Raw genomic sequence first — 114,367 nt, 5'->3', positions numbered from 1 at the left:
AGCGCCCGCCACACCAGCGCGGCCGCGACGCTCGCGCCCAGCAGCGACGGCGCGTAGAACGCGGCCCGGTAGAAGCCGCCACCACCTCGACGCGAGTTGAGCAGCATCGCCACCAGCAACGACACGGTGAGCTTCAGCGGCACCGAAACCAGGACGTAGCCGAGCGTGACCTGCACCGACTGGAGGTAGCGGTCGTCGTCGGTGAACATGTGCGTGAAGTTGCCGAAGCCGACCCACTTCGGCGCGGTGAACAGGTCGTAGTCGGTGAAGGACAGGTAGAGCGAGACGACCATCGGGCCCACGGTCAGCGCGATCGCGCCGAGCAGCCACGGCGTGAGGAACGCGAAGGCCGCCGGCTGGCTCTTGCGGCGGCGCCCGGCCGGGCGGTCCCGTCGCCGGACCCGCGTGGCCGCCTCGGGAGCGACCGGCGGGTCCGGGGTGCGCACCGTCGCCATCGGCTAACCCAGCGCCTTCTCGGCTTCGGACAGGAACCGGTTCACCGCGTCGTCGACGCTCATCCGGCCGAACGCGACCTCCTCGTAGGTGCGCTGGAGGAGCTTCTGGATCGAGCCCGCGCCCTTGGGCGGGACGGGCGGCGCGGCACCGAGCTTCGGCTCGAGCGCGGCTTCGTAGTCGTAGAGCGTCTTGTCGGCGCCCTTGGCCGCCGTCGCGAGCTGGGCGCGGACCTTGAGGTTCGGGGCGAGCCCGCGGTCGGTGCCGACGATCTTGCCCACTTCGGGGTCGTTGACCAGGAAGTCGACGAGCTTCGCCGCCGCCTCCTGCTGGGAGCTGCGCGCGGAGACCGAGAGGAACATCGACGGCCGCCGGTACTGCCCGTTGTTCCCGTCCGCACCGGTCGGGTACGGCGCGACGTTCAGCGGCTTGCCGTTCGCCTTCTGGTAGGCGGGCAGGAGGTTGTCGTAGGCGAACTCGGAGGCGGTCAGCTTCTTGCCGAGCGGTGACTGCTCGGGCGAGGTGTTGTAGGACGCCGTGACGTCGGCCGGGGACGCGCCCTTCGTGTCGCGGAACCGGCCCGCGAGCTGCCAGTACCGGCGCAGGTCGTCGGCGGTGAAGCCGAGCTTGCCCTCGGGGCTGTAGAACTGCTTGCCCTGCTGGCGCAGCCAGATCTCCAGCGTCGTGTCGAGGATGCCGAAGTCGGTCGTGCCACCGGCCGTTCCGGTGGTCCCGATCTTCGCGGTCGCCTCGGCGAACTGGTCCCAGGTCAGGCCCTTGGCCGGGTCCGCGCCCGCCGCGGTGAACGCGGCCGGGTCGTACAGCATCGCCGGGGTGTTCTGCGCCCACGGCACCGCGTACCGCTTGCCCTGGTACACGCTGGTCGCCGCCAGCTCCGGGTTGACGTCGGCCAGCGAGATCGCCTTTCCCGCGCCCTCGTTCAGGTTCGCCAGCACACCGCGGCCGCCGTACTCGGCCAGGTAGCGGGTGTCGACGTTGAGCACGTCCGGCGGCTTGCCTCCGGCGGACTGCGTCGCCAGCTTCTCCCAGTAGGCCGCGTACGCCGAGAAGGACGTCTGTACCTTGATCTTCGGGTTCTTCTGCTGGAACAGCTCGACGGCCTTCTTGGTCAGGTTCGCTCGGCCGTCGCTGCCCCACCAGACGAAGGTGATCGTGACGTCCCCGCCGTCGCCGCCGGAGTCCGAGCCGCACGCGGCGACCCCGGTCAGCAGCAGCGGGACCACCGCGGCCAGCGCGACGAGCGTTCGCGGTTGTCTTGTCCGACGCATCGGGCTCTCCGTTCTCAGCCGGTCGGCAGTTTTTCTGAAAACGCTGCCAGCGGGCTCACGGTAGGCAGCGCGTCGCGGCGCTGTCAACGGGCAAAAAGTGGTAATACCCCTTGTGCAGCAACGGTTTCAGGCGTTTTCAGGCAGGATGAGAAAGCGCTTACAGTCACCGGTCGGAAAGCCGGGCTGTCAGCGCGAGAGAGCACCGGCCGCGCTAGCCGGTGCGGTCGGCGACCTTCGGGCGGCTCGCCCACGGGACACCGAGTTCGGAGAACAGCGCGAGCCGGTCCGCGGCGACGGCGACCTCTTCCCCGATGCCGCGCACGACCGGGTGCCGGCCCGCCCCCTCCCCGGCGGTGCGGACCCAGCCGGCCGGGATCCGCGCCGGGGACGGCGCGTCCCGCACCGCTTCGACGACCGACGCGAACGCCCGGGTGCCGGCCAGCGGCGCGAGCAGCGGCGTGCCCACCGGGTCCCGGCGGTGGGCGACGAGGTTGCGCAGGAGGTCGGCCGGCTCACCGAGGACGACCCGCTCGTCGTTCAGCTCGAGGCGGTGGCTCTTGTACCAGAACTTCGCCCGGCCCTGCCGGCCGTGCACCACGACGTAGGGCTCGTGGTCCTGCTCGGCGCACAGCGACGCGGCGACCACGATCTCCGGGCCGTCGTCGAACCGGATCCGCAGGCACGCGGTGTCGTCGGCTTCGATGTCACGCGCGCCGTAGAGCTCGAGCGCGATCTCGGCCGGGTCCCGGGCGGCGACCCCGCCGACGAGCAGGGCGGTGGCCACCGCGTGGGAGAACGGGTTGGTCAGCGCGCCGTCGACGACGGCCTCGCCGTCGAGCCAGCGCCGTCCCGCCCACGGGTTGCGGCGGTAGTAGGCGTCGGTGCGGATCCACGCCCCGGCCGCGCCGACCCCCGCCACCTCGCCGAGCTTCCCGGTCGCGATCGCCGCGCGGAGCACCGGCAGCGCCCGGGAACCGAAGCTCTGGAACCCGGTCTGACACGCCGACCCGCTTTCGGCGGCCAGCCGGCTGAGGGTGGTGAACCCGCTCAGGTCCAGCACCGGCGGGGTTTCCAGCAGCAGGTCGCTGCCCGCCCGCAGGACCGCGCCGCCGACCCGGACGTGTGCGTGCGGCGGCGTCGCGACCACGGTGATGTCGGGACGGCACCGGTGGAGCAGGTCGTCCACGCCCACGTGCGCCGCGGCGCCCTCGGGCAGGAGGGCGGCCGCCGCGGCCGAGGGCGGGTGGACGTCGGCCATGCCCGCGAACCGGACCACGCCTTCGTCGTGCAGGATGCGCGCGCGGTGCAGGTAGCTGAACGCGTAGCCGGACGTGCCGACCACGGCCAGCTTCGGCGGGTCCGCGACGGTGCGGCGCCTGCTCCCCGGCATGGGTCTCCGATCGGCGCGGCCCGGGCCGCGCGGAACCGACGAATGGGTGAGGAGTCGAGCAGAAACTTCCGGTGGTCACCGTAGGGCGTTCTCGACGGGGGTGTCAATATTCGCCCACGTCGGGTCGAATTCGTCGAAGAACGCGTACTCCGAACGATGGTCGGCGGTTCGAGATAGCGCTTACCCGAACCGCGCGGGATCAGATCCGGCCGACGCCGGCGCCCGCGGTCACGGTGGCCTTGACCGTCGAAGTCGGCTCCAGCGTGAAGGAATATGGCGCGGTGCTCATGCTCCCGGTCCGGGTGATCTTGTTCGTGCAACCACCGAAGGAGTTCCCCGACTCGTTCAGGTAGCCGTCGACGTCGCTGTCGCCGGTCGTTTCGAGGCAGACCTTCGTGGATTCGAAAACGTTGTTCTGGGCGAGGAACTGCGCGTTCATCCGCGAATGCACGGCGGAATCGGTGACGGCGTGGAAATAGTTGTCGTATGCGTGCCCGGTGCCGAACCGGAGGCTGGGCAGCCGCGAGTTGACGTTCTCGAACCAGTTGTGACTGTAGGTGACGTGCAGCTTGCCCGTGTCCTCGGCGGCGTTGTTGTCACTGTGCCCGACCAGGGACACCTTGTAGTGGTCGTGGAACTTGTTCCAGGACACCGTGATGCCGTCGGCGGCGTGGCTGATGTCGAGCAGCCCGTCGTAGTAGTCCTTGCCGTGGCCGAGGTCCGAGGACAGGTCGTTGTGGTCGACCCAGACCCTGGTCGAGCCGCGCTGGATCTGGATCGCGTCGGTGCCGACCGCCTTCGCGATGGCCAGGTTGCGGATGATGACGTTCGACGCCTTGTCGACGGCGAGCCCGCCGCCGGTGAACCCGGAGCCGGACCCGACGCCGAGCACCGTCTTGTTCGACCCGATCTTCACCAGCGTCTTGTCCGGCAGGGTGATCTTGCCGCTCACCCGCACGGTCCGGGCCGTCGTGCCCGTCACCGCGCTGGTGAACGCCGAAGCCGTCGTCACGGTGACGGTTTCCCCGCCGGCGCCGCCGGTCGTCCCGGCGCCGAAGCCGGCGGGTGAGCTTTCGTAGGCCGCGTGCGCGACCCCGGCCGGCACGACCGCGAGCGCCGCGGTGACGGCCGCCGACACGGCGGCGGCGTGGGCGAAAGTGCGCGCGGAAAACCGCGATGTCCTGGTCATCAGGCACCTTCTCGTGGGTGGGGGCCCGGGTCCCGGAAGGCGGGAACCACGGTGGAGATTCCGTTCTACGATCGCCCGAAAACCCGGTCAACGATTTTCAGGGTTTTCATCGTGAACCCCAGCCGAATGGCCCTGCGGGGCCGCGATCCCCGCTCCCCCAACGCAGTCCGCTTGTTGACAACGCTCTCAGGCGTTTCCATGATGTGGCGAACGCCGGTGCGGAGGAGCTGCCGTGAGCGTGACCATCCACGACGTCGCCCGCCGGGCCAACGTGTCGATCTCGACGGTGTCGCGGGCGTTCACGTCCCCGGACCTCGTCCGGCAGCAGACCCGCACCCGGGTGCTGGCCGCGGCGGACGAGCTCGGCTACCACGCCGGGCTCCCGCAGCCGGCGGCCGCGGCGCGCACCGGCTACCTCGGCATCGTGGTCCCGGACCTGGGCAACCCGTTCTTCACCGGGGTGCTCGACGGTGTCCAGGCCCGGGCCCGCCAGGACGACCTCGCCGTGCTGTTCGCCAACAGCGACGAGGACCCGGCGACCGAGCAGGACCTCGTCCGGCGGATGGCCCGGCAGGTCGACGGCGTGGTGCTGTGCAGCCCGCGAGCCGGCGAAGAGCGGCTGCGCGCGCTGGCCGCGCGGACGAACCTGGTGCTGTTCAACCGCGAGGTGCCCGGGATCCCGTCGATCGTGCTCGACGCCGAAGACGGGATGCGGCAGGCGATCCAGCACCTGGCCGCGCTCGGCCACCGCCGCTGCGCCTACCTCGGCGGGCCCCGGACGTCGTGGTCGGACCGAGCCCGCCGGCGCGGTCTGGCGGAAGCGGCGCGGCGGCACGGCACGGAGGTGGTGGAGTTCGGCCCGTTCCCGCCGGTGTTCGAGGGCGGGCTCCAGGGCGCGGACCTGGCGCTGGCCGCGGACGTCACGGCGATCGTCGCCTACAACGACCTCGTCGCGTTCGGCGCACTGGCCCGGTTGAACGCGCGCGGGGTCCCGGTGCCCGACGAGATCAGCCTGGTCGGCTTCGACGACCTGGTCTTCGCCGCGATCTCGGCGCCCCCGCTGACGACGATCGCGATGCCGACAGAGGCGGCGGGCCGCGCGGCGGTCACGATCCTGCTGGATCTCCTCGACGGCGAGGCGGACGAGCCCGCGGCCCAGGTCCTCGACACACACCTGATCGTGCGCGCCACGACGGCACCACCCGCGGGCTAGCGGCCGAAGATGTTCCGCCGCAGGAACGGGTTCCGGAACTTGCCACCCGGGTCGAGGTTCTCGGCCAGGGCGCGGAAATCCGCCAGCCGCGGGTAGTTCCCGGGCACGCCGTGGAAGAGCTTGCCCCAGTGCGGCCGGGCGCCGAACGGGGCCAGGCGCTCCTCGAGCAGCGGCAGCACCGCCTCGACCTCCGGCTGCCGCGGCTGCCAGGTGAAGTGCAGCGCGACCCGGTCGCCGCCGTGGCCGGGGCTCAGCCACAGCTCGTCGCCCGCGATCGCGCGGATTTCGGACACCAGCAGCACCGGCGCCAGGCGGTCGCCGAGCCCACGGACCGCTTCGAAGGCGGCCGCCGCGTGCTCGTACGGCACGAAGTACTCCGACTGCAGCTCGTCCCCGACGCTCGGGGTGAACGCGAGCGCGAAGTGCGGCAGCCGCTCGTGCCACGGGCCGGGGATCCCCTGCTGCGGCGTGGTGTTCCCGGCGGGAACGCCGGCCGCGTGCGCCGGGTGCCGCGGGCCGTCGGCCGGGACCGCGCCGTAGAGCCCGGGACGCTCGGTGAAAGCGTCCACCCGGCTCTTGATCCACACCTGGTCGACCGCGTCGTGCACCCAGTTCGTGAACAGGCTGACGCTGTGGCCGGCGTCCTCGATTTCGTCGAAGTGCTCGTACGCGTCGGCCCACGGCAGGTCGTCGAAGACGTCTTGGCGGACGTCGAAGGCGGGCACGACGTCGAGCGTCAGCCGGGTGACGACACCGAGCGCGCCGAGGCCGACGACCAGCCCGGGGAACTCGGCGTGCCGGCGGGTGAAGGTCCGCAGCTCGCCGTTGGCGGTGACCAGCTCCACCGCCGAGACCGCCGACGCCAGCCCCGGCAGGCGGCGGCCCGAGCCGTGGGTGCCGGTGGCCACGCTCCCGGCGACCGTGATGTGCGGCAGCGAGGCGAGGTTCGGCAAGGCGAACCCGGCGGCGTGCAGCTGCCCGGCGAAGTCGCCGTAGCGGGCGGACCCGCCGACCGTCACGGTGCCGTCGCCGAGCTCCACCGGGACGTCGAGCTCGCGCAGGTCCAGCAGGACGCCACCGGGGGTGTCCGCGATGTCGTTGAAGCAGTGGCGGCTGCCGAGGGCCTTGACGTGCGTGGCGGCGGCGACGGCTTCACGCACTTCGTCGACGCTTCGCGGCGTGCGCACCTCGGTGGCCGCGTAGGCGTGGTTCCCGGCCCAGTTCGACTCGCCCACCCGCACTGTCCTTTCCCGTGCCGGATCCCCGGGTCCGACCCTACCCGCGCCTCAGCGGGCCGGGATGATCGCCTGGTGGGCGCCGCCGAGGCCGTGCGGGCTGAGCAGCCGGCCCATCCGCTTCGGCATCCGCAGCGTGATCGCGCGGTCGAGGACGCGGGCGCCGGGTGCGACGGCCGCCAGCCGCGTCTCGTAGGCCGTGCAGCCGGACGGCTCCCGCAGCCAGGCGGACACGACCAGGTTGCCCTCCCCGACGACGGCCGCCGAAAGCCGCGTTTCGGGCAGCTGGGCGATCGCGGCGCCGGCGTGGTCGAGCTCGTGCGGGGCGACGTCGAGGCGGTAGCCGGCGATCACCGGCCAGCCGGCCGGGACGTGCGCGAGGTCGCAGCGGAAGTCGAGCTCGTGGTTGCGCAGCATGCGGGCGAGCGTCCGGCGCACGGCGGACTCGCTCATCCGGCAGTCGCGGGCGAGCTCGGCGTAGCTGCGGCGGCCGTCCTCGCCGAGGGACTCGACGAGCGCGCGCAGGTCCCGGTCGTTCCACTGCTGCGGGACGACGAGCCGCGCCTGCACCGCGGTCTCGTCCAGCACGGCCCGCTGTTCGGGGGCCAGCGCGTTGACCAGCCAGCCGCTGCCCTCGCGGTAGACGCGGGTCGCGACGGCGAAGCGGACTTCGCGCACACCGGGCAGTTCGCCGAGCTGCCCGGTGACGAGCGAGTCGAGCGCGTCGAGATCCCGGGCGGCGAGGCTCAGGAAGAGCGAGAACCGGCTGGTGGTGCGCTCGACGCTGAAGACCGACGGCCACCCGCACAGCTCCCGGGTGAGCCCGGTGAGCGCGTCGGGCCGGCAGGCGAGGTCGACGTAGCCGACGGTGGTGGTGGGCGCGGTGGCGTAGGCGGTGAGCCAGGCGAGCCCGCCGGCCTGCAGCCGGTCCCACCGCCGGGCGGCGGTGGTGGCGTCGGTCCCGACCGCGGCGGCGATCCGCGTCCACGGGGCTCGCGGGTCGCGCTGCAGCGCCTCGACGAGCGCGAGGTCGGAGCCACTCAGCCGCGCCGGCTCGGGCTGCGCGGCGGACGGACTGGGCATGGCGCATTGTGCCCTGATCATGATCACCTGCCAAGGGGCGTGAACGTAGTGAATGACCCATTCCCGTCGTCGGACGAGGTGAATGAGTCATTCACTACAGCGCAGCTCGCCGTTCTAGCGCCGGCGCAGGCGCGGCAGGGCCACCGCTCCCCCGGCCAGCACGACCACCAGCACGCCGCCCAGCACGAACGGCAGCACCGACACGTCACCCGGCTCCGCGGCCGGGACCGCGCGCTCGCGGCCGCCGTACCCGCCACCCGCGCCGTCGCGGTCGTAGGCCGAGCCGGGGAGCTTGTCCGCGTACCGCTCGTGCAGTGCCGCCCGGTACTCGGCGAGACTCAGCCGGGTGCCCGCGGCCAGCCCCGTGACCGAGCCGGCCAGCACCGTCACCGAGTCGCCGCGCACCGCGTACCACGCGTTGACCTGCGGCTCGTGCAGCAGGTACCCGCCCGCCGCGGCGGCCGCGTACTTCTGCTCGTAGTCGCCGGAGGCCACGTTCACGACCGTCCACGCCGGGCCCTGGCGCTCGGCCCAGACCGTCGCCGTCGTGCCGTCGCCGGTGCGCGCCGGAACGGCCACGTACGCCAGCGCCGCCGGGACGTCCGAGGCGCCCGTGACGAACGCCGCCGTCGGCTCGTACACCGCGACCTGGGTTCGGGGGTCCGCCGTCGCCGTGTTCGCCGTCGCCGCCTGGTGCGCGCCCGGGAACTTCGTCGTCGCCAGCCGGTCCAGGGTGGCCTTGGCGCCGGTGACCTGGCCGATCGCCGCCGTGTCGGCCGCCGTCGGGGCGCCCGTGGGGCCGGTCCCGGCGCTCGCGCCGCCCGCCGTGCTGAGCATCGCGGCGCCGGCCAGCGCGGCCACGCCCATCGCCTTCCTCAGCATGCTCATCCCTCGATCCCGTACAGCGTGTGGGTCCACTGGAACTGGTTGTTCGAGCGGTAGGTGTCGTAGTTCATCGAGTTGTAGCGGCTGTTGTCCGGCCACGGGTCGCCGTATTCGACGCGGGTGGCGCCGCCGGAGTTGTCGTAGCCGTAGAGCACGTGCATGTGCCCGCCACCGGAGCGCCAGCCGATCCGGGTGCCGATCGGCTGCCCGGCGTCGATCTGGCTCTTGATGGTCGTGAACGACAGCACCTGCCCGTTCGAGTTGTACGAGCCGACGCTGGAAAAGCCGAGCCAGCGGAACACCCGCTGCTGATCCGACAGATAACCTTGGTTGTTCGCGCAGTCGCTGCCGGACTCGTTGTGCGCGACCTGGCAGAACCGCGTCTGGGAAAGGGAATAGCCCCAGAAGCTCGCGATCGTGTTGCCACTGGCGTCCCAGCACCACTGGTCTTTCTGCTGGGCCTGCATGGTGATGCCGAGATCCGTGCGCGCGGCGGCCGCGACGGCGGGCGCCTGCAACGCGACGACCGCGGCCGCGGCGGCCGAAACCGCCGCGAGTCCACGAAGGACTCCTGAATGGGTTTTCACGAAGTGGTCCTCCAGCCGGTGACGATGCGATGTGGTGGCAGGGAATACTCCGCGCACCACCGTTTCCCCGGTACCTACTAAGGGAGGATCACGTTGGGAGAGAACGACTTCCGGCGGATCCCGGCATTTCCCGGGTGCCGGATTCCGGCATCGGCTCCGGCCCGCCGGACGGATTCCGGCGGGCCGGCGCGCATCAGCCGACGGTCGTCGTGCCGAGGGTCGCGTCCTGGTCCGGCGGGTCCAGGGCCAGCGCGACGTCGAACTCGCCGAGGCTGCTGTCGGTGACGACGTGGGTCGTCGCCGCGGCGTCGACGCTGCTGGTCGCCTCCCCGGCCGGGGTGCCGGCCGGGACGGTGAAGTCCACCTGGCCCTGGGCGGTGAACTTCAGCGAGCCTTCGGCGGGCACCGGCGTCTCGGGGATCGGCAGGTCGATCGGGATGGCCACCGTCTGCCCGGCGATCGCGACGTTCACCTTGGACGTGATCGTGCCCGACACCTTCGTGGCGCCGACCAGGCGCAGGCCGTCACCGGCGGCCTGGCCGGCGTCGACGTCCAGGCTGAACGGCACCGAAACCGGCGTGCCGGCGGTGGCGGTCGCCGGGATGTCGGCGTTCACCACGACGGTGACCTGCTGGTCGCCGATGAGCGGGAAGCCGCCCTTGTAGGTGAGCGTTTTCTCGGCCGCCGCGGCGGGCGCCGCGGAAACGACCGCCAGCGCGCCGGCCAGCGCGACCGCCGTCGCGATTCCACGGAATCGCTTTTTCCGAACCAGGGTTTCCGTCATCGTCGGTCCTTTCGTCGTCGAACGGCGATTCGGATGTTAGGTGGAAACTCTCCAACCGGCCAATGTGCGTTTTCGCCGGAGCCCGGAATTTGTCACGCGTGCCGCAGGTTTCCGCGCGCGTATTTGTCACTCCCCCGGACCGGCGTGACAATTTTTCGGTCGCCGGCGCTCATGCTCGTCAGCACCCGCGAGAGCGGCGGTGTAGTGGCCGTGTAGGGGCCGCGCGCAGGGTCGTGCCCATGCCGGGACACCGGGTCCCGGACCACTGAGGGAGACACCCATGCGCACCATCTACCAGGCGGCCGCGCTCTCGGCCGCTCTGCTGTTCGGCGGCGCGACCGTCGCTTCGGCCGCCACCGTCGCCGCGCCGCCGCAGGAGGTCTACGCGCAGGTCACCGCCGCCGACATCGCCGACCCGAGCGCGGTCATCACCGACTCGGCCGCGGACCTCGCCGCCGCGCGGACGGCCAACCAGGCGATCGCCTGGTACTCGAGCCGCAACGGCAGCACGGCCTACCAGGGCTACTGCGAGAAGGCGGCGCGCCTGTCGTGGAACCGCACGACCCACCACGCGAGCGCGATCGAGCACTGGCGCTCCTCGGACGGCGCCCGCCACACCACGGGCACCCCGCCCCGCGGCGCGTTCGTGTTCTGGAACATCTCGGCCTACGGCCACGTCGGCATCGCGGACGGCAGCGGCGGCGTCTGGGCGACGAGCGTCAACGGCGCGATCGGCCACGCGCGCCAGGGCTACTTCAGCAACTACCTCGGCTGGAAGCCGGGCAACAGCAACTGATCCCGCCACGGCCGCCGGGCTCCCACCCCGGCGGCCGTGATGCCCGCTCAATCACACGTGATGCCCCGCCAATCACAGGTGATGCCCGCTCAATCACGCGAGTTACCCCGGCAATCACGCGAGATCCGCTTTCCAGCACGCGAGTTCCGGCCCCAATCACGCGAGTTCCGGCCCCAATCACGCGAATCTCGGCTTCGATCACGCGAGTTCCGGCCGCAAGCACGCGAATCCCGGCGTCCAGCACGCGAGTTCCGGCGTCCAGCACGCGAGTTCCGGCCCCAATCACGCCGATCCCGGCTTCCACCACGCGAGTCGCGAACCCGGCCACGCGGCTACCGGCGCCGACCACGCGCGCGTCGGGTTTCCCGTGATTGGAACCGGAAGTCGCGTGATTGCGGGCGGAACTCGCGTGATTGGGGCCGGATCTCGCGTGCCGGGGCACGGCGGCCGAGACCCGGTCGACCGAGCAGCCGGCTCAGCCGCCGATCTTCCCGCCCCGCGGCCGGGCTCAGCTTCGCGCGGCCGCCGACGGCGCTCGTCGCCGCTGGGCCTGCTCCAGCAGCTCCAGCCCGGTCGTCTCGCCCTGGCGGTTGCCGGTCTCGCGGAACACCCGCAACGCGCGGTCGCACACCCCGCGGGCCTGCACCGGTTCCCCGGCCGCCAGCAGGGTCTGCCCGATCCCCAGCAACGCGTACGCGCTGCACCGCTCGTCGTCCAGGTCCTCGAGGATGCTCAACGCCAACCGCAGGCACGTCAACGACTCCGGCAGCCGGCCGGTGTCCCGGTACAGCGTGCCGAGCTCCGTCAGCACCTTCGCCTCGCGGTGCGGGTCCTCGATCTCCCGCGCCAGCGCCCGCGCCCGGCCCAGCCATTCTTCCGCCGAAGCGAACTCCCCCAGCAACGCGTACGTCGTGCCGATCGAGTTGCGCATCTGGGCGACGCCGCTGCGGTCCTCCGCGCGCTCCAGACCCGCCAACGCGCGGCGGTAGCACTCGAGCGCGTCGCGAGGCCGGTCCCGCACGCGGGCCACCGTGCCCAGCCCCGCCACCGCGAGCGCCTCGCCGCGGACGTCGCCGAGGGCGGCGAACAGCTCCGCCGAGCGTTCGAAGTCGTGCACCGCCGCCGCGTATTCGTCGTGGTAGAGCCGGACCTGGCCGAGACCGCGCAGCAGGACCGCCGCCCCCGCGCGGTTGCCCGCCGCTTCCACCGCGGCCAGCGCCGTCAGGTGGCTGCGCCGCCAGTCGTCGTAGGCGCCGCGCAGGTCGTAGAACGGGACCGTCGCCGCCGTCAGCTGCCAGGCGAGCTCGTCGAGCCCCGCGTCCGCGGCGAGCTGGACCGCGGCGGCCAGGAGCTTGCGTTCCGCCGTGAACCAGTCCAGCGGCTCGGCCCCGAGCCGCGGTGCCGAGGCCACGCCCAGCGCCGGGCCGGTCATTGCGCCGAACGCCGGCGGCAGGTCCGACGCGGCCGCCTTCGCCAGTGCGAGCAGCACCGTCAGCACCCGGGAAAGCGTTTCCCGGCGCGAAGAAGCTGGCTCCGAAGACAGCAGTTCCGCCGCGTAGCACCGCAGCAGGTCGTGCAGCCGGTACCGCGGGTGACCGCCGGAATCCAGGCCCACCAGCGAAACCAGGTTCGCGTCGACGAGCACGTCGAGCACCTCGTGCGTGCCGTCGCGGTCGAGCAGCGCGTCGAGGACCCAGCTCGGGAAGTCCTGCGCGCCGAGCACCGCCGACCGGCAGAACGCCGTCCGCGCCGACGCCGGCAGCTGCCGCAGGCTCAGCTCGAAGCTCGGCCGGACGCCCAGGTCCCCGACGCGCAGCTCGGACAGCCGGCTCGACTCGTCGGCGAGCCGGTCGTGCAGGGTGCGCAGGCTCCACGCCTGCCGCCCGGCCAGCCGCGCGCCGGCGATCCGGATCGCCAGCGGCAGGTACCCGCAGCAGCGCACGATCGCCGCGGCCGCCGCGGGCTCGCCGACGACGCGGTCCGCGCCCGCGACCCCCGCGAGCAGCTCGGACGCTTCCCGCTCGCCGAACACCGTCAGCTCGACGTGCTTCGCGCCTTCCAGCTCGGGCAGCCGCCCGCGGGTCGTCACCAGCACCGCGCACCCCGCGTCGGCCGGGAGCAGCGGCCGGACCTGTGCCGCGGTCGCGGTGTCGTCGAGCACGAGCAGCATCCGGCGTCCGGCCAGCCGCGAGCGGAACAACGCCGCCCGCTGGCTCAGCCCGGCCGGGACGGTGTTCCCGGTGACGCCCAGGGCGTGCAGGAAGTCGGCGAGCACCTCAGCCGGGTCACGCGGTGTCCCGGTGCCGGCCAGGTCGACGTAGAGCTGGCCGTCGGGATAACGATCGGCCAGCCGGTGGGCCACGTGCATCGCCAGCGCCGTCTTGCCGGTGCCCGGCGCGCCGGTCAGCACGACCGGCGCCGGGCCGAGCGCGGTTTCCAGCTCACGCACGTAGTCCGCGCGGCCGGTGAAGTCGGGCAGGTCCGCCGGGAGCTGCCGCAGCGGCGAGGGCACCGCGGCCGGCGCGGGCTCCGGGATCGGCTCGCCGGCGAGGATCGCGGCCTGCAACGAACGCAGCTCAGGGCCTGGCTCGACACCGAGTTCGGTGACCAGCCGTTCCCGCGCGGTCGAGTACGCCTGCAGGGCCTCCGCGCGGCGGCCGGCGCCGGTCAGCGCGAGCAGGTACTGCTGCCAAAGCCGTTCGCGGTACGGGTGTTCGGCCAGCAGCACGGCGAGCTCGGCGATCGCGGGGTCGTGCCGGCCCAGCCGGACCTGCAGCGAAAGCCGTTCTTCGACGGCGGCCAAGCGGTTCTCGACGAGCCGGCCGAGCTCGGCGTCCCACGCGGGCGCGGTCGGCAGGTCCGCCAGGGGATCCCCGCGCCAGAGCGCCTCCGCTTCGGCGAGCAACGTCAGCGCGGTCTCGGGCGAGTCCGCTCGCCCGGCGTCGGCGACGAGCCGGGTGAACCGGTGCGCGTCGACGGCGGCGGGGTCGACGGCCAGGGAGTACCCCGGGCCGTGGGTGCGCAGGAGCGTGTCCGGCAGCAGCCGGCGCAGGCGCCACACGTAGGTCTGCAGGTTGGCGGTGGCCGACGTCGGTGGTTCGCGCGGCCAGATCGTCTCGACGAGCTGGCCGGGGGTGACGGTCCGGTTCGCGTTGAGCAGCAGGTGGGCCAGCAGCACCCGCTGCTTCGCCCCGCCGAGCGCCACCGGCCGGCCCTCGACCGTCACGGTCAGCGGCCCCAGCAGGTGAAACCGCACTTCAGACCCCATCGTGCACTCCGTTCCGGCGGCCGCCCCCAGGCGGTGAGAACCAAGCAGGCGGACTGTATCGGCGGTGAGACGCGGTTCGTCGGGGAATCGCCCACTTTCGAGACGCGCGGGCCGGCACTGTCACTCGGGTGGCCCCGCGACTGGGCCGGACAGCTCACGACGAAAGTCGCGTTCTGGATCAACCGACTATCGGCGGGTTTCGGAGATTCACCCACAGCGGTGACGGTGGGTGCGTCCTTCACCACTCGTCACCGCGCGGCCCCGGTCCGCGGCAGGAGGTTGATCCTAAAGTGCGTATCGCGCGAACCGGCATCGTCGTCTCCGGTGTGTTGTTCTCGGCGCTCGCGGCGGCGGCGCCGTCGATGGCCGCCCAGCCGGCGATCATCGACGGCAGCAACGCCGACTCGCTCCACTCCGCCGCCCGGATGTTCGCCGGCGGCCAGGAGATCTGCTCGGCGACGATCATCGCGCCGGACTGGATCCTCACCGCCCGGCACTGCACGCAGGGTGCCGACGGCCAGCCGATCAGCTTCCACGTCGGCGACCTCGACCAGACCAAGGGCACCACGGTCAACGCGACCTCGGTGCACGAGGCGCCGGACGCCGACATCTCGCTGGTGCAGATCGACCAGCAGGTCCAGACCGACTACGCGCCGTTGGGCAGCGAGGGTGACGTCAAGGTCGGCGACCAGGCCGAGGTCTACGGCTGGGGTGCGACCTGCACCGACAAGCCCGAGATCGAGTGCCAGTCCCAGCTGCTCAAGGTGGCCAAGGTCAGCGTCACCTCGGTCGACTGCCCGGACGGCGCCGCGGGCGTGTCGGTCTGCGCGAACCGCGGCGACGGCATCACCGCGGGCGGCGACTCGGGCGGCCCGATGTACGCGAACGGCAAGCAGGTCGGCGTGGCGTCGACGAGCGACCGCCAGTCGTACACGGCCTACATCAACATCACGAAGTACCGCGACTGGATCTCCCAGACCGCGGGCGTCTGAGCCTCACGAGCAGCCCCCGGGAGACCGGGGGCTTGCCTCGCCGACGCGAGTGAGTGTACAGTCACTCACATGACGAAGCGCGGTGCCACTCTCTCCACCTCCGACGCGCGGCGGGACGTCGTGGTCGACGCGGCCATCGCCGAGTTCGCCCGCGGCGGCTACCACAGCACGCCGATCAGCTCGGTCGCGACCAAGGCCGACATCTCCCCCGCCTACGTCTTCAAGTTGTTCCCCAGCAAGGTCTCCCTCTTCGTCGCCGCGCTCGACCGCTGCTACGAGCTCGTCGCCCACGCGCTCTCGAACGGCGCCGCCCGCGCCGACGGCCAAGACCCCGAGAAGATCCTCTACGAAATGGGCGGCGCGTACGCCGAACTGATCGCCGACCGGAACCTGCTCATGCTGCAGGTGCACGCCCAGTCGGCCGCCGACACGCCCGAGATCGCCGACGCCGTGCGCCGCGGCCTGGCGAAGGTCACCGAGCTGGCCCGGCAGCGGTCCGGCGCCCCCGACGACCAGGTGCAGCGCTTCATCGCCTACGGCCAGCTCTGCCACCTCATCGCCACCCTCGACCTCGACGACCACACCGGCGAATGGGCCGCCGTGCTCTCGGCCGGCATCCGCCACCCCGGCAAGAACTGACCCACCCCGGCAAGTCCCCTTAGCAGGCCCGTCGAGTGATTGACCAATCACTCACACTCGGAAGGAACCACCATGACCGTCACCGAAATCGTCCTCCCCGGCCTCGTCGAACCGGACGGCCTGCGCGTCGAGCACCGCGACATCCCGCGGCCGGGCGCCGGCGAAGCCCTGGTCCGCGTCGAGGCGAGCGGCGTCTCCTTCGCCGAGCAGCAGATGCGGCGCGGGAAGTACTACGACCAGCCGCCGTTCCCGTTCGTGCCCGGGTACGACGTCGTCGGCACGGTCCTCGAAGCCGAAGACGCCGCCCTGATCGGCCGCCGCGTCGCGGCCATGACCAAGATCGGCGGCTGGCGCAGCCACGTCGTCGTGCCCGCCGCCGACCTCGTGCCGGTCCCCGACGGACTGGACGCGGCCGAGGCCGAGACGTTCGTCGTCAACGGCATCACGGCCTACCAGATGCTGCACCGGATCGCGAAGGTGCGAACCGGCGGCACGATTCTGGTCCACGGCGCGAGCGGCGGCGTCGGCACCACGCTCGTCCAGCTCGCCCGGGCGGCCGGGATCCGCGTGCTCGGCACCGCCTCGGCCCGCAACCAGGACGTCGTGACCGCGCTCGGCGCCACCGCGCTGGACTACCGCGGCGACGTCCCGGCCCAGGTGCGCGAGCTGGCGCCCGGTGGTGTCGATGCCGTCTTCGACCACGTCGGCGGGCCCGGCATCGTCGACTCATTCCGGCTGCTCGCCCCCGGCGGCACGCTGGTCGCCTACGGCAGCGCGGCCACCAAGAACGACCCGGGCAACTCGCGGCTGCCGGTGCTGAAGCTCATCCTCCGGCTGCTGTGGTGGAACGCGCTGCCGAACCGGCGCCGGACGCACTTCTACAACGTCTGGGGCGGCAAGCGGAACCTCACCCGCTTCCGCGCACGGCTCACCGAGGACCTCGGCAAGGTGTTCGCCTTGGCGGCACAGGGAAAGCTCCAGCCTCAGGTGGCCGCGCGGATCCCGTTGACCGAAGCCGCGAAGGCGTTGGCGCTGGCCGAGTCCGGGACGGTCACCGGCAAGGTCGTGCTCGTCCCCTGAACACACCGAAGGCCGCACTTTCACGTGAAAGTGCGGCCTTCGGAAAGTGTGTCAGTCGGTGCCGGACTCCATCGCGGCGCTGTCGAGCAGCTCGACGTCGTCGGCGCGGCCGCGCGAGGCGATCACCTCGGCGCCGCCCTCCGGCATCGCGCCGATCAGGCCGGTCGACGCCGCCTGCGCCGCGCCGATCAGCTTCGGGTTCGAGCCGCCGACCATGCCGAGACTCGCGTACTGCTCCAGCTTCGCGCGCGAGTCGGCGATGTCGAGGTTGCGCATGGTGAGCTGGCCGATCCGGTCCACCGGGCCGAACGCCGAGTCCTCGGTGCGCTCCATCGACAGCTTGTCGGGGTGGTAGCTGAACGCCGGGCCGGTCGTGTCGAGGATCGAGTAGTCCTCGCCGCGACGCAGCCGCAGCGTCACCTCGCCGGTGATCGCGGTGCCGACCCAGCGCTGCAGCGACTCGCGCAGCATCATCGCCTGGGGGTCCAGCCAGCGGCCTTCGTACATCAGGCGACCGAGGCGGCGGCCCTCGTTGTGGTAGCTGGCGAGGGTGTCCTCGTTGTGGATCGCGTTGACCAGCCGCTCGTAGGCGGCGTGCAGCAGCGCCATGCCCGGGGCCTCGTAGATGCCGCGGCTCTTGGCTTCGATGATCCGGTTCTCGATCTGGTCGGACATGCCGAGGCCGTGCCGGCCGCCGATGGCGTTGGCCTCCAGGACGAGGTCGACCGAGGTGCCGAACTCCTTGCCGTTGATGGTCACCGGCCGGCCCTGCTCGAAGCCGATCGTGACGTCCTCGGCCGGGATTTCGACCTCGGGGTCCCAGAACGCCACGCCCATGATCGGCTTGACGATCTCGATGCCGGTGTCGAGGTGCTCCAGGGACTTCGCCTCGTGCGTGGCGCCCCAGATGTTCGCGTCGGTGGAGTAGGCCTTCTCGGTGCTGTCGCGGTAGGGCAGGTCGTGGGCCAGCAGCCACTCCGACATCTCCTTGCGGCCGCCGAGCTCGGTGACGAAGTCCGCGTCGAGCCACGGCTTGTAGATCCGCAGGGAGGGGTTGGCCAGCAGGCCGTAGCGGTAGAACCGCTCGATGTCGTTGCCCTTGTAGGTGGAGCCGTCGCCCCAGATCTGGACGTCGTCCTCGAGCATGGCGCGCACCAGCAGGGTGCCGGTGACCGCGCGGCCGAGCGGAGTGGTGTTGAAGTAGCTGCGGCCGCCGGTGCGGATGTGGAAGGCGCCGCAGGTCAGCGCGGCGAGCCCCTCTTCGACGAGGGCTTCCCGGCAGTCGACCAGCCGCGCGATCTCCGCGCCGTACTGGTTGGCCCGGCCGGGCACCGACGCGATGTCGGGCTCGTCGTACTGGCCGATGTCGGCGGTGTAGGTGCAGGGCACCGCGCCCTTGTCGCGCATCCACGCGACCGCTACGGAAGTGTCGAGGCCACCGGAGAAGGCGATGCCGACACGCTCGCCGACGGGCAGGGAAGTGAGCACCTTGGACATGCGAATGATTATGCACGGCTATGCATCGTCGTGCAATCCGGGGGTGCCCGGGCTCACGAAAACCGCGTTGACGTGCGTGGTTCGGTGATCACATGCCCGTCACCGACACCGCGCTCGTCCGGCGGCTGCTGCGCGGCCAGTTCCCGGCGTGGGCGGACCGGCCGGTCACGCCCCTTGCTTCCGGCGGCACGGTCAACGACGTGTTCCGCCTGGGCGACGACCTGACGGTCCGGCTGCCCCGCAGTGCCGAAGACGTCGTGCAGGAGCGCCGGATCCTGAACGCGCTCAGCGGGTTGCCGATGGCGATCCCGGTCGTCGCGGCGGTGGGCGAACCAGCCGAGGGGTATCCGTGGCCGTGGGCGGTGCACGGCTGGCTCGACGGCGAACCCGCGCTCGAAGGCCGGGACGCGCCGGCCCGCGAACTGGCGGAGTTCGTCACCGCGCTTCGCGCGAACACCGCGGACGGCCCGCCCGCCTACCGCGGCAAGCCGGTGGCGACCGTCGACCGGGCCGCCCGCGGGGCGATCGACGAACTGAGCCGCACCGACGAGCCGTTCGACGCTGCGGCCGCGTCGGCGCTGTGGGCGTCGGCGCTGGCCGCTCCACAGTGGACCGGACCGCCGTGCTGGGTCCACTCGGACCTGATGCCGAGCAACCTCCTGCTGCACGACGGCCGCCTGACCGGCGTGCTCGACTGGGCGACCGCGGGCCTCGGCGACCCGGCGTGCGACCTGATCCCCGCGTGGAACCTGCTGACCGCGGCCACCCGCCCGGCCTTCCGCGACGCCCTCGACGTGGACGACGCGACCTGGGCGCGCGGCCGCGGCTGGGCGCTGGCGATGGCCGTGATCCAGCTGCCGTACTACCGGCACACCAACCCGGTAATCTCCGCCAACGCCCGTCACGTGCTCACGCAGCTGGGCTGCCGCCCCGCCTAGCTCGGCAGCAGCGCCGGGGCCGCCAGCCGCGTCGCGTTCGCGGCCTCGTCGTCCGGTGCCTCCTGGGCCGAGCGCTCCGCGTCCACCCGCGCCAGGTAGTTCGCCACCTCCCGCTCGGTCCGGTGCGGGTCCCAGCCCAGCAGCGGCGCCATCAGCGAAGCCACCACCGGCGCGGCTGCCACGCCGCGGTCGCGCTCCTCGATCGAGATGCGCGTCCGCCGCGTCAGCACGTCCTCCAGGTGCAGCGCGCCTTCGTGCGAAACCGCGTACACCGCTTCGACCCGCAGGTACTCCGACGTCTCCGTGATCGGCGAGGCCAGCGAAGGGTCCTGTTCGATCAGCGAGACGAGGTTCCAGATCCGCGTCCCGTACCGCTGCAGCAGGTGCTCGACGCGCGGCAGCGGCAGCCCGGTCCGGGACGCGAGCGCGAACCGGTCCGCCCACAGTTCGTGGTAGCCCTCGGCGCCGGCGATCGGGAGCCGGTCGGTCCACGACGGCGGCGCCGGGCGGCCGAGCTCCTCGACCACGACGTCGACCGTGTCCGCGGCCATCACCCGGTACGTCGTGTACTTGCCGCCCGCGACGATCACCAGGCCCGGCACCGGGTGCGCCACCGCGTGCTCCCGCGACAGCTTCGTCGTCGCGGCCGCCTTCGCCGCCAGCAGCGGCCGGAGTCCCGCGTAGACGCCCTCGATGTCGTCGTGCGTCACCGGGGTCCGGAGCACCTTGTTGAGGTGCTCCAGCACGTAGTCGACGTCCGCGCGGCTCGCCGCCGGGTGCTCGCGGTCGAGGTCCCACTCGGTGTCGGTGGTGCCCACGATCCAGTGCCGGCCCCACGGGATCACGAACAGCACGCTCTTCTCGGTGCGCAGGATCAGCCCGGTGTCGAGGTCGATCTTCTCCCGCGGCACCACCAGGTGGATGCCCTTCGACGCGCGGACGGTGAACGGCGCGGGGATCCCCGCCTGCTCCGCCATGTCGTCGCTCCACACACCGGTGGCCGCCACGACCGTGCGGGCCCGCACCTCGAACTCGATGCCGCTCTCGCGGTCCAGGACCCGGGCGCCGACGACCCGCTCCCCTTCGCGCAGCAGCGACGTCACGCGGGCCCGGGTGAGCACCGAGGCACCCTGCTCGGCCGCCGTCCGCGCGATCGTCATCGTGTGGCGGGCGTCGTCGACCTGGGCGTCGTAGTACTGGATCGCGCCGATCAATGCGTCGTCGGCCAGGCCGGGCGCGGCCTTGAACGCGCCGCGCTTGGACAGGTGCCGGTGCCTCGGCAGCGCCCGCGCCCCGCCGAGGGTGTCGTAGAGCGTGACACCGGCGCCGATGTACCCCCGCTCCCACACCCGGTGCTGCAACGGCACCAGGAACTTCACCGGCCGCACCAGGTGCGGGGCCAGCTTCTGCAGCAGCAGCCCGCGCTCCTTCAGGGCTTCGCGCACCAGCTTGAAGTCCAGCTGCTCCAGGTAGCGCAGGCCGCCGTGGATCAGCTTCGACGACCGGCTGGACGTGCCGGCGGCGAAGTCGCGGGCCTCGACCAGCGCGGTCGAGAGCCCCCGCGACGCGGCGTCGAGCGCGACGCCGGCGCCGGTCACTCCCCCGCCGACGACCAGCACGTCGACCTCTTCACCAGCGAGCTTGCGCAGGGTCTCGGCGCGGTACTGCGGCGATAGTGCGGTCACGGTGTTCCTCCTCATTTCAGGCCCTCACTCCACGTCGACCCAGTCGAGCGTGCGGCCGACGGCCTTCTGCCAGCCGGCGTAGCCCTCGGCGCGCTGCTCGTCCGTCCACGTCGGCGCCCAGCGCTTGTCTTCGTTCCAGTTCTGTTCGAGCTCGTCGGTCGAGCGCCAGAACCCGACGGCCAGCCCGGCCGCGTAGGCGGCGCCGAGCGCGGTGGTCTCGGCGACGACCGGCTTCGAGACCGGCACGCCGAGGATGTCCGCCTGCAGCTGCATGCACAGCTCGTTGGCGGTGACGCCACCGTCCACACGCAACACGTCCAGGGTCACGCCCGAGTCGTTCTGCATGGCCTCCACGACGTCGCGGGTCTGGTAGCAGATGGCTTCCAGAGTGGCCCGCGCGATGTGCGCGTTGGTCGTGGCGCGGGTGAGCCCGACGATCGCGCCGCGGGCGTCGGAGCGCCAGTACGGCGCGAACAGGCCGGAGAACGCCGGGACGAAGTAGACGCCGCCGTTGTCCTCGACCTGGCGGGCCAGGCTTTCGCTCTGCGCCGCGCCGCTGATGATGCCGAGCTGGTCGCGCAGCCACTGCACCGCGGACCCCGTGACGGCGATCGAGCCCTCCAGCGCGTACACCGGCTTCTGGTCGCCGAACTGGTAGCACAACGTCGTGAGCAGGCCGTGCTTCGAGCGGACCAGCTCGTGGCCGGTGTTGAGCAGCAGGAAGTTGCCGGTGCCGTAGGTGTTCTTGGCCTCGCCGGGCCGGAAGCAGACCTGGCCGACGGTCGCGGCCTGCTGGTCACCGAGCACGCCGGTCAGCGCGACCTCGCCGCCGAGCGGGCCGTCCGCGCGGGTGGTGCCGAAGAAGCCGGGGTTCGACGACGGCCGGATCGCCGGCAGCATCTGCTTCGGGACATTGAAGAACGACAGCAGCTCGTCGTCCCAGTCGAGGGTCTCGAGGTCCATCAGCATGGTGCGCGAGGCGTTGGTCGGGTCGGTGACGTGCACGCCGCCGTCCGGGCCGCCGGTGAGGTTCCAGATGAGCCACGAGTCAGTCGTGCCGAAGAGCGCGTCGCCCTTCTCGGCGTCTTCGCGGACGCCGTCGACGTTTTCGAGGATCCACTGCAGCTTGCCGCCGGAGAAGTATGTCGCGGGCGGCAGGCCGGCCTTGCGGCGGATGACGTCGCCCTTGCCCTCGCGCTCCAGCGCGGAGGCGATCCGGTCGGTGCGGGTGTCCTGCCAGACGATCGCGTTGTAGTACGGGCGCCCGGTGCGGCGGTTCCACACGACGGTGGTCTCGCGCTGGTTGGTGATGCCGAGCGCGGCCAGGTCGGCGTGCGTCAGGTTGGCCTTGTTGAGCGCCGTGGCGATCACCGAGCGGGTGCGTTCCCAGATCTCGGTGGCGTCGTGCTCGACCCAGCCGGGCTTCGGCAGGATCTGCTCGTGCTCGAGCTGGTGGCGGGCGATCTCGTTGCCGCCGTGGTCGAAGATCATGAAGCGGGTGCTGGTGGTGCCTTGGTCAACCGCGCCGACGTAGTCAGGCATGGGGGTGCTCCTCACTCAGTTGGCGGGCTCGAGGTCCTTGGCGGGCATGGCGTCCAGCGGCTCACCCGCGGGCAGGTGGCGCTCGATCAGGTACTTGTAGATGCCGCCGCCGATCACCGCGCCGATCACCGGTGCCACGATCGGGATCCACCAGTAGGGGAAGCCGTACTGGTCCGACCACGCCGTGTCGTAGCCGGTCAGCCAGGACGCCAGCCGCGGGCCGAAGTCGCGGGCCGGGTTGATCGCGTAGCCGGCGTCGGTGCCCCAGGCCATGCCGATCGCGACGACCAGGAAACCGATGACGAGCGGGGCCAGGTTGGCGCCCGGCGAGGTGTTGCGGAGGTCGGTGATGGCGAAGATCACCAGGACGAGGATCGCGGTGCCGATGATCTGGTCGCGGAAGGCGCCCCAGTCACCCACCGGGAGCGTGCCGTTACCCGGCAGGGTGGAGAACACGCCCTGGGTCTTGATCGTGAGGCCGGGGTCCTTGGCGTTGAGCACCTCGGTGTAGTTCCAGCGCACGAGCAGCGCGGCGAGGAACGCGCCGGCCGTCTGGGCCAGGGCGTAGGGGGCGACCTTGCGCCATTCGAAGCCCTTGAAGACCGCGAGCGCGACGGTGACCGCGGGGTTCAGGTGCGCGCCGCTGATCCGCGAAGCGACGTAGACACCGAGCGTGACGCCGAACCCCCAGGCCCAGGCGATGCTGTCGTGGTCCCCGATGCCCGCGGCGACGACCTGCGCCACCACCCCGCACCCGAACAGGATGAGGATCATCGTCCCCACGAACTCGGCGGCCAGCTCGCCGACGAGTCCGCGGGCCTTGAGGTTTCGCACCATTGCTTCCTCCACAAAGGACCGTTCATTCCCCCTGATGGTGGAAAGTTAAGTTCGGGTTGCGGAGGGGTCAACGGACACCGGTCGGCATTGTCGAACGACCGAAGTGGATGTTCGACATTGTCGAATCAGGGCCGGTCGGCTAGGGTCGCGCCGTGCCCGGTCCGATCCAGTCCATCGAGCGCGCCGCCGCGATCTTGCGGTTGCTCGCGCGCGGCTCGGGCCGTCTGGGCGTCGGCGAGATCGCGGAGTCGTTGGAGCTGGCCAAGGGCACCGCGCACGGGATCCTGCGCACGCTGCAGGGCGTCGGGTTCGTCGAACAGGACCGCGACACGGGCAAGTACCAGCTCGGCGCGGCGCTGCTGCACCTGGGCACGAGCTACCTCGACGTCAACGAGCTGCGGTCCCGGGCGATCAACTGGGCCGACGCGCTGGCCGCGCGCAGCGGCGAGGCGGTCCGGATCGGCGCGCCGCTGGAGGGCCGGGTGCTGGTGGTGCACCACGTGTTCCGCCCGGACGACAGCCTGCAGACCCTCGACGTCGGCACGCTGCTGCCGCTGCACGCGAGCGCGCTCGGCAAAGTGCTGCTGGCCTACGACACGACTCTCGTGGCATCGTTGCGCACCGGCGAACCCGAGGCCTACACCCGCCGGACCCTGGTCACCCAGACCGCGATCAAGCGCGCCTGCGGGAAGGTGCGCGAGGCCGGCTGGGCCGTCGAAAACGGGGAAATGATCTCCGGCGAAGCGGGGATCGCGGCCCCGATCCGCGGCCACGGCGGCATCGTGGTGGGCGCGATCGGGGTGTCCGGCGCCGCGGAGCGCGTCTGCGAGCCGGACGGCAGCCCGAGCCCGCGGCTGCTGGGCCACGTCCGCGACGCGGCCCGCGCGGTGTCGCGCGACCTGGGTGCGTCCCGATGGTGAAGGGAGGACCATGGTCCAGCGGTACGTGATGTCCATCGACCAGGGCACCACCTCCACCCGGTGCATCCTGTTCGACGCCCGCGGCCGGCTCGTGTCCGTCGTCCAGCGCGAACACCAGCAGCACTTCCCGCGGCCCGGCTGGGTCGAGCACGACGCCGTCGAGATCTGGCGGAACCTCTCCCGGATCGTGCCGCAGGCCCTGGCCGACGCCGGGGCCACCGCCGACCAGGTCGTCGGGCTCGGGATCGCCAACCAGCGCGAGACCACCGTCCTGTGGGACCGGCACACCGGCAACCCGATCGGGCGCGCGATCGTCTGGCAGGACACCCGCACCGACGCCGTGCTCGAACAGCTCGCCCGCGAGCCGGGCGCCGACCGCGTGCGGCAGCTGTGCGGCCTGCCGCTGGCGACGTACTTCTCCGCGCCGCGCGTGCGCTGGCTGTTCGAACGCACCCCCGGCCTGCGTGAGCGCGCCGAGCGCGGCGACGTGCTCTTCGGCACCATGGAGAGCTGGCTGATCTGGAACCTCACCGGCGGCGCCGAGGGCGGCGTGCACGTCACCGACGTCACCAACGCCTCGCGCACCATGCTGATGAACCTGCGCACGCTGTCGTGGGACGACGAGCTGCTCGACTTCTTCGACGTCCCGCGCGCGATGCTGCCGGAGATCCGCTCGTCGACGGAGGTGTACGGGACGACGTCGCGGGTGGTGCCCGGCATCCGCATCGCGGCGGCCCTCGGTGACCAGCAGGCGGCGCTGTTCGGCCAGACGTGCTTCGCGCCCGGGGAGGCGAAGTGCACGTACGGCACCGGCAGCTTCCTGCTGCTCAACACGGGCTCCACGCCGGTGCTGTCGACCCACGGCATGCTCACCACCGTCGGGTTCAAGATCGGCGACGAGCCGGCGGTGTACGCCCTCGAAGGCTCGATCGCCGTCACCGGGTCGCTGGTGCAGTGGTTCCGCGACGGCCTCGAGCTGATCGGCAGCGCCCCCGAGATCGAGACGCTGGCGAGGACGGTCGAGGACAACGGCGGCTGCTACATCGTCCCGGCGTTCTCGGGGTTGTTCGCGCCGCACTGGCACAGCGAAGCACGCGGCGTGATCGCCGGGCTGACGTCGTACATCACCAAGGGGCACCTGGCCCGGGCGGTGCTGGAAGCGACGGGCTGGCAGACGCGCGAGGTCGTCGACGCGATGAACGCGGACTCCGGCCTGGCCCTGAAGACGTTGAAGGTCGACGGCGGGATGACCGCGGACAACCTGCTGATGCAGTTCGTCGCGGACGTCCTCGACGTGCCGGTGGTGCGCCCGATGGTGGCGGAGACGGTGTCACTCGGCGCGGCTTACGCGGCCGGGCTGTCGGTGGGGTACTGGCCGGACCTGGAGGGGTTGCGGCGCAACTGGCACCGGGCCGGCCAGTGGCTGCCGTCGATGGACCCGGCCCGCCGTGACTCCGAGTACGGGCACTGGCGCCAGGCGGTGGAGCTGACGTTCGGCTGGATGCGCCCGGGCCCGGCGGCGGTCGCGCCGGGGTCGGACCTGGTCGAGGTGCTGCTGGCCGACCACCGCCGGTTCGAGCAGCTCCTGCGCGACCTGCGCAACACGGAGGCGGACCGCCCGGCCCTGGTGGCAGAGCTGGCAGCCCTGCTGACGGCCCACGCAACGGCGACCGAGCGCATCGTCCGCCCCGACTCCCCCGGCTCCCCCTTCGCTGACGAGCTCTTGGCGGTCCTGGAGGCCGAGGACTTCGAGAAGGCGTTGCTGCGCTTGGAGAGCGTGGTGGACGCCCACGTCCGCACGGAGGAACGCGGCCTGCTCAACGACCTGCGCCGCACGATGTCCACATCGGACCGGACCGGCCTGGGCCGGGCGTTCGTGGCCGAGCGCCGCCGCCAGCTGGAGCGCGGTTGCGGCGAACCGGACCACATCCGCGAACTCGGCGACCGGCTGCGCCTCTGAGCGGTCACAACCGCGTCGGCCGGCTGCTCTCCCGCACCACCAGCTGAACCTCCACCGCCCCACCAGCCGGCGGGACCACACCGTCGATGTGCGCGGCCAGCGCCGCCAGTGTCCGGCGGCCCGCCGCCAGCTGCTCAGCTGGCGCGAGGCTGCCACAAACCGGACCACATCCGCGAACTCCGCGACCGGCTGCGCGACTAAGCGGTCACAACCGCGTCGGCCGGCTGCTCTCCCGCACCACCAGCTGAACCTCCACCGCCCCACGAGCCGGCGGGACCACACCGTCGATGTGCGCGGCCAGCGCCGCCAGCGTCCGGCGGCCCGCCGCCACGAAGTCCTGGCGGACCGTCGTCAGCGGTGGGGCGAAGTACGCCGCCTCGGGGATGTCGTCGAAGCCCACCACGTGGGCGTCCCGGGGGACTCGCATGCCCGCCTCCGCGAAGGCCGCCAGCAGGCCCAGTGCCATCTGGTCGTTGGCCGCGAACACCGCGCACACCCCCGATTCCACCGCCAGGGACTGCCCGGCGCGGTAGCCGGAACGGGCCGACCAGTCGCCGCGGACCACCGGGGGGACCACCGCGCCGTGGCGTTCGAGCGTTTCGCGCCAACCGTGCTCGCGGGCGCGGGCGATCGGGCCCTCCTCCGGGCCGCCGAGGTGCCAGACCGTCGGGTGGCCGATCTCCAGCAGGTGCTCGGTCGCCCGCCGGGCGCCTTCGCGCTGGTCCGCCGAGGCCGCCGCGACGACGGGAACACCCGTGGCGGGCAGTTCCGCGACGAGGCGCGGGTCGAGCACGACGAGACCCGCCATCCCCGGCGCCACCGGCACCGCGGCGCGACGGCCCGGCACGCTGAACACCGTCACGGCGTACCCGAGTTCCCGGGCCGCCGCGCGGAGGCCGTGCAACACCGGGCCCGATGCCTCGGTTCCGGTGGTGAGGACACCCAACGTGCCCGGGCGGAGTGGACCTGCGTCGTCGGCGGTCATGCGGTGGATGTTAACGATCACACGACCGGACGTGAACTTTCTTCATCTTCCATAAATAACGAAACGGTAACGCGCTGAACCGGCTCGATTTCGCGGCCGTGCCTGCCAGTGCCGGAACCAGCCCCCGGGTTCCGCGCGTCCCCGACCGGGCACACGGCTTTCTTCGTCGTGCCCGGACAACCGAAGAAGGTGACCCATGCCCCGGAAAACTCCTCCCGCCACGGGCAGACATCGCATCACCCGCCGCACCAAGATCGCGACCGGCGGTCTCGCCCTCGCGCTCGCGGTCGGCGGCATCGTCGTCGCGACCACGGCCGGGCGCACCGGCGAGGCGAGCGCCGACCCCGCCGACGCGTCGTTCTTCCTCGACATCGCGAAGGTGCCGGCCGGTGTTAACGTGAACAAGGCGCTCCAGCAGAAGGGCGCACGCGGCACGTTCACCGTGGACTGCGGGCGCAACGAGAACCAGCACTTCAACCCGGACAACTTCATCGCCCAGCCGGGGATCAAGAACGGCGCCCAGCACCTGCACGACTACGTCGGCAACCTCTCGACGAACGCCGACTCGAACAACAAGAGCCTGGCCAAGGCCGGGACCACCTGCAAGAACGGCGACAAGTCCGCCTACTTCTGGCCGGTCGTGCGCATCGACACCGGCGAAGAGGACGAGAACCCGCCGGCCACGCAACCCGACCGCGCCGGCAGCGCGAAGGACAAGGCGAGCGCCCAGGTCGACTGCCCGGACGTCGCGAGCAAGCTCCCCGACGTCCCGGACCAGGCGATGGACGAGGTGAACCGCAACCTCGACCTGCTCGACCAGCAGATCGACGAGGCGAACGCGCGGATCGCGAAGGGCGATCTGAAGACGCCGCAGGACATCCAGAACGCGGTCGTCGGCCCGCTCAAGGACAAGCGCGCCGCGACGATCGACCGGATCGCCATCGCGATCGGCCGCCGGGCGGCCAAGCCGACGAACCTCGGCGGGCTCGCCGCGTGCGTGCTCAAGCAGAACGGCCAGGGCGGCCTCGACAACGGCGGCCAGAACAGCACCGGGCAGCCGGCCGAGCTGCCGGGCGTCAACGACCAGAACGAAGTGGCCGGCAACGACGGCGAGATCCAGCGCGTCCGCTCGGCGACGATCACGTTCACCAGCGGCGGCGCGAACAAGGTCGTCGCGATGCCGCAGTTCCTTCGCATCCTCTACGGCGACGCCAAGCAGAGCACCAACGGCCCGGCCAACGCCCGGCCCAGCTGGACGTGCACCGGCTTCGAAGACCGGCTCACCGACCACTACCCGATCTGCCCCGCCAACAGCAGGGTGGAGCGGATCCACGCGTTCCCGAACTGCTGGGACGGCAAGAACATCGACAGCGCCAACCACCGCACGCACATCGTGTTCGCCGACCAGCAGGGCAAGTGCCCGCAGGGGTTCAAGAACGTGCCGCAGCTGGTGATCAAGCTGGTCTACGACATCCCCCACGACATCCAGGTCAAGGGCCAGTACAAAGTGGACGCGTTCCCCCAGGAGAGCCACAACCCGCGTTCGGACCACGACGACTTCGCGAACGTCATGGGCCAGCGGCTGATGAACCAGGCGGTCAACTGCATCAACCGCGGCAAACGCTGTTCCCAGTGACCGACGAGGGCCGCGCCTCGGCGCGGCCCTCCTGATGCCCCTCCAATCACGTGTGATGCCCCTCTGATCACACCTGATGCCTTTCCAAACACGAGCGAACCCGTCACCGGTGTGATCGAGCCCGGGACTCGCGTGATCCGAAGCGGAACTCGCGTGATCAGAGGGGGATCTCGTGTGATTGGAGGGGCATCTCGCGTGTTTGGAAGGGCATCACGCGTGATTGGGGAGGCATCACGGTGGGGGCCACCTCGGGAGTTGCTGCCCGAGGTGGCCTTCACGCGGACCCGGGTCAGGAAGCTGCGCGGCGTTTGGTCCAGATGTCGTATGCCACCGCCGCCAGCAGGACCACGCCCTTCACCAGCATCACCCGCTCGCTCGGGGCGCCGATCAGGGACATGCCGTTGTTGATCACCGCCATGATCAGGCCGCCGGTGATCGCGCCGACCACCTTGCCGACGCCACCCTGGACGGCCGCGCCGCCGATGAACGCCGCCGCGATCGCGTCCAGCTCGAAGTTGACGCCCGCCGTCGGGCCCGCCTGGTTGAGCCGGCCCGCGAAGATGATCCCGGCCAGCGCCGCCAGCACGCCCATGTTGACGAAGATCCAGAACGTCACCGACTTGACCTTGACACCCGAGAGCGTCGCGGCCTGCAGGTTGCCGCCGACGGCGTAGATGTGCCGGCCGAACACCGACTTCCCGGCCACCAGCGAATAACCCAGCACCAGCACCGTCAGCAGGATCAGCACCCACGGCAGGTTCTTGAACCGCGCGAGCTGCACCACCAACGCGAGCACCAGCACCGCGATCCCGACGATCTTCAGCACGAACATCGGGAACGGGTCGACGTCCTGGCCGTAGCCCAGCCGCGCCGAGCGCTTGCGCCACTGCGTGAACGCGATCCCGGCCACCGCCGCGACCCCCGCCAGCAGCGACACCAGGTCGGCGCCCCCCAGCGGCCCGAGGCCGATGTTGCCGAGGTAGCCGTCGGTGAAGCCGTTGGACAGCGTGCGGATCGCGTCCGGGAACGGGCCGATGCCCTGGTTGCCCAGGACCGTCAACGTCAGCGCCCGGAACGCCAGCATGCCGGCCAGCGTCACGATGAACGCCGGGATCCCGAAGTAGGCCACCCAATAGCCCTGCCACGCGCCGATCACCGCGCCGACGACGAGGGTGATCAGCACCGCCCAGAACCAGGGCAGCTGCCAGTTCACCATCAGCACGGCCGACACCGCGCCGGTCATCGCGACCACCGACCCGGCGGACAGGTCGATGTGGCCGGAGATGATCACCAGGATCATCCCGATCGCGAGGATCAGCACGTAGCTGTTCTGCACGATGATGTTGGAGATGTTCTGCGGTTCCAGCAGCGCGCCGCCGGTGAGCACCTCGAACAGCACCACGATCAGCGCGAACGCGACGTAGATGCCGCTCTGGCGCGGGTTGATCGAGATCCGCCGGGCGGAGCGCTCGGCCGGGGGCGCGGCGGGCCGCGCTTCGGTCGTGGTCATTCCCGTTCCTTGGTCATGTACTGCATGAGCAGTTCCTGAGTGGCTTCTTCGCGGGTCGCCTCGCCGGTGATCCGCCCCGCCGACAACGCGTAGATCCGGTCGCAGAGCCCGAGCAGCTCCGGCAGCTCGGAGGAGATGACCAGCACGGCCTTCCCCTGCGCGGCGAGGGAGTTGATGATCGTGTAGATCTCGAACTTCGCGCCGACGTCGATGCCGCGGGTCGGCTCGTCGAGGATCAGCACGTCCGGGTCGGTGAAGATCCACTTGGCCAGCACGACCTTCTGCTGGTTGCCGCCGGAGAGCTTCCCGGTCACGCTGCGCACCGACGGCGCCTTGATCCGCAGGTCACGGTGGTAGCGGGCGGCCGTTTCGTGCTCGGCGTGCTCGTTCACCCACCCCCGCTTCGCCAGCTTGCCGAGCCCGGCCGCGGACACGTTGCGCTGGATGTCCTCGATCAGGTTCAGCCCGTAGCGCTTCCGGTCTTCGGTGGCGTAGGCGATGCCGTGGCGGACGGCGTCCCGCACCGACCGGACGTCGATCTCCTTCCCGTGCTTGATGATCCGGCCCGAGATGTGCTTGCCGTAGGACCGGCCGAACACGCTCATCGCGAGCTCGGTGCGGCCCGCGCCCATCAGCCCCGCGAGGCCGACGATCTCCCCGCGCCGCAGCGAAAGCGACGCGCGGTCGACGACCAGCCAGTCGGGCTGGTCGGGGCTGTAGACCGTCCAGTCCTCGATCCGCAGCACCTCTTCCCCGATGTCCGGCTCCCGGGGCGGGAACCGGTGCTCGAGGTCGCGCCCGACCATGCCGGTGATGATCCGTTCCTCGGTGAGCCCGGCCGCGTCCAGCGTCTCGATCGTCTTGCCGTCCCGCAGGATCGTGACGGTGTCGGCGATCGCGGTCACCTCGCCGAGCTTGTGCGAGATGATCACGCAGGTGACACCCTCGTCACGCAGCCCGCGCAGCAGGTCCAGCAGGTGCGCCGAGTCCTCGTCGTTGAGCGCCGCGGTGGGCTCGTCGAGGATCAGCAGCCGGACCTCCTTGGACAGCGCCTTGGCGATCTCGACCAGCTGCTGCTTGCCGACACCGAGCTCCTGCACCGCCCTCGTGGCGTTTTCGGCGAGGCCGACGCGCTTGAGCAGCGCGCCGGCCTCGTGGTTGGTGCGGTTCCAGTCGATCCAGCCCCGCTTGCCCTGTTCGTTGCCGAGGAAGATGTTCTCCGCGATCGACAACTGACCGCACAGCGCGAGCTCCTGGTGAATGATCACGATCCCGCGCCGTTCGCTGTCGCGCACCGACCCGAACTCGCACCGGTCCCCGTCGAAGGTGATCTCGCCGTCGTAGCTCCCGTGCGGGTAGACGCCCGAGAGCACCTTCATCAGGGTGGACTTCCCGGCGCCGTTCTCCCCGCAGATCGCGTGGATCTCCCCGCGGCGCACGGAAAGCGTGACGTCCGACAGCGCCTTGACCCCGGGGAAGGTCTTGGTGATCCCGCGCATGCCGAGCAGTTCGGTCATTTCAGCTGACCTGCCGTGTAGTAGCCGGAGTCGACCAGTTCCTTCTGGTAGTTGGCCTTGTCCACGGTGACCGGCTGCAGGAGGTAGGACGGGACGACCTTCTTGCCGTTGTCGTAGTCCTTGGTGTTGTTGACCTCGGGCTTGCCGCCCTTGAGCACCGCGTCGGCCATCTTCACCGTGGTGTCGGCGAGGATGCGGGTGTCCTTGAAGATCGTCGAGTACTGCTCGCCGGCGATGATGGACTTGACCGAGGCGACCTCGGCGTCCTGGCCGGTGACGATCGGGTACGGCTGGCCGGCGGTGCCGTAGCCGTTGCTCTTCAGCGCCGAGAGGATGCCGATCGACAGGCCGTCGTACGGCGAGAGCACGCCAGCAACCTTGGCACCGCCGGTGTAGGTCTTGGTGAGCAGGTCCTCCATGCGCCGCTGCGCGGTGGCCGGGTCCCAGCGCAGGATGGCCGCGCGGGCGAAGTCGGTCTGCCCGCTCTTGACGACCAGCTTGCCGCTGTCCATCAGGGGCTTGAGCACGGACATCGCGCCGTTGAAGAAGAAGGTGGCGTTGTTGTCGTCGGGCGAACCGGCGAACAGCTCGACGTTGAACGGACCGGCGCCGTCACCGAGGCCCTTGACCAGCGAGTTCGCCTGCTCGACGCCGACCTTGAAGTTGTCGAAGGTGGCGTAGTAGTCGACGTTGGGCGAGTTGCGGATCAGCCGGTCGTAGGCGATGACCGGGATCTTTCGGTCGGCCGCCTCCTGCAGCTGGGTGGTGATGGCGGTGCCGTCGATCGAGGCGATGACCAGGAGCTTGGCGCCCTTGGTGATCTGGTTCTCGATCTGGTTCACCTGGGTGGGGATGTCGTTCTCGGCGTACTGCAGGTCGACCTTGTACCCGAGTTTCTCCAGCGCCGACTTGATGTTGTCGCCGTCGTGGATCCAGCGCTCCGACGACTTGGTCGGCATGGTGACGCCGACCAGGCCGCCGGCCGCACTGGCGCTCGACGCGGCGGCCTGGTCCGCCGTCTTCTCGCTCGAACCGCACGCCGACAGCGTCAACGCGAGTCCCGCGGCCGCGAGCGCCGCGATTCCTCTGGTGAACTTCATTGTTCTTTCTTCCTTTCTCAGAAGCCGGTGTCAGAAACCCTGGGCGAGCCGGTGGTACGCCTGGTTCCAGCGGATGCGGTCGGCGAACTCGTGCGGCGTGGTGTTCTTGTCGATCACCAGCAGCTCGACGCCGAGCAGGTTCGCGAAGTCGCGAAGGGTTTCGGTGCCCACGGCCTGGGTGAGCACGGTGTGGTGCGGGCCGCCCGCGGTGATCCACGACTCGGCCGACGTCGACAGCGAGGGGGCCGGCTCCCAGACCGCGCGCGCCACCGGCAGGTTCGGCAGCGGCTCGTCCGGCGCGACGACCTCGATCTCGTTGGCCACCAGGCGGAACCGGTCGCCGAGGTCGACCAGGCCGAGGGTGACGCCGGGACCGGGCTGGGCGTCGAACACGAGCCGGACCGGGTCCTCGCGGCCGCCGATGCCCAGCGCGTGGATCTCGCACGACGGCTTCGCGGCCGCGATGCTCGGGCAGACCTCCAGCATGTGGGCGCCGAGGATCTTCGGCGTGCCCGGCCCGAAGTGGTAGGTGTAGTCCTCCATGAACGACGTGCCGCGCTCGAGCCCGACACCCATCGCCTTGACCGCGGCGAGCAGCGCGGACGTCTTCCAGTCGCCCTCGCCGCCGAAGCCGTAGCCGTCGGCCATCAGCCGCTGGACCGCGAGCCCGGGCAGCTGGCGCAGGCCGCCGAGGTCTTCGAAGTTCGTGGTGAACGCACCGAAACCACCGTCGGTGAGGAACCTGCGCAGCCCGGCTTCGATCTTCGCCGCGTACTGGAGGGACTCGTGCCGCGCTCCCCCGGCCGCCAGCTCCGGGACGACGTCGTAGTCCTCGGCGTACTGCGCGACCAGAGCGTCCACATCGGACACTGCGTCGACCTGTTCCACCAGTTCGTTCACGCCGTAGGTGTTGACCGAAACGCCGAACCGCAGCTCGGCCTCGACCTTGTCCCCCTCGGTGACGGCGACGTCACGCATGTTGTCGCCGAACCGGGCCAGCCGCAGGTTGCGCAGGTGGTCGGCGCCGATGGCGGCCCGGGCCCACGCGTCGATCCGCGCGACGACGGCCGGGTCGCCGACGTGCCCGGCGACGGTCTTGCGCGGCACGCCGAGGCGGGTCTGGATGAACCCGAACTCGCGGTCGCCGTGCGCGGCCTGGTTGAGGTTCATGAAGTCCATGTCGATGGTCGACCACGGCAGGGCTTCGTTGAGCTGGGTGTGCAGGTGCAGTAGCGGCTTGCGCAGCGCGTCCAGCCCGGTGATCCACATCTTGGCGGGCGAGAAGGTGTGCATCCACGCGATCACGCCGACGCACGCGGCGTCGGCGTTGGCCTCCTGCAGCACGCGGCGGATCGAAGACGCCTCGGTCAGCACCGGCTTGCCGACGATCTCGGCGGGGAGTCCACCGGAGGCGGCCAGGAGCTGCTGGATCCGCAGGGACTGGCCGGCGACCTGTTCGAGGGTCTCCTCGCCGTAGAGGGCCTGGCTCCCGGTGAGGAACCAGAGCTGGGGTTTCGACGCGCGGGTCATCGTTCTCCTTGAAATCAGTGCTGGCCGTAGACGTTCTGGTACCTGGCGTAGAGCCGGTCGACGTCCTCGGGCGGCAGGGGTTCGGGCGTACCCAGCTCGAAGGCCTTGTGGACGGTGCGGGCGACGTCCTCGACCATCACGGCGGCCTTGACCGCGTCGCGGGCGGTGCGGCCGACGGTGAACGGGCCGTGGTTGCGCATCAGCACGGCCGGCGACCGGCTCGCGCGCAGCGTTTCGACGATGCCGCGGCCGATGGAGTCGTCCCCGATCAGGGCGAACGGCCCGACCGGCACCGGACCGCCGAACTCGTCGGCGATCATGGTGAGCACGCACGGGATCGGCTCGCCGCGGGCGGCCCACGCCGTGGCGTACGTCGAATGCGTGTGGACGACGCCGCCGATCTCGGGCAGGTGCCGGTAGACGTAGGCGTGGGCGGCGGTGTCCGAAGACGGCGCGAGTTCGCCGTGGACCAGCTCACCGTGCAGGTCGGTGACGACCATGGTGTCGGCGGAGAGGTCGTCGTAGGAGACGCCCGAGGGCTTGATGACCATCAGCTCGCGCCCGGGCACCCGCGCGGAGACGTTGCCCGCGGTCCAGATGACCAGGGCGTTGCGGGTCAGCTCGCCGTGCAGGTTCGCCACGGTCTCGCGCAGTTCCGCGACGGTGTCGAGGATTTCGTCGGTCAGTGACATCAGGACCGTCCCTTCGCGACTGCTTTCGAAACGGCGCGGCGGCGAGCGGCCAAGCGGTGCATGACATCGTTGCCGCCACGGCCGAAGTAGTCGTGCAACGTCGTGTATTCGGCGTACAGCTCGTCGTAGGCGACGACGTGGGCGGGCACCGGCTGGTAGACCGCCCGCTGGACCGAGCCCATGGCCGCGGCGGCGGCGCGGATGTCCGGGTAGGCCCCGGCGGCGACGGCCGCGTGGATGGCCGAGCCCAGCGCGGGGCCCTGGTCGGAGCCGATGACCGACAGCGGGAGGTTGGTGACGTCGGCGTAGATCTGCATGAGCAGCGCGTTCTTCACCAGCCCGCCGGCGATGATCAGCTCGGTGACCGGCACGCCGGCGGCGTCGAACGTCTCGATGATCTTGCGCGTGCCGAACGCCGTGGCTTCCAGCAGGGCGCGGTAGACGTCCTCGGCCCGGGTGGCGAGAGTCTGGCCGACGATGACGCCGGACAGCTCGTGGTCGACGAGCACCGAGCGGTTGCCGCTGTGCCAGTCCAACGCCACGAGCCCGTGCTCGCCGATCTCCTGCTGGGCGGCGAGCCGGGTGAGCTGCTCGTGGCCGACGTCCGCGAAGTGCTCGGCGAACCAGCCGAAGATGTCGCCGACGCCGCTCTGCCCGGCTTCGTAGCCCCAGAGCCCGGCGACGATCCCGCCGTCGACGACCCCGCACATGCCGGGGACCTCGTGCAGCTCGGCGCCGTTCATGACGTGGCAGGTCGAGGTGCCCATGATCGCGACCATCTGGCCGGGCTCGACGGCGTTCGCGGCGGGCGCGGTGACGTGGGCGTCGACGTTGCCGACGGCGACGGCGATGCCCTCGGGCAGGCCGGTCCATCCCGCGGCTTCGGCGGACAGCGAACCGGCGCGCGCGCCCAGCTGGCCGAGGGGGTGTTCGAGCTTGTCGGCCACGAAGGATTCGAAGCCCGGCGCCAGCTCGTGGAGGAAGTCGCGGCTCGGGTACTGGCCGTCCTGCAGGATGCCCTTGTACCCGGCCGTGCACGCGTTGCGGACGTACACGCCGGTCAGCTGCCAGACGATCCAGTCGGCCGCCTCGACCCAGTGCCGCATCGCGGCGTAGATCTCGGGTGCCTCTTCGAACAGCTGAAGCGCCTTCGCGAACTCCCATTCCGAGGAGATCAGCCCGCCGTAGCGCGGCAGCCACTTCTCACCGCGGGTGCGGGCCAGCTCGTTGACGCGGTCCGCCTGCGGCTGGGCCGAGTGGTGCTTCCACAGCTTGACGTACGCGTGCGGGTCGCCGGCGAACTCCGGCAGCTCGCACAGCGGGGTGCCGTCCGCGGTGGTCGGCACCATCGTGCACGCGGTGAAGTCGGTCGCGATGCCGATGACGTCGGCCGGGTCCGCCCCCGCGGCGGTGAGCGCGGCCGGGACGGCGGTGCGGAGCACTCCGACGTAGTCCGCGGGCACCTGCAGCGCCCAGTCCGGCGGCAGCGCGCGGCCCGTCGCGGGCAGCGTCTCGTCGAGCACGCCGTGCGGGTACTCGAAGACCGCGCTGCCCAGCTCGGCGCCATCCGCCACGCGCACGACCACCGCACGGCCTGACAGCGTGCCGAAGTCGACGCCGACGGTAAGTGGTTCTCCCACGGTGTCCTCTCTCCTGGTGTTGTTCAGCGGCCGGTCAGGACCAGGGTGGTCACGGAGCTGGCGGGCAACGTCAGCTTCGACGTCGCCGCCAGGCCGGTGATCTCCCTGGTCTGCGGCACGATCGCGGTCGGCGCGGCGAGGCTGTTGCGCCCCGCCGGGTCGCCGGTGAGCGTGGTGAGCGTCCCGGTCCCGTCGACCGCGGTGACGCCGGTGAGCGCCAGCCGCGCGGTCTGGACCTGGCCGGTCGGGTTGACGAGCTTGACCGTGAACGTCTTCTTCCCGCCCTTGGTGGTCACGTTCACCACCTGCCGCAGCGGGCTGCCCTGGTTCAGGCGGCTGGTCACGATCTGCTTGCCGAGCGTGCTGGAGAACATCTGCTGCACCCAGTACGACGGCGAGGCGTAGCTGCTCGCGGCGTCGAAGCCGATCAGGTTGACCGGCCAGTTGGACTGGTTCTCCTGCACCAGCACCGGCGCGTACATCGAGCCGATGACGACGTCGCTGTTGCGTTCCAGCCCGGTGAGGAACGCGGCTTCGCCGATGGCGGCGGCCAGGGTGCCGGTGGGCCGGCCGTCCTGGGCGCCGTATTCGCCGACGAGGATGTCCGGGCCGGAGCGGTCCGCGGTGTCGTAGCGGGTCGAGTTGTCGGTGAACCACTGCGGCGACTGGTAGTAGTGGTCGTCCGCGGCGTCCGGGCGCACCCCGGTCGAGGTGCTCGACGCGGCCCCGCCCTGCAGACCGCCGGTGGTCGCGATGACCGTCAGCTGCGGGTACTTGGCCTTGATGGCGTTGTACATGTCCGTGTAGCGCCAGGCGTAGCTACCCGAACCGTCGAACCAGTCCTCGTTGCCGACCTCGACGTAGTGGAGGTCGAACGGCGCCGGGTGCCCATCGGCGATCCGCTTCGCGCCCCACGTCGTCGAGGCGTCGCCGATGGCGTACTCGATCTCGTCGAGGGCTTCCTGGACGTACTGCGGGTAGTCGGCCTGGCTGACGTGCCGGCCGTTGAGCGTGTAGCCGGCGAACAACGCCAGGAGCGGCTGGGCGCCGATGTCCTCGGAGAGCTTGAGGTAGTCGAGGATGCCGAAGCCGTCGGTGGACCAGTAGCCCCACGCCGTGTTCTGGTGTCCCGGCCGCTCCTCCGGCTTGCCGATGGTGTTCTTCCAGGCGAACCGGGTGTCGACGGTGTTGCCTTCGAGGTAGTTGCCGCCCGGGACGCGGAAGAGGCCGAGCTTCATCGCGGCGAGCTTCTGCCCGAGGTCGAGCCGGACGCCGTGGTTCTTGAACGTCGGCGGGAACAGCGAGACCTGCTGGAACCAGGCGTCCCCGGCGAGGGCCTTCTTGGTCTTGTTCACCAATGAGACGACGATCCGGTTGTCGGTGGACGTCGTGATCGTCGACGGCGTGGTGAAGCTGAACGTCTGCTGCGCCCACGCGGCACCCGGCGCCGCGAGGTCCTTGCTCGCCAGCACCGTGCCGTCCGGCTTCTCCAGGCTGACCCGGACCGCGCCGGTCCAGCTTCCGCGGGCGAAGAAACTGCCCGTGTACTTTGTGGACGGCTTCGCGGCGACGCCGTAGTAGCCGACGTTGGCCGCGGCCACCCGCCCGCCGGCCGGGACCGCGTCGGCGTGCAGCTTCAGCGACCGGTCGAGGGCGGTGTTGAGCGGGGTCGCGGTGTCGATCGCATACGTGCCGGTGGCGCCGGCCGAGGTGAGCAGCGACCAGTACGGGACCGGCGTGTCACCGGTGCCGCTGCCGCGCTGGTAGGCCTCCTTGAAGGTCCGGTTGCGGACGAGTTCGGCGTAGAGCCCGCCTTCGACGGAGTGGCTGATGTCCTCGAGGATCGAGCCGTAGGTGGTCGGGCGGGTGTTGGCGCGGACGACGTTGGCGTCCACGGCGAGCTGGTTGGCACCCGCGAGCGTGCCGATCTGGGCCGCGGTGAGCGGGAAGCGGCGCAGTTCGAGTTCGTCGATCGCGCCGGTGAACCCGGCGCCGACCGTCAGCGGAGCGGCGGTGCCGGACGCCGGGCAGGTTCCGCAGGTGTTGATGACGGCCGCCGCGTCACCGTCGGCGTAGACGGTGAGCCGCTGCGACGCGCGGTCGAGGACCAACGCGGCGTGGTGCCAGTTGCCGTCGGCGAGCCCTCCCCCGGTGGTGGTCACCTGGAGGGTGCCGACGCGGGCGGTGAGCTTGCCGCCGGTCACCCCGAGGGCGTAGCCGTCGCCGTGGTCGACGAGGGTGCCGTCCGCGGTGGTGCGGAACCAGGCAGCCAGCGAGAGCGAACCCGTTCCGGCGTCGAACGCGGGCGAGGTACCCATGTCCACAGTGGACCTGCCGTCCAGCTGGACGGCCTTGCCCGCCGCGCCCGCGGTCCAAGTCGCTCCGCGAAGGGTGCCGTCGGCTGCGTTGGCCGAAGAGTCGTGCGCGACCGCGCCGGTGCCCTCGTCGAAGTGCCACGAACCACTCGCGGCCAGCGCGGCGACGGCGGACGCGGTCAGCGGCGTCGGGTAGGCGCGGACGTCGTCGATGCCGCCGGCGAACCAGTCGGCCGGGCTGCCGGCCCACTTGCCGCGTCCGATCTCCAGGTGCCCGGTGGCGGTCCACGGCGTGGTGAACGGCACGCTCTGCTGCAGGGTTCCGTTGACGTACAGCGAAAGCGTCCCCGCCGCCCGGTTGTAGACGCCGACGAGGTGCTGCCACTGGTCGGCCTGCGCGGGCAGCGTCGAGACCGCCGCGGACGACGCCGTGTCGCCGTCGGCCGCGCGTCGGGTGAAGGCGAAGCGGCCGTCCCCGGCGCGCTGGAGGTAGAAGCCGCTGATCGACGCGCCGTCGACGCTCACCGCGGTCCGGAAGCCGGTGGCCGCCGTCGGCTTGACCCACGCGGACACCGAGAAGCTCTGCGCGGTGTCGATCACCGGGGCCGGGGCGTCGATGGCGGCGTCGGTGCCGTTGAAGACCGCGCCGTGCGGGCCGACGACGCCGTCTCCCCAGGTGGTGCCGCCGGTCAGGGTGGCGGCGCGGGCGTCGAGGGAGTCGTCGGCCGCGGTGGTGCCGGTGCCTTCGTCGAGGGTCCAGTGCCCGGCGATGGCCAGGCGGGCGGCGTCGGCTCCGGTCAGAGCGCCGCTGTAGGCGCGGACGTCGTCGATCGAGCCGTCGACGTAGTCCACCGGGTTGCCGCCGTACTTGCCGCGGCCGATCACCAGGTGTCCAGTGCCGGCCCAGCCGGCGGGCGCGGCCACGGTGGCCTGGCGGGTGCCGTCCACGTACAGGGCCAGGGTCGACGCGGTGGCGTCGAACACGCCGGTCAGCTGGTACCACTGGCCCGCGACGGGATCGAAGTTCGCCGACGCGACGACGCCGTCGGCGGGCGCGTCCCCGGCGAGGCGGGTGAAGGCGAACCGGCGCGAATCGTCGCGGAACTGCAGGAAAAAGTTGCTGACCTGGGTCCCGTCGATGCTCACGAACGTCTGGTAGCCCGACGTCTTGTCGAGCTTGACCCAGCTGCTGACGGAGAAGCTCTTGGTGGTGTCGAGCACGGGTGCGCCGGCGTCGGCGAACCCGCTCGTGCCGTCGGTGGTCAGGGCGCCGCCGCGGATGCCGGGGCCCCAGCCCGCGCCGGAGCCGAGCGTCGCGGGGTGGTCACCCGCGCTGTCGGCGGCAGTCGTGCCGCTGCCTTCGTCGAACGTCCAGTGCCCGGCGAGCGCCGAAGCGGGCTCGGCCGCGACGGCTGTCGCGGGCAGGGCGGAGAACAGGGTCAGGGCCGCGAGCACGGCCAGGACGCGCCGGATCATCGGTGGCTCCCTCGGGTGACGAGGCGCTGCAGGACGATGAAGACGAACAGGAGGGCTCCGGTGATGATCGAGGTCCACCAGGAGTTGAGGGTGCCGTCGAAGGTGATCAGCGTCTGGATGATGCCCAGCACCATGATCCCGAGCACGGTGCCCAGCACGTAGCCGGAGCCGCCGGTGAGGATGGTGCCGCCGATGACCACCGCGGCGATCGCGGTCAGCTCCAGGCCGACGCCGTTGAGCGGGTCGCCGGAAGACTTGTACAGCACGAGAAGCAGGCCGCCGAGGGCCGAGCAGAACCCGCTGATCGTGTACACGGCGATCTTGGTGCGGCCGGTCTTGAGGCCCATCAGCATCGCGGACTGCGCGTTGCCGCCGATCGAGTAGACCGTGCGCCCGAACCGCGTGAAGGCCAGGACGTACACCGCCGCGAGGACGACGATCAGCGCGACGACGACACTGATCGAGATGTGCAGCTCGCCGCCCAACGGGATCTGCGTCTGGGCGAGGGTGGCGATCGTCGGGTTGTCGATCGAGTACGCCTCGGTGCTGATCGTGTAGCAGAGGCCGCGAGCGAAGAACATCCCGATCAGGGTGGCGATGAACGGCTGGATCTCGAAGAAGTGGATGAGCGCACCCATCCCGGCGCCGAGCAGCGCGCCGATCACCAGGACCACCACGATGGCCGCGTACGCGGACCAGCCGTGCTTCTGCATCAGGTCGCCGGAGACCACTGTGGACAGTGCGACGACCGAGCCGACGGACAGGTCGATGCCGCCGGTGAGGATCACGAACGTCATCCCGACCGCCACCACGAGCAGGAAGGCGTTGTTGATGAACAGGTCGAGCACGACCTGCCCGGAGCCGAAGGCGTCGTACTGGGCCGCGCCGAAGATGTAGGCGGCGATCAGCAACGCCATGGTCGCCAGGATCGGCACGTGCCGCTGCTGCGGCCGGTAGCCCTTGACGCGGGCGAGCGTGGTCATGCCGTGACCTCCACCTTTTCCGGAGCCGACGCGGGGGCCGGCGAGGCCGGCCGGGTGGTGCGCCGCCGGAGCTTCCGGCGGAAGGCGGGCGACTGGAGCAGGCACACCGCGAGCACGACCAGGGCCTTGAACAGCATGATCGCCTCGGGCGGGATGCCGAGGGCGTAGACGGTGGTGGTGAGCGTCTGGATGAGCAGCGCGCCGATCACCGCGCCGCCGAGGGAGAAGCGGCCGCCGGTCAGCTGGGTGCCGCCGACGACCACGGCGAGGATCGCGTCGAGCTCGATGAACAACCCGGCGTGGTTGGCGTCGGCGCTGTGCACGTTCGCGCTGATCATCAACCCGGCGATGCCCGCGCACAGCCCGCAGAAGACGTAGACGAGCCAGGTCAGCCGCGCCGAGCGGAGCCCGGCCAGCCGGCTGGCTTCGGGGTTGCCGCCGACGGCCTCGACGAGCAGGCCGAGCGCGGAGCGGCGGACCAGGAGCGAGGCGAGCACGAACACCGCGAGGGCGATGAGGATCGCGCTGGGCAGGGTGAAGAGGAACCCGCTGCCGATCCACTCGTACGGGCCGGAGTTGATGGTGATGATCTGGCCGCCGGAGATCAGCTGGGCGATGCCGCGGCCGGCGACCATGAGGATGAGCGTGGCGATGATCGGCTGGATGCCGAGTGCGGCGACGAGCCAGCCGTTCCACACCCCGAGCACCAGCGACAACCCGAGCGCCAGGCCGACCGCGACGAGCGTCGCGCCCAGGCCGTCGGGGTGGTCGGCGATCCACAGGCAGGCGAGCGAGCCGCTGATCGCGACGACCGCGCCGACCGACAGGTCGATGCCGCGGGTGGCGATGACCAGCGTCATGCCGATCGCGATGAGGACCAGCGGGGCGCCGTTCTTGAGGATGTCGACGAGGTTCCCGTAGAGGTGGCCGTCGCGTACTTCGATCGAGAAGAACGCAGGGCTGGCGATCAGGTCGCCCAGCAGCAGCGCGAGCAGCGCCACCACGGGCCAGAACAACCGGTGCTTGGTCATGAGACGGCTCCCTCGGCCATCGTGGCCATGATGTCGTCGGCGGTGAGCCCCTGGTTGTCCCGCTGGGCCACGACCTTCCGGTCACGCAGCACGACCACGCGGTGGCTCAGCCGCAGGACCTCCTCCAGCTCGGCGGAGATGAACAGCACGGCCATCCCGTCGCCCGAAAGCTGCGTGACGAGCCGCTGGATCTCGGTCTTGGCGCCGATGTCGATGCCGCGGGTCGGCTCGTCGAGGATGAGCAGCCGCGGTTCGGTGATGAGCCAGCGAGCCAGCAGCACCTTCTGCTGGTTGCCGCCGGAAAGGTTGCCCACCAACGCCTCGGGGTCGGCCGGGCGGATGTCGAGCGCCTTGACGTACTTGCCGGCGATCTCGTCCTGGCGGCGGCGGGACAGCGGCCGCGCCCAGCCTCGTGAGGCTTGGAGCGCCAGCACGATGTTCTCCCGGACGGTCAGTTCCTCGACCAGGCCCTCGGTCTTGCGGTTCTCGGAGCAGAACGCGATCCGGTGGTCGAGCCCGGCACGCGGGGTGCGCAGGTTCGTGGGTTCGCCGTCCACCCGGACGGACCCGCTGTCGGCGTGGTCGGCGCCGAAGAGCAGCCGGGCCAGCTCGGTACGTCCCGAGCCGAGCAGCCCGGCCAGGCCGACGACCTCGCCGGCGTGGATGTCCAGGCTGAACGGCTCGACACCGCCCTTGCGCCCGAGGTCCTCGGCGGACAGGAGCACCGGCGCGTCCGCGACCTCGGCGCGGGTCGGGCCGGAATCCTCCAGGTCTTCGAGGACCTGGAGCTCCTTGCCGATCATCTTGGTGACGAGGTCGACCGGCGTGATGTCCGCGGTGCGGTACTCGCCGATCAGCTTTCCGTTGCGCAGCACGGTCATCCGGTCGGCGACGGCGAAGACCTGGTCGATGAAGTGGGAGACGAACAGGATCGCCAGGCCCTGCTCGCGCAGGGACCGGACGACCTTCAGCAGCTGCTCGACCTCGCCGGTGTCCAAACTGGACGTCGGCTCGTCGAGCACCAGCACCCGCGCGTCGACGTCGAGCGCGCGGGCGATCGCGACCAGCTGCTGCACCGCGATCGAGCAGGTGCTCAGCTCGGCCGAGACGTCGACGTGGACGTCGAGGCGGGCGAGGAGCTCTTCGGCCCGCCGCCGCATCGGGCCCCACTGGATGCGGCCGAAGCGGCGGGGTTCCCGCCCGAGGCAGACGTTCTCGGCCACGGACAGGTTCGGGCAGAGGTTGACCTCCTGGTAGACCGTGCTGACGCCGGCCCGCTGGGCCTCGCCGGGGCCGCCGAAGGCGACGGCGGTCCCGGCGAGGGTGATCGTGCCCGCGTCCACCCCGTACACCCCGGTCAGCACCTTGATCAGGGTGGACTTGCCGGCGCCGTTCTCCCCCATCAGCGCGTGGACCTCGCCCGCGAACAGGCGGAAGTCGACGCCGTCGAGGGCGAGGACGCCGGGGAACTCCTTGCGGATGCCGGACATGGTGAGCAGCTCAGTGGACACGCCGGGCCTCTCAGTACTGCCGCTGCGGCAGCGCGGCCTTGGCCGACGCCTGGTCGAACTCGGTCTCCTGGGTTTCGATGCGGGCCGGGACCTGCTCGCCCGCGACGACCTTCTTCACCAGGTCCATCAGCTGCGGGCCGAGCAGCGGGTTGCACTCGACGACGTGGTTGATCTTGCCGTCGGCCAGCGCGGTCAGCGCGTCCTTGACGCCGTCGACCGAGACGATCTTGATGTCCTTGCCCGGCACCTTGCCCGCGGCCTCGATGGCCTCGATGGCGCCGAGCGCCATGTCGTCGTTGTGCGCGTAGAGGACGTCGATCTTGGGCTGGGACTTGAGGAAGGCCTCCATGACCTCCTTGCCCTTGGCGCGGGTGAACTCACCGGTCTGCGACGCGACGATCTTGTACTTCGGGTCCGCCGCGATGACGTCCGCGAAGCCCTTCTTGCGGTCGTTCGCCGGGGCCGAGCCCGTGGTGCCCTGCAGCTCGACGATGTTGACCTGGCCGGTGGCGCTGCCGAACTCCTTGGTCAGCCACTCCCCCGCCTTCTTGCCCTCGGCGATGAAGTCCGAGCCGAGGAAGGTCTTGTAGAGCGACTTGTCCGGCGAGTCGATCGCGCGGTCGGTGAGGATGACCGGGATGTTGGCCGTCTTCGCTTCCTTGAGGACGGTGTCCCAGCCGGACTCCACCACCGGCGAGAAGGCGATGACCTTGACCTTCTGCTGGATGTAGGAGCGGATCGCGGAGATCTGGTTCTCCTGCTTCTGCTGCGCGTCGGAGAACTTCAGCTCGACGCCGGCGGTCTTCGCCGACTCCTGGATCGACTTCGTGTTCGCCGTCCGCCACCCGCTCTCGGCGCCCACCTGGGCGAACCCGAGCGTGATCGCTCCGCCGGAGCCACCGGAGGAACCACCACTCCCGCAGGCGGTGAGCAGCACCAATCCGGCCGCCGCAGCCGCCGCGGCGGCCCATCGCTTCTTCAGCACGTTCACTCCTCGATCGACGGTGATCAATTCTGTTAGCGTTAACATTCAGAGCTGGTCTTCTTCTGCGGGGCGCGTTCGCGGTGCTAACGCGGCCCGGTGCTTTCGCGCACGATCAGCTCGGGCACGACCAGGGCGCGCGCGTGCCGGTCGCCCCCACCCAACCGCTCGGTGAGCAGGCCGAACGTGCGCCGGCCGACTTCGATGAAGTCCTGGCGCACCGTGGTGAGCGGCGGCGTGAAGTACGCCGCCTCGGGCACGTCGTCGAACCCGGCGACGCGCACGTCGCGCGGCACCGAGATGCCGGCCTCGGCGAACGCGCGGAGCAGGCCGAGCGCCATCTGGTCGTTGCCGGCGAAGACGGCGTCGAGGTCGCGTTCCTTGGCGAGGGTTCGCCCCGCCTCGTAGCCGGAGCGCGAGCTCCAGTCGCCCTGGATCACCCTCGGCACTCCCGCGCCGTGGCGTTCCAGCGTTTCCCGCCAGCCGAGCTCGCGGTCGCGGGCCTCCAGCCAGTCCTCCGGCCCGGCGACGTGCCAGACGGTGCGGTGCCCCAGCGCCAGGAGGTGCTCGGTGGCGCGGCGGGCGCCGTCGCGCTGGTCGACGGAGATGACCGGGACCGGCGCGGCCTCACCGCCCCCGACCGCCACGACCGGGAAGTCCGCGGGCGCGGCTTCGAGGGCGCGGCCCGCGGTGACGTGCGGGGCGATGACGATGATGCCTTCGACCGCCTGCCGACGGAGGTTCTCCACCGCGTCGGCGATCGACGAGCGGCCCGGCCGGCTCACACTGGAGATCGTGATCGCGTACCCGGCTTCGCGGGCGGCGTTCTCGATGCCGTAGAGCGTGCTGGCCGGACCGTACAGGTTGGATTCGAGCGCGACGACGCCGAGCGTGCCGGTCCGCCCGGTGACGAGCGCGCGAGCCGCGGAGTTGGGGCGGTAGCCCAGTTCCTCGATGGCGGCGAGGACCCGGGCGCGGGTTTCGGGGCGCACCGGGCCGGTCCCGTTGATCACCCGGGAGACGGTCATGTGGGACACGCCCGCCACACCCGCGACGTCGGTCAGGCTGGGCTGCCGAGTGCCGGCGGCGGTCACCCTGACGGGGCCGCCGGAGCGGGATCGTTCGGCCACCGGCATCCCCTTTCGCACGGTTCTTCGTTTGGTTCGAAGTGGTCCGCGTCACCTGTACGGGTGACGGCGAGGAGTCAGTGTTAGCGATAACACCGACGGGGTCAAGCCTGGGCCGCGTAACGGTCTAGTCACGCGCGTTCAGTGCTCGGCGGTGCCGCCGACCAGCGGAGGACGTCGTGGGGAATTCACCGGAAGGGGGCTGAGCGCGGTGTTCAGGTGCACAAAGCGGGGGCTCAGAGGGCGAGTGAAGCCGCCACCGGGAGGTGGTCGCTCCCCGTGGCAGGCAGGGTCCACGACGCCGTCGGCCGGACGCCCGCCACGAAAACCTGGTCGATCCGCGCCATCGGCAAGCCGGCCGGCCAGCTGAAGCCGAAGCCGTCCCCGGCCTGCTCCTGCGCGGATCGCATCCGCGTGGTGATCGGCTCCAGCGCCCGGTCGTCCGCCGTGCCGTTGAAGTCGCCGACCAGCACCGTGCGGGGTGAGCGCTCCGCCGCCACCGCGTTCGCGAGCCGGCCGATCGCTTCGTCGCGGCCGTTCGCCGTGAAGCCAGCGTCGAGCCGGACCCGCACCGACGGCAGGTGCGCCACGAACACCGCGACCGGGCCCCGCGGAGTGTCCACTGTGGTCCGCAGCGCCCGCGTCCACGGCATGATCTCCACCGGCCGCGTGTCGTCCAGCGGGAACGTGCTCCAGACGCCCACCGTCCCCTGCACCGAGTGGTGCGGGTACCGCGCGGCGAGCGCGTCCTCGTACTTTGGGATCTCCGGCTTCTTCAGCTCCTCCAACGCGATCACCTGCGCGCCGGACGCGGCCAGGGCGCGGGCGGTGCCGGCCGGGTCCGGGTTCTCGTCGTTGACGTTGTGCGAAACGATCGTGAGGTCGCCGCCGGGTCCGGTCCGGTCGAACAGCCGTCCGCCGAAGGAACCACCCCACGCCAGGGCCGGCAGCAGCAGCGACACCAGCGCGAGCGCCGAACGCCGGACCAGGGCCGCGACCAGCAGCGGGAGCACCAGCAAGCCGGTCCACGGCAGGAACGTCTCGAGCAGGCTGCCCGCGTTGCCGAGCCAGTTCGGCACCAGGGAGTGCGCGAGCAGCACCAGCGCCGTCAGCGCTGAACACACGGCGATCACTCGGCCGCGTCGCCAGGTGGCTCGCTCCGGAGAGTGCACCGCGGTCATCGGGTGGCCGCCGGCAGCTCTCGCTGGATCGCCGAAATCAACGTCTCGCTGTTTTCGAGCGCGGCCCGCAACCCTTGCGCCGGGCTGCCGCCCGGGTTCTGGTGCAGGACGACGCCGAGGATGAGCGCGTCGCCCGGGCCCTTCGCCGCCCACATCAGCGCCCCGCCGGCCGCGGTCGACGAACCGGTCTTCAGCCCGATCACGCCGTCCCGGCCGAGGAGGGTGTTCGTGTTGACGACGCCGGGCACGCCGTCGACGCGCAGGCTCGGCGTCGCGACGATGTCGCGGATCACGGCGTTGCGCATCACTTCGCGGGCCAGGCGCAGCTGGTCGGTGGCGGTGCTCGTGGTCGAGTCCTCGACGCCGCTGGCGCCGGTGTAGGTCGTGTCCGTCATGCCCAGCGCGGCGGCCTCGCGGTTCATCTTCCCGACGAAGGCGTCCTGGCTGCCGGCGTCCCAGCGGGCGAGCAGCCGGGCGGCGTTGTTGCCGGAGGGGACGAGCATCAGGGCCAGCAGGTCGCGCTCGCTCACCTGCCGCCCGGCCCGCAACGCCACGGTCGACTCCTCGCGGGACGTCGATTCGGCGTCGGCCTGGTCGTCGACGGTGATCATCGGGCCCGTCTCACCCGCGGCGAGCGGGTGGTCCTTCAGCACCACGTGGGCGGTCATCACCTTGGTGACGCTGGCGATCGGCACCGGCCGCTGGTCTCCGCGGCTGCCGAGCGAGCCCAGCCCTTGGACTTCGGCGCTGGCCTGGCCTTCGTCGGGCCACGGCAGCGACAGGTCGACGGCGGGCCGAGCGCTGGGGTAGCCGTCGACGGTGGGTGGGAAGAGCACCCAGCAAGCCGCGGCGAGAGCCACCGCGACGGCGGCGGCGATCCCGCCGGCGACGGGTGCGATGCGGGAACGGGCCATGGGTCTCCTCCGGGTGCCGGGGCGCAGCAGGTGCGCTCACCGATCACTGTGTCCGGGGAAGATCGCCGGGCCGTCGGGGTTGTTCGACAGGTCTGAACCAGAATTGTCCCGGTTCTGTACCAGAACTGGCGCGGGACCGGCCCCCCTCGCACCGCGCGCGGAGGAAGGCCGGTCCCGCTGGTCCGGACCGCTCAGCTCACGTGGACGTAGTCGACCACCAGCTGCTGCGGGAACTGGGTGCTGCTGTCCGGGTCGCCCGGCCAGTAGCCGCCCACCGCGAGGTTCAGGATCACGAAGAAGTCGTGGTTGAACACCCACTGGCTGCCGCCGACGTCCGCCGGCGTGCGGGTCTGGTAGGCGTTGCCGTCGACCGACCAGACGATCTTGTCCTGCGACCAGTCGATCGCGTAGGTGTGGAAGTCGTCGGAGAAGTTCGGCCCGTTGTACGCCGCGCCGATGCCGCCGGAACCCGAGTAACCGGGGCCGTGGATCGTGCCGTGCACCGTGTTCGGCTCGAACCCGACGTTCTCCATGATGTCGATCTCGCCGCACTGCGGCCAGCCGGCGCTGCCGATGTCGGAGCCGAGCATCCAGAACGCGGGCCACATGCCCTGCCCGCGCGGCAGCTTCATCCGGGCCTCGATGTGCCCGGAGGACGCGGTGAACTTGCCGGAGGTGTTGAGCCGGGCCGAGGTGTACTCGCAGGCGCCGTACCAGCAGTTGTTCCCGCTGTTCTCCTTCTTCGCGGTGATCACGAGGTGGCCTTGGCCGTCGAGCGCCGCGTTGGCGGTGCCGTCGGTGTACCACTGCCGTTCGTGGTTGTTCACGTTGTCGCCGGTCTCGTGGACCCACTTCGACCCGTCGACGCCGCTGCCGGCGGCGCCGTCGAAGTCGTCGCTGAAGGAGGCCAGCGTCGTGGCGGGTGCGGCCTGGCTCTGCGGTGCGGTCACCACGGCGCCTGCCACGAGCAGGGCCGCGGGGGCCACCAGCAGGCGGGCGGTCCGCCGCCATCGGGCGGAGTTCCTGGTCGACATCGTCGTCGCCCCTTCCGTTCCGCGGGCGACGGCTGGCGGCTCACCGGCACCCTATTTGTTGTCGAACGCAACAAAGTATGAACGGACCACTGGCGAAGAACAAGGTTAACCGGTCGGACATTTTCCGACGAGTACCCGATGGTCCGGACCACCGGGTACTTTCGGGCAACAACGGTTCAGCGCTGGATGCAGTCGAGGCCAAGGCCGACCCCGGTGACGACGTACTGGCAGACGTGCGAAGCGTGGGCCGCGTCGGTCTCGGTGCACGACAGCGGGACGCCGAGCAGGTCGACCGAGCAGTAGGCGTAGAACTGGTTGGCGTTACCCGGGACGGAGTCGGCCGACGCGGGCGCCGCCGTGGCGACCACCGCGGAAACCGTGAGCGCCGCAGCCGCCGCCAGGGAAGCGATTCGGGTCTTCATCGTGCTCTCCTTCCGCAATCTCCCCTGTGCGTCAGGGGTTTGTGGTGATCAAGATTCCCCGCCGGGACCGCGTTCACCTCCGGGTCACCGGAAAGTGTCACGCGGCCGGCTCCCGGGCCGAACAGGAGATGAACCCTTGACTGCGCGATTACGTCCGATCGTCGGTATTTTCGGACAGCTTCGATCACTTACGCTGGCGGCTGCCCGGTCCCCGCCCGCGCCTGGAGGCTCCCCGTGATGGCCGACCCGTCCGGACTCACCCGCCGCAGCTTCCTCGGCGGGGTCGCCGCCGCCGGCGCCCTCGGCGCCCTGCCCGCCGGGATGGCCGAAGCGCTCGCCGAGCCCCGCGTGCGCGGCAGCCTCTCCGACGTCGAGCACGTCGTGGTGCTGATGCAGGAGAACCGCTCGTTCGACCACTACTACGGCACGATGAAGGGCGTCCGCGGCTTCGCCGACCGGTCGGCGATCGTGCGCCCGAACGGCCAGGACGTCTTCCACCAGCCCGATTCCGGCCGGAGCGATGGCAAGTACCTCCTACCGTTCCGGGTCGACACGACCAAAGTGGACGGTCAGGATCTCGGCGACCTCGGCCACGGCTGGGCCGACCAGCACCAGGCGATCGCCGGCGGCGCGAACGACGCGTGGGTCCCGGCCAAGGGCGAGATGACCATGGGCTACTTCGGCCAGGGCGACATCCCGTTCCACCGCGCCCTCGCCGACGCCTTCACCCTGTGCGACCACTACTTCTGCTCGGTGCAGGGCCCGACCACACCCAACCGGCTCTACCTGTTCACCGGCACCATCGACGCCGACGGGAAGGCCGGCGGCCCGGCGAACTACAACCCCGCCGACTACAAGCCGGTCTTCAACTGGACGACCTACCCGGAACGCCTGCAGCAGCACGGGGTTTCGTGGAAGGTGTACGCCAACAAGGAGGTCGGCGACGCGGGCGGCTCCTTCGTCGGCGACTACGGGGACAACCCGCTCTGGCTGTTCAAGGCCTACCACCAGGACTACGACTCCGATCTGTCCAAACGGGCCAGTGTGTTCAAGACCTGGGGCCCGGATTCTGGCCAGGGCAAGGACGTCAACCACGTGCTGGCCGAGTTCAAGGCCGACTGCGCGAGCGGGGCGCTGCCGCGGGTCTCGTGGATCGTCGCGCCCTACGGCTACTGCGAGCACCCCGAAGCCCGCCCGGTCGACGGCGCCGCGTACACCCAGACCGTGCTGAACGCCCTGTGGGCCAACCCGAAGCTCTGGGAGTCCACCGTGGTGCTCATCGACTACGACGAGAACGACGGCTTCTTCGACCACGTCGCGCCGCCGATCGCGCCGTCCGGGACCGCCGGGGAGTACATCGGCGGCAAGCCGATCGGGCTCGGTGCGCGGGTGCCGATGACGGTGATCTCGCCGTGGAGCCGCGGCGGCTGGATCAGCTCCGAGGTCACCGACCACACGTCGGTGATCCGCTTCCTCGAACGCTGGACCGGTGTCGCCGAGCCGAACATCAGCGCCTGGCGCCGCGCGCTCTGCGGCGACCTGATGACCTGCTTCGACTTCGGCACGCAGAACGTGCAGATCCCGGTGCTGCCGGACACCGCCGCGCTGCGCAAGCAGGCCGACGACACCCAGAAGAAGCTGCCGAAGCCGGCCCCGCCCGCGACCGGAAAGCAGCAGGTCCCCACGCAGGAGCCCGGCACCCGGCCGGCCCGCGCGCTCCCCTACCGGCCGCTCGTGACGACGTCGCTGAGCGCCGACCGCCAGCTCCTCACCACGACGTTCGCCAACCAGGGCACCGCGGCCGTGCAGCTGATGGCCTACCGCAACGACGGGCAGACCGACGGCCCCTGGCCCTACGACCTCGCCCCCGGTGCGCAGGTGAGCGACACCTGGCGGATCCAGCTCTACGGCGGCGGCAAGTACGGCGTCGCCGTGCACGGCCCCAACCGGTTCCGCTGGGTCCTCGCCGGCGACGCGAACAGCGCGGGTGCGGGCGTCGACGTCCTCGGTGGCTACACCGCCGAGAACAAGCTGCGGCTGACCATGCGCAACAGCGGCACCACCGCCGTGAAGCTCACCATCACCGCGAACCACTACCGCGCCGACGGACCGTGGAGCTACTCCTTGGCCGCGGGCCAGACCGTGACCGACGACTGGAACCCCGTCACCTACGGCTCGGGCTGGTACGACCTGTCGGCCACGCTCGACGCGGACCCGAAGTTCCTGCGCCGGTTCAGCGGGCACATCGAGACGGGAGCGCCGAGCATCACCGGCTAGCTCGTTCACATCCATGACTGCCGTTCAGCTTGTTGACGCACGTCACATGGGTGACCTATAAAGGAAAAGTCCGGGTGTCCGCCGCAGCACCTCCGCCGTTCCCTTGCTCCGGAGGCTTTCGGTGTCCCCACGAAGTCGTCGCGCCGTCCTGCTCGGCGCCGCCACCATCTCGGCCGCGCTCGCACTGACCGGCGCGGTCACCGCGCAGGCCGCGGCCCCGAACCTGTCCGCCACCTTCGCGCAGACCTCGGTCTGGACCGGCGGCTACGGCGCCGGCTACACGATCGCCAACCGCGGTGACGCGCCCGCCACCGGCTGGACCGTCGAGTTCGACCTGCCCGCCGGCACGGCGGTGAGCAGCTCGTGGAGCTCAGTGAAAACCCAGGCCGGGCAGCACTACAAGTTCACCAACGCGGGGTTCAACGGCACGGTCAAGCCCGGCGCCACCGCGAACTTCGGCTTCAACGTCGCCGGCTCCGGGCTGCCCTCGGGCTGCACCGTCAACGGGCTCCCCTGCGCGGGCGGCGGCCCGGTCACGACCACCCCGGCACCCACCACCACGACTCCCCCGCCCACGACGACCACCACACCGCCGCCGGCCGGGGACACCGTGAACGTCTCGACGGCCGCGCAGCTGCAGGCCGCGCTGGCCGCCGCCGCGCCGGGCCAGGCGATCAAGCTCGCGGCCGGCACCTACCGCGGCTCGTTCGTCACGACGAAGGCCGGCACCGCGGCCAAGCCGATCACGCTGTCGGGCCCGGCGAACGCCGTCCTGATCAACGACGGCCCGTCGGGGGACGCGCCCGACTGCCCGGCGCCGACGCCCGGCTGGGACTCCGGCTACGGCCTGTGGCTCTCGGGTGCGCCCTACTGGAACCTGACCGGGTTCACCGTGCAGGAGTCCAAGAAGGGCATCGTCGTCGACAACTCGCCGCACACCACGATCGACGGCGTCACCGTGAACCACGTCGACGAGGAAGCCATTCACTTCCGCCGCTCGTCGGCCGACAGCGTGCTCAAGAACTCGACGATCACCTACACCGGGCTCGTCCAGCCCGGCTACGGCGAGGGTGTCTACCTCGGCTCGGCGAACTCGAACTGGGCCTGCCACGGCAACTCCGGCGGGGTCGACCGCGGTGACCGGATCCAGGTGCTGGACAACCACATCGGCCCGTTCATCGCGGCCGAACCCATCGACGTCAAGGAAGGCACGTTCGACGGCGTGATCCGCGGCAACACCTTCGACGGCCGCGGCATCTCCGGCGAAAACTCGGCCGACTCCTGGATCGACGTCAAGGGCATCGGCTACACGATCGAGGACAACACGGGCACCTTCTCCGCGCCCGGCACGTTCGCCAACGGCTACGAGAACCACAACACCAGCACGAGCCCGTCGTTCGCCAACGGCTGCGGGAACGTGTGGCGGAACAACAAGTCCGACCTCGGCGGCGTCGGCGCCTACGCGATCAAGATCAGCTCGGTGTCGAAGTGCGCGGCGAACCCGAACGTCGTCTACGCCTCCAACACCGTGACGAACGCCCAGTCGGGTCTGACGAACATCCCCGGCACGCCGTAGTTCACAGGTGCATGGCCAGCCAGAGCGCCACCCAAGCGGCGGCGGCGAGCACGGCGCCCGCCGCCGCCGCGAGGAGCACCCGGCGCAGGCCCCGGGCGGGTTTCACCGTTGTCTCGATGTGGTCCATGAAGTCGATCATGAAGGACGACGGCCGATCGGTACAGCCGGCGCGCTCGTCCGGGCGACCCCTGTGCGGGGTACCCCGGGCGACGCACGTCACGCCCGGAACCCGGAACACCCGCCCGGCCGGGTCGTTGTACACAATGCCGGTGCGGTGAAATCCCGGCTCCCCATTCCCCCGTTCCCTCCCGGGGTTCCCCCGTGCTCCTGGGCGGGAACGGGCCTCACGGCACGATCGAGTCGACGTACCCGCCGTCGACGCGCACGGCCGCGCCCGTGGTCGCCGAGGCGAACGGCGAACTCAGGTACACCACCAGGTTCGCGATCTCCTCGGGCTCGATCAGCCGTTGCAGCAACGACTGCGGCCGGTGTTTCTTCATGAACTCGCGCTGCGCCTCGTCCCAGGGCAGGTCCTTGTCCACCAGCTCGTAGACGAAGTCCTCGACGCCGCCGGTGTGCGTCGGACCGGCGATCACGGCGTTGACCGTGACACCGGTGCCGGCCGCGTGCTTCGCGAAGCCGCGCGAGACGCCGAGCAACGCCGTCTTCGACACTCCATAGTGGATCATCTCGGCCGGGATCACGACCGCGGAGTCGCTGGCGATGTACTGGATCCGGCCCCAGCCGCGCTCGGTCATCCCCGGCAGGTACGCGCGGGTGAGCCGCACCGCGGCCAGCACGTTGACCTCGAAGTACCGCCGCCACTCGGCGTCGGTGATGTCGAGTGGCTCCTGAGCGCCGAAGATGCCCAGGTTGTTGACCAGGATGTCGGCGTCGGGCACCTCTTCGACCACCTGCGCGGCGCCGGCCTCGTCCGAGACGTCCCCCGGCGCCGGTAGCAGCTCGGCGTCCGGCAGGTCCTCCCGGAGCCGGGCGATGGCCTTCTTGACGCCGGTCTCGCTCCGGCCGTTGATCGCGACCCGCGCCCCCGCGGCGGCCAGGCCCGCCGCGATCGCCGAGCCGATGCCCTGGGTGGACCCGGTGACCAGCGCCGTCTTCCCGCTCAGGTCGACCCGCATGTGAAAGCCCTTTCTCGCGTCGGCCGTTCCCGCCGGCCGATTCAAGCACAGGCGCCCGGTGCGCACCGGCTGGAAATCCGGTTGCCCCGCCGGGCACGCGGCTACACCATCTGCGCATGACCTCTTACCGCACGCCGCACCTGCCGACCGTCGCCGCGACCACCGCGCCGGTCCAGCAGCAGCCGCGCCGTCCCCGGAGGTCGACCCGCTCGCTGCCGTGACCGGCGCGCTGCTCGCCGGCCTGCTGGCCGGCTACGGCATCGCGATCCCCGTCGGCGCCGTCGCGACCTACCTGGTCGCGCTCACCGCCCGCACCACGCTCCGCACCGGCTTGGCCGCCGCCCTCGGCGTCGCCACGGCCGATGGTGGGTACGCGCTGGTGGCGGTGCTCGGCGGCACCGCGATCGCGGGGGTGATCGCGCCGGTCGCCGGGCCGCTGAAGCTGGTGTCGGCGGGGATCCTCGTCGTGCTGGCGGTGCGCGGGGCTGTGTCGGCGCTTCGGTCACACCGTGCGCCGGAGGCCCGGCCGGTGACCCCGCTCGGCCCCGGCCGCGCCTACGTCAGCCTGCTCGGCATCACGCTGGTGAACCCGACCACGGTCGTCTACTTCACGGCGCTCGTCGTCGGCGACCGGGCCGGCAGCGCGGTGTCGGTGCTCGAGCAGGTCGTGTTCGTGCTCGCCGCGTTCGCCGCCTCGGCGAGCTGGCAAGCCCTCCTCGCCGGCGGCGGCGCGCTGCTCGGGCGCGTGCTCACCGGGGCGCGGGGCCGGCTGGTGACGGCGCTGGTGTCGAGCGCGGTGATCGTCGCGCTGGCTGTCCGGCTTGTCCTGTCCTGAGCCGGAACCGGTGCGTTGTAACGGTTTGCCCGGGTTTTGGCGCACGGCGGAAGACGTTCGCCGGCCGCGGCCGGCACTAGCCTCCTCGTGAGGACCGGGAGGTGGACATGACGATGCCGATGGACGCGATGCCGGGCTGGGCCGTGCCGGGAGCGATCCTGCTGGTGCTCTGGGCGGTCGCGATGTGGGCCGCGGTCGGCGTGCTCGCCTACGCGAACCGCGGGCCGGTGCGGCCCTGGGTGTACCGGGGCTCGATCGCGGTGATCGGGATCGGCGTGCTCGGGCAGCTCGGGCACGTCCAGGAGCACATCTTCCAGGTCGGGTACTGGCTCGGGCACCCGAACTCGCCGGCGTGGATGACGCCGTGGGGCACCGGGCTGGCCGACGGCCTGCAGATGATCCTGCCGAACCGGCCGACGTTCGGGATGGAGCTGCTGCACCTGACCGGCAACTTCATCTTCCTGGCCGGGCTCGCCGGGGTCATGGTGATCACCCGCCGCGCCCTGGGCACCCGCAGCCGCCGCTGGGCGAAGATGGGAGTCTGGATGCAGGGCCTGCACGGGCTCGAGCACCTGGTCCTCACGCTGTCGGTCGCGTTCGGCTCGCGCGCGATCGGGCTGTCGACGTTCTTCGGGCTCGTCGAACCGGGCATCGGGCTGAGCGCCTACCGCGTGTGGTGGCACTTCGTCGCGAACGTCATCGGCACGATCATCTTCGGCTTGGCGCTGCACCACCTGTGGAAGGAACGCCGGGAGGTCCGGGCGACGTTCAGCGTCCGGCCCCTCCCGGAGCTCACCGAGCAGGCGGCGTAGCGGCTACGGCCCCGCGCAGGTCAGCGTCGGCAGCGCCCAGTCGGCGTGGTCGTTGCCGTTGCCGTCGCCGCCGTCGGAGACCAGCAGGTCCAGGACCTGGGCGCCGGTGACGTCGACATCGATCGGGACCGCGGCCTGGCCGCCGCGGACCACCGGGGTCGTCACCTTGGTCGTGCCGTCCACCGAGACGCTGAAGCTCACGCTGCCGCCGCCGCCCGTCTCGCCGTCGACACCAGCCGACGCGGTCAGGCGCGTGCAGGTGCCCGCCAGGTACAGCTGGACGTCACTCGCCGCGTGGACACCGAGGCCCTTGGCGTAGGCGACACCGCCGATGGTCATCGGCTTGCCGTCACCCGCGCTCGCCTCACCGTTGCTCGTGTCGCGCTCGACCGGGCCCCAGCCGTTCGTCGCCGTCAGGAACGGCAGCGAGCTGACCGCGACGTCACCGGCGGGTGGCGCCGGGGGCACCGCGCCGACGATCCGTTCGCCGGTGACCGAGCCCGGGTGGCCGGCCTGCCGGTACCCCACCGCCACCTTCAGCGCGACGGTGTCCACTGTGGAGGGTGCGGTGACCGGCCAGGTGAACGTCGCCTCCCGGCCGCCGTCGAGCTTCGCCACCGAAGGCGGTGACGCGGCGCCGACGGTCCACCCCGCCGGGGCGGTCAGCACCGGCTTGACGTCGAACGCCGTCGGCGCGCCCGCCGGGACCCGCACCGTCGCCGAAGCGGTGAACCGCTGCCCACCTGTCACTGTGTCCGGCGCGGTGAGCGCGACCGCCGCGGCCGGCGCCGGCGGCAGCGCGTACCGCCCCGGGTCGAACCCGGGTGAGGCGTTCGGCCGGACGCTCAGCGGCGAGCGGTAGCTGCCGTAGTTCGTCCAGGCGATCTTGCCGAGCCCGCCGGTGCTGCCGTCGAGGTTCCACACCGCGACGGCGATCGTGTTGTGCCCGTTGGGGTTCAGGATGCCGTTGGGGATCGGGAAACTGTGCTGCGGGCCGAGGTAGTTGACATACTGGCCGAGCTGCCAGCCGTTGACGAAGAGCAGCGCGCGATACTGCCGGCCGGGATCGTCGGTGATCGTCAGGCCGAGCGAAGTGTCCTGGCCGCGCGGCAGATCCAGGTCGGCCGTCGTCCGGTACCACGAGACACCCGGCGTCGTGTCCTTGGCGGGCAGCGAGGCCGGCGTCCAGCGGCCGTCGGGGAAGCCGGGCAGCGACCAGCCCGCGCGCTCGCCGTACAGGCCGCCGGTGTTGAGCGGGCCGCGGACCGGGTCGAGGCCGGTCTCCCCACCCCGGACACCCTGCAGCCGCCAGGTCACCGACGTCAGCGGCGCGCCGGTCAGCCGCGCGGCGGTGAGGCCACGCGCGGCCTTGCTCCCGTTCGCCGCGCCGTAGTCCTCTTCGTGCCCCATGTTCACGGTCAGCACGGAGATCTCGTTGTCGCCCGCGCGCAGCGCGCCGGCCGGGAACGAGAACGTGTGCTGCGGGTCCTTCGAGCTGCCGAGGAAGACACCGTTGAGCCACGCCGAGAACGCGCCCGCCGGGCCGCCGCTCTGGCTCGACAGCGTGATCCCGGTTTGCTTCCCGTCGCCGGTGAAGTGGCCGCGATACCACGTGTTGCCGGTGTGGAAGCCGTAGTCGTCGGCGAACAGCACGGGCCTCGTGCCGAGTGCCGTCGAGCTGTTGGTGGTGTCCTTGTCGGCGACCGGCCACGCGGAGTCGTCGAAACCGGGTTGGCTTTCCGGCGACTCCTGCTGGTGCTTCCAGCCGGTGAGCGCCGGCAGCGTGACGGCCTTCGCGGTCGGCGCGGCACCGGTGAGACTGCCGCTCGACGTCGGTTTCGTCGGGACGCGCGATCCGTTCCACGACACGCTGTTCGCGGCCGAGAAGACCTCGAACGCGCCGTCGGTGCCCGTGTCGCCGGTGAGGGCGAGGGTGCCGTACTGCTGGGCCGCCGTCCGCACCAGGTGGGTGCCGCGGACGAGCACCGGGCCCGACGCGGTGTCCTGGCGCCAGAACGTCGCCGCCGTCGCCTTGTCGGCGAGCAGCAGGAGCAGCGGCCGCGCGCCGGGCGCGGTGACGAGCACCCGGGTCAGGCCGTCGTGGGTGTAGTTCAGCCGCAGGTCACCGCGGGCGGGGTCCCAAGTGGACGTCGCGGAGCCGCCGAGCACCTGCACGGTCGGCTGCTTCGCGAACCGCAGCACGGTCTCACCGGGACCACCCCGGTCGCCGTAGAGCACCGCGACGTCCCGGCCGCCGATCGCCGCGTTCGTCAGGATTTCCGACGTCGAGTACTGCAGGCGGGTCCGCCCGAGGTCGTAGCCGGCGACGACGATCTTCGACTGGCGCCCGTTCAGCGTGATCCCGGTGCCGGGCTGCTGCGGGACGACCGGGTAGTAGTCGCCGCTGCCGGTCAGCAGGTCGACGGCGTCCACGACGACGAACGACCCGGTGGCCTGGGCGTTCTTCTGCCCGCTGACGACGATCTTGAGCGTGTGCGCGCCGGCGGGCAGGTCGCGGGCCTCGTAGCCGGTGACCTGGTTCTGCTTGGTGGCCGCGTAGAGGTCGACGGTGCCGACCTTCGCTTCGTCGAGGTAGACGTCGGCAATGCCGTGGTTGCCGTCCTTGGAGGTCACCCAGCGGATCCCGGTGCCGGTGAAGGGGATGCTGACGCTGTCGCCGGTGGCCTCGGAGAAGGACTCGGTGTGCTGGTAGTCGCCGCCGGTGTAGTTCACCTCGGGCCCGACGTGGCTCCACGTGCCGGTGTAGCCGACCTCGGTGGCGCGGTCGTCGTAGGTGTACCCGGCGTGCGCGGCCAGGTCGAGCGCCATGGTCGTCGTGGTGTTCGCCGTCGACGTCGAGTCGGTGTGGCGCAGGGTGTGGAACTGCGTGCGGGTGTCCGGGTTGATCCGCGCGGTGTCGGTCAGCGCCGGGTCGGTCAGCGGCGCCTGCGCGAGCCCGTCGGTCTTGGTCAGCGGGGTGACGGCCTGGGTGAAGTAGCCGATCAGCTTGTCCTCGTCGTACTTCGGGTCGAACTGGCGGCCTTCGGTGATCGCGGCGCCGTAGTCGTAGGAGGTGTAGTTCTGCGGGATCGCGCTCCAGCCCCAGGACGTGCCGCCGTGCAGCATGTAGAAGCTCTGGCCGGTGGCGCCGACCGCGATGTTCTGCTTGTAGAAGACGTCGGCGAACTGGTCGTTGATCAGCTGCGCGCACTTCTCGTAGCCGGGGCCGCCCCACGGGTCGAAGGCGCCGCCCTGGAACTCGGCGGTGATCAGCGGCTTGCCGGGGACGTGGTCGTAGCTGATGTCCGGGACGCCGTTCCAGTGCGTCGGGTTCGAGCAGTCGAAGCCCTGCGGGTAGGAGTCGGCGGCGTCGACGTCGAGGGCGGCCTCGCCGGCGTTGAAGGTGCCGTTGTTGTTGCCCACCAGCGGGACCGTGATGCCGTCGGCGCGGGCCGTGTCCTCGAGGTGCTTCATGTAGGCGCGGCCGTCGGCGCCGCCGTTGTAGTACTCGTTCTCGACCTGGTAGGCCAGCACGCTGCCGGTGCCGTTGGTGAGCTGGTGCCGGGCGATGATCCGGTCGATCTGCGTCTGCCACTCGTCGGAATACTTCAGGTAGACCGGGTCGGCGCTGCGGGTGTGGCCGGGTGTCGTCGACAGCCAGGTCGGGAAGCCGCCGCCGTCGACCTCGGCGTTGATGTAGGGCCCGGGCCGCGCGATGACGTAGAGGCCGGCTTGCTGCGCCACGTCGAGGAGCTTGTCGAGGTCGCGGACGCCGGTGAAGTCATAGCCGCCCTGGCGCGGCGAGTGGTAGCCCCAGTCGAAGTAGAGCGACGTCGCGTTGAAGCCGGCCGCCTTCATCTTCTGGAAGATGTCGAGCCAGAGGTCGGGGCTCGGCAGGCGGTAGGAGTGGAACTCGCCGGACCACAGGTAGGTGCGGTTCCCGTCGACCAGGAAGGAGTAGCCGTCGTAGGTGACGGTGTGCGCGGCCTTCGGCGGCGCGGCGCCGGCTTGCGGGACGGTCACCCCGACCAGGGCGAGCACGGCGACGAGCAGAGTCCGGACGACGGCACGCATTCGGGGACCTCCGGGCGGCGGGGACCAGAACCGAACACGATCCTTTGCCGATCACACAGAAGCAGTCAAGATACAACACCGGGATGGATCAGTGCCGGAGTAGTGTTAGCGCTAACTGTCCTGGTCCGCTGTCTCGAACGAGTCACTCGCGGGACATCAGCGGGGGCCGGTGCTCTCGCGGACGATCAGCTCGGCCGGCACGAGGTGGCGCGCTCCGACGTCGCCGCCCGCCATCCGGTCCTCCAGCAGCCCGAACGTGCGGCGGCCGACCTCGATGAAGTCCTGCCGGACCGTCGTCAGCGGCGGGCTGAAGTACGCCGACTCGGGCACGTCGTCGAAGCCCGCCACCTGGACGTCCTCCGGCACCCGGAGGCCCGCCTCGGTGAACGCCCGCAGCAGGCCCAGCGCCATCTGGTCGTTGGCCGAGAAGACCGCCTTGAGCCCGCGCTTGCCGGCCAGCACCCGGCCGACCTCGTAGCCCGAGCGCGGGCTCCAGTCCCCCCGCACCACCACGGGCACGCGCAGGCCGCGGCGCTCCAGCGTCTCGCGCCAGCCGCGTTCGCGGTCGCGGGCCTCCAGCCAGTCCTCCGGCCCGGCCAGGTGCCAGACCGTCTTGTGGCCCAGCGCCAGCAGGTGCTCGGTGGCGCGGCGGGCGCCGTCGTACTGGTCGACCGAGATCACCGGCACCGGCGCGGACTCGCCGCCGCCGACGGCGACCAGCGGGATGTCCGAGGGCGCCACCGCCAGCGCCCGCCCCGCCGTGACGTGCGGGGCGATCACGACGATCCCTTCGACCGCTTGGCGCCGCAGGCTCTCCACCGCGTCGCCGATCGACGTCCGGCCCGGGCGGGTGACACTGCAGATCGCGACGCCGTACCCGGCTTCGCGGGCCGCGTTCTCGATGCCGTAGAGCGTGCTCGCCGGTCCGTAGAGGTTCGACTCCAGCGCGACCACGCCGAGCGTGCCGGAGCGGCCGGTGACCAGCGTCCGCGCGGCCGTGTTGGGCCGGTAGCCGAGCTTCTGCACCGCGGCGAGGACCCGCTCGCGGGTTTCCGGGCGCACCGGCCCGCTCTCGTTGACCACGCGCGAGACGGTCATGTGCGACACCCCGGCCATGCCGGCGACGTCGGCCAGGCTCGGCTGCCGCGGCCCCGGCGCGGACGCCCTGGCCTGTTCCCCCGTCTTGGCCCGGTCGACCACCCTGGCCCCTTCCGCCTCGCGCCGTCTCACCACCACGAGACGGTACCGCCGAATCGGCGCGGGCCGGGCCTCCCGCGCCGGTCAGGCCCAGCCGAGCGGCCCGGAGAGCGCTTTCACCACCGCCGTGACGCGCTCGGTCGCCGTCGCGTAGCCCGTCGAGGCGGGCTGGGCGGTGAGGACGACGACCACGTACCGGCGGCCGCCGACGAGCCCGCTGGTGTGCAGGTTGCGGCCCGGGTCGCAGCACGACCAGCCCTGCTTGACGGCCCAGTCGGTGGCGGTGACCGCGGCCGGGATGCCGAAGTACTGGTCGAAGCCGTCGGCGCCGTGCTCGGTGGCGCCGTCGAGGGCACGCAGGACGACCTGCCGGGTCCCGGCGGGCGCGGAGTCCATCAGGTACCGGTAGACCCGGACCAGGTCGGCGGCGCTGACGAGGGTGCTCCCCCAGTGCCCGGCCTCGGCCGGCGGGCGCGTGGCCGTCAGGCCCATCCGGGCGGCCCACGAGGTGACGATGGTGGGGCCACCGAGCCGCAGCCAGAGCCGGCTCGCGACGTCGTCGTCGCTGCGCGAGAGCATCTCGGCGACCTCGTCGGCGGGCTCGCCCCGCCGCAGCGCCTCCAGCGCGATGAACAGCTTGACCAGCGACGCCGAGGTGTAGGTCGCCTCCGGCCGGTAGGACACGAGGTCCCGGCCGGTCTTGCGGTCGTGGACCAGCACGCTGAGCTTGCCGGGCACCAGCGCGGCCAGCTCGGCCCCGTCCGGCGGGTCGGCCGTGGTCGCGCCGGTCGCCGGCGGGGCCGAGGTCGCCGTCGTCGCGACGCTCGTCGTGAGCGCCGGCGACGTCGTGCGCAGCGAGCCGGCGGCCGCCGGCGGCCCGGGCGGGCGCACCGCCGCGGCCACCACGAGCATCGCCACCACCGCGCCGGCGCACGTCCCGGCCAGCAGCATCGCGTTTCCCCTGTGCATACCGGCTGTTGTCCGCAGACCCCCGTCGTGTTCGCGACCGGCGCCCCGGATGTGGCCTGCGTCTCATCCGGGCGGGCGATCCGGGACGCACGCGGCCGGTCCCGACAACCAGTAGCGTGACCAGAATCGTCGAACGGCTCGATCGGCCCGACCTCGCCGCGCGTGATCCGAAGGAGGTCTTCGCGCGGCTCTTCGACGAGTACGCCGCACCGCTGCGCGGGTACCTCGCGGGCCGGGTGGGCGTGCACGCCGCGGACGACCTCGTGGCCGAAACCTTCGTCGTCGCGCTGCGAAGACGGGCCAGCTACGACCCCGCCCAGGCGCCGATCCGCGGCTGGCTCTACGGGATCGCGACCAACCTGCTGCGCAACCACGTCCGCCAGGAGGTGCGGGGCTTCCAGCTGACCGCGAAGGCCGGCACCGAGGACCGCCCGGCCGAAAGCCACGACACCGCGGTGGCCGGCCGGGTCGACGCGGCGGCGCGGTTGCGCACCCTGGCCGGCGAGCTCGCCGGTCTGTCCGAACAGGACCGTGACGTCCTGCTGCTCACCTCCTGGGCCGGTCTCGAACCGGCCGAAGTCGCCGAAGCGCTCGGCGTGCCCGCGAGCACGGTGCGCTCGCGGCTGCACCGGGTCCGCCACCGGCTCCAGGCCCTGCTCGTCCCCACCGAGGAGAACCACGATGCATGAGCTCGACGAAACCCTCGAGCTGCTCCACCGCGACGCCCGCACCGCGCCGGCCGATCTGACCGCGGCCCGCGCGCGGCTGATGGCCGAGCTGGACACCGCGCCGGTCCCGCTGCGGCCGAGGCGGGCGCGTCGCTTCGCGCTGCCGGTCGCCGCCGCCGTGGCCGGGGTGGTCGCGGTGACGGTCGTCGTCGCCCAGCCGGAGCCGTCCGGGCCTGCCGCCGGACCGGCCGTGACGTCGTCCGGCGCGCCCGACATCCGGCTGATGTCGGCGGCGCAGGTGCTGAACCGGGCGGCCGACCTCAGCGTCGGCGCGGTCGACCAGCCGGTGGGTCCGGGGCAGTTCAAGTACGTCTCGGAGCACACGTGGGTGCAGCGCGGCGTCTGGAGCAGCGAGACGACCGGCTACACGTACCTGTGGGAGCAGCAGATCGACCGCTGGATCCCGGCCGACGCGCACGACGTCTGGCAGGAGAACCGGAAGATCCTCGACACGGGCAAGTTCCTGGGCGGCACGATGCCGCAGTCGCAGGCGCCGGTCCCGGAGGTCACGAAGACCGACCAGGGCCAGTGGCAGGGCCGCTGCGGCGACTTCTTCCCGAAGTCCAAGCCGGCCAAGAAGTGCGACGACCCCACTGACTGGGACAGCCCGGCGTTCTACGCGACGCTCCCGAACGACCCGGCCGGGATGTACGCGAAGCTGCAGGACCTGACGAAGGGCCGCGGCTCGACCCCGGCGGTGATGTTCCACTTCGGCATCGAGATCCTGCGGGCCGGCCAGATGCCGGCGCCGCTGCGGGCCTCTTGGTACCGGGCGCTGGCGAAGATCCCGGGCATGAAGGTCCTCGCGGCGGAGACGAACCTCGACGGCCGCAGCGGCGTGGCCCTCGGCCTCGACGACAGCCACGAGATCACCCAGCTGATCATCGACCCGGTGACCGGCCAGTTCATCGGCGAGCGCGCGGTCGCCGGCGAGCACCCGGACAGCCCGTGGATCAAGCCGGGCACGGAAACGGGCGCGAGCGCGATCACGACCGGCGTCGCCACCCGCCTGGGCGAGCCTCCGGCCAAGTAGGCCTGGCCCCCGGTCGCGCCACGCGGCCGGGGGCCGGTTCGTCAGTCCGGCCCGGGCTGCGCCGAGCCCTTGCTCCAGAGGCGCGCCTGGCGAGTGGTCCACCGTTGCCCGCTGTCGCGCGCGAGGTCCTCGACCCGCAAGACCAGCGCCTGGACCGCCGTGTCGGTGTCGTAGGGCGGGATCTCACGTTCGAGGTCGTACCGCAGCGGGCTGAACTCGACCCAGTTCTCGTGCGGCTGGAACGCGGCTCGCGCGCTCGTGACCACCAGTACGATCGCGCCGAGGACGGCGACGATCGCCGAGTCCGCTCCGAACGCCGCCGCGACGCAGATGGCGGTCAGCTCGGCGGCCACGTAGGCGCGCCGATGCCGCCTCGACCCGACGACGTACCACTGCCGCTTGGCGAGCACCATCGGTGGCAAGGCCCGGTCGTCGCCGCGCAGCTCGGACATCCAGTCCGCTGATTTCCCGGCGACTTGTCCGACATACCGACTTATATGTCAGACATAATCGTGCTAGCGTCGAGACCGTGGAGACGACAGCCGGCTTGCGGATCGCCGCCGAGATGCGGGCCCGGGTCGACGACGGGCGCTGGCCCGCCGGCACCGTGCTGCCCACCGAACTCGAGCTCGCCCGCGAGTTCGCCGTCAGCCGGCCGTCCGTCCGCGAGGCCCTCAGCGCCCTCCAGTTCGCCGGGTACGTCGAACCGAGGCGCCGCCGCGGGACCGTCGTCCTCGGGGCCTCGCCGGTGCCGACCGCGGCCCGGCACGTCCGGGCCGCGCGGACCCACGAGGAGGTCGTCGACCTGCTCGAAGCGCGGCTCGTCCTCGAACCCGCCGTGCTCGCCCTGGCCGCCGCCGATCCGGAGCCGCGGGCGCTCGACGAGGCCCACGACGCCGTCGCCGGGATGGCGCTCGTGACCGGCGGCGACACCATCCCCGCCGACACCGACCACCGGCTGCACGCCGCGCTCGCGGGCGTCTGCCGGAACCCGGACCTACGCGAGCAGGTCGAGACGCTGCTCGCCCGCGCGTCCGGTCCCCGCTGGCGCGAGACGCAGGCGGCCGCTTGGGCCTCCGGTGCGGCGAAGAGCTGGACCGACGACCACCGCGAGATCGTCGCCGCCCTCGCCCGCGGCGACGGGAAAGCCGCGGCCGCCGCGGCACGGAGGCATCTGCTGTCCGCTGTGGACAATGCCGCCGCGTGCGAGACCATGCCCCCGTCCCAGCAACGCCGGCTGCACCGGCTGCGCGAGCACTTCGGCTCGTGATCGCCGTCCTGGTCCTCGCGGTGCCGGTGGGTGTCTTCATCGGCGCCATCGGCATCGGCGGCGTACTGCTCCCGCCCGCGCTCACCGGCCTCGGCGTCCTCGACATCCACGCGGCGGCGGGCACCAGCAGCTGGGCCTTCCTGTTCACCGGCGTCGTCGGCACCCTCGCCTACGCGCGGCACCAGGCGATGCCGTGGCGCTTCGGCGGTTTCCTCACCCTCGGCGCCGCGCCGGCCGCGGCGGCCGGCGCGCTGGTCAACGGCATCCTCCCGGCCACGGCCCTCTGGATCTTCCTTGCCGTGGTAACCGCCGGCTCCGGCGCCTTCAACCTCTGGGCGCGCCCGCGCGAACGGCGTGACCTCCCCGCGCCGGCCGCGGTGGCGGTCGGCGCGGCCGTCGGGTTCGGCTCGGCGCTGACCGGCACGGGCGGACCAGTGCTGCTCGTCCCGGTCCTGCTGGCGCTCGGCGTGCCGGCGTTGACGACGATCGCGGCCGGGCAGCTCATCCAGCTCCCGCTCGTCGGCTTCGCGACGCTCGGCTACGCGGCGCACGGGAACGTCCACTTCGGACTCGGGAGCGTCCTCGGCGTGCTCGCCGGCGCCGGGGCGCTGCTGGGCACGCGGCTGGCCCGGCGGCTGCGCGGGCGGCACCTCCACCGCGTGGCGTCCGCGGCACTGGTCGTCGTCGGCGCCTTCCTCTTCGCGCTGCCCTTCCTCCCCCGCTAGAAAGGACCCGCCCGTGGACCTCGCGACCCGGCTCGAGCAGTTCCCCCGCGAACACCTCGCCCGCACGCCCACCCCACTGGACGTCCTGCCCACCCTGTCCGCCCGGCTCGGCCCGCGCGTCCTGCTCAAGCGCGACGACCTGACCGGCCTCGCGCTCGGCGGCGACAAGCCCCGCAAGCTCGAATACGAACTGGCCCTGGCCCGCCGCGACCAGGCGGACGTCGTGGTGACCTGCGGGTCGATGCAGAGCAACCACGCCCGCCTGACCACCGCGGCCGCGCGCCGGCTCGGGATGGACTGCGTCGTCGTGCTCAGCCGCGACGCCTACGACGAGCTCCAGGGCAACCTGCTCACCGTCCGGCTGCTCGGCGCCGACGTCCGCGTCGTCGACGTCGAGGACCACTGGGACCTCGAAGGCCACGTCCGAACGGTCTGCGCCGAGCTGCGCGCGGCGGGACGGCGGCCGCACGCGGTGCCGATCAGCGGCACCACACCGCACAGCTGCCTCGGTTACGTCCGCGCCGGGCTGGAGCTCGCCGCGCAGCTGCGGGAAACCGGCGAGGAGCCGGCTGCCTTCTACTTGCCTTTCGGCACCGGCGGGATCTTCACCGCGCTGACGTTCGCGTTGCGGGACCAGGGCTTCGCGTGTCCGATCGTCGGCATCAGCGTCAACCAGGACCGCGTCGCCTGCCAGGCGGAGTTCCGGCGCTGGTGGACCGAGCTGAGCACCCTGCTCGGCCACGACGGCGAACCGCCGGAAGCCGAGATCCACGACGAGTTCGTCGGACGCGAGTACGGCGACCCGACCGAGGCCTGCCTCGACGCGATCCTGCTCGTGGCCCGGACCGAGGCCGTCCTGCTGGACCCGGTCTACAGCGGCAAGACGTTCGCCGGCTTCCTCGCCCACCACGCGGCCGGGCGCTGGAGTGCCGGGCACCGCGTCGTGGTGCTGCACAGCGGCGGCGTGCCCGCCCTGTTCGCCTACCACGACGCGCTGGCCGCGCACCTGGCCCGGCGCGGCTGAGCTCAGGCGGGACCCAGGCGCACGCAGCAGAGGCCTGGCCGTGGGTCCAGCCGGGCCCGCAGGCCGCACTCGCCGACGCCGGCGAGCATGCCTTCGAGCAGCCCGAGGTTCATCTCGCAGACCAGCCGCGTGTGCGTGCGGGCCAGCCGCTGGAACGGGCAGTTGCCCAGCAGCACTTCCCCGCCCTCGACACGTGGTTCGAAGCCGTGCTCTTCGAGCGGGCCGAGCACGTCCGAGGCGCCGGCCGCCAGCTCCGCGCCGTGTTCGCGGGCCCGCCGGCCGAGGATTTCCCGGGGTGAGCGCCCGGTTTCGTCGGCCTCCTCGACGGCGTCGGCGAGGAGCTCGCCGGCCAGCTCGTACTGCCGCTCGGGCAGCGAGACGCTGACGTGCCGGTCCGAGCGCCGGTAGAGCTTGGCCGGGCGGCCCGCGCCGGGGCCGCTGCGGCCGCTGCGGCGTTCGTGCCCGACGACCACCAGGAGCTGCTCGGCCACCAGGCGGTCGAGGTGGAACGCGACGGTCGCCCGCGGCACGGCGAGGGCCTCGGCGACGTCGTCACGGCTGACCGGCTCGGGTTGCCGGACGACGTGCTCGTACAGCCGCCGCCGGGTCGGCTCGTCGAGCGCCGCGACCGCGGCCAGCGCGCCGGCCTGGGACTTGTGCATCTCCGCACTCTAAAACAAATAATCGTTGACGAAAACCCGCACGGGCTTCTAACGTCGGCTCGACTTGGTTTTAGAAGGAGGCCTCCGTGACCGTCGATCCCGTCAGTGAGCCGGTGCCGCTGCGGCACCTCGGTGTCGTCCACGACCGGGACGCCGTGGACCTGCACGCGGCGGAACGCGCGGTCGCCGACCTGCTGCGCGCGCTGGGGAAGGACCCGTCTTCGGAGCACCTCGGCGACACCCCGCGGCGGGTGGCGAAGGCCTACGCGGAAATGCTTCAGCCGCGCGACTTCCAGCTGACGACGTTCCCCAACGACGAGGGCTACGACGAGCTCGTCCTGGCGAAGAGCATCCCGGTGCAGTCGCTGTGCGAGCACCACCTGCTGCCCTTCCGCGGCGTCGCGCACGTGGGCTACCTGCCCGGCGAGCGGATCCTGGGCCTGTCGAAGCTCGCCCGCGTCGTCGAGCTCTTCGCGCGTGACCTGCAGGTGCAGGAACGGCTGACCAAGCAGGTCGCCGACTGGCTGCAGGAGCACCTGGCGCCCAAGGGCGTCGGCGTCGTCATCGAGGCCGAGCACCTGTGCATGTCCCTGCGCGGGGTCCGGGCGACCGGCGCGCTGACCGTCACCTCCTCGCTGCACGGCCTGCTGCGCGAGGAACCCAAGACGCGGCAGGAGTTCTTCGCCTTGACCGGGGTGAGCGCCTGATGGACACCCACGTCATCGTCGGCGGCGGGCTGACCGGCGCGAAGGCCGCGGAAACCCTGCGCGCCGAGGGGTTCGCCGGGCGGATCGTCCTCATCGGCGCGGAACCCGACCTGCCCTATGAGCGGCCGCCGCTGTCGAAGGGCTACCTGCTCGGCCAGGAGGACCGCGCGTCGGTCTTCGTGCACGACGAGAAGTGGTACGCCGACCAGAAGATCGAGGTGCTGACCGGCCGGCGGGTCACGGCGCTGGACCGGGCCGCCCACGAGGTCGAGCTGGCGGGCGGGGAACGCGTCGGCTACACGAAGCTGCTGCTGGCGACCGGCGCGTCGCCGCGGCGGCTGCGGGTGCCGGGCAACGACCTCAAGGGCGTGCACTACCTGCGCCGGCTCGCGCACGCCGACCGCCTGCGCGACGCGCTGGCCGCGGGCGGGCGGGTCGTCGTGGCGGGTGCCGGCTGGATCGGCCTCGAAACCGCGGCCGCGGCCCGCGGCTACGGCTGCGAGGTGACGATCGTCGAGCCCGAGCCGACCCCGCTGCACGCCACCCTCGGCGCCGAGCTGGGCGGCTACTTCGCCGACCTGCACCGCGGTCACGGCGTCGACCTGCGGCTCGGCACCGGCGTGACGGGCTTCGCGGGCGACTCGACGGTGACCGCGGTCCGGACCGACGCGGGTGAGATCCCGGCGGACGTCGTCGTGGTCGGGATCGGCGCCCGGCCCGAGACGCAGCTCGCCGAGGAGGCGGGTCTGGCCGTGGACAACGGGATTTCGGTCGACGCGGCCCTGCGCACCGAGGATCCGGACGTCTTCGCGGCGGGCGACGTGGCGAGCGTGTGGCACGCGGCCTACGACCGCCGCATCCGCGTCGAGCACTGGGCGGAAGCGACGAACGGCGGCACGGCGGCGGCCCGCTCGATGCTCGGCCGGGAGGTCGTCCACGACGACCTGCCGTACTTCTTCACCGACCAGTACGACATGGGCATGGAGTTCACCGGCTGGTTCCCGCCGGGCGGCTACGACAGCGTGGTGACCCGCGGCGGCACCGACGCGTTCCACGCGTTCTGGCTGTCGGACGGCCGGGTGGTGGCGGGCCTGCACGTCAACCAGTGGGACGAAGGACTGGACGCGGTGCGCGAACTCATCCGAAGTGGACGGAAGGTGAACGCCGGGGAACTGGCGGACCCGGCACGTCCCCTCACGAACTAGCCGCGCCGGCTACCGGGTCGTGGGGGGTGGGGGGGGGGGGGGGGGCCCCCCGCCCCCCCCCCCCCCCCCCCCCCCCCCCCGGGCGGGGGGGGGGGGGGGGGGGGGGCCCCCCCCCCCCCCCCCACCCCCCCCCCCCGGCCGCGGCAGACCTAGTTGTCGCGGCGGTGGCGGCCGCCTCGTTTCGCACCGGCGATCGCGCGCACGCGCAGTGCCAAGTCGCTCCGGCGGGCCTTGCGCGCGTACTCCAGCAACGCTTCCACCTGTTCCCGCGGCAGCCAGCCCTCCTCCGCGCCGGCCTCCAGGCGCAGCAGGTGCGTCACCAGCTCGCGCGAGTCTTCGCCTTGCTCCCCGGCCAGTTCCGCGAACCGGACGGCCGCCTCGGCTTCGCCGTCGCACCAAGCCGTCATGGCCAGCAGCGTCGCCGTCGCGGTCAGGATGTCGCCGCGGTGGACGCCGCCTTCCGCCGCCAAGTGCTCCGCCAGCTGGAAACTCCGGGTGCCGACCCCGCCGGCCCCTTCCTTGAGCACCGCTTGCGCGAGCGCTCTGATCTGCTGCGTGACATAGTCCCCGCTCGACAACCCCGACATGCCGTCCCCTCTGCCGCGCACGCGACCGGCGTGCGTCACCCGACAGGTGTATCGCATCGGTGGCCAGATACGTCGGATGCGCCACGGGTTTGCGCCGAGTGGGCGTGTGATCAGCTTGAACGGCCACCGTCGGCGCGTCGCTGCGACACGTACACCGCGGCCGAGGTGCGCCGCTCGACGCCGAGCTTGTGCAGCACCGACGACACGTAGTTCTTCACCGTCTTCTCCGCAAGGAACAGCCGCTCCGCGATCTGCCGGTTGGTCAGGCCCTCCGCCACGAGGTCCAGCACCCGCCGCTCCTGCGGGCTGAGCTGCTCGTACCGCGGGTCCGGCGCGGCCACGTCCTCGCCGCGCAGCTTGTTCATGACGGACGCGGTGAGCGTGGCGTCCAGCAGCGAGCCGCCGACGGCGACCGTCCGGACCGCGTCGACCAGCGACCGCCCGGACACCTGCTTCAGCATGTACCCGGCCGCGCCCGCCATGATCGCGCCGAACAGCGCGTCGTCGTCCGAATAGGACGTCAGCATCAGGCACGCGGGCGGCGGCGCGACCGTCGAGCGGATCTCGCGGCACACCTCGACGCCCTGGCCGTCGGGCAGCCGGACGTCGAGGATCGCGACGTCGGGCCGGGCCTGCGGGATCCGGACGAGCGCTTCGGCCGCCGTGCCCGCCTCCCCGACCACCTCGATGTCCTCTTCGGACTCGAAGACGGTCTTCAGCCCGGTGCGGACCAGCTCGTGGTCGTCCAGCAGGAACACCGAGATCGTCATCGCCCACTCCCCTGCTCGCCGGCCCGTGCCGGCAGCTCGGCAGTCCAGTCCAGCCGGGAGCCGCCGTCTTCGGCGGCCGCCAGCACGCAGTTCCCGCTCCACCGGGCCGCCCGCGCGGCCAGGTTGGCCAGGCCGCTGACCCGGCCTTCTCCCTCGGGTGGCCCGGTCCCGTCGTCGCGCACCACCAGGCTCAGCCGCCGGCCGAGCCCGTCGACGGTGACCTCCACCGAGCACGAGCTCGCCCCGGCGTGGCGGGCGACGTTCGTCAAAGCTTCCCGCAGCGACGCGATCAGGTCCGAGCGGACCGCGTCCGGCACGGCGGCGTCCAGCGGGCCGTCGAAGCCGACGCGCGGTTCGAAGCCCAGCGTGTCACGCGCGTCGACGGCCACTCGCAGCAGCTCCGCCCGCAGGCTGCCTTGGGCCTGCGCGGGCGCCTGCAGGGAAAAGATGCTGTTGCGGATTTCGCGGATGGTGCCGTCGAGGTCCTGGGCGAACCCGGCGACGCGCGCGCCGACCCCCGGGTCGGCGATCAGCCGGCTGACACCCTCGAGCCCGAGCCCGGTCGCGAACAGCCGCTGGATGACCAGGTCGTGCAGGTCGCGGGCGATCCGGTCGCGGTCTTCGAACACCGCCAGCTGCTGACGCGCCTCCTGCGCCCGGGAGAACTCGACGGCCAGCGCCGCGTGCCCGGCGAACGTCTCGGCCAGCTGGACGTCGGAGTCGGTGAACGGCGACTTGTCGCGGAACTTCGCGACCAGCAGCACCCCGAGGGTCTCCTCGCCGACGATCAGCGGCACCGAGATGGCCGAGTCGAGGTCCTTGATCATCGCGGGCATCGGCCCGGCGCGGTCGCGCTGCTCGTTCTGGACGTGCTCGCCGTAGTCGCGCACCACCACCGGCCGCCGGGTCGTGAAGGCGATGCCGGTGGCGGTGCCCTCGGTCGGGACGGTGAGCCCGGTGAGCCGCTCGGAGTCCTCCCCCGGCGGCTCGACGACGTCGAACACGAGCCGGCCCGGCCCGTCGGGCAGCGCGATCGCGCCGCCGGTGCCGCCGGCGACCACGCGGGCGCGTTCGGCGATCAGCCGCAGCGTGGCCCGCAGGTCCTGGGCGCCGAGCAGGGCACGCGTGACGTCGTAGGAGGCTTCCAGCCAGCGTTCGCGGCGGCGCAGCCCGTCGACCAGCACGGCTTTTTCGACGGCCATCCCGGTCGCCGCGGCCAGCGCGCCCAGCACCTCGCGCTCGCGGCGGCCGAACCCCACACCGCCGGGTTCGACGGTGAACGTGCCGAACACCTGCTCGCCGGCCCGGATCGGCAACTCGACCGCGCCCGCGGCCGGCGCGCGGCCGTACTCGGCGGTCACTTCGCCCTCGGGGCCGGTCACTTCGAGCCGGCCGCCGCGGGCGCCGACCAGCTCGCACGCGCTCTTCACGGCGCGGTCCAGCAACGCCGGCACTTCCAGCTCCCGCGCGATCCCGGCCACCGCCGCCAGGATCACCGGCATGCTGATCTCGTCCGTCACTTCCCGTCGACCCCGTGTCAGCCCGCTCCCGGGGTGTTCCCCGGGCCGTCAAGGGTCCCACAGGCTACTGCCCGCGCCGGCCCAATCCGGTTCGTCCATCCGGTGGGTCGATCGGCGGCACGCGGCTGTTACGGAATTCGCGGGGTTACTCGGCGTGACAGCTGATGCGGTGGCCGGTGATCGCCTCGACCGGGATCCGCAGGAACCGGCGACCGGCCAGCGACGGGCACGGGCATAGGCAGGCGATCGCGTCGCCGTCGGTGCCGCCGGACTCGGTGGCGCGGCCGAGCAGGCTGACGTACCAGCCGGCGCCGAAGTCCGCGGCGAAGTCGTCGGCCTCGAACGCGACGACGGCGTCACGCGCGCCCGCGTAGAGGGGACTGCCGGTGGGCACGGCGAACACGACGGCGTCGTCGACGACGGTGAAGCGCACCGGGCGGACCGCGGGCATGGCGCGGTGGGTGAAGATCACCCGCCCGAGGCTCGCCGTCCGCAGCAGGGCAAGGCACTGCGCCCGGTCGAGCAGCAGCCCGAAGCCCACGTCGTCCACCATCGCGTCCCTGTGTTTCTCCTGTGAAAAATCCCCGGTCACCAGCGTGATCGGCGGCCCCGGCCCGCCGATAGGGCCGTTCGGCCCGGGCGGCGGCCACGCGGCGCGGGCGGCACACCGCGGGGTCCCGCGCCAGGGCCGGAAGACCCGGGCCGCCGTGGTCGCCCGGCCGGTGTGGCGGCCACTCGGCGTGACTTAGCGTCGTGACTGTCCGTCGCCTGGTGTGCCCGAGGGGAGTAGCCGCATGCCGCCGCAATCCGCCGAAGGCACGTCTTCGGCGCCGTTCTCGCTCGACCCAGACCTCGTCCGGTCGGCGATGACCGGGAACCGCGCCGCGGTGGCCGGGCTGCTGCGCGCGCTGCGGCCGATCGTGTTCCGCTACTGCCTCGGCCGGCTCGGGACGTGGCAGGACGGCTCGTCCGACGCCGAAGACTGCGCGCAGGAGGTGCTGCTGGCGGTGGTCGGGGCACTGCCGGGGTACCGCTACGAAGCCGACGGGTTCGTCGCCTTCGTCTTCGGCATCGCGGCGCACAAGGTGTCCGACTTCCACCGCCGTCGCGCCCGCGACCGCACCAGCCCGGTGGCCGAGCCCCCGGCGGACCGCTGGGTGGGCGGCGGCGACCCGACAGGCGAGGAGGCCGAACGCTCGGCGGCACTCGACTGGTCGGAAGGGTTGCTCGCGACGCTCCCCGCCCGCCAGCGGGAGATCCTGGTGCTGCGGATCATCTTGGGCCTGTCGGCGGAAGAGACGGCGGCGGCGGTGGGGTTGCGCAGCGCGGGCGCGGTGCGCGTGGCCCAGCACCGGGCGCTGACGACGTTGCGGCGGGGGTTGCAGGCCCGGGAAGCGGCTTCCTGAGGAGGGCGGCCGCATCGAGGGACTTGGCCGCCTTCGATGCGGCGCTGCCCGGGACGGGGCGCGCGATCACGGGCGGCGCCCTGGGCCGGCTGGGCGATCGGCGCTGCCCAGGGCGGCAAATTCGCTCACGCGGCGGCGCCTGGCGGCCGGCCGTGCGATCACGCGGCGGCGCCCGAGGCGGGCCGTGCGATCACGCGGCGGTACCCCGGGCCGGCCGTGCGATCGTGCGGCGCTGACCTGAGGCCGCGCGCTCACGCGGCGCCGCCCTGCGGGCGGGCGACCGTGCGCCGATGCCCCGGCGTCGGCCGTGCGATCATGCGGCGGTGTCTCCGCTGCTGATCGTCGTCGGCGGGCTGCCCGCGACCGGGAAGAGCACCGTCGCCGCGGAACTGGCCCGGCGGACCGGGTTCTCGTTCCTGCGCGTCGACACGATCGAGCAAGCCGTCCTCGGCAGCACGGCGCTGACGCCGCCGCTCGGGCCGGTCGGCTACGTCGTCGCGCGGGCGGTCGCCGCCGACCTGCTCCGCACCGGCGTCAGCGTGATCGCCGAGTGCGTGAACCCGCTCGCCGTCACCCGGGACGCGTGGCGCGACACCGCGACCGCCCACGGCGCGCGGCTGCTCGAAGCCGAGATCGTCTGCTCGGACCCCGCCGAACACCGGCGCCGCGCGGAAACCCGCGACACCGGCATCGCGGGCCACGTCCCGCCGACCTGGGCGGCGATCGTGGCCCGCGAGTACGAGCCGTGGACCCGGGAGCGCCTCGTCGTCGACACCTCGCGGGTGCCGGCCGACGAGGCAGCCGCGGTCATCGAAGCGGCTGCACGGCCTCGTCGTTGACGTTCTCCAGCCGGCGGCCCGTCGTGCGCGGGCCCAGCACCGCGATGTCCACCGCGACCACCACCAGCGCCGCCGCGACCACCAGGAACAACCGCGTCGGGCCGGCCGAGTTCAGCAACGGCAGCAGCACGAACGGCATCGCGCCACTCGCCAGGCGCGACAACGAATACGTGCCGCTCGAGGCCGTCGAGCGCAGGGCCGTCGGGAAGATCTCCGCCTGGTAGATGTGGTAGGCGTTCGAGAACAGGTTGCTCGTCGCGGTGTACAGGAAGCCGAACACCAGGATCAGCGCCATCGAATCCGCGTACCCGAAGGCGATCCCGAACCCGGCCATCGCCAGCACCGAGCCGACCACCAGGTACTTCCGTTCGACGCGCTCCACGATCGGCAGCGACAACGCCGAGCCGACCGGGTAACCGAGGTAGGTCAGGGCGGCGAACAGCAGCGACTCCGAAACCGCGTACCCCTTGGCGGCCAGCACCAGCGGAACCAGCGTGCCGAAGCCGTAGTAGCCGAGGGTCTGCAGGATCTGGAACACGACCATCATCCAGGTGCGGCGGCGCAGCGCCGGCCCGAACAGCTCGCGCACCGGCGCGGCGGCACGCTTGCGGTTGACCCCGCGCGCCGGGGCGGGGCTCTCGTGGACGGTGCCGGCGGCCTCGGCCTCGAGCCCGGCCACCAGGTGCTCGGCCTCTTCGGTGCGGCCGACGGAGTCCAGCCAGCGCGGCGACTCGGGCAGGCCGCGCCGCAGCAGGAAGACCGCGCCCGCGCCGAGCGCGCCGATCACGAACAGCCAGCGCCAGCCCGCGATGCCGAGGATCTCGTGCTCGGTCAGGCCGCGGGCGAGGAAGCCGACGACCGGGAAGCCGCAGAACGCCAGCGTGTACGCCCAGGCGATGAACCGGCCGCGCTTGCGGGCCGGCAGCAGGTCGGTGAGGTAGGTGTCGGCCAGCGGCGGCTCCGCGCCCAGGCCGATGCCCGCGAAGAACCGGGTGATCAGCAGCATCAACGCACTGCCGCTGAACGCGCCGAGCAGCGAGAACACCGAGTAGAGGCCGAGGTTCAGCAGGAACGCGCCGCGCCGGCCGAACCGGTCGGCGAGCCGGCCGAGCAGCAGGGCCCCGAAGAACATGCCGACGAACGTCGACGCCAGCAGCGGCGGCAGCTCCGCCTTCGAGAGGCTGAACTCCTTGACGAGCACCGAACTCAGCACGCCGGTCAGGAAGACCTCGTAGAAGTCGAAGAACAGGCCGAGCCCGACGGCGACCGTGGCCCGCCGGTGCGTGCGGGTGATGGGCAGCCGGTCGAGCCGGCCCGCGATCGTGCCGGTGTCCGGCGCGGTGGCGTCGTAGGTGTTCGCCATCCGTCGTCTCCTTTGACTTCTCCACTATGTGGTTGGCCGACCCATAATGTGACGGCCACGGCGTGGAGTCAAGGACAGACCGGACCGCGTCGGAGTGCGTCAAGGGACAACAAGGCATCGAACGGCATGAATCGGGCGGCGCCTGGAAGACTCAGAGCGCGGCGACCCGCTCGACACCCGGCCGGTACCCCAGCCGTTCCGAAGCCCGCCGGCCGGCCTCGACCACGATCGGCGCGAGCCGCGGCACGTCGGCCGCCGTCATCCGCTGGGTCGGCGCGCCGATCCCGATCGCCGCGCTGACCTCGCCGTTCAATCCGAACACCGGCGCGCTGAGCGACGCCGCGCCGAGGTCGCGCTCCTCGAAGCTCACCGCGTACCCGGCGTCGCGGATCTGGCCGAGCTGGTCGGACAGCAGGTCGATGTCGACGACCGTGCGCGGGGTGAACCGGGCCAGCCCGTGCCCGATCGCGTCCTTGACTGCGAGCTTGTCCCAGGCCAGGAACACCTTGCCGGCCGAGCCGGCGTGCAGCGGCATCACCATGCCGACGACGAACAGCCGAACCACCGGGTGGCGCGACTCGGCCAGCGAGATCACCGTGCGGTACGCGCCGTCGCGGACGTACAGGCACGCCGTCTCGCCCGTTTCGTCGCGCAGCTGCTGCAGCACGGGCCGGGTCAGCCGGACCAGGTCGAGGCCGAACGTGCCCGGCGCCGCCCAGCGGACCAGGCCGAGCCCGACGCGGTAGGTGTCGTCGTAGCGGTCGAGGAAGCCCTCGCGCACCAGGTTGTGGACCAGCCGCTGGCACGTGCTCGCCGGCAGCCCGGTGGACCGGGTGATCTGCTGCAGCGTCAGCTCGGGGTTGTCGATCGTGAACGACTCGAGGATCTGCTTGAACTTGCGCAGGACCAGCACCGGCGTCGTGCCGCTGCGTTCTTCCTCTGCCATCCGCCCCGCCCCGTGCCCGTGGTGTGCCGCACAGTCTATCCACGCTCAAGCCGGTTGACTCCGCGACACTCGCCCGTATTCTGAGTTTGCAACTCACATCGTGGTTTGGAGTCGGGCATGAGTGAACAAACCGGGCCGCTGACCGGTGTCCGGGTGGTCGAACTGGGGAACTTCATCGCCGCGCCCACCGCCGGTCGCCTGCTGGCCGACTTCGGCGCCGACGTCGTCAAGGTCGAGCGCCCGGGCACCGGCGACGAGCTGCGACGCTGGCGGCTGCACGGCGGCGACACGTCGCTGCTGTTCCGCACGCTGGGCCGCAACAAGCGCTCGGTGACCGTCGACCTGCGCCGCCCCGAAGGCCAGGAAATCGTCCGCGCGCTCGCCGTGCGCAGCGACGTCCTCCTGGAGAACTTCCGGCCCGGCACGCTCGAACGCTGGGGCCTCGGCCCGGACGAGCTGCGTGCGCTCAACCCGCGGCTGGTCGTCGTCCGCGTCTCCGGCTACGGCCAGACCGGCCCCTACCGCGACCGGCCCGGCTTCGGCGGCGTCGCCGAGGCGATCGGCGGGCTGCGGGCGCTCACCGGCTACCCCGACCGGCCACCCACCCGCGTCGGGGTCAGCCTCGCCGACTCCGTCGCCGGGCTCTACGCGGTGATCGGCGCGCTGATGGGCCTGCTCCGGCGCGACCGCGAGCCGGGCGCGACGCCGGGTGAGGTGGTCGACGTCGCGCTCTACGAGGCCGTCTACTCGCTGATGGAGTCGTTGTTGCCGGACTACGACGCGTTCGGCGTCGAACGCGGTCCGGCCGGTTCCACACTGCCCGGGGTGGCGCCGTCCAACACCCACCGCTGCGCCGACGGCAAGTACATCGTGGTCAGCGGCAACGGCGACGCCATCTTCGGCCGGCTCATGCACGCCATCGGGCGCGCCGACCTCGCCGTCGACCCGCGGTTCGCCGACAACGCCGGCCGCGTCGAGCACACCGAGCTGCTCGACGCCGCGATCGGCGCGTGGACGGCGACGCTGACCCAGGAAGCCGCCGAGGCTGTGCTGCGTGGCGCGTCCGTCCCGTGTGGACCGATCCTGACCGCCGCCGACATCGCCAAGGACCCGCACTTCGCCGCGCGCGGCATGCACGAGCGGCACCGGGTGCCCGGCCACGACACCGAAGTCACCTTCCCCGGCATCGTGCCGACGCTGACCGAACGACCCGGGCGGACCCGCGCGCTCGGCCCCGAGCTGGGCGCACACACGGAAGCGGTGCTCGCCGAACTCGGCATCACCGGCGAAGAAGTCGCGAACCTGCGAGCGAACGGAGTGATCTGACCATGACCGAAGTCCTCATCACCGAGGTCGTGCTGCGCGACGGCCTCCAGGACGAGCCGATCACCGTGCCCACGCACGAAAAGGTCCGGCTCGCCCGCGGCCTCGTCGACGCCGGGCTGCGCGCGCTGGAGGTCGGCTCGTTCGTCTCCGCACGGCGGGTGCCGCAGATGGCCGACACCGGCGAGGTGCTGAAAACGCTGCTGGACGCGCCGGCGGTCCTGCACACCCTCGTGTTCACCGAGCGCGGCGCGCGGCAGGCGATCGACGCGGGCGCCCGCTCGGTGCGGCTGGTCGTGTCGGCCAGCGACGGGCACAGCACCGCCAACGCCGGCGTGCCGACCGCCGCGGCGCTCGACCGGCTCGCTGGCTGCGCGGCCCTGCTCACCGAGGCCGGCGTCGCCATCGAAGCGTCGGTGGCGACGGCGTTCGTCTGCCCGTTCGACGGCGACACCGACCCCGATCGGACGGCCGGCGTGGCCGCACGGCTGGGGGCGCTGGGCGCGCGGGTGGTCCACCTCGCCGACACGATCGGCGCGGCCCGGCCGGGCCGGCTGCGCGCGACGGTGTCCGCGGTGCGCGACGAGCTGCCGAACGTCCCGCTCGGGCTGCACCTGCACAACACCTACGGCCGCGCGGCGGCCAACGCGTGGGAGGGCCTGTCACTGGGCATCCGCCGGTTCGACTCGGCGCTGGGCGGCCTCGGCGGCTGCCCGTTCGCCCGGGGGGCGTCCGGCAATGTCGCGACGGACGACCTGGTCGACTTCTTCCACGGCGAAGGCATCGCGACCGGCATCGACGTCGTGAAGCTGGCCGAGCTGCGGGAGCAGGTGGGATTGGCGGTGGGTCACCGCCTGAACTCGGCCCTGTCCGCGATTCCGGCGGTCCCGGCGGCGCTTCGCTGAAGTGAATGACTCATTCCTGTCACCGGACGACATGAATGGGTCATTCACTCCGCCGGGGCCCCGGTCGGTGGGCATTCGGCGGGTCTCACCCAGGGATACGTACGGCGGTTCGGATCGGTTCAAAGTTTTTCGCCACACCCCCGGAAGCTGGACAACCCGCCGGTCAGAGGCCCAGGATGACCGCACACCCGAGTACGCCGGAGTGGGACACGCGCGGCGATCCAGCGTGATCCAGTCGCGGGCCGTCGTGCCCGCGTTTTTCGCGTACGCCATTCCCCGTGCATTCCCGGCGGCTTTTCGCGACCAGGGACGACTACGGAAACCGAAACCACGACTAACGGTTCGTGATTGCCGGAAATCCCTTCTTGCTCCGTGTCAAACCCCGGTGTAGCTTCCATCACGGAACGATAACCAGCCGGTTGACGGCGTGGCCGCGGGCAGGTGGCCGCGCACCCATCGATGTCGGGTCGGTGGCCGGCCGGAAATCGTCCGCCCCGCCGACGCATTCCTGATGAACTCGAGCTTTGCCCGAAGCCCATCAGTGTCGCGCACTCCCGCCAGCCCGACACCCGGAGGATCCACCCATGTCCCGAACCCAAGGGCGCCATCGCATTTCCCGCAGAACGAAGATCGCGACCGGCGGCCTCGCCCTGGCGATCGCGGTCGGCGGCATCGTCGTCGCGACGACCACCGGCAACACCGGTGAGGCCAGCGCCGACGAGGCGAACCCCGCGTTCTTCGTCGACATCCTGAAGGTGAAGCCGAACCAGTTCGACCCGCGCCCGGTCAGCGGCGCGTCGACCGGCACCTTCACCGTCGACTGCGGCCGCAACGAGAACCAGCACTTCAACCCGGACAACTTCATCGCCCAGCCCGGCGTCCGCAACGGCGCCCAGCACCTGCACGACTACGTCGGCAACCTCTCGACGAACGCCGACTCCAACAACAAGAGCCTCGCCAAGGCCGGCACCACGTGCCGCAACGGTGACAAGTCCGCCTACTTCTGGCCGGTCGTGCGCATCGACACGGGCGAAGAGGAGAAGAACGAGCCCGCGAAGAAGCCGGACGGCGACCGCGCGCAGGCCGACCAGGAGGCCAAGACCGTCCAGGTCGCCTGCCCCGACGTCGCGAGCAAGCTCGCCGACGTCCCCGACCAGGCGATGGCCGAGGTCGACAGCAACCTCGACCAGCTCGACACGCAGACCGACGAGGCCAACCAGCGCGTCGCGCAGACGCAGGGCCAGGGCGGCGCGAACTTCGTCCAGAACGCCATCCTCGGCCCGCTGAAGGACCGGCGCGCCGCGATCCTCGAGCGGATCGCCACCATCATCGCCCGGTTCGCGCCGAAGCCGACGGATCTCGGCGGGCTCGCGCCGTGCGCGCCGAAGCCCGGCAAGGACACCGGCACGCCGACCCCGCCGCCGAGCTCGACTGCGGGTGGTGCGCTGCCCGGCCAGGACGACAACAACGAGCTGCCCGGCAACGACGGCAAGATCCTGCGCCCGCAAAAGGTCCAGATCACCTTCCGCGGCAGCCCGGTGGGCAAGGTCGTGGCGATGCCGCGGTTCCTGCGCGTGCTCTACGGCGACGCGAAGGTGTCGACCAACGGGCCGGCCAACGCCCGGGCGAGCTGGACGTGCACCGGGTTCGAGAACCGGGTCACCGACAAGTACCCGATCTGCCCGGCCAACAGCAAGGTCAAGCGGATACACACGTTCCCGAGCTGCTGGGACGGCAAGAACACCGACAGCGCCAACCACCGCACGCACATCGTGTTCCCGGACCAGTTCGGCCGCTGCGCCAAGGGGTTCAAGGCCGTGCCGCAGCTGCAGATCTCGCTGACCTACGACATCCCGCACGACATCCAGGTCAAGAAGCAGTACAAAGTGGACGCCTTCCCGCAGGAGAAGCACAACCCGTTCTCCGACCACGACGACTTCGCCAACGTGATGTCGCAGCGGATCATGAACGGGCTCGTCAACTGCGTGAACCGCGGCCGGAACTGCCGGGCCTGACCGAGGCGGAAACCGGCGGCGCGGCCTCCCGCGCCGCCGGTTCCTGCGGTTGAATGACCGGCATGGCCACCGGTGACGACGTCCGCGCGTTCGCTCTGACCCTCCCCCGCGCCTACCAGGCGTACGTGCGGGACCGCGCCAAGTTCCGGGTCGGGCAGATCGTTTTCGCCGCGCTGTCGCGGGACGAAACCGTGCTGGGCTTCGGATATCCCCGCGACCAGCGGGACGCGCTCGTCGCCGGCGAGCCGGAGAAGTTCCTCATGCCCGAGCCAGCGGATCTGCGCTACCAGTGGGTCCAGTGCCGGCTCGCGGCGGTCGACGTCGAGGAGATGCGCGAGCTCGTCCTCGACGCGTGGCGGATGTGCGTGCCGAAGAAGGTCTGGAACGCCTACGCCGAAACACATCCGCGCTGATCCTCGGACACCGCGCGGAGCCCGGCCACGACGGCGAAGGCCGGCACGGCCATCACGACGAACACCGCCCGCAGCCCGAAGGCCTGGGCGATCGCCCCGCCTGCCAGCGCGCCGAGGGACTTCGTGCCCCACGCGACGAGCCGGTGGCTGCTGCCGACCCGGCCGAGCAGGTGGTCGGGCGTGAGCTCCTGGCGCAGTGACACCATCACGACGTTCGACACCAGGATGCCCACACCGCCGGTGAAGAACGCCGCGCCGACGGCGTACGGGTTCGCGGTCACCGCGAGCGCGCCGACCGGCAACCCGCCCGCGAGCCACGACACCCACAGCGCCCGCACCCTTCCGAGCCGACGCTCGACCGGCTCCGCGAGCAGCGCGCCGACCAGCCCACCGGCGGCGGTCGTGGCCATCAGCAGGCCGAAGGCCGGTTCGGACAGTCCCATCGCCGAGCCCGGGCCGACCGCGTAGAGGACGAGCACGGCGAACGTCGCGCCGGTGGCGAGGTTGAACGTCCCGACCATGACCGAGAACGTCCGCAGGACCCGGTGTCGGACGAGGAAACGCAGTCCTTCGGCGATGTCCGCGCGCAGGGTGGTGCGTTGTTCGCGCGGGACGCGGTATTCGCCGCGCACGAGGAGCAGGGCCGCGACGGCCACCGCCCACAACGCGACCGGGGCGACGAGCGCGACGACGACCCCGGCCGCGGCCAGCACCCCGGCGAGCGGCGGGCCGGCGAACTCGTTGGCCGTCTGCTCGGCGGCGTACATCCGGCCGTTGGCGCGGGCGAGCTGGGCGCGCCCGACGACCTGCGGCACGATCGACTGCGCGGCGGTGTCGTAGAGCGTCTCGGCGATCCCGGCACCCAGGGCGACGACGTACAGCGCCCAGATCGAGCCCCCGCCGAGCGCGGTCAGCACGGCGACGGCGGCGAGCAGGCCACCGCGGACGAGGTTCGCGGCGAGCATCGCGCGCCGGCGGTCGAGCCGGTCGACGAGCGCGCCGGCGGGCAGCGCGAAGACGAGCCAGGGCAGGCTGAAGGCGACGGCGAGCCCGGCGACGAGCGCGGGTTCGCGGGTGTACCCGACCGCGACCAGCGGCAACGCGACCTTGAGGACGCCGTCGGCGAGGCTCGACAGGCCGGCGGCGATCCACAGCCGCCAGAACACGGTGGACATGGATGGAGGATCGCACATCGATGGACTTTTCTCCATCGATGTAACCCGATTCCATCGATGGACTACGCTGCGTGGCATGACCGAACCCCGCCGACGGCGCCCGGCGACGCCCGAGGAGGCGAAGGCGCTGGGCCACCCGCTGCGGCTGCGCATCATGCGGCTGTGCCTGGTGGACGAGCTGACGAACAAGCAGCTGGCCGATCGCCTGGACCGCGACCCGGGCACGGTGCTGCACCACGTGCGCCAGCTGGTGGCCGCGGGCCTGCTGGAGCCGGCGCCGGTCCGCACGGGCACGAGCGGCGCGCTGGAGAAGCCGTACCGGTCGAACGGCGAGACGTGGTGGCTCGACGGTCCCCTGTCGGACGCGGACGCTCAGACGCGGTTCGCGCCGATCGAGATCTTCCAGGAGGAGATCCGCGCGGCGGGCCCGGAGTCGGTGGCGGTGCACGAGAAGTTCCTGCTGCACCTGTCGCCGGACGAGGTCGAGGAGCTGGACCGCCGCATCCTGGCGGTGCTGGACGAGTACGTCGCGACCGACCACGAACGGCTGGACCGCCCGGCGCTGGGCGGGATCTTCGTGCTGCACCACATGAAGCGGGACTGAGGTGCACGACCCGGTGTGCCCCTGCCCGGGGGAGGTGGGCAGGGGCACACCGGGTCGGGCCCGGGTCTCGTCACCCCCAGAGCCGGCGAGACCCGTCCGCCGCACGAGTCAGTGGTTCACCTTGAACCACGGCTGCGACCAGCCGAGGTAGGTCTGGCCCCACTTGCTCTTGATCTGCGCGATCGTCGTCTCGGTGTAGGTGCCCGCGCCGTTGATGTCGTTCGACAGGAACTTGCCGCCGCCGATGGAGATCATCGTGTGGCCCGAGCCGCCGTTGGAGAAGAACGCCAGGCCGCCCGCCGGGACGTCCGTGCTGTTCGGGTGCTTGTACGCGCTCGGGATCTGCGTCCAGTGCACGTACGCGGTGGTCGAGCCGCTCGCGCTGAAGCCGTAGTTCTGGGCGTTGATGCGGTCGCACCAGCCGTTGTACGACGGGTCGTTGTTCGTGTGGACGCGCGACTTCGCCTTCGTGACCGCCTGGGCGCAGGTGTTCGGGTCGCCCAGGCCGGACGTCGTGCAGGTCGCGGCCGGCGGGGTCGGCACGTCCGTGCAGTCCGGCGCGATGCGGCCGTCGGAGCCGGTGTAGACGTAGGTGTCGGTGATGTAGCCGCCCGGGACGTGGTCCCAGATGTTGCTGGTGCCGTACTTGCCGGTGACCGTCTCGCCGGTGGTCTGGCAGTCGATGTTCACGGCGGTGCCGTCGGCGACCGTGCCGTTCGAGCCCGCGCCGGTGCTCGGCGCGGTGCGCACGGTCAGCGGCGCACCCGAGTCGGTGTGCACCGTCCCCGTCGCCGCCAGGGCCGGGGTGGCGCCGACCAGCACGACCGCCGCGGCGATGCCGACCACCCCGGCCGCCCGCTTCCCGATCCGAATTCTCATGGGTCCGTCCCTCCAGGATTTCGTTGTGGGGACAGCATGGCGAGCCCGGGTACAAGGCCTGTACAAATGCGCCGACGCCGCGTGAAGATGCGGCAAACAGGACGAAGCCCCGCCGGTCCGGAGAGCGGCGGGGCTTCGGCGTGCACTCAGGCCAGGTACTCGGCCGCCGCGCGCAGGCTGACGTACGAGCCGCTGAACGTGTCGATCCGCGGGCCGTCGCCCAGCGGGCCCGGCACGCCCGTCTCCACCCGGATGTAGTCCACAGTGGACAGCGCGGCCAGCAGCTCGCGCACCCGCGGGTGCCGGTGGGCCTCCCGGGTCACCACGACGACGCTGCGGGCGTCGCGGGCCGCCGCCAGGACCGCGTCGACGTCGTCCGGCGTGGCGGTCAGCGTGCGCGTTCCGGGCAGCAGCTCGGCCAGGTGCGCACCCAGGCCCCACGGCATCGGGCCGGCCGCGATCGTCGGCTCGGTCTGCACGTCCACCACCAGCGGCGGGCCGGCCAGCCGCGGCTCGCCGGTGACCCGCAGGGCCTTGCGGGCCGCTTCGAGGCCGAGCCGCCGGTCCACCGGGCCGACCGAAGCCGGCGCCGGGTCGGTGCCCAGCGCCGCCGTCCGCGACGCCGCTTCTTCGAGCCGCTCCAGCGGCAGCTCACCCGCCGCGACCGCGGCCACGATCGCCGCCACGCAGGCGTCCAACGCGGGTGCTTCGAACGCCGCGCCGCCGAGGCACAACGCGTCCGCGCCCGCGGCCAGCGCCCGCACCGCCGACCGGCCGAGGCCGTCGTGCTTGCCGTAGGCGCCCGAAACCGCGCCCATCTCCAGCGCGTCGGTGATCACCGCGCCGGTGAAGCCGAGCTCGCCGCGCAGGACGTCGGTGAGCGCGGTCCGGTTGAGCGTCGCAGGCTCCTCGCCCCACGCCCGGACGACCAGGTGGCCCGACATCACCGAGCGCACCCCGGCCTGGATCGCCGCCGCGAACGGGACCAGCTCGATCTCCCGCAGCTCCTCGACCGTCCTGGGCAGCACCGGCAGCGCGACGTGCGAGTCCTCGGTCGCCGCGCCGTGGCCCGGGAAGTGCTTCGCGCACGCCGCGACGCCGTACTTCTGCAGGCCCGTCACGTACGCCGCGACGTGCGGCGACGCCTTCGCGGGGTCCGACCCGAACGCCCGGACGCCGATGATCGGGTCCTCGGCCGCCAGGGTCAGGTCCGCGCACGGCGCGAGGTTCACCGTGACGCCGCAGGCCGCGAGCCGTTCGCCGAGGGCGGCGGCGACCGCCGTGGTCAGCTCCGGGTCGCCGGCCGCGCCGAGGGCCAGCGGCCCCGGCACGAACGACCCGGTGTTCACGTCGAGGCGGGTGACGTCGCCACCCTCCTCGTCGATCCCGACCACCACGCCGTCGCGTTCGCCCCGCAGCTGCGCGGTGAGGGCGGCGACCTGCTCGTCGTCGACGACGTTCCGGCCGAACAGCACCACCCCGCCGAGGCCGGCCGCGATCCGGCGGCGCAGCCATTCCGGCGCGGTCGTCCCGGCGAACCCGGGCAGGAGAACGGCTTCGGCGAGCTTCTCCGGAGAAGACACCAGCTACCCCTTCACCGCGCCGGCGGCGACGCCGGCCACGAGCTTGCGCTGCACGATCAGGAAGAACACCAGCGCCGGGACCGCGTAGATGACCGACGCGGCCATCACGCCACCCCAGTCGGTCGCGAACGCCGTGCGGAACGACGCCAGCCACACCGGCAGCGTCTCCTTCGGCTTGTCCCGGATGAACACCAGCGCGAACAGGTACTCGTTCCACGCGGTGATGAAGCTGAACACCGAGGTGGTGACCAGCCCGGGCGCGAGCAGCGGCAGCGTCACCCGGCGGAACGCGCCGGTCTGGCTGCAGCCGTCGATCATCGCGGCCTCTTCCAGCTCGTACGGGATCCCGTTGACGAAGCCGTAGAGCATCCAGACCGTGAACGGCAGCGTGGTCGCGAAGTAGATCAGCAGCAGCGACGGCAGCGTGTTGAGCAGCCCCGCGTCCCGCATCAGCAGGAACAGCGGGATGAACAGCGCCGACACCGGGGCCAGCTGCGCCACCATGACCAGCACCAGGAAGCCCTTGCGGCCGGTGAAGCGCAGCCGCGAGAGCGGGATGGCCGCCAGCGTCCCGGCGATCAGCGCGCAGAGCACCGAGCCGACCGTGACGATCAGGCTGTTCATCAGGTAGACCGGGAAGTTGTCCTTGCCCAGCGCGGTGGCGAAGTTGCCGAACGAGATCGACGTCGGGATGAGGTCGTACTTGGGCGAGAGGATCTCGCCGGGGGTGCGCAGCGACGTGACGAACATCCAGTACGTCGGGAAGACGATCGCCAGCGCGACGAGCACGCCGACGACCGCGAGCACGATCCGCTGCGACAGCGGTTTCCTCACTTCAGATCACCTTCCGGGGTCCGGACCAGCAGCTGGATGTACCGGCCGGTGATGAGCGCCAGCACGATCAGCATCAGGGTCGCGATCGCGCCCGCCGCGCCGAAGTGGTTGCCCGCGATGCCCTTGAGGTAGAGCACGACGGCGAGCGTGGTGCTCCCGCCGTCCGGGCCACCTTCGCGGATCGCCCAGATCTGCGCGAAGGCGTTGAAGTCCCACAGCACCGACAGGAAGGTCACCATCGTGGTGATCGGCCGGATGGCGGGCCAGGTGACCGCGCGGAAGGTCTGCCACGCGCTGGCGCCGTCGATGCCGGCGGCCTCGTACTGCTCCCGCGGCACGCCGATGAGGCCCGCGTACAGCGAGAACGTCACGAACGGCACGGCCTGCCACACGATGAGCAGCCCGATCACCGTCAGCGTGCTGGGTCCGCTGGAGAACCAGGAGAACCCGATGAAGCTGTGGAAGCCGAGCCGGTCGAGGGTCTTGTTGAGGATGCCGTACTGCTCGTCGAAGATCCACTGGAACACCGTGGTCGTCGCGATCACCGGCGTCGCCCAGGCGAGCACCAGCGTGACCTGCAGGATGATCCGGACGACCGGGTCGAGGTGGCGCATCAGCACCGACAGCAGGAGGCCGCCGAGGATGGTGGCGGCCACGATCGAGGCGGTGAAGATCAGCGTCCGGACGGTGATCGTCCAGAACTCCGGGTCGGCCAGGGTGTTCGTGTAGTTGTCGAAGCCGATCCAGACCGTCTTGCCGGAGATCAGCTGGCCGATGTCGAGCTTGCGGAAGCTGATCGCGAGCACCTGGACCAGCGGCCAGGCCAGCAGGACCAGGATGGCCACGAGGGCGGGCAGGAGCAGCAGGTACGGGAGCACCCGGTCGCCGAACCGGCCCCGCCTGCGCTTCTTGACCCGCGCGTCGCGCGGCGATGCCGGCGGGGTCGCCCCCGCCGGCATCGTCACATTCGCGGTCGCTGTCATCCGCCGATGAGCTTGTTCAGCGCTGCGTTGGCGTCGGCGGTCGCCTGGTCGAGCGTCTTCTTGCCGGTCAGGTACGCGGTCAGCATGTCCTTGACCGGGTTCTGGCCGGACTCCACGTCACCCCACTTCGGGCTGGCCGGCACGGCCTTGCCGTTGGTGGAGGCCTTCGCCATCACGCTGCCCAGCGGGTCCTTGTCCAGGCCGGTGAGGTCGGTCGACGTGCCGGGCACGACGCCGGCGGCGGCGAGCTGGCTCTGGTACTTCGGGCTGGAGAGCAGCTTGATGTACTCCTTGGCCGCGGCCGCGTTCTTGCTGTTGGCCGGGATCGCCAGGTTGGAGCCGCCCAGGAAGACCGGGGCGGCCTGGCCGGCGGTCTTGCTCGGGATCGCGAAGGCGCCGGTCTTGCCGGTCAGGCTCGCGTCGGTCTTGGCCGCGGTGGCCAGCTCCCACGGGAGGCCGATCATCATGGCCACCTTGCCGGCGCCGTAGACGGTCGCCTGCTGCGGCTTGGCCTCGTCTGCGTCCTTCGGCGCCTTGGTGCCGGAGGTGTCGACGAGCTTCTTGTAGAAGTCGAGGCCCGCCTTCGCGCCGGCGCTGTCCAGCGTCGCCTTGAAGTTCTTGCCGTCGGCCTGGGCGATGTCACCGCCGTTGTCCCAGATGAACGACAGCAGCGCGTACCAGTTCTGCCCCGGCATGTAGAGCGCCTGGAAGTCGGGGTCGGAACCGAACTTCGTCTTCAGCTTGGTGATCGCGTCGATCCACTCGTCGTTCGACGTCGGCGGCTTGGTGATGCCGGCCTGCTCGAACATGTCCTTGCGGTAGATGACCTCGCGGTTGGCCGCGTAGAACGGGACGCCGTAGACCTTGCCGTCGTAGGTGCCCGAGTCGGCGAGGCCCTTCAGCCACTGCGCGCCGTTGAAGCTGTCCTTGTCCGCGGTCAGGTCGGTCAGCACGCCGTCCTGGGCGGCGAACGCGGCGGTCTGCGTGTTGCCGATCTCGATGACGTCCGGCGGCGCGCCGCTGGCCAGCGCGGTGGTCAGCTTCTGCTGGATGCCGTCCCACTGCTGGATTTCGTACTTGACCTTGACGCCGGGGTGCGCGGCCTCGAACTCCTTGTTGAGCGCGTCGGTCAGCGTGGTCGGCGCGGACCCCGTCATCAGCCAGACCGTGACGTCGCCGCTGAGCTGCGCGGGAGCGCCGCTCGACGAAGCGGCCGTGTCGGTTCCGCCGGAGCCCGCGCAGCCTGCGGTCGCGAGCGTGAGTGCGGCGGCGCCTGCCGCCAGCTTGAGCCAGCGTTTCACTCGATGCCGTCCTTCCCTGCCCGGCCACCGTGGCCGAGCGCCCCAAATGGTGTAGACCAATGTTGGGGTTAGAGTGGTACGTACCACAGGCGGTGTCAAGGCGGTTGCCGGAACGTTGTAAACGCACCGGGGAGTTGTACGGGGGGTAGCCGGGCGGTTACCGCGCAGGGCGCGTGCGGTGACGGAAGTCGTCCGAATAGGAAGGTGTCCAGGCTGTTTTTCACCGCACCGCAGCCGAAAACCGGGCTGCGCCGAGCGGGTGACGCCGCGAAAGCCGCTCCGGGCAAGGACTCCCGGAGCGGCGCTCCGGGACGGCCGGAGTTTTCCCTGGTGGCAGAGCGTGTCGTCGCGAGGCCGTCAGGCGGCTCGCGCGCCCTCGCCTTCGAGGGTGTCGAAGTGCCGCAGCATCCGCCCCGCATCCGGCTCCACGCCGGTGAACAGCCGGAACGCCTCCGCCGCCTGCAGCACGACCATGCCGCCGCCGTGCAGGACACGGCAGCCGAGCGCGCGGGCGTCGGCCAGCAGGGGTGTCTCCAGCGGGCGGTAAACGATGTCAGCCACCCACAGCTCGGGGCGCAGCAGCTCGGCCGGGAGCGGCGAGCCCGGGTGGGCGGCCATGCCGGTCGGCGTCGCGTGCACCAGGCCGTCGGCCCGCCGCACCGCCTCGAGGCCACCGGTTTCGGCGCGGTCGTCGCCGAACCGCCGCCGCAGCGCGTCGACCAGCCGCGTGCTGCGCGAGCCGTCGACGTCGTGCACGGTGAGCCGCCCGGCGCCCAGGGAAAGCAGGGCGTGCGCCACCGCCGCGCCCGCGCCACCGGCGCCGAGCAGGACGACCCGGCCCATCGCGACGCCGGGCAGGCCGCGGGTCAGGCTGCGGGCGAAGCCGGTCGCGTCGGTGTTGTGGCCGATCGCGCGGCCGCCGTCGAAGACGATCGTGTTGACCGCGCCGAGCACCGCGGCCTCCGGCGAAAGCTCGTCGAGGTGCGGCAGCACCGCCTGCTTGGCCGGGTGGGTGACGTTGAGGCCGTCGAAGCCGGTGAGCCGGGCGGCGGCCAGGACGTCGGCGACCGGCCGGCGCAGCACGTCGAGGTCCAGCAGGCGGTAGACGTAGCGGAGGCCGAGTTCACCGGCCTCCCGTTCGTGCAGGGCCGGGCTGGCGGACAGCCCGATCCCCGAGCCGACGAGCCCGATCAGGTAGCTGGCCACACTGCCCCTCCGGTAATGTACGAACTAGTGAGCTAACTCTAACGGTCGCTCATCGGCTCTCCTCCCGGGAAGGCGCGGGGTTTTCCGGCGCCCGGGTGAAGCCGGTCATCGCCACCCCGGCGACCGTCAGGATCGCACCGAGCACGAACACCACGAACCCGGCGATCCCCAGCGGCACGCCGTCGACCGCCGACGCCCAGAGCCCGAACCCGGCCACCACCATGAGCAGCCCGGGCGCGACCAGCACCCGGCCGGGACGCGGCCGGGCGCCTTCGGCCGCCGGGACGTCCGAGAACACCGCGCCGATCGGCCCGAAGGACAGCCGGTCGCCGTCCCGCAGCAGCCGCGTCTCGTGCTCGGCGAGCCGCTGCCCGTTCACCCACGTGCCGGTGCGCGAGCCGGCGTCCGTCACCCGTGTGCCCCGCGCGTCGCACCGGATCCACGCGTGCCGCGGGCTCACGTGGCCGGAATGCAGCCGCAGGTGGGCCTCCGGCCCGCGCCCGACCAGCCACGTGCCGCGCCGCACCGCCAGCCTCGCCACGGCGCCGTCGACCGTCTCGATCTCCGCCGCGTTCACTTGCCCCATCGCCCCTCCCGCGCACCGCCCGACTCCGGTGCAGAGGCGGGCGGCCGCGGGAAGATATGCGGCGAACGGGTGAACCGTCAGGGTTTCGGCGCCGGCGCCTTGACCCGCTCCAGCAGCAGCTGGGCGACGTCACGCACGTCGACGTTCTCCGCCTTCTGCTCGCTCTGGCGCTGGACCAGGCCGTCGGTGAGCATCACGCGGCAGAACGGGCAGCCGGTCACGATCGTCTCCGCGTCCGTCGCGATGGCCTCGTCGACCCGCTCCAGGTTGATGCGCTTGCCGATCTGCTCTTCCATCCACATCCGCGCGCCGCCCGCGCCGCAGCAGAGCGCCCGGTCGGCGTGCCGCGGCATCTCCTCGAGCGTCGCGCCGGTCGCCCCGACGAGCTCGCGCGGCGGGGTGTAGACCTTGTTGTGACGCCCGAGGTAGCACGGGTCGTGGTAGGTGACCTTCGGGCCGTCCTCGACCGCCTTCACCGGCGTCAGCTGCCCGCCGCGGACCAGGCGGTTCAGCAGCTGGGTGTGGTGGACGACCTCGTAGTGCCCGTCCAGGTCCGGGTACTCGCGGCTCAGCGTGTTGAGGCAGTGCGGGCAGGTCGTGACGATCTTGCGCAGCCGCGGCTCGCGGCCTTCGAACACGGCGTTGAGCGTCTCGGCGGTCTGCTGCGCCATCATCTGGAAGAGGAACTCGTTGCCCGCGCGCCGCGCCGGGTCACCCGTGCACGACTCCTCCTTGCCCAGCACCGTGTACTTGACGCCGGCGATGTGCAGCAGCTCCGCCGTGGCGCGGACGGTCTTGCGCGCCTGGTCGTCGAACGCGCCCGCGCAGCCGACCCAGTAGACGTATTCGACGTCGTCGGCGAGCTCGCCGTCGAACACCGGGACGTCGAAGCCGAGGTCCTTCGTCCAGGCCAGCCGCTCGGAGTTGTTCTGGCCCCACGGGTTGCCCTTGGTCTCCAGGTTCTTGAACAGCCCGCCCAGCTCGGTCGGGAAGGCCGACTCGATCATCACCTGGTAGCGGCGCATGTCGACGATGTGGTCGACGTGCTCGATGTCCACCGGGCACTGCTCGACGCACGCGCCGCAGGTGGTGCACGACCAGAGCACGTCCGGGTCGATGACGCCGCCGTCGGCTTCCGGGCCGACCAGCGGGCGCGCGTCCTCGTGCTCGGTGCCCGCGAGGATGTAGGGCGCCTCCTCGAACAGGTTGTCGCGCAGGTTCATGATGACGAGCTTGGGCGACAACGGCTTCCCGGTGTTCCACGCCGGGCACTGCGACTGGCAGCGGCCACACTCGGTGCACGTGGCGAAGTCGAGCATGCCCTTCCAGGTGAAGTCGCCGATCTTGCCGCGGCCGAACGTGTCGTCCTCGCCCGGGTCCTCGAAGTCGATCGGCTTGCCGCCGGACTCCATCGGCAGCAGCGGCCCGAGCCCGTCCGGCAGCCGCTTGGCCGAGACGTTGATCGGCGCCACGAAGATGTGCAGGTGCTTGGAGTAGAGCACGATCGACAGGAACACGAGCATGACGCCGATGTGCAGCATCAGGCCGACCGTCTCGAGCACCTCGGTGGTCGAGTGCCCGAGCGGCTCGAACAGGTTGCCAACGCCGAGGGAGACGTACGCGCCGTTGTCGTACGGGAAGTTGCCGGACGCCGCCGACGCGCCGCGGAAGAAGAACATCGTCCAGACGACGTTGAAGATCATGAAGAGGATCAGCCACGCGCCGCCCGTGTGCGAGCCGTAGAAGCGCGACGCGCGGTCCTTGCGCTCCGGGGCGTTGCGGATCCGGATGACCGTGAACACGGCCAGCGAGACGGCCACCATGACGGCGATGAAGTCCTGCAGGAAGCCCAGCACCGACCAGTGGCCGATCCACGGGATCGCGAACTTCTCGTCGAAGAGCGCGCCGTACGCCTCGAGGTACACCGACGCGAGGATCACGAAGCCCCAGAACGTGAAGAAGTGCGCGAGGCCGGGCACCGACCACTTCAGGAGCTTGCGCTGGCCGAACACCTCACGCACCTGGGCGAAGACGCGTGCGCCCAGTTCGTCGGAGCGCTTGGTGTCGGGCTGGCCGGCCTTGATCAGCCGGTACAGGAAGGCCACCCGCTTGCCGGCGACGGCGAGGCCGACGACCGTCATGAGCAGGCCGAGGATGAGACGAACGAGCACGGGTCCTCCGGTCGTACTTCGAGGATCGGCTCAGTGCGAGCCGGTGTAGTAGCGGCACGCCTGGCACGCGTACCGCATCTTCGCGACCCGCCAGTGTTTCCGGTACAAGTCGAGGTCGGCCGACCGGCGGACGCCGAGGCGCTGGTAGCGCCCCGGGCGACGGCGGCCGGTTTCGTACTGCTCGGTCGCCCGGCCGAGGTGGGCGCGCCGCAGCACGCACCCCCGCGTCCGGCACCGGCCGAGCGCGCCGCGGCAGAACCGGTGCAGCAGCACCAGTTCCCCGGTGACTTCGTCGACCACGCCGTACCCCGGGTGGTCGCTCCGCCCGGCGAGCCGGACGGGCAGGCCGCAGTACCCGCACTTGAGGGTGCAGGAGAGGCAGCCGGTGATGTGCCTGAGCCGCAGTTCGCGCCGGTCTTCGGAGCCGGGTCCTCGGACGCGCGACGCCATGGGGCCTCCTGGAGCGACTGTGATCGACACCACTGCCTGCTACTGGAGGGTAATGAGGAGGTCACTTCGCGCGACAGGACCAAATGGCCTAGTTGCGTTGCGCTGTTCGGCGTAAAGATCGAAGCAAGGATCACCTTACTGTCCGTATAGCGGACGCATCTGAGCCGGAAATCGTACGTTCGGCCCTGCTGCGGTGATCGTGTCCCCCGCCACAATCCGGGCATGACCTATCACCCGGTCCCCTACCGCCCCGCCCGGCTGCCCGACGACGAAGCGGTCGCGCGGGTGAGCGCGCTGCGGCAGCGGATGGAAGCCCGGCGCTCGGTGCGGATGTTCTCCCCCGACCCGGTCCCGGAGCGCGCGGTGCTCGACGCGATCGCGGTGGCGTCCACGGCACCGAGCGGCGCGCACCAGCAGCCGTGGACGTTCGTCCTCGTCACCGACCCGGCGGTGCGCCGCCGCCTGCGCGAAGCGGCGGAAGAGGAGGAGCGCATCTCCTACGACGGCCGGCTGGGCGAAGCGTGGCTCGACGCGCTGAAGCCACTGGGCACGGACGCGGTGAAGCCGCACCTGACGGACGCGCCGTACCTGATCGTGGTGTTCCAGCAACGGTTCGCCCTCGACGACGACGGCGGCGTGCGGAAGCACTACTACGTCGACGAGTCGGTGGGCATCGCGGTCGGCATGCTGCTGACGGCGTTGCAGGTGGCCGGGCTGGCGGCGTTGACGCACACACCGTCCCCGATGCGCTTCCTGGGCGAGCTGCTCGGCCGCCCCCGCAACGAAAAGGCGTTCGCGGTGATCCCGGTCGGCTACCCGGCCGACGACTGCGTGGTGCCGGACCTGCGGCGCAAGCCCCTCGAGGAGGTGCTGGTCCGGGTCTGAGGTTCGTCAGCAGGCCGGGAGGCCGCCGGGGAGGTCGGCGAACGCGGGGCCGGAAACCCGTGCTCCCGCCACCACCCCGGACACCCGCCGTCAGCAGGCCGGAAGACCACCCGGCAACTCGGCGAACGCGGGGCCGGAAACCCGGTCCACACCACGCTCCCGCCACCACCCGGCGACCTCCGCACTCCCGACCCCGGCCACCGCGACCTCCGCGCCACCCCGGTGCGCGGCCTCGATCAGCGCCGCCACCGAAAGCTGCACCAGCTCGTCGTCGCGGCGGGATGCCACGGTCTCCGCCAGTCGAACCGTGTGGACCGGGAAGTCCGCCAGGCACGTCACGTCCGCCGCCGCGCCGAAGTCGTGGACCTCCGCCTCGATGCCGATTTCCGCCAGCACCTTCACGTTGTCCGCCGCATCGCCCGTGTCCGACAGCAGGGCCGCCGCCGGGAAGCCCGGGCGCAGCCGCTCCGGGGCCAGGCCCGTCGACTCCAGCACCGCGCGGATCTCGCCGACCAGCTCCGGGTCCGCCGCCTGCTGCGGCGTCAGCGAGACGACCAGCGGCGCAGCCACGCCGGCCGTCGTGACCGCCTCCGCCGCCGTGCGCAGCAGCCACGTGCCCAGTGGCAGCGCCAGCCCGGTCTCCGCCGCCAGCCGCACGCACGTTTCGTGCGCCAGCACGCCTTCTTCCGGGTGGTTCCAGCGCAGCCGGGGCTCGACACCGCGGATCGTGCCGTCCGCCGCCGACACCAGCGCCCGGTAGCCCACCTCGATCTCGCCGTTCTCCCACGCGCCCGCCATCCCCGCGGCCAGCCCGAAGTCGTGCCGGTCGCGGCGGTCCAGCTCGCGGTCGAACAGGCCCCACTGGTTGCCTGCCCGCTGGACTCGGCGCAGCGTCAGGTCCGACGCGCGCAGCAGCTCCACCGGCGTGATGTCCCGTGGCGGGCGGTGCACGACGCCGATGCTGGCCGACACCGCGACGCCGTGGCTGCCGTCCACGTAGTCCGGCTCCGCGAGCTCGTGCGTGATCCGGCGGACCAGCGCCACCACTCCCGGCGTCGACTCCCCGTTCTGCACCAGCACCGCGAACTCGTCGCCGCCCAGGCGCGCCACGAGCGCCGACTCGCCTTCGAACACCGCCTTCAGCTTGCCCGCGACCCCGCGCAGCACCCGGTCGCCCAGCTCCTGCCCGAGCCCGCCGGTGACCTGCGAGAAACCGTCGAGGTCGAGGTGGAACAGCGTGACGCCGCGGGCCGGGTCGGCGTCGCGGAGCAGGTTTTCCAAGCGGGTGCTGAAGAACTGGCGGTTCGGCAGCCCGGTCAGCACGTCGTGCAGGGCCTGGTGGCTCAACCGCCGCTGCAGCAGCGACACCTCGGTGTCGTCGTCGACGATCGTGATCAGCTGCCGGGGCGCGCCGACCGCGTCGCGGATCACCGCCGCGGCGAAGGTCGCCCACATCGGCTCGCCGTCCCGGCCGACCAGCCGCCGACCGGCACGCAGCCGGTGCAGCTTGCCGGCCACCAGGTCGTCGTAGTGCTCGCGCAGCTGCTCGACGTCCTCGGGGTGGACCAGGTCGAACAACGTCAGCGCGGCGATCTCGGCGGGTGTGCGGTTGAGCGTCTTCGCCAGGGCCGCGTTGGCCCGCAGCACGCGCCCGTCCAGCTCGGTGAGCGCGACGCCGCTGGCCGAACCCGCGAAGACCTCCTCGAACTGCGCCCGGGTGATGACCTGCTTCTGCCGCGTCTCCTGCTCGACCTTCAGCAGCGCACGGCTCAGGCCCTCCTGCCGCTTCTGGATGTCCTCGCGCAGCGTCTCGCCGTAGCCCGAGCTGAGCGCGCCGAGCACCACGACGACCCGCTCGGCGAGCCCTTCGACGCGGCGCAGCTCCGGCTCGCGCAGCAGCGCTTTGCCGAGCACTTCGAGGCTGCGGCGCAAGCTGTCGGCGCCGACGCACCGCAGTTCGACGAGCCGGCCACCGGCCGCCGCCGCGGCTTCGAGGTCCGGCGGGTCGCTCGTGACGGCGTCGAAGAGCCGGCCGACCAGGACCGCCAGTTCGCGCTCGATCTCCTCGGGCGTGTGCGGCAGGTAGGCGGTGGTGCTGACCAGGTAGCCCCACTTGCGCGCCAGCGTGCCGAGCCGTCTCGCCGCACGTTCGGCGGACGGCTTCTTCCGCGGCGCGTCACCACGGGGATGGGGAGCAGTCACCTCAGCCTGTCCTGAAGATCAGTCACACTCCGGTTCGGGTAGCCGATATATCCTTGCGCGAAATTGTGTCCGGCGCACGAAACAGCATTCATCCAATCGAGTGATAACCCTGCGGAGCCACGGCGAGCCGGTCCCGCAGCCACGACCGGGTGGCGTTCCGGTATTCAGCCGCGTTTTCGTGCAACGCAACGGAATGACCGGCACCCGGGAGGACGAACGTCGACAATTTCGACGGGTCCGCGTAGTACGGCGCTTCCTGCGCGTGCAACACTCCGGCGTTCGAACAGTCACGCAGCGCGAGCAGTCCGCAGAAAAGAACGTCCTTTTCCCCCACCACCTGGAAAACCGGTGCGGTAATTCCCTTCGTCGCGGGAAGCACGATCCCGAACAGCGCGACCGTGCCCATCCCGGGCACCGAAACCTGGTCCTTGGTGGCCTCGTCGGCGGCGATCACGCCCGGGTCGGCGTCGTCGGCGGCGTAGAACAGCCCGGCCCGCGCCCCCGGTTTCGTCGTGAAGTACAGCGGGTCGCTGCCCAGCCGGCTCAGCTGCCCGTCGAGCAGCGCGGGCTGCAGCCCCAGCGCCGCGCCCAGCGCCAGCACCGGCAGCGCGGGCAGGTGCGTGATGCCGGTGAGGATCACGCCGTCGACGTCGTGGTAGGTCGACGCCTCGACCGCGACCACGCCCGAGCCGACCGAATGCCCGACGATGACGACCTTCGCGAACGACACCCCGCCGACGTGGCCCGCGCGCAGGTGCCCGACCGCCTCGTGCAGGGACTCCGCGGACGCCCAGACCGACAGCGGCAAGCTCAGCGGGTGACTGCTGCGGCCGGCGCCGAGCTGGTCGACGGCGAAGGTCGCGTAGCCGTTCGCGGCCATGTCCCGCTGGTAGGAGTAGCGCTCCGGCTGATAGGGCAGGTCCCAGTACGCGCTGTTGTACGTCCCGCCGTGCACGAGCAGCTGGACGGTGTCCGGCGCGGAGCCGGCCGGCAGGCACAGCCGGCCGTGCAGGGTCGCCGGCGCGCCCGGGACGAGCGGCGGCAACCCCGGGCCGCTGACCGGCAGATCCGTGTCAGCACACGAGATCGCGGCCGCCTCGGCGGGCATCGCGGCAGTCAGCGACGCGAGCAGGACTCCACAGGCGAACAACGCCGACGTCACCTTGACAGGCAGCTTCACGCCGCACTCCTCCGGACTCGGACAGGTGAAGGAACTCCGGAACACTACACCCGGTAGCCGAACGGGTACCGTCAGGTCCGCGGCACCACGGTCATCGGCAGCCGGTTCGGCTGCATGGTCGCCTTCAGCTGCGCCCGGACTTTCTTGCCCGGCACCGGAACGAGCCGCCACCGCGCGCCGATGGTCGCCGCGACGATGGCGATCTCCGTCGGCGCGAACACGTGCCCCGGGCACAGCCGCGGGCCGGCCCCGAACGGGATGTACGCGCCCTTCGGCAGGTCCTCGGTGCGGCCGGGCGCCCAGCGGCCGGGGTCGAAGCGCTCCGGTTCGGGGAACCAGCGCGGGTCCCGGTGCAGGGTGTGCTGGCTGACCGCGACCTCGCTGCCCGCCGGGATCCGGACGCCGCCGAGCTCGACGTCTTCGCGGGCGCGGCGCATGAGGATCAGCGGGGGCGTGCGGCGGACGATCTCGTGGACGATCTGGTTCGTGTACACCAGATCCGGCAGGTCCTCGAACCGCGCGGCGCGGCCGCCGAGGACTTCGTCGACCTCCGCGTGGAAGCGCCGCTCGACTTCCCGGTGCTGCCCGAGCTCGTGGAAGAACCAGGCCAGCGCGACGGCGGTGGTCTCCGCGCCGGTGGTGAGGATCGTGATGACCTCGTCGTGCACCTGCCGGTCGGACATGCCCTCGCCGGTGTCCTCGTCGCGGGCCAGCAGCAGCATCGACAGCAGGTCACCGTGGTCGGCGCCCTGTTCGCGGGCGCTGACCACGGTTTCGCCGATGACCGCGCGCAGGCGCGCGGCCGCGGCGTCGAACGCGCGGTTCGCCGGGATGGGCAGCTTCTCCACGAACTTCGGGGAGAACGCCCGGATCAGCACGTACTTCAGCATCACCGGGATCGAGCGCTGGATCTCGGCGAGCGCGTCTTCGCCGAGGGCGGTGGAGAAGAGGGTCTGGCCCGCGATGGTGAGCACGAGGTCCTGCATCCGCCGGTCGAACTCGACGACTTCGCCGGGCCGCCAGGAGCCCACCAGCTCCTCGGCCAGCTTCGTGATCGTCGTTTCGGCGTAGCCCTCGATCCGGCTGCGCCCGAACGCGGGCATCACCAGCCGCCGCTGGCGGCGGTTCAGCTCGCCGTTCGAGGTGGCCAGCCCGTCGCCGAAGAGCGGGCGCATCTTGTCGAAGACGATCCCCTTGTCGAACTTGTCGGCGTCGGTGGCCAGCACCCGCCACGCCAGCTCCGGCGTGGTGACCACGTGCACCGGCAGCGGCCCGAGCCGGAGTTCGACGACTTCTCCGTGCGCCGGAAGGGAAGTGAAGAGCTTCAGCGGGTCACGCAGCAGGGGCACCGTGTGGCCGAGCAGCGGCCAGCGGCCGGGAACGGGACGCGCGTCCGTCATGACGGGTCACCCTAGCCGCGCGGCCAGTGCCCCGATCGTGAGTCCACACGAACGGAGGAGAGCGCTACACTCCCCCACCTCAAGGGAGCGCGAGGGTGGGAGGTCCCGGTGACGGGCGAGCTGAGCTGGGTGCCACCGGAGATCGACACCACGGTGCCGAACCCGGCGCGGGTGTACGACTTCTGGCTCGACGGCGACCACAACTTCGCCGCCGACCGGGCGCTCGGCGAGCAGATCCTCAAGATCATGCCGGGGGTGCGCGACGCGGCCCGCCTCAACCGCGCGTTCCTGCGCCGCGCCGCGCGGTTCATGGTCCGCGCCGGGGTCCGGCAGTTCCTCGACATCGGCTCCGGGATCCCGACCGCAGGGAACCTGCACGAGATCGTGCAGCAGGTCGACCCGGCGTGCCGGGTGGTCTACGTCGACCGCGAGTCCGTCGCGGTCGCCCACAGCCAGTTGTTGTTGCAGGGCAACGAAAACTGCACGGTGGTACAGGCCGACCTACGGGACGTCAACGACGTCTTCGAGGGCGCCCGCGGGCTGCTCGACCCGGACCAGCCGACCGGGCTGTTCATGTTGCTGCTCCTGCACTTCGTACCCGACACGTGGGACCCGGCCGGCATCGTCGCCCGCTACCGCGACCGGCTGGCGCCGGGCAGCTACTTCGCCGTCTCGCACGTCGCGGCGGACTCGGAGTCCGAGCGGCTCGACGAGGCCGTCGAGGTCTACAAGAGCCGGCAGGACCAGCAGAACCAGCCGGTCCCCCGCACGCACGACGAGATCATGCGCTTCTTCGCGGGCTTCGAGCTGGTGGACCCGGGCCTGGTCGGCTGCGCGATGTGGAACCCCGAGGGCGCCGGCGACATGTCCGACGACCCGGCGATCAACGCGCTGCCCTACGCCGGAGTCGGCCGGAAGCGGTAATTCACTTGATCGACCACCGCCCCGGGCACTGGACTGGGCCGATGGAGACCCGTGCCACCACCGAGCAGGACCTCGACGCCTTCGTCGCCACCTTCCACGCCGCGCTGGGCCGCTTCCCCGAGACGCCGTCCGACGACGGTGGCGGGGTCTGGTACTCGGCGCTGGAGATGGACCGCAACCTGCTCGCCGTGGCGGACGGGCGGCCCGTCGGCACCGCGGGCGCGTATTCCTTCGAGCTGACGCTGCCCGGGGAGACGCTCGTCCCGGCCGCGGGCGTGACCGCCGTCGGCGTCCTGCCCTCGCACCGGCGCCGGGGCGCGCTCACCGCGATGATGCGCCACCAGCTCACCGATCTGCGGGCCCGTGGAGAGTTCCTCGCCGTGCTGCTGGCCTCCGAAGCGGTGATCTACCGCCGGTTCGGCTACGGGCCGTCGACCACCACCCAACGACTGACCGTGCGCCGGCACCAGGCCGCCTTCGCCGCCCCACGCGGGGACGCCGAGGCCGGCGCCGGGTCGATCGAGGTCCTGCGGCGGGCCGATTGCGGCGAACTGCTGGAAGAGATCTACGACCGGTACCGCCGCGCCCAGCCCGGCGCGTTGTCCCGGCCGCACCGCTGGTGGACCGCCCGCGCGGGCAAGCCGCCGATCGCCCCGACGCCGCGGTACGTCGCCGTCCACCGCGACGCCGACGGCGTCCCCGACGGGTACGCCAGCTATTCGCTCGGCGAACCCGAGACCACGCTGACCGTCGACGAGACGATCACCACCGACGACGCCGTGTACTCGTCCTTGGCGCGGTTCGTGCTGAACCACGACCTGGTCACCCAGGTGGTGTTCAAGCACAGTCCGCCCGGGCACCCGCTGCGCTGGCAGCTCGCCGACCTCCGCGCTGCCCAGGTCACCGACGAGACCGACTGGCTCTGGGTGCGGCTGCTGGACGTCCCGCGTGCGCTGACCGCCCGCGGCTGGTTCAACGACGGCGAGCTGGTCCTCGACGTCGGCGACCCGTTCTTCGGCGAGCAAAACCGCTACCTGCTGTCCGTGCGGGACGGCAAGGCCGAGTGCTCCCCCACCGACCGGGAGCCCGACCTCTCCCTGGACGTGAGCGACCTCGGCTCGGTCTACCTCGGCGGCATCGCCCCGAGCACGCTGGTGCGGGCCGGGCACATCCGCGCCCACCACCCGGGCGCGGCCGCGCTCGCCGACACGCTCTTCCGCGGCGAGCGCGCCCCGCACTGCCTGCACTGGTTCTAGCGCAGGGAGAACGTCGCCAGGTTCGCCGGGCCGTCGAAGGTGAGGTAGACGTCGTGGCGGCCCGCCACCTTCGCCAGGTCGGCCGTCACCGTCGTGTACGTGTACCGGTCGCCCGAGCTCGGCACGTTCGCCGTGCCCACGACCCGGCCGGTCGGTGCGTCCAGCCGGACCGTGACGCGGGACGGCTCCACTGTGGACACCGACGCGGTGAACCGGGCGGGCCCGTCGAGCGCGACGTCGCGGTACGCCAGCCAGCTCCCCGCCACCGCCGCGACCGACGTGCCCGCCGTCTTCGCCGTGTCCGTCAACGTCGTCCCGGCGTAGTCGTCGAAGTTCTGCGCGGGCGTGGACCGGCTCAGGTCGCGGGGTGCCGGCCGCTCCCCCGGCACGAAGACCGGGCGCGCCGCCGTGCGGTCGGCTGCGTTGTGCCCCACCGAGAACTCGTACAGTCCTTCAGCCACCACGGACCGGTCGCGGGAGACGTCCCACGCGGCGAGGTCCGCGATCGGCACCTCGAACCGGACGGTCCGTGTCTCGTGCGGCTTCAGCGTCACGCGCGAGAAGTCACGCAACCGCGGCCCGCTCGAATAGAGCTGGACGACGTCGGTGCCGGCGCGGGCGCCGGTGTTCGTCACCTCGGCGCTCACCCGGATCACGCCGCCGACCCGCGAGGCCCGCACCGAGCCGTAGCGGAAGCTCGTGTAGCCGAGCCCGTAACCGAAGGGGTACAACGGCTTCCCGCGGTAGTACTGGTAGGTCAGCCCGGTCTTCGCGATGTCGTAGTCCAGGATGCTCGGCAGTCCCGCGTCGGAGGCGTACCAGGTCTGCGTGAGCCGCCCGCTCGGGTTCACGTCCCCGAAGAGCACGTCGGCGACCGCGTGCCCGGTCTCCTGGCCGGCGTGGCTGGTCCAGACGAGCCCGGGCACCGGCAGCGTGTCCCAGCCGGTCGTCGGGTAGCTGTTCTCCGCCACGACCACGGTGTGCGGGTTCGCCTGGTGCACGGCCTCGATCAGCGCCCGTTGCGCCGGGGCCAAGGCGGTGCTCGTCCGGTCGTTCGCCTCGCGGCCGTTGATGAACGGCATGCTGCCGACCACGACCACCGCCGTGTCCGCCCCTCGGGCCGCGGCGACGGCGTCGGCGACGCCGCTGCGCACCACGTCCCGCCCGAACTTCGTCGCGTGGGCGGCGTCGGGCGCGGAGATCGTCAGGACCCCGTCGGCGCCGAGGACCGCGAACCGGTTCGGGCCGAACCACGGCTCGGTGACCTCGTTGCCGGCGTATTCGAGCACGTAGCTGCCGTCGGGCTGCGGGTCGAGCTTCAGCTGCTGCTGCACGAACCACCCGGACGGCTGGTCGGCGTCGTTCACCAGCGCGCCGCCGGAGTAGCTCAGGAACCTGCCGTTGGCCGCGGCGCGCAGGGTGTTCTTGCCCGCGCCCCAGTCGTAGACGTCAAAGGACTCCGCCGGCCCCGCGGTGGTGCCGCCCGCGGTCACCTTGCCGGGTGTGGCGGGCGCGGTGAGGTAGCGGCCGGTGGCGAGGTCCTTGAGCGCGATCCGGTCGACGCCTTCGGACGAGGCGACCGGGGCGCCGAGCCGTTCCTCGACGCCCTGCTTCGGCGTGACGCGGTAGGGCATCGCGCCGCTGTACCAGTCCTCGTACAGCGTGTCGGACAGCGGGCCGACGACCGCGACCTTCTTCGTCTTCGCCGCGTCGAGCGGGAGCGCGTTGTCGTCGTTGCGCAGCAGGACGACCTGTTCGTCGGCCGCCTTCCGGGCGAGCGCCCGGTGCGCCGGGGAGTTGATGACCGCGGGCGTGATCTTCGCGTACGGGTTCCGGCCGGGCGGGTCGAACTCGCCGAGCCGGAACCGCAGCGACAGCAGGTGCCGGTCGGCGTTCTCGACGTCGGCCATGGTCAGCAGCCCCCGTGACAGCGCTTCCTTGACGGCCTCGACGGTGATCGAGCCGTTGGTGTCGTTGTCGGTGAAACTGTCGAGCCCTGCCTTGATCGCCGCGGCGTCCGCCTCGGCCTTGGTGGCGTAGTACTTCTCGGAGTTGACCAGGTTGGCCGGCGCCCCGGCGTCGCTGACGACCGCGATGTCCCGCGGGGCCCACTTCCGCAGTACGCCGCCGAGGTCCGGGCTCACCGTGTTCGGCCGCCCGTTGACCAGGTTGTACGACGGCATGACGCCGTTGGCCGCACCCGCTCGGAGCGGGATCTTGAACGCCTGCTCGTCGTAGTCGTGCAGGATCTTCGGCGGCACCGAAGAGTTGCTCGTGTCCCGGCTGACCTCGTTGTTGTAGGCGAGGTAGTGCTTCAGCGTGGGCGCGGCCTGCAGGTACCGCGGGTCGTCACCCTGGATGCCGTGGCCGTAGGCCGTCGCGAGCTGCCCGGTGAGGTACGGGTCCTCCGAGTAGCCCTCTTCGTTGCGGCCCCAGCGCGGGTCGCGCAGCAGGTTGACCACCGGTGCCCACAGGTTGAGCCCCCACAGCGTCGGGTTGCGCGCGTTGAAGCCGCGCGCCTCCTGTCCGACGGCCGAGCCGACCTGCTTGACCAGCGCGGGGTCCCAGGTCGACGCCAGGCCGATGGCCTGCGGGAACACCGTGCCGTCCGCTTTGACGACGGCGCCGTTGTCGTCGTAGTCGGTCGACCACGCGACGCCGTGCAGGGCTTCGGTGCCGGTCTTGAACACGCCGATGCCCAGCCGCGGGATGGCCGGCTCGTACTGGTGCAGCAGCGACACCTTCTCGTCCGCGGTCAACCGGGACAGCAGGTCGTCGATCCGCGTCGCCAGGGGCAACGCCGGGTCGCGGAACGGCGGTGGCGGGGCCGCGAGCGCCGGCGCGGGCGCCAGCAGCAGCGTCGCGGCGACCAGTGGCACGAGGGCACGGCGGAGCGGGGACCGGTGCACGGAGAGCCTCCCGGATTCGTCGAATCGTTTCGACGGCGCGGCGCGGAACATTCGCGTCGAAGGTGAGGATGGTGACGACTATTACAGCCGTGTGAGCGCCCGGTCAAGGCTTCCTGGGAGCGCACCCAGGAACTCCGGGTCGAGCCGAAATCTGCGGGCTGAGCTGCGGGAAGACGTGTCATCAGCGACGTTCGACAGTTTCGACCACGACGATGATCGTCGAATGCGAATCGAATATCTCCGGACGGCAAATCCGGCTTGTGTTTCGGGCGGGTGTCACTTACCTTCTTGCCATCGTCGATGCGCTTCGACGCTGTTCTCCCGCCCCGTCCCCAGGAGGCCGCCCGTGGTCACGATCAACGACGTCGCCAGCGCGGCGGGGGTGGCCCCCAGCACGGTGTCGTACGTGATCAGCGGCAAGCGCTCGATCTCGCCGAAGACCCGCCGGTTGGTGGAAGAGAGTATCCGCAAGCTCGGCTACCACCCGCACGCCGGGGCCCGCGCGCTCGCCAGCAGCAAGACGAACGTGCTGGCGCTGGTCGTGCCGCTGCGCACGGACCTCAACGTGGCCGTGGTGATGGAGTTCGTCGCCTCGGCGGTCACCGCGGCCCGCGCGTACGACCACGACCTGCTGCTGCTCACCAAGGACGAAGGCCCCGCCGCGCTGCAGCGGGTGGCGTCGTCGGCGATCGCCGACGCGCTGATGGTGATGGACGTCGAAGCCGCCGACCCGCGGGTGCCGATGCTCATCGCGCTCGACCTGCCGGTGGTGCTCATCGGCGTGCCCGACCACCCGGCCGGGCTGAGCTGCGTGGACCTGGACTTCACCGCCGCCGGCTCGGCGTGCGTCACGCACCTGGCCGACCTCGGCCACCGCTCGGTCGCGCTGATCGGCCCCTCCCCCGCCGTCTACCGGCGCGGCACGAGCTACGCGACGCGGTTCCTGCGCGGGTTCGACGACGCCGCGAAGAGCCGGGACGTCCGGGCGGCGAACCGGCCGTGTGCCCACTCCTACGAAGCGGTCAGCGCCTGCCTCGACGACCTGTTCGCCGCCGACCCGGACCTGACCGGCCTGGTCGTGCACAACGAGGCGGTGCTGCCCGGGCTGCTGTCGGACCTGCGCCACCGCGGCCTGCGGGTGCCCGAGGACGTCTCGGTCGTCGCGGTCTGCCCGGACAGCATGGCCGAGCAGCACCCGGTCGCGCTGACCACGGTCGCCATCCCCGCCGAGGAGGTCGGGGCGCAGGCCGTCGAGATGACCATGCGCCGGCTCGCCGGCCACACCACCCCGGAGGTCCGGCTCCTCGGACCTCGTCTCACCCGGCGCGACAGCACCGCCGCGCCCCGCGCTTGACCGCTTTTCGCTCCAGCGTCGAAGGAGGATCACCATGTCCCTACCCCGTCGCGCCCTGATCCTGGCCGCGAGCGCCACGTTGCTCGCCGCGTGCAGCCCCAGCCCCAGCACCCCGCCGAGCGGCGAAGGGGCCGCGCCCGCCTCGTCGATCACCGAGCTCGACTACTACGCCGACGAGCAGGGTTCCGCGGCGTGGCAGAAGATCCTCGACACCTGCGCGGCGCAGACCGGGATCAAGATCCAGCGCCAGACCGTGCCGACCGCGCAGATGCTGCCGAAGGTCCTCCAGGGCGCGAGTTCGAAGACACTGCCGAACCTGCTCTTCACCGACAACCCGACGGTGCAGCAGGTCGCCGCGACCGGCGCGCTGACCCCGTTGGACAGCTACGGCATCACCACCGACGGCTACTACGAAAGCATCGTCAAGGCCGGGACCTACCAGGGCAAGGTCTACGGGGTCGCGCCCGGCGTCAACGGCCTCGCGCTGATCTACAACAAGGACCTCCTCACCGCGGCCGGGGTCCAGCCGCCGAAGACGTGGGACGAGCTGAAGGCCGCCGCGGCGAAGCTCACCAAGGACGGCAAGTACGGCCTGGCCTTTTCGGCGATCCCGTCCGAAGAAGGCACCTGGCAGTTCCTGCCGTTCTTCTGGAGCAACGGCGCCGAACTGTCCCAAGTGGACTCCGCGGCGTCCGTGCAAGCGCTTCGGTTCGTGACCGACCTGGTGAACTCCGGCTCCGCGTCGAAGTCGGTGGTGACGTGGAACCAGAACGACGTCGCCGACCAGTTCGTCGCGGGCAACGCGGCGATGATGGTGAACGGCTCCTGGAACCTGGCCCGGCTCGACGAGCAGAAGTCCCTGCACTACGGCGTCGTCCCGATCCCGGTGCCGCAGGCCGGCGCGAAGCCCGTGGTCGCGCTCGGCGGTGAAGTCGGCACCGTGCCGGTCACCAGCGGCCCGGCCCAGCAGGCGGCCGGGAAGGTGCTCTCCTGCGTCCTGTCCGAGCCGACGATGCTCGAGTGGAGCAAGGCGCACGCCTACATCCCGTCGAAGACGGCCACCGCGGCGAAGTTCGGCACGCAGCAGCCCGCGATGCAGGCGTTCGTCGACGAGGTCGGCTCGGCCCGCTCCCGCACCGCCGAGCTCGGCGAGAAGTACCCGAAGGTTTCGCAGGCGCTGGCCGACGCGATCCAGGCGTCGCTGACCGGGAAGCAGCCGGCCGACCAGGCGCTCAAGGCCGCCCAGCAGGCGGCCGGCTCGTGACGCTGGCCGCTCCGGCCGTCGCGGCGTCCCCGCGCGCCGGCCGGAAGCCCCGGCGGGACAACCGGTTCGCCGCGTGGCTGTTCCTGCTCCCGGCACTGGCCTACATCGTGGTGTTCTTCGGCTACCCGCTCGCCGCGAACGTCGTGATGAGCACGCAGAACTACACGGTGAAGTCCTTCTACACCGGCGAAGCGCCGTTCGTCGGCCTCGCCAACTACACGGCCGTGGTCGGCAACCCGCTGTTCGGCACCGCGGCGCTCAACACCGTCCTGTTCACCGCCGGGTCGCTCTTCTTCCAGTTCGGCATCGGCCTGGCGCTGGCGGTCTTCTTCAACGGCCGCTTCCTGGGCAGCGCGCTGCTGCGGTCGCTGCTCCTGCTGCCGTGGCTGCTGCCGCTCGTGGTGAGCGGCGCGGTCTGGCGGTGGATGTTCGACCAGGACCACGGCGTGCTCAACGCGGGCCTGCGGTTCCTGGGGTTCGACGCGGTGCCGTGGCTGAGCAGCACGAGCTGGGCGCTGCCGGCGGTGATCCTGACCAACATCTGGATCGGCATCCCGTTCAACCTGGTCATCCTGCACGGCGGGCTGCGCGCGATCCCCGCGTCGCTCTACGAGGCCGCTTCGCTGGACGGCGCGAACGCGTGGCAGCGGTTCCGGCACGTCACCTGGCCACTGCTGCGGCCGGTCACCGGGATCGTGCTGATGCTCGGGCTGGTCTACACGATCAAGGTGTTCGACGTGATCATGGTCGTCACCGGCGGCGGCCCGGCCAACGCGACCCAGACGCTCACGACGTGGTCCTACCGGCTGTCGTTCCAGGACTTCGCGTTCGGGCAGGGCGCGGCGGTCGGCAACGTCCTCATCCTGGTGGCGACGCTGTTCGGGTTGCTCTACCTGCGCTCGGCGAAGGCGACGCTGGCCGAGGCCGCGGCATGAAGGCCCGCACGGTCTTCGGCGTCCTGATCGTCGCGGTGCTGCTGTTCCCGCTGTTCTGGATGGTCAACGCGTCGCTGCAGCCCAGCGGCGCGCTGCTGCGCCCGGACCCCGCGTTCTTCCCCGTCGACGGCACGCTGGACGGCTATCGCAAGGCGTTGTCCTCCCAGGGACCGCACCTGCTCTCCAGCGTCGTCGTCGCCCTCGGCACGGTGGTCGTGTCGCTGCTGGTCGCCGCGCCGGCGTCCTACGCGCTGGCCCAGCTGAGGGTGCGCGGCGGGCCGGTGCTGGTGTTCGTGCTGCTCATCGTGCAGCTGATCCCGGGCATCGTGATGGCGAACGCGCTCTACACCGTGTTCAGCAACCTCGGGCTGATCGACAGCTACCTCGGGCTGGTGCTCGCCGACTCCACCGCGACGATCCCGTTCGCCGTGCTCCTGCTGCGTGCCTTCATGATCTCCGTGCCGCGGGAGCTCACCGAAGCGTCCCGAGTGGACGGCGCGGGGTACTGGCGGACGTTCTTCTCGATCATCCTGCCGGTCAGCCGCAACGCGCTGGTGACCGCCGGGCTGTTCGCGTTCCTGTTCGCCTGGGCGGACTTCCTGTTCGCCGTCACCCTCACCACCGGGCAGTCGTTCGAGCCCATCACGGTGGGCATCTACCGGTTCGTCGGCAACCAGTCGGCCGACTGGAACGGGATCATGGCCACCGCCGTCCTCGCCGCGGTCCCCGCGGCCGTCCTGCTCGTCGTCGCCCAGCGGTACGTCGTCGCCGGGCTGACCAGCGGCGCCGTCAAAGACTAAGGAGACCGCGTGATCGCCACGACCGAAGACGGCCGCTCGCTCGAAGTGACCGTGCGGCACGAGGTGCTGCGCGTCGAGCCGTGGGGCGCCGACAGCCTGCGGGTGCGCGCGGGACGCCACCGCATTCTCGACGACGTGCCGGGCGCACTGCTGCCCGCGAAGCCGTCGGCCGCGTCCGCGACGGCCTCGGCACGGTCGGGTCGCGTCGTGAACGGGGCGCTCACCGCGATCGTCGAGATCGCCGACACCGACACCGGGATCGACGCGCAGCTGCGGTTCGTCCGGACCGGCACCGGCGAGGAGCTGCTGGCCGAGCAGCGCGCGCACTTCTGGTGGCCGGGCGCGCGGCTGTTCATGCCTTCGCGCAACGGCTACGGCCGGCTCGAGCAGCGGTTCACCGCCTACGACGGCGAGCGGATCTACGGCCTCGGCCAGCACACCCACGGCCGGCTCGACCAGAAGGGCCTCGTGCTCGACCTGGTGCAGCGCAACGCCGAGGTGTCGGTGCCGTTCCTGCTGTCGAACCGCGGCTACGGGTTCCTGTGGAACAGCCCCGCGGTCGGCCGGGTCGAGCTGGCCGGCAACGGCACCCGCTGGGTGGCCGACGACGCCCGCCAGCTCGACTACTGGATCACCACCGGCGACGGTCCGCGCGAGATCCTCGGCCACTACGCCGACGCGACCGGCCACGTCCCGATGCTGCCGGAGTGGGCGGCCGGGTTCTGGCAGTCGAAGCTGCGCTACCGGACGCAGGAGGAGCTGCTGGCGGTCGCGCGGGAGTACCACGAGCGCGGGTTGCCGCTGTCGGTGATCGTCGCGGACTTCTTCCACTGGACCCACCTCGGCGACTGGCGCTTCGACCCGGCCGAGTGGCCGGACCCGGCCGGGCTGGTGCGCTCGCTGGCGGAGCTCGGCGTCAAGCTGATGGTGTCGGTGTGGCCGTCGGTCAGCCCGCTGTCGGCGAACTACCGCGAGCTGCACGAGCGGGGTCTGCTGGTGGCCGCCGAAAGCGGCGTCCCGGCGCACGCGCCGTGGAAGGACAAGGGGTTCGACGTCGAGATGCCGGTGGCGTTCTACGACGCGACGAACCCGGCGGCACGGCGGTTCGTGTGGGGCAAGGTCAAGGAGAACTACTACGACCTGGGCGTGCGGGCGTGGTGGCTGGACGGCGACGAGCCGGAGATCCAGCCCGGGCACCCGCACAACCTGGGGTTTCACGCCGGCCCGGGCGCGGAGGTGTTCAACCTCTACCCGCAGGCGAACGCGCAGGCGTTCCACGACGGCATCCGCGCCGAGGGCGACGACGAGGTGGTGCTGCTGTCCCGCTCGGCGTGGGCGGGCAGCCAGCGGTTCGGGGCGGCGCTCTGGTCGGGCGACGTCGCCGCGACGTGGGAGTCGCTGCGGACGCAGGTCCGGGCCGGGCTGAACGTGGCGGTGGCGGGCATCCCGTGGTGGACCACGGACATCGGCGGCTTCCACGGCGGCGACCCGGCGTCGGAGGCGTACCGCGAGCTGTTGGTCCGCTGGTTCCAGTACGGCGTGTTCTGCCCGCTGTTCCGCCTGCACGGCTTCCGCGACCCGCGGCCGGCGTTCGGCCCGTCGATGACCGGCGGGCCCAACGAGGTCTGGTCGTTCGGCTCTGCCGCGCTGACTGCGATCACGGCGGCCTTGCGGCTGCGCGAGCGGCTGCGGCCGTACCTGATGGCCCAGATGCGGGCGGCGCACGAGCAGGGCGTGCCACCGATGCGGCCGCTGTTCGTGGATTTTCCGGCTGATGGATTTTCTTGGGAGGTCGAGGACCAGTTCCTGCTCGGCCCGGACCTGCTGGTGGCGCCGGTTTTGTCGCCGGAGGTCACCTCCCGGCAGGTGTACCTGCCGGGAGGTGCGTCGTGGACGGACGCGGTGACCGGCGCCCGGCACGACGGCGGCGTGACGATCGAGGCGGACGCCCCGGCCGAGCGGATCCCGGTGTTCCTCCGTGACGGCGCGAAGGTGCCGATCCGCCCGGAGTGAGCCGAGGCGGCGCTGGTGCGGCCGCGTGGCCCAGCGGCGGCAACGCCCAAGCCGCGCAAGCCCGCTCACGGACTGGCCGCTCGCCCGAGCAGCCGATGCCCGCGGGCATCCGCCGCCGACGGTCGTGCGACCGGCTGGCCCAGCGACCGCCCCACCCGAGCCGGGCACGCCCGCTCGCGGACATGCCGGCCCGAGCAGCCTCCCCCGCTCAAGCGGCCCAAGCGCACACACCGACCAGCCACCCGCTCAAGCAGCCCGGCGCCCGCGCAACCTCGGCTACCGAAGTGGCGGCGCAGCACAAGACCACCCACTCGCCGGAACGGCGGCCGGACCACCACGGCCCGGCCGCCGGTCGTCACCGCACCAGGGCGTCGTGCCCGAGAAGATCCCCGAAGACCGAGACCGCGCGGTCGACCGCGTCGTCGTCCACTCCCGCGTGGGTCACCGCGCGGATGCGGTCGTGGCCCAGCTCCTCCACCCGGATGCCCCGGCGGCGGGCCGCCTCGATCAGGGTCCGGGTCGTGTAGCGGTCGTCGCGGACCTTGAAGAACACCATGTTCGTCAGGGGCGGCCCCGGGTCCAGCCGGACGCCCGGGATGCGGGACAGGCCGCGGGCCAGGCGGGCCGCGCGGGCGTGGTCGTCGGCCAGGCGCTCGGTCATCTCCGTCAGCGCCACGATGCCGCACGCCGCGATCATGCCCGCCTGGCGCATGCCTCCACCGAGCATCTTGCGCATGCGGCGGGCCGCCGCGATCGTCACGCGGTCGCCCACCAGCACCGAGCCGATCGGCGCGCACAGGCCCTTCGACAGACAGATCTGCACGGTGTCCGCGTGCTTGGCCACCTCGGCCGCGCTGACACCCAGCGCCACCGCCGCGTTGAACAGCCGCGCGCCGTCGAGGTGGAGGGCGACGCCGTGCGAGCGGATCAGCCGGGACACCTCACTCAGGTAGTCCAGCTGCAACGGCAGCCCACCGCAGCGGTTCTGCGGCGTCTCCAGGCTGAGCACCGCCGGCGGCGCGATCTGCGGATCGCTGCGGTCCACCGCGCACGCTTCGGCGATCGCCGCCGGGTCGATCGTGCCGTCGGGCAGGTTGGGCAGCGGGTCGTAGACGATGCCGCCGCACAGCGACGCCCCGCCCGCTTCGTAGACGTACACATCGGACTCGTGCCCGACGATCGCCTTGCCGCCACGCGGGCAGTGCGCCAGCAGCGCGGTGAGGTTGGCCATCGTGCCGCTCGGCATCAGGCAGCCGGCCTGCTTGCCGAGCAGCTCGGCGGACAGCTGCTCGAGCCGGTCCACGGTCGGGTCCTCGCCGTAGACGTCGTCGCCGAGCGGGGCACGCGCCGCGGCCTCCAGCATCGTGGGCGTCGGCAGGGTGAAGGTGTCGCTGCGGAGCTCGACGTACGTGCCCTGGGCGGGCGCGGTGTCCGGACGGAGGGTGGCGAGGTCGTCGGCGAAAGTGGTCATGACAGGCTCCTTGCTGCTCAGCGGATGAGGGTGCGGACGGCGTCGTCCAGGCCGATTTCGGCCTGGCTCCAGCGCCAGCGGCGTTCGTCGGCGGCGGCCCGGATGCGGGCGAACGCCGTCTCGGCTTCGGTCACGGCGGCGAGCACGGACTCCCGCGCCGGGCCGCCGCCGTGGGACGCGTGCTGCGCGACTTCGGCCGGGTCCAGCGCGGCGAGGACGTGCGGCGGCTGCCCGGCGAGCCGGACGCGGGCGACCTCGTGCAGGGCGAGCCCGGAAGCCAGCGCCTCCTTCGCGATCGCGCCGACGTCGTGGTGCGCCTGCCGGAACGGGACACCGGCGTCGACGAGCCGTTCCGCAAGGTGGGTGGCGGCGGTCTGGCCGTCGACCGCGCGCTCGTACATCCGTTCCGGCACCGGTTCGGCGCCTTCGACCACCAGCCGCAGCAGGACGACGGCGTCGGTCGCCGCTTCCAGGGCCGACCACGCCGGCGCGACGGCTTCGGTGCCGACCGCGATGGCGTTGGTGAACCGCGCGGTCGCCATCGCGCCCGCCGACGCGGTGAACGCGCCGAGCGGGGCCAGCGCCCGGCCTTGGACGTGCTCCAGCAGGAACGGATTCCGCTTCTGCGGCATCATCGAGCTCGACCCGACGACGTCGTCGGCGAGCCGCAGCAGCCCGGCCTCGGCGCTGGTCCACGCCTGGAAGTCGTGCGAGACGCGGCAGAGCAGCACGCCGAGCACGGTGGCCGCGGACAGCTGCCGCAGCACCAGGTCCCGCGAGGCGACGGCGTGCAGCGAGTTCGCCAGCGGAGCGGCGAACCCGAGCAGCGCGGTGGTGCGCCGCTGGTCGACCGGCAGTGACGTGCCGCCGACCGCGCCCGCGCCGAGCGGGTTCTGGTCCAGCTCGGCCCCGGCCTGCCACACGCCGTCGACGTCCCGGACGAGCGCGCTCGCCACCCCGGCGAGGTAGTGGCCGTAGGTGATCGGCACCGCGGGCTGGTGGTGGGTGTAGGCGGGCATGGTGACCTCGGCCCAGCGGCGAGCCCGCGCCAGCAGCGCGTGGCCGAGGGCGTCGCATTCGGCGAGCAGCCGTTCGTGCGGGGCACGCAGCCGGAGCCGGACGACGGTGGCGTTGAGGTCGTTGCGCGACCGTCCACTGTGGAGGACGCCGCCGACTTCGGCGCCGAGCGTGTCGATCAGGTGGGATTCGTAGGCGAGGTACCGGCCGCGCGGCGCGGGGACGTCGTGCAGCGGCGCGAACCGCTGGGCGCGCAGGGTTTCGATGCCGCGCAGGAGCTCGGCCGCGGGCCCCGGCTCGACGATGCCGCGTTCGGCGAGCATGACGACGTGGGCGCGGTCGACCTGGCTGATCAGCCCGAGCTCGGCCGCGACCGGGTCGGGCGTGGGGGCGGTGTCGCGGTCGAAGAGGATTTCCCTGGCCGCGGCGGAGATGGGGCTGGTGAGCCGGCCGGTCCCGCCTGGGGCGATGGTCATCGAGGTGCTCCTTCCGGGGTGTCCGGGTGGGGGTCGGGACGGTCTTCTTCCCGTTCGTCGCGCGAACGGTCGGTCTGCGCCACGGTGACGATGAGGAACCGCAGGGTCATCGGCGGGCTCCTTCCGGGACCAAAGCCGCGCGCAGCCGGTCGAGACCGGCGGCCGCGGCCGCTCGGGCGCCGCGGGGGCGGTCGGCCACCGCGAGCACGTATCCCGCCCGGTCGCGGTAGTCCCGCGCCGGACGGACGAGGGTGCCGTCCGGGCGGGAGATCCGCGCCTCGGCCACTCCCGGCACCGCCGACGCCTTCGCCGCCGCATCCCCGGCCGAGAGCACCGAGGTG

The 114,367-nt window shown here is 71.7% G+C and carries 95 protein-coding genes and 1 pseudogene (2 of these 96 only partly in view); 35 read left to right on the top strand and 61 right to left on the bottom strand.

Annotated features, from left to right (window positions below):
* From M8542_RS14145 to M8542_RS14130, 4 genes are all read right to left on the bottom strand, one after another.
* Positions 1 to 455, bottom strand: partial view of a carbohydrate ABC transporter permease gene (locus tag M8542_RS14145; RefSeq protein WP_257920581.1) — the start only. Its footprint begins 520 nt before the window's first position; only the first 455 of its 975 coding nucleotides appear in the window; the start codon lies at positions 453 to 455; its stop codon lies off the left edge, out of view.
* Between the two features lie 3 nt (positions 456 to 458).
* On the bottom strand, positions 459 to 1,742 hold the full coding sequence (locus M8542_RS14140) for an ABC transporter substrate-binding protein (protein WP_257920580.1): 1,284 nt from the start codon (positions 1,740 to 1,742) through the stop codon (positions 459 to 461).
* Positions 1,743 to 1,953: 211 nt separating this feature from the next.
* On the bottom strand, positions 1,954 to 3,132 hold the full coding sequence (locus M8542_RS14135) for a Gfo/Idh/MocA family protein (RefSeq protein ID WP_257920579.1): 1,179 nt from the start codon (positions 3,130 to 3,132) through the stop codon (positions 1,954 to 1,956).
* A gap of 199 nt (positions 3,133 to 3,331) precedes the next feature.
* Entirely contained in the window at positions 3,332 to 4,321 is a 990-nt protein-coding gene (locus tag M8542_RS14130; RefSeq protein ID WP_257920578.1) for a pectate lyase family protein, read from the bottom strand.
* A 232-nt stretch (positions 4,322 to 4,553) separates the two neighbouring features.
* Here M8542_RS14130 and M8542_RS14125 point away from each other — a divergent pair, with 232 nt between their 5' ends.
* A complete protein-coding gene (locus M8542_RS14125) occupies positions 4,554 to 5,534 on the top strand; it encodes a LacI family DNA-binding transcriptional regulator (protein WP_257920577.1) in 981 nt (326 codons plus the stop codon).
* Here the strand turns inward: M8542_RS14125 and M8542_RS14120 are convergent.
* The 5 genes from M8542_RS14120 to M8542_RS14100 all read right to left on the bottom strand — a co-directional run bounded on the left by M8542_RS14120 (position 5,531) and on the right by M8542_RS14100 (position 10,108).
* Positions 5,531 to 6,769, bottom strand: coding sequence for an FAD-binding protein (locus M8542_RS14120; protein ID WP_257920576.1), 1,239 nt, complete (start codon positions 6,767 to 6,769; stop codon positions 5,531 to 5,533). The genes M8542_RS14125 and M8542_RS14120 overlap by 4 nt on opposite strands.
* A gap of 51 nt (positions 6,770 to 6,820) precedes the next feature.
* Positions 6,821 to 7,852, bottom strand: a complete 1,032-nt coding sequence (locus tag M8542_RS14115) for an Lrp/AsnC family transcriptional regulator (protein WP_257920575.1) — start codon at positions 7,850 to 7,852, stop codon at positions 6,821 to 6,823.
* 114 nt (positions 7,853 to 7,966) lie between these two features.
* Positions 7,967 to 8,740, bottom strand: a complete 774-nt coding sequence (locus M8542_RS14110) for a hypothetical protein (protein ID WP_257920574.1) — start codon at positions 8,738 to 8,740, stop codon at positions 7,967 to 7,969.
* Complete coding sequence (locus M8542_RS14105) at positions 8,737 to 9,324, bottom strand: papain-like cysteine protease family protein (RefSeq protein WP_257920573.1); 588 nt, start codon at positions 9,322 to 9,324, stop codon at positions 8,737 to 8,739. The genes M8542_RS14110 and M8542_RS14105 overlap by 4 nt, the downstream gene beginning before the upstream one ends.
* Positions 9,325 to 9,517: 193 nt before the next feature.
* On the bottom strand, positions 9,518 to 10,108 hold the full coding sequence (locus M8542_RS14100) for a DUF6801 domain-containing protein (protein ID WP_257920572.1): 591 nt from the start codon (positions 10,106 to 10,108) through the stop codon (positions 9,518 to 9,520).
* Between the two features lie 280 nt (positions 10,109 to 10,388).
* Between M8542_RS14100 and M8542_RS14095 the strand changes: the two genes are divergently transcribed.
* Positions 10,389 to 10,904, top strand: a complete 516-nt coding sequence (locus tag M8542_RS14095) for a hypothetical protein (RefSeq protein ID WP_257920571.1) — start codon at positions 10,389 to 10,391, stop codon at positions 10,902 to 10,904.
* A 508-nt stretch (positions 10,905 to 11,412) separates the two neighbouring features.
* Here M8542_RS14095 and M8542_RS14090 read toward each other — a convergent pair.
* On the bottom strand, positions 11,413 to 14,172 hold the full coding sequence (locus tag M8542_RS14090; RefSeq protein WP_257920570.1) for an AfsR/SARP family transcriptional regulator: 2,760 nt from the start codon (positions 14,170 to 14,172) through the stop codon (positions 11,413 to 11,415).
* Positions 14,173 to 14,462: 290 nt separating this feature from the next.
* On the opposite strand from M8542_RS14090, the gene M8542_RS14085 reads away from it, so the two are divergent.
* The 3 genes from M8542_RS14085 (at position 14,463) to M8542_RS14075 (ending at position 16,883) form a co-directional block, all read left to right on the top strand.
* A complete protein-coding gene (locus M8542_RS14085; protein ID WP_257920569.1) occupies positions 14,463 to 15,164 on the top strand; it encodes a S1 family peptidase in 702 nt (233 codons plus the stop codon).
* 69 nt (positions 15,165 to 15,233) lie between these two features.
* A complete protein-coding gene (locus M8542_RS14080) occupies positions 15,234 to 15,803 on the top strand; it encodes a TetR/AcrR family transcriptional regulator (RefSeq protein ID WP_257920568.1) in 570 nt (189 codons plus the stop codon).
* 72 nt (positions 15,804 to 15,875) lie between these two features.
* The gene (locus tag M8542_RS14075; RefSeq protein WP_257920567.1) at positions 15,876 to 16,883 is read left to right on the top strand and encodes a medium chain dehydrogenase/reductase family protein; all 1,008 of its coding nucleotides are present in this window, start codon (positions 15,876 to 15,878) and stop codon (positions 16,881 to 16,883) included.
* A gap of 51 nt (positions 16,884 to 16,934) precedes the next feature.
* Here M8542_RS14075 and argG read toward each other — a convergent pair whose 3' ends face one another.
* Positions 16,935 to 18,380, bottom strand: coding sequence for an argininosuccinate synthase (gene argG, locus M8542_RS14070; RefSeq protein WP_257920566.1), 1,446 nt, complete (start codon positions 18,378 to 18,380; stop codon positions 16,935 to 16,937).
* Between the two features lie 92 nt (positions 18,381 to 18,472).
* Here argG and M8542_RS14065 point away from each other — a divergent pair, with 92 nt between their 5' ends.
* Positions 18,473 to 19,318, top strand: coding sequence for an aminoglycoside phosphotransferase family protein (locus tag M8542_RS14065; RefSeq protein ID WP_257920565.1), 846 nt, complete (start codon positions 18,473 to 18,475; stop codon positions 19,316 to 19,318).
* Here the strand turns inward: M8542_RS14065 and M8542_RS14060 are convergent.
* The 3 genes from M8542_RS14060 to M8542_RS14050 are packed head-to-tail and all read right to left on the bottom strand — an operon-like array spanning position 19,315 to position 23,382.
* Positions 19,315 to 21,018 carry a glycerol-3-phosphate dehydrogenase/oxidase gene (locus M8542_RS14060; RefSeq protein WP_257920564.1) on the bottom strand — a complete coding sequence of 568 codons (1,704 nt, stop codon included), beginning with the start codon at positions 21,016 to 21,018 and terminating at the stop codon, positions 19,315 to 19,317. The genes M8542_RS14065 and M8542_RS14060 overlap by 4 nt on opposite strands.
* A 9-nt stretch (positions 21,019 to 21,027) precedes the next feature.
* Positions 21,028 to 22,545, bottom strand: coding sequence for a glycerol kinase GlpK (gene glpK / locus M8542_RS14055; protein ID WP_257920563.1), 1,518 nt, complete (start codon positions 22,543 to 22,545; stop codon positions 21,028 to 21,030).
* A 15-nt stretch (positions 22,546 to 22,560) separates the two neighbouring features.
* Positions 22,561 to 23,382, bottom strand: coding sequence for an MIP/aquaporin family protein (locus tag M8542_RS14050; RefSeq protein ID WP_257920562.1), 822 nt, complete (start codon positions 23,380 to 23,382; stop codon positions 22,561 to 22,563).
* A 152-nt stretch (positions 23,383 to 23,534) separates the two neighbouring features.
* Here M8542_RS14050 and M8542_RS14045 point away from each other — a divergent pair, with 152 nt between their 5' ends.
* Both M8542_RS14045 and glpK (M8542_RS14040) read left to right on the top strand, forming a co-directional pair.
* A complete protein-coding gene (locus M8542_RS14045) occupies positions 23,535 to 24,302 on the top strand; it encodes an IclR family transcriptional regulator (RefSeq protein ID WP_257920561.1) in 768 nt (255 codons plus the stop codon).
* 10 nt (positions 24,303 to 24,312) lie between these two features.
* On the top strand, positions 24,313 to 26,262 hold the full coding sequence (glpK, locus tag M8542_RS14040; protein ID WP_257920560.1) for a glycerol kinase GlpK: 1,950 nt from the start codon (positions 24,313 to 24,315) through the stop codon (positions 26,260 to 26,262).
* 205 nt (positions 26,263 to 26,467) lie between these two features.
* Here glpK (M8542_RS14040) and M8542_RS14035 read toward each other — a convergent pair whose 3' ends face one another.
* Positions 26,468 to 27,247 (bottom strand): substrate-binding domain-containing protein, encoded by a 780-nt coding sequence (locus tag M8542_RS14035; RefSeq protein ID WP_257920559.1) that lies wholly within the window; start codon positions 27,245 to 27,247, stop codon positions 26,468 to 26,470.
* A gap of 196 nt (positions 27,248 to 27,443) precedes the next feature.
* Between M8542_RS14035 and M8542_RS14030 the strand changes: the two genes are divergently transcribed.
* Positions 27,444 to 28,883 carry a DUF1996 domain-containing protein gene (locus M8542_RS14030; protein ID WP_257920558.1) on the top strand — a complete coding sequence of 480 codons (1,440 nt, stop codon included), beginning with the start codon at positions 27,444 to 27,446 and terminating at the stop codon, positions 28,881 to 28,883.
* Positions 28,884 to 29,172: 289 nt separating this feature from the next.
* On the opposite strand, the gene mmsB is transcribed toward M8542_RS14030, so the two are convergent.
* The 16 genes and pseudogenes from mmsB to M8542_RS13950 form a co-directional block, all read right to left on the bottom strand.
* Positions 29,173 to 30,393 carry a multiple monosaccharide ABC transporter permease gene (mmsB, locus tag M8542_RS14025; RefSeq protein ID WP_257920557.1) on the bottom strand — a complete coding sequence of 407 codons (1,221 nt, stop codon included), beginning with the start codon at positions 30,391 to 30,393 and terminating at the stop codon, positions 29,173 to 29,175.
* On the bottom strand, positions 30,390 to 31,910 hold the full coding sequence (gene mmsA, locus M8542_RS14020) for a multiple monosaccharide ABC transporter ATP-binding protein (RefSeq protein ID WP_257920556.1): 1,521 nt from the start codon (positions 31,908 to 31,910) through the stop codon (positions 30,390 to 30,392). The genes mmsB and mmsA overlap by 4 nt, the downstream gene beginning before the upstream one ends.
* On the bottom strand, positions 31,907 to 33,010 hold the full coding sequence (gene chvE, locus M8542_RS14015) for a multiple monosaccharide ABC transporter substrate-binding protein (RefSeq protein WP_257920555.1): 1,104 nt from the start codon (positions 33,008 to 33,010) through the stop codon (positions 31,907 to 31,909). Before chvE ends, mmsA begins: the two co-directional genes overlap by 4 nt.
* A gap of 30 nt (positions 33,011 to 33,040) precedes the next feature.
* Positions 33,041 to 34,540, bottom strand: coding sequence for an L-arabinose isomerase (araA, locus tag M8542_RS14010; protein WP_257920554.1), 1,500 nt, complete (start codon positions 34,538 to 34,540; stop codon positions 33,041 to 33,043).
* Positions 34,541 to 34,554: 14 nt separating this feature from the next.
* Positions 34,555 to 35,232 (bottom strand): L-ribulose-5-phosphate 4-epimerase, encoded by a 678-nt coding sequence (locus M8542_RS14005; protein WP_257920553.1) that lies wholly within the window; start codon positions 35,230 to 35,232, stop codon positions 34,555 to 34,557.
* A complete protein-coding gene (gene araB, locus M8542_RS14000) occupies positions 35,232 to 36,872 on the bottom strand; it encodes a ribulokinase (protein WP_257920552.1) in 1,641 nt (546 codons plus the stop codon). The genes M8542_RS14005 and araB overlap by 1 nt, the downstream gene beginning before the upstream one ends.
* A 23-nt stretch (positions 36,873 to 36,895) precedes the next feature.
* Positions 36,896 to 40,663, bottom strand: a complete 3,768-nt coding sequence (locus M8542_RS13995) for an alpha-L-arabinofuranosidase family protein (protein ID WP_257920551.1) — start codon at positions 40,661 to 40,663, stop codon at positions 36,896 to 36,898.
* Positions 40,660 to 41,646: a galactofuranose ABC transporter, permease protein YjfF gene (yjfF, locus tag M8542_RS13990; protein ID WP_257920550.1), complete on the bottom strand. Its 987-nt coding sequence runs from the start codon at positions 41,644 to 41,646 to the stop codon at positions 40,660 to 40,662. Before yjfF ends, M8542_RS13995 begins: the two co-directional genes overlap by 4 nt.
* A complete protein-coding gene (locus M8542_RS13985) occupies positions 41,643 to 42,677 on the bottom strand; it encodes an ABC transporter permease (protein ID WP_257920549.1) in 1,035 nt (344 codons plus the stop codon). The genes yjfF and M8542_RS13985 overlap by 4 nt, the downstream gene beginning before the upstream one ends.
* Positions 42,674 to 44,167: a sugar ABC transporter ATP-binding protein gene (locus tag M8542_RS13980; RefSeq protein WP_257920633.1), complete on the bottom strand. Its 1,494-nt coding sequence runs from the start codon at positions 44,165 to 44,167 to the stop codon at positions 42,674 to 42,676. Before M8542_RS13980 ends, M8542_RS13985 begins: the two co-directional genes overlap by 4 nt.
* A gap of 31 nt (positions 44,168 to 44,198) precedes the next feature.
* The gene (locus tag M8542_RS13975) at positions 44,199 to 45,218 is read right to left on the bottom strand and encodes an ABC transporter substrate-binding protein (protein ID WP_276586414.1); all 1,020 of its coding nucleotides are present in this window, start codon (positions 45,216 to 45,218) and stop codon (positions 44,199 to 44,201) included.
* Positions 45,219 to 45,256: 38 nt separating this feature from the next.
* Complete coding sequence (locus M8542_RS13970; protein ID WP_257920631.1) at positions 45,257 to 46,306, bottom strand: LacI family DNA-binding transcriptional regulator; 1,050 nt, start codon at positions 46,304 to 46,306, stop codon at positions 45,257 to 45,259.
* A gap of 227 nt (positions 46,307 to 46,533) precedes the next feature.
* Positions 46,534 to 47,478 (bottom strand): endonuclease/exonuclease/phosphatase family protein, encoded by a 945-nt coding sequence (locus M8542_RS13965; protein ID WP_276586413.1) that lies wholly within the window; start codon positions 47,476 to 47,478, stop codon positions 46,534 to 46,536.
* Complete coding sequence (locus M8542_RS13960; protein WP_257920547.1) at positions 47,475 to 48,392, bottom strand: D-alanyl-D-alanine carboxypeptidase family protein; 918 nt, start codon at positions 48,390 to 48,392, stop codon at positions 47,475 to 47,477. The genes M8542_RS13965 and M8542_RS13960 overlap by 4 nt, the downstream gene beginning before the upstream one ends.
* 194 nt (positions 48,393 to 48,586) lie before the next feature.
* Positions 48,587 to 49,426: pseudogene (locus M8542_RS13955) on the bottom strand (glycoside hydrolase family 16 protein); the annotation flags it as partial.
* Positions 49,427 to 49,602: 176 nt separating this feature from the next.
* Positions 49,603 to 49,848, bottom strand: coding sequence for a hypothetical protein (locus tag M8542_RS13950; protein ID WP_257920545.1), 246 nt, complete (start codon positions 49,846 to 49,848; stop codon positions 49,603 to 49,605).
* 237 nt (positions 49,849 to 50,085) lie between these two features.
* On the opposite strand from M8542_RS13950, the gene M8542_RS13945 reads away from it, so the two are divergent.
* Together M8542_RS13945 and M8542_RS13940 are read left to right on the top strand one after the other, a co-directional pair.
* Positions 50,086 to 52,125: a phosphocholine-specific phospholipase C gene (locus M8542_RS13945; protein ID WP_257920544.1), complete on the top strand. Its 2,040-nt coding sequence runs from the start codon at positions 50,086 to 50,088 to the stop codon at positions 52,123 to 52,125.
* Positions 52,126 to 52,246: 121 nt separating this feature from the next.
* Positions 52,247 to 53,701, top strand: a complete 1,455-nt coding sequence (locus M8542_RS13940) for a cellulose binding domain-containing protein (RefSeq protein ID WP_257920543.1) — start codon at positions 52,247 to 52,249, stop codon at positions 53,699 to 53,701.
* Between the two features lies 1 nt (position 53,702).
* Here M8542_RS13940 and M8542_RS13935 read toward each other — a convergent pair whose 3' ends face one another.
* Together M8542_RS13935 and M8542_RS13930 are read right to left on the bottom strand one after the other, a co-directional pair.
* Positions 53,703 to 53,828, bottom strand: coding sequence for a hypothetical protein (locus tag M8542_RS13935; RefSeq protein ID WP_257920542.1), 126 nt, complete (start codon positions 53,826 to 53,828; stop codon positions 53,703 to 53,705).
* Positions 53,829 to 54,045: 217 nt separating this feature from the next.
* The gene (locus M8542_RS13930; protein ID WP_257920541.1) at positions 54,046 to 54,840 is read right to left on the bottom strand and encodes an SDR family NAD(P)-dependent oxidoreductase; all 795 of its coding nucleotides are present in this window, start codon (positions 54,838 to 54,840) and stop codon (positions 54,046 to 54,048) included.
* A 217-nt stretch (positions 54,841 to 55,057) separates the two neighbouring features.
* Here M8542_RS13930 and M8542_RS13925 point away from each other — a divergent pair, with 217 nt between their 5' ends.
* Both M8542_RS13925 and M8542_RS13920 read left to right on the top strand, forming a co-directional pair.
* Positions 55,058 to 55,675 carry a LysE family transporter gene (locus tag M8542_RS13925; protein ID WP_257920540.1) on the top strand — a complete coding sequence of 206 codons (618 nt, stop codon included), beginning with the start codon at positions 55,058 to 55,060 and terminating at the stop codon, positions 55,673 to 55,675.
* A gap of 107 nt (positions 55,676 to 55,782) precedes the next feature.
* Positions 55,783 to 56,487: a DUF6008 family protein gene (locus M8542_RS13920; protein WP_257920539.1), complete on the top strand. Its 705-nt coding sequence runs from the start codon at positions 55,783 to 55,785 to the stop codon at positions 56,485 to 56,487.
* Between the two features lie 3 nt (positions 56,488 to 56,490).
* Here M8542_RS13920 and M8542_RS13915 read toward each other — a convergent pair whose 3' ends face one another.
* The 3 genes from M8542_RS13915 to M8542_RS13905 form a co-directional block, all read right to left on the bottom strand.
* A complete protein-coding gene (locus tag M8542_RS13915) occupies positions 56,491 to 60,561 on the bottom strand; it encodes a beta-galactosidase (protein WP_257920538.1) in 4,071 nt (1,356 codons plus the stop codon).
* A 156-nt stretch (positions 60,562 to 60,717) separates the two neighbouring features.
* The gene (locus tag M8542_RS13910) at positions 60,718 to 61,761 is read right to left on the bottom strand and encodes a LacI family DNA-binding transcriptional regulator (protein WP_257920630.1); all 1,044 of its coding nucleotides are present in this window, start codon (positions 61,759 to 61,761) and stop codon (positions 60,718 to 60,720) included.
* Positions 61,762 to 61,842: 81 nt separating this feature from the next.
* Positions 61,843 to 62,727 carry a serine hydrolase gene (locus M8542_RS13905; protein ID WP_257920537.1) on the bottom strand — a complete coding sequence of 295 codons (885 nt, stop codon included), beginning with the start codon at positions 62,725 to 62,727 and terminating at the stop codon, positions 61,843 to 61,845.
* A 116-nt stretch (positions 62,728 to 62,843) separates the two neighbouring features.
* Between M8542_RS13905 and M8542_RS13900 the strand changes: the two genes are divergently transcribed.
* Both M8542_RS13900 and M8542_RS13895 read left to right on the top strand, forming a co-directional pair.
* Positions 62,844 to 63,416, top strand: coding sequence for an RNA polymerase sigma factor (locus tag M8542_RS13900; RefSeq protein WP_257920536.1), 573 nt, complete (start codon positions 62,844 to 62,846; stop codon positions 63,414 to 63,416).
* Entirely contained in the window at positions 63,409 to 64,488 is a 1,080-nt protein-coding gene (locus tag M8542_RS13895; protein WP_257920535.1) for a CU044_5270 family protein, read from the top strand. The genes M8542_RS13900 and M8542_RS13895 overlap by 8 nt, the downstream gene beginning before the upstream one ends.
* Positions 64,489 to 64,529: 41 nt before the next feature.
* Here M8542_RS13895 and M8542_RS13890 read toward each other — a convergent pair whose 3' ends face one another.
* Complete coding sequence (locus M8542_RS13890) at positions 64,530 to 64,940, bottom strand: SLATT domain-containing protein (RefSeq protein WP_257920534.1); 411 nt, start codon at positions 64,938 to 64,940, stop codon at positions 64,530 to 64,532.
* Between the two features lie 77 nt (positions 64,941 to 65,017).
* On the opposite strand from M8542_RS13890, the gene M8542_RS13885 reads away from it, so the two are divergent.
* The 3 genes from M8542_RS13885 to M8542_RS13875 are packed head-to-tail and all read left to right on the top strand — an operon-like array spanning position 65,018 to position 67,507.
* Positions 65,018 to 65,758: a FadR/GntR family transcriptional regulator gene (locus M8542_RS13885; RefSeq protein WP_257920533.1), complete on the top strand. Its 741-nt coding sequence runs from the start codon at positions 65,018 to 65,020 to the stop codon at positions 65,756 to 65,758.
* Entirely contained in the window at positions 65,755 to 66,483 is a 729-nt protein-coding gene (locus M8542_RS13880) for a sulfite exporter TauE/SafE family protein (protein ID WP_257920532.1), read from the top strand. Before M8542_RS13885 ends, M8542_RS13880 begins: the two co-directional genes overlap by 4 nt.
* 13 nt (positions 66,484 to 66,496) lie before the next feature.
* Entirely contained in the window at positions 66,497 to 67,507 is a 1,011-nt protein-coding gene (locus M8542_RS13875) for a 1-aminocyclopropane-1-carboxylate deaminase/D-cysteine desulfhydrase (protein WP_257920531.1), read from the top strand.
* Positions 67,508 to 67,509: 2 nt separating this feature from the next.
* Here M8542_RS13875 and M8542_RS13870 read toward each other — a convergent pair whose 3' ends face one another.
* Positions 67,510 to 68,169, bottom strand: a complete 660-nt coding sequence (locus M8542_RS13870) for a helix-turn-helix transcriptional regulator (protein WP_257920530.1) — start codon at positions 68,167 to 68,169, stop codon at positions 67,510 to 67,512.
* A gap of 86 nt (positions 68,170 to 68,255) precedes the next feature.
* Here M8542_RS13870 and folE point away from each other — a divergent pair, with 86 nt between their 5' ends.
* Both folE and M8542_RS13860 read left to right on the top strand, forming a co-directional pair.
* On the top strand, positions 68,256 to 68,876 hold the full coding sequence (gene folE, locus M8542_RS13865) for a GTP cyclohydrolase I FolE (RefSeq protein WP_372508523.1): 621 nt from the start codon (positions 68,256 to 68,258) through the stop codon (positions 68,874 to 68,876).
* On the top strand, positions 68,876 to 70,081 hold the full coding sequence (locus M8542_RS13860) for an NAD(P)/FAD-dependent oxidoreductase (RefSeq protein ID WP_257920529.1): 1,206 nt from the start codon (positions 68,876 to 68,878) through the stop codon (positions 70,079 to 70,081). Before folE ends, M8542_RS13860 begins: the two co-directional genes overlap by 1 nt.
* A gap of 149 nt (positions 70,082 to 70,230) precedes the next feature.
* On the opposite strand, the gene M8542_RS13855 is transcribed toward M8542_RS13860, so the two are convergent.
* The 4 genes from M8542_RS13855 to M8542_RS13840 all read right to left on the bottom strand — a co-directional run bounded on the left by M8542_RS13855 (position 70,231) and on the right by M8542_RS13840 (position 73,511).
* Positions 70,231 to 70,668, bottom strand: coding sequence for a hypothetical protein (locus M8542_RS13855; protein WP_257920528.1), 438 nt, complete (start codon positions 70,666 to 70,668; stop codon positions 70,231 to 70,233).
* Between the two features lie 110 nt (positions 70,669 to 70,778).
* Positions 70,779 to 71,438: a response regulator gene (locus tag M8542_RS13850; RefSeq protein WP_257920527.1), complete on the bottom strand. Its 660-nt coding sequence runs from the start codon at positions 71,436 to 71,438 to the stop codon at positions 70,779 to 70,781.
* Entirely contained in the window at positions 71,435 to 72,940 is a 1,506-nt protein-coding gene (locus M8542_RS13845) for a GAF domain-containing sensor histidine kinase (RefSeq protein ID WP_257920628.1), read from the bottom strand. The genes M8542_RS13850 and M8542_RS13845 overlap by 4 nt, the downstream gene beginning before the upstream one ends.
* Positions 72,941 to 73,103: 163 nt before the next feature.
* Entirely contained in the window at positions 73,104 to 73,511 is a 408-nt protein-coding gene (locus M8542_RS13840) for a pyridoxamine 5'-phosphate oxidase family protein (RefSeq protein WP_257920526.1), read from the bottom strand.
* Between the two features lie 241 nt (positions 73,512 to 73,752).
* On the opposite strand from M8542_RS13840, the gene M8542_RS13835 reads away from it, so the two are divergent.
* Both M8542_RS13835 and M8542_RS13830 read left to right on the top strand, forming a co-directional pair.
* Positions 73,753 to 74,364 carry a sigma-70 family RNA polymerase sigma factor gene (locus M8542_RS13835; RefSeq protein ID WP_257920525.1) on the top strand — a complete coding sequence of 204 codons (612 nt, stop codon included), beginning with the start codon at positions 73,753 to 73,755 and terminating at the stop codon, positions 74,362 to 74,364.
* Between the two features lie 323 nt (positions 74,365 to 74,687).
* Positions 74,688 to 75,203 carry a P-loop nucleotide/nucleoside kinase family protein gene (locus M8542_RS13830; protein ID WP_257920524.1) on the top strand — a complete coding sequence of 172 codons (516 nt, stop codon included), beginning with the start codon at positions 74,688 to 74,690 and terminating at the stop codon, positions 75,201 to 75,203.
* On the opposite strand, the gene M8542_RS13825 is transcribed toward M8542_RS13830, so the two are convergent.
* Together M8542_RS13825 and M8542_RS13820 are read right to left on the bottom strand one after the other, a co-directional pair.
* The gene (locus M8542_RS13825) at positions 75,172 to 76,566 is read right to left on the bottom strand and encodes an MFS transporter (protein WP_257920523.1); all 1,395 of its coding nucleotides are present in this window, start codon (positions 76,564 to 76,566) and stop codon (positions 75,172 to 75,174) included. The genes M8542_RS13830 and M8542_RS13825 overlap by 32 nt on opposite strands.
* A 151-nt stretch (positions 76,567 to 76,717) precedes the next feature.
* A complete protein-coding gene (locus M8542_RS13820) occupies positions 76,718 to 77,512 on the bottom strand; it encodes an IclR family transcriptional regulator (RefSeq protein WP_257920522.1) in 795 nt (264 codons plus the stop codon).
* 117 nt (positions 77,513 to 77,629) lie between these two features.
* Between M8542_RS13820 and M8542_RS13815 the strand changes: the two genes are divergently transcribed.
* The 4 genes from M8542_RS13815 to M8542_RS13800 all read left to right on the top strand — a co-directional run bounded on the left by M8542_RS13815 (position 77,630) and on the right by M8542_RS13800 (position 82,168).
* Positions 77,630 to 78,838, top strand: a complete 1,209-nt coding sequence (locus tag M8542_RS13815) for a CaiB/BaiF CoA transferase family protein (RefSeq protein ID WP_257920521.1) — start codon at positions 77,630 to 77,632, stop codon at positions 78,836 to 78,838.
* 2 nt (positions 78,839 to 78,840) lie between these two features.
* On the top strand, positions 78,841 to 79,740 hold the full coding sequence (locus M8542_RS13810; RefSeq protein WP_257920520.1) for a hydroxymethylglutaryl-CoA lyase: 900 nt from the start codon (positions 78,841 to 78,843) through the stop codon (positions 79,738 to 79,740).
* A gap of 584 nt (positions 79,741 to 80,324) precedes the next feature.
* A complete protein-coding gene (locus M8542_RS13805; protein WP_257920519.1) occupies positions 80,325 to 81,755 on the top strand; it encodes a DUF1996 domain-containing protein in 1,431 nt (476 codons plus the stop codon).
* Between the two features lie 62 nt (positions 81,756 to 81,817).
* Complete coding sequence (locus tag M8542_RS13800; RefSeq protein WP_257920518.1) at positions 81,818 to 82,168, top strand: MmcQ/YjbR family DNA-binding protein; 351 nt, start codon at positions 81,818 to 81,820, stop codon at positions 82,166 to 82,168.
* Here M8542_RS13800 and M8542_RS13795 read toward each other — a convergent pair.
* Positions 82,144 to 83,343 (bottom strand): MFS transporter, encoded by a 1,200-nt coding sequence (locus M8542_RS13795; protein WP_257920517.1) that lies wholly within the window; start codon positions 83,341 to 83,343, stop codon positions 82,144 to 82,146. The two genes, M8542_RS13800 and M8542_RS13795, sit on opposite strands and share 25 nt — an antisense overlap.
* Positions 83,344 to 83,419: 76 nt before the next feature.
* On the opposite strand from M8542_RS13795, the gene M8542_RS13790 reads away from it, so the two are divergent.
* Positions 83,420 to 83,947, top strand: a complete 528-nt coding sequence (locus M8542_RS13790) for an ArsR/SmtB family transcription factor (protein ID WP_257920516.1) — start codon at positions 83,420 to 83,422, stop codon at positions 83,945 to 83,947.
* 108 nt (positions 83,948 to 84,055) lie between these two features.
* On the opposite strand, the gene M8542_RS13785 is transcribed toward M8542_RS13790, so the two are convergent.
* The 9 genes from M8542_RS13785 to M8542_RS13745 form a co-directional block, all read right to left on the bottom strand.
* Complete coding sequence (locus tag M8542_RS13785) at positions 84,056 to 84,826, bottom strand: SH3 domain-containing protein (protein ID WP_257920515.1); 771 nt, start codon at positions 84,824 to 84,826, stop codon at positions 84,056 to 84,058.
* A gap of 146 nt (positions 84,827 to 84,972) precedes the next feature.
* Positions 84,973 to 86,409, bottom strand: a complete 1,437-nt coding sequence (locus M8542_RS13780) for a glycoside hydrolase family 3 protein (protein ID WP_257920514.1) — start codon at positions 86,407 to 86,409, stop codon at positions 84,973 to 84,975.
* 3 nt (positions 86,410 to 86,412) lie between these two features.
* The gene (locus M8542_RS13775) at positions 86,413 to 87,243 is read right to left on the bottom strand and encodes a carbohydrate ABC transporter permease (protein WP_257920513.1); all 831 of its coding nucleotides are present in this window, start codon (positions 87,241 to 87,243) and stop codon (positions 86,413 to 86,415) included.
* Entirely contained in the window at positions 87,240 to 88,226 is a 987-nt protein-coding gene (locus tag M8542_RS13770) for a carbohydrate ABC transporter permease (RefSeq protein WP_257920512.1), read from the bottom strand. The genes M8542_RS13775 and M8542_RS13770 overlap by 4 nt, the downstream gene beginning before the upstream one ends.
* The gene (locus tag M8542_RS13765) at positions 88,223 to 89,527 is read right to left on the bottom strand and encodes a sugar ABC transporter substrate-binding protein (RefSeq protein WP_257920511.1); all 1,305 of its coding nucleotides are present in this window, start codon (positions 89,525 to 89,527) and stop codon (positions 88,223 to 88,225) included. The genes M8542_RS13770 and M8542_RS13765 overlap by 4 nt, the downstream gene beginning before the upstream one ends.
* 357 nt (positions 89,528 to 89,884) lie before the next feature.
* Entirely contained in the window at positions 89,885 to 90,733 is an 849-nt protein-coding gene (locus M8542_RS13760) for a shikimate dehydrogenase (protein WP_257920510.1), read from the bottom strand.
* Positions 90,734 to 90,782: 49 nt separating this feature from the next.
* Positions 90,783 to 91,319, bottom strand: coding sequence for an FHA domain-containing protein (locus M8542_RS13755; RefSeq protein ID WP_257920509.1), 537 nt, complete (start codon positions 91,317 to 91,319; stop codon positions 90,783 to 90,785).
* Between the two features lie 77 nt (positions 91,320 to 91,396).
* On the bottom strand, positions 91,397 to 93,490 hold the full coding sequence (locus tag M8542_RS13750) for a (Fe-S)-binding protein (protein WP_257920508.1): 2,094 nt from the start codon (positions 93,488 to 93,490) through the stop codon (positions 91,397 to 91,399).
* Between the two features lie 30 nt (positions 93,491 to 93,520).
* Positions 93,521 to 93,940: a hypothetical protein gene (locus tag M8542_RS13745; RefSeq protein ID WP_257920507.1), complete on the bottom strand. Its 420-nt coding sequence runs from the start codon at positions 93,938 to 93,940 to the stop codon at positions 93,521 to 93,523.
* A 222-nt stretch (positions 93,941 to 94,162) separates the two neighbouring features.
* Here M8542_RS13745 and M8542_RS13740 point away from each other — a divergent pair, with 222 nt between their 5' ends.
* The gene (locus M8542_RS13740) at positions 94,163 to 94,825 is read left to right on the top strand and encodes a nitroreductase family protein (RefSeq protein WP_257920506.1); all 663 of its coding nucleotides are present in this window, start codon (positions 94,163 to 94,165) and stop codon (positions 94,823 to 94,825) included.
* A gap of 90 nt (positions 94,826 to 94,915) precedes the next feature.
* Here the strand turns inward: M8542_RS13740 and M8542_RS13735 are convergent, their stop codons facing one another.
* From M8542_RS13735 to M8542_RS13725, 3 genes are all read right to left on the bottom strand, one after another.
* A complete protein-coding gene (locus M8542_RS13735; RefSeq protein WP_257920505.1) occupies positions 94,916 to 97,027 on the bottom strand; it encodes a putative bifunctional diguanylate cyclase/phosphodiesterase in 2,112 nt (703 codons plus the stop codon).
* 88 nt (positions 97,028 to 97,115) lie between these two features.
* Entirely contained in the window at positions 97,116 to 98,201 is a 1,086-nt protein-coding gene (locus M8542_RS13730) for an alpha/beta hydrolase (protein WP_276586476.1), read from the bottom strand.
* Positions 98,202 to 98,278: 77 nt separating this feature from the next.
* On the bottom strand, positions 98,279 to 99,607 hold the full coding sequence (locus M8542_RS13725; RefSeq protein ID WP_257920503.1) for a cytochrome P450: 1,329 nt from the start codon (positions 99,605 to 99,607) through the stop codon (positions 98,279 to 98,281).
* 108 nt (positions 99,608 to 99,715) lie between these two features.
* Here M8542_RS13725 and M8542_RS13720 point away from each other — a divergent pair, with 108 nt between their 5' ends.
* Together M8542_RS13720 and M8542_RS13715 are read left to right on the top strand one after the other, a co-directional pair.
* Complete coding sequence (locus M8542_RS13720; protein ID WP_257920502.1) at positions 99,716 to 100,531, top strand: SAM-dependent methyltransferase; 816 nt, start codon at positions 99,716 to 99,718, stop codon at positions 100,529 to 100,531.
* Between the two features lie 41 nt (positions 100,532 to 100,572).
* Positions 100,573 to 101,787, top strand: a complete 1,215-nt coding sequence (locus M8542_RS13715; protein ID WP_257920501.1) for a GNAT family N-acetyltransferase — start codon at positions 100,573 to 100,575, stop codon at positions 101,785 to 101,787.
* Here M8542_RS13715 and M8542_RS13710 read toward each other — a convergent pair.
* Positions 101,784 to 104,747 carry a glycoside hydrolase family 3 C-terminal domain-containing protein gene (locus tag M8542_RS13710; protein ID WP_276586410.1) on the bottom strand — a complete coding sequence of 988 codons (2,964 nt, stop codon included), beginning with the start codon at positions 104,745 to 104,747 and terminating at the stop codon, positions 101,784 to 101,786. The genes M8542_RS13715 and M8542_RS13710 overlap by 4 nt on opposite strands.
* Positions 104,748 to 105,042: 295 nt before the next feature.
* On the opposite strand from M8542_RS13710, the gene M8542_RS13705 reads away from it, so the two are divergent.
* The 5 genes from M8542_RS13705 to M8542_RS13685 are packed head-to-tail and all read left to right on the top strand — an operon-like array spanning position 105,043 to position 111,062.
* Positions 105,043 to 106,050 carry a LacI family DNA-binding transcriptional regulator gene (locus tag M8542_RS13705; RefSeq protein WP_257920499.1) on the top strand — a complete coding sequence of 336 codons (1,008 nt, stop codon included), beginning with the start codon at positions 105,043 to 105,045 and terminating at the stop codon, positions 106,048 to 106,050.
* A gap of 34 nt (positions 106,051 to 106,084) precedes the next feature.
* The gene (locus tag M8542_RS13700; RefSeq protein ID WP_257920498.1) at positions 106,085 to 107,314 is read left to right on the top strand and encodes an ABC transporter substrate-binding protein; all 1,230 of its coding nucleotides are present in this window, start codon (positions 106,085 to 106,087) and stop codon (positions 107,312 to 107,314) included.
* Between the two features lie 2 nt (positions 107,315 to 107,316).
* Complete coding sequence (locus M8542_RS13695) at positions 107,317 to 108,249, top strand: carbohydrate ABC transporter permease (protein ID WP_257920627.1); 933 nt, start codon at positions 107,317 to 107,319, stop codon at positions 108,247 to 108,249.
* Positions 108,246 to 109,049 carry a carbohydrate ABC transporter permease gene (locus tag M8542_RS13690; protein WP_257920497.1) on the top strand — a complete coding sequence of 268 codons (804 nt, stop codon included), beginning with the start codon at positions 108,246 to 108,248 and terminating at the stop codon, positions 109,047 to 109,049. The genes M8542_RS13695 and M8542_RS13690 overlap by 4 nt, the downstream gene beginning before the upstream one ends.
* A 9-nt stretch (positions 109,050 to 109,058) precedes the next feature.
* On the top strand, positions 109,059 to 111,062 hold the full coding sequence (locus M8542_RS13685) for a glycoside hydrolase family 31 protein (protein ID WP_257920496.1): 2,004 nt from the start codon (positions 109,059 to 109,061) through the stop codon (positions 111,060 to 111,062).
* Positions 111,063 to 111,417: 355 nt separating this feature from the next.
* Here M8542_RS13685 and M8542_RS13680 read toward each other — a convergent pair whose 3' ends face one another.
* The 3 genes from M8542_RS13680 to M8542_RS13670 form a co-directional block, all read right to left on the bottom strand.
* A complete protein-coding gene (locus M8542_RS13680) occupies positions 111,418 to 112,533 on the bottom strand; it encodes a GntG family PLP-dependent aldolase (RefSeq protein WP_257920495.1) in 1,116 nt (371 codons plus the stop codon).
* Positions 112,534 to 112,550: 17 nt separating this feature from the next.
* Entirely contained in the window at positions 112,551 to 114,026 is a 1,476-nt protein-coding gene (locus tag M8542_RS13675) for an argininosuccinate lyase (protein ID WP_257920494.1), read from the bottom strand.
* A gap of 106 nt (positions 114,027 to 114,132) precedes the next feature.
* Positions 114,133 to 114,367: the final stretch of an ATP-grasp domain-containing protein gene (locus M8542_RS13670; RefSeq protein ID WP_257920493.1), read on the bottom strand. Its footprint extends 959 nt past the window's final position; only the last 235 of its 1,194 coding nucleotides appear in the window; its start codon lies off the right edge, out of view — the gene reads right to left on this strand; it ends in the stop codon at positions 114,133 to 114,135.

The sequence above is a fragment of the Amycolatopsis iheyensis genome (genome assembly GCF_024703995.1).
Classification (GTDB): Bacteria; Actinomycetota; Actinomycetes; order Mycobacteriales; family Pseudonocardiaceae; genus Amycolatopsis; species Amycolatopsis iheyensis.
Note: the sequence above shows the minus strand (reverse complement) of the source record. Positions and strands in the feature narration are given on the sequence as shown.

What these genes read in the sequence shown, in the direction of transcription:
- M8542_RS13840 (WP_257920526.1), bottom strand. Translation starts at nt 73,511, where the DNA reads ATGGTGGACGACGTGGGCTTCGGGCTGCTGCTCGACCGGGCGCAGTGC.
- chvE (WP_257920555.1), bottom strand. Translation starts at nt 33,010, where the DNA reads ATGAAGTTCACCAGAGGAATCGCGGCGCTCGCGGCCGCGGGACTCGCG.
- M8542_RS13700 (WP_257920498.1), top strand. Translation starts at nt 106,085, where the DNA reads ATGTCCCTACCCCGTCGCGCCCTGATCCTGGCCGCGAGCGCCACGTTG.
- M8542_RS13860 (WP_257920529.1), top strand. Translation starts at nt 68,876, where the DNA reads ATGGACACCCACGTCATCGTCGGCGGCGGGCTGACCGGCGCGAAGGCC.
- M8542_RS13815 (WP_257920521.1), top strand. Translation starts at nt 77,630, where the DNA reads ATGAGTGAACAAACCGGGCCGCTGACCGGTGTCCGGGTGGTCGAACTG.
- M8542_RS13805 (WP_257920519.1), top strand. Translation starts at nt 80,325, where the DNA reads ATGTCCCGAACCCAAGGGCGCCATCGCATTTCCCGCAGAACGAAGATC.
- M8542_RS14090 (WP_257920570.1), bottom strand. Translation starts at nt 14,172, where the DNA reads ATGGGGTCTGAAGTGCGGTTTCACCTGCTGGGGCCGCTGACCGTGACG.
- M8542_RS13795 (WP_257920517.1), bottom strand. Translation starts at nt 83,343, where the DNA reads ATGTCCACCGTGTTCTGGCGGCTGTGGATCGCCGCCGGCCTGTCGAGC.
- M8542_RS14100 (WP_257920572.1), bottom strand. Translation starts at nt 10,108, where the DNA reads ATGACGGAAACCCTGGTTCGGAAAAAGCGATTCCGTGGAATCGCGACG.
- M8542_RS13895 (WP_257920535.1), top strand. Translation starts at nt 63,409, where the DNA reads ATGCATGAGCTCGACGAAACCCTCGAGCTGCTCCACCGCGACGCCCGC.
- M8542_RS13715 (WP_257920501.1), top strand. Translation starts at nt 100,573, where the DNA reads ATGGAGACCCGTGCCACCACCGAGCAGGACCTCGACGCCTTCGTCGCC.
- M8542_RS13985 (WP_257920549.1), bottom strand. Translation starts at nt 42,677, where the DNA reads ATGACCAAGCACCGGTTGTTCTGGCCCGTGGTGGCGCTGCTCGCGCTG.
- M8542_RS13920 (WP_257920539.1), top strand. Translation starts at nt 55,783, where the DNA reads ATGACGATGCCGATGGACGCGATGCCGGGCTGGGCCGTGCCGGGAGCG.
- M8542_RS13845 (WP_257920628.1), bottom strand. Translation starts at nt 72,940, where the DNA reads ATGCCGGTGATCCTGGCGGCGGTGGCCGGGATCGCGCGGGAGCTGGAA.
- M8542_RS13915 (WP_257920538.1), bottom strand. Translation starts at nt 60,561, where the DNA reads ATGCGTGCCGTCGTCCGGACTCTGCTCGTCGCCGTGCTCGCCCTGGTC.
- M8542_RS13965 (WP_276586413.1), bottom strand. Translation starts at nt 47,478, where the DNA reads ATGACCGCGGTGCACTCTCCGGAGCGAGCCACCTGGCGACGCGGCCGA.
- M8542_RS13855 (WP_257920528.1), bottom strand. Translation starts at nt 70,668, where the DNA reads ATGTCGGGGTTGTCGAGCGGGGACTATGTCACGCAGCAGATCAGAGCG.
- M8542_RS14115 (WP_257920575.1), bottom strand. Translation starts at nt 7,852, where the DNA reads ATGCCCAGTCCGTCCGCCGCGCAGCCCGAGCCGGCGCGGCTGAGTGGC.
- M8542_RS13810 (WP_257920520.1), top strand. Translation starts at nt 78,841, where the DNA reads ATGACCGAAGTCCTCATCACCGAGGTCGTGCTGCGCGACGGCCTCCAG.
- M8542_RS13800 (WP_257920518.1), top strand. Translation starts at nt 81,818, where the DNA reads ATGGCCACCGGTGACGACGTCCGCGCGTTCGCTCTGACCCTCCCCCGC.
- yjfF (WP_257920550.1), bottom strand. Translation starts at nt 41,646, where the DNA reads ATGACCACGCTCGCCCGCGTCAAGGGCTACCGGCCGCAGCAGCGGCAC.
- M8542_RS13790 (WP_257920516.1), top strand. Translation starts at nt 83,420, where the DNA reads ATGACCGAACCCCGCCGACGGCGCCCGGCGACGCCCGAGGAGGCGAAG.
- M8542_RS14050 (WP_257920562.1), bottom strand. Translation starts at nt 23,382, where the DNA reads ATGGTGCGAAACCTCAAGGCCCGCGGACTCGTCGGCGAGCTGGCCGCC.
- M8542_RS13850 (WP_257920527.1), bottom strand. Translation starts at nt 71,438, where the DNA reads ATGACGATCTCGGTGTTCCTGCTGGACGACCACGAGCTGGTCCGCACC.
- M8542_RS14060 (WP_257920564.1), bottom strand. Translation starts at nt 21,018, where the DNA reads ATGAGGAGGAACACCGTGACCGCACTATCGCCGCAGTACCGCGCCGAG.
- araA (WP_257920554.1), bottom strand. Translation starts at nt 34,540, where the DNA reads ATGACCCGCGCGTCGAAACCCCAGCTCTGGTTCCTCACCGGGAGCCAG.
- M8542_RS13740 (WP_257920506.1), top strand. Translation starts at nt 94,163, where the DNA reads ATGACCTATCACCCGGTCCCCTACCGCCCCGCCCGGCTGCCCGACGAC.
- M8542_RS13745 (WP_257920507.1), bottom strand. Translation starts at nt 93,940, where the DNA reads ATGGCGTCGCGCGTCCGAGGACCCGGCTCCGAAGACCGGCGCGAACTG.
- M8542_RS13980 (WP_257920633.1), bottom strand. Translation starts at nt 44,167, where the DNA reads ATGTCCGGCATCCGCAAGGAGTTCCCCGGCGTCCTCGCCCTCGACGGC.
- glpK (WP_257920563.1), bottom strand. Translation starts at nt 22,545, where the DNA reads ATGCCTGACTACGTCGGCGCGGTTGACCAAGGCACCACCAGCACCCGC.
- M8542_RS13835 (WP_257920525.1), top strand. Translation starts at nt 73,753, where the DNA reads ATGCCGCCGCAATCCGCCGAAGGCACGTCTTCGGCGCCGTTCTCGCTC.
- argG (WP_257920566.1), bottom strand. Translation starts at nt 18,380, where the DNA reads ATGTCCAAGGTGCTCACTTCCCTGCCCGTCGGCGAGCGTGTCGGCATC.
- M8542_RS13755 (WP_257920509.1), bottom strand. Translation starts at nt 91,319, where the DNA reads ATGGGGCAAGTGAACGCGGCGGAGATCGAGACGGTCGACGGCGCCGTG.
- M8542_RS14005 (WP_257920553.1), bottom strand. Translation starts at nt 35,232, where the DNA reads ATGTCACTGACCGACGAAATCCTCGACACCGTCGCGGAACTGCGCGAG.
- M8542_RS13975 (WP_276586414.1), bottom strand. Translation starts at nt 45,218, where the DNA reads ATGTTAACGCTAACAGAATTGATCACCGTCGATCGAGGAGTGAACGTG.
- M8542_RS14075 (WP_257920567.1), top strand. Translation starts at nt 15,876, where the DNA reads ATGACCGTCACCGAAATCGTCCTCCCCGGCCTCGTCGAACCGGACGGC.
- M8542_RS13935 (WP_257920542.1), bottom strand. Translation starts at nt 53,828, where the DNA reads ATGGACCACATCGAGACAACGGTGAAACCCGCCCGGGGCCTGCGCCGG.
- M8542_RS13820 (WP_257920522.1), bottom strand. Translation starts at nt 77,512, where the DNA reads ATGGCAGAGGAAGAACGCAGCGGCACGACGCCGGTGCTGGTCCTGCGC.
- M8542_RS13960 (WP_257920547.1), bottom strand. Translation starts at nt 48,392, where the DNA reads ATGGCCCGTTCCCGCATCGCACCCGTCGCCGGCGGGATCGCCGCCGCC.
- M8542_RS13970 (WP_257920631.1), bottom strand. Translation starts at nt 46,306, where the DNA reads ATGCCGGTGGCCGAACGATCCCGCTCCGGCGGCCCCGTCAGGGTGACC.
- M8542_RS13905 (WP_257920537.1), bottom strand. Translation starts at nt 62,727, where the DNA reads ATGCACAGGGGAAACGCGATGCTGCTGGCCGGGACGTGCGCCGGCGCG.
- M8542_RS14110 (WP_257920574.1), bottom strand. Translation starts at nt 8,740, where the DNA reads ATGAGCATGCTGAGGAAGGCGATGGGCGTGGCCGCGCTGGCCGGCGCC.
- M8542_RS14035 (WP_257920559.1), bottom strand. Translation starts at nt 27,247, where the DNA reads ATGACCGCCGACGACGCAGGTCCACTCCGCCCGGGCACGTTGGGTGTC.
- M8542_RS13945 (WP_257920544.1), top strand. Translation starts at nt 50,086, where the DNA reads ATGGCCGACCCGTCCGGACTCACCCGCCGCAGCTTCCTCGGCGGGGTC.
- M8542_RS14065 (WP_257920565.1), top strand. Translation starts at nt 18,473, where the DNA reads ATGCCCGTCACCGACACCGCGCTCGTCCGGCGGCTGCTGCGCGGCCAG.
- M8542_RS13680 (WP_257920495.1), bottom strand. Translation starts at nt 112,533, where the DNA reads ATGACCACTTTCGCCGACGACCTCGCCACCCTCCGTCCGGACACCGCG.
- M8542_RS13675 (WP_257920494.1), bottom strand. Translation starts at nt 114,026, where the DNA reads ATGACCATCGCCCCAGGCGGGACCGGCCGGCTCACCAGCCCCATCTCC.
- M8542_RS13690 (WP_257920497.1), top strand. Translation starts at nt 108,246, where the DNA reads ATGAAGGCCCGCACGGTCTTCGGCGTCCTGATCGTCGCGGTGCTGCTG.
- M8542_RS14130 (WP_257920578.1), bottom strand. Translation starts at nt 4,321, where the DNA reads ATGACCAGGACATCGCGGTTTTCCGCGCGCACTTTCGCCCACGCCGCC.
- M8542_RS13870 (WP_257920530.1), bottom strand. Translation starts at nt 68,169, where the DNA reads ATGCACAAGTCCCAGGCCGGCGCGCTGGCCGCGGTCGCGGCGCTCGAC.
- M8542_RS13785 (WP_257920515.1), bottom strand. Translation starts at nt 84,826, where the DNA reads ATGAGAATTCGGATCGGGAAGCGGGCGGCCGGGGTGGTCGGCATCGCC.
- M8542_RS14080 (WP_257920568.1), top strand. Translation starts at nt 15,234, where the DNA reads ATGACGAAGCGCGGTGCCACTCTCTCCACCTCCGACGCGCGGCGGGAC.
- M8542_RS13950 (WP_257920545.1), bottom strand. Translation starts at nt 49,848, where the DNA reads ATGAAGACCCGAATCGCTTCCCTGGCGGCGGCTGCGGCGCTCACGGTT.
- M8542_RS13725 (WP_257920503.1), bottom strand. Translation starts at nt 99,607, where the DNA reads ATGACGGACGCGCGTCCCGTTCCCGGCCGCTGGCCGCTGCTCGGCCAC.
- M8542_RS13770 (WP_257920512.1), bottom strand. Translation starts at nt 88,226, where the DNA reads ATGACAGCGACCGCGAATGTGACGATGCCGGCGGGGGCGACCCCGCCG.
- M8542_RS13890 (WP_257920534.1), bottom strand. Translation starts at nt 64,940, where the DNA reads ATGTCCGAGCTGCGCGGCGACGACCGGGCCTTGCCACCGATGGTGCTC.
- M8542_RS13930 (WP_257920541.1), bottom strand. Translation starts at nt 54,840, where the DNA reads ATGCGGGTCGACCTGAGCGGGAAGACGGCGCTGGTCACCGGGTCCACC.
- M8542_RS13710 (WP_276586410.1), bottom strand. Translation starts at nt 104,747, where the DNA reads ATGTTCCGCGCCGCGCCGTCGAAACGATTCGACGAATCCGGGAGGCTC.
- M8542_RS14140 (WP_257920580.1), bottom strand. Translation starts at nt 1,742, where the DNA reads ATGCGTCGGACAAGACAACCGCGAACGCTCGTCGCGCTGGCCGCGGTG.
- M8542_RS14095 (WP_257920571.1), top strand. Translation starts at nt 10,389, where the DNA reads ATGCGCACCATCTACCAGGCGGCCGCGCTCTCGGCCGCTCTGCTGTTC.
- M8542_RS13825 (WP_257920523.1), bottom strand. Translation starts at nt 76,566, where the DNA reads ATGGCGAACACCTACGACGCCACCGCGCCGGACACCGGCACGATCGCG.
- M8542_RS13995 (WP_257920551.1), bottom strand. Translation starts at nt 40,663, where the DNA reads ATGATCCGGCGCGTCCTGGCCGTGCTCGCGGCCCTGACCCTGTTCTCC.
- glpK (WP_257920560.1), top strand. Translation starts at nt 24,313, where the DNA reads ATGGTCCAGCGGTACGTGATGTCCATCGACCAGGGCACCACCTCCACC.
- mmsB (WP_257920557.1), bottom strand. Translation starts at nt 30,393, where the DNA reads ATGACCACGACCGAAGCGCGGCCCGCCGCGCCCCCGGCCGAGCGCTCC.
- M8542_RS14030 (WP_257920558.1), top strand. Translation starts at nt 27,444, where the DNA reads ATGCCCCGGAAAACTCCTCCCGCCACGGGCAGACATCGCATCACCCGC.
- M8542_RS14135 (WP_257920579.1), bottom strand. Translation starts at nt 3,132, where the DNA reads ATGCCGGGGAGCAGGCGCCGCACCGTCGCGGACCCGCCGAAGCTGGCC.
- mmsA (WP_257920556.1), bottom strand. Translation starts at nt 31,910, where the DNA reads ATGACCGAACTGCTCGGCATGCGCGGGATCACCAAGACCTTCCCCGGG.